The sequence below is a fragment of the Mucilaginibacter oryzae genome (assembly GCF_003148845.1).
Lineage (GTDB): Bacteria > Bacteroidota > Bacteroidia > Sphingobacteriales > Sphingobacteriaceae > Mucilaginibacter > Mucilaginibacter oryzae.
The window spans coordinates 1-103,127 of sequence record NZ_QGHA01000015.1; the positions used below are offsets into that span (position 1 = coordinate 1).

Annotated in this window: 100 protein-coding genes and 2 pseudogenes; 45 read left to right on the forward strand and 57 right to left on the reverse strand. The window is 45.0% G+C overall.

All coding sequences use genetic code 11. The features are described from left to right. The 4 genes and pseudogenes from LX99_RS26170 to LX99_RS22775 form a co-directional block, all read right to left on the reverse strand. Positions 1–137: pseudogene (locus tag LX99_RS26170) on the reverse strand (IS4 family transposase); the annotation flags it as partial. Between the two features lie 13 nt (positions 138–150). Further along, on the reverse strand, positions 151–696 hold the full coding sequence (locus tag LX99_RS22765) for an IS630 family transposase (protein WP_109609976.1): 546 nt from the start codon (positions 694–696) through the stop codon (positions 151–153). Between the two features lie 25 nt (positions 697–721). Further along, positions 722–1,201, reverse strand: coding sequence for a helix-turn-helix domain-containing protein (locus LX99_RS22770; RefSeq protein ID WP_109609978.1), 480 nt, complete (start codon positions 1,199–1,201; stop codon positions 722–724). 40 nt (positions 1,202–1,241) lie between these two features. Beyond that, positions 1,242–1,619, reverse strand: a complete 378-nt coding sequence (locus LX99_RS22775; protein ID WP_109609981.1) for a DUF4372 domain-containing protein — start codon at positions 1,617–1,619, stop codon at positions 1,242–1,244. Between the two features lie 265 nt (positions 1,620–1,884). Here LX99_RS22775 and LX99_RS22780 point away from each other — a divergent pair, with 265 nt between their 5' ends. Next, positions 1,885–2,514: a nitroreductase family protein gene (locus tag LX99_RS22780; RefSeq protein WP_109609984.1), complete on the forward strand. Its 630-nt coding sequence runs from the start codon at positions 1,885–1,887 to the stop codon at positions 2,512–2,514. Between the two features lie 133 nt (positions 2,515–2,647). Here the strand turns inward: LX99_RS22780 and LX99_RS22785 are convergent, their stop codons facing one another. Then, positions 2,648–3,661 (reverse strand): LacI family DNA-binding transcriptional regulator, encoded by a 1,014-nt coding sequence (locus LX99_RS22785; protein ID WP_109609986.1) that lies wholly within the window; start codon positions 3,659–3,661, stop codon positions 2,648–2,650. A 160-nt stretch (positions 3,662–3,821) separates the two neighbouring features. On the opposite strand from LX99_RS22785, the gene LX99_RS22790 reads away from it, so the two are divergent. Both LX99_RS22790 and LX99_RS22795 read left to right on the forward strand, forming a co-directional pair. After that, complete coding sequence (locus LX99_RS22790) at positions 3,822–4,232, forward strand: response regulator (protein ID WP_109609988.1); 411 nt, start codon at positions 3,822–3,824, stop codon at positions 4,230–4,232. A 120-nt stretch (positions 4,233–4,352) separates the two neighbouring features. Then, positions 4,353–4,583 carry a hypothetical protein gene (locus LX99_RS22795; RefSeq protein WP_109609991.1) on the forward strand — a complete coding sequence of 77 codons (231 nt, stop codon included), beginning with the start codon at positions 4,353–4,355 and terminating at the stop codon, positions 4,581–4,583. Positions 4,584–4,729: 146 nt separating this feature from the next. On the opposite strand, the gene LX99_RS22800 is transcribed toward LX99_RS22795, so the two are convergent. The 12 genes from LX99_RS22800 to LX99_RS22855 all read right to left on the reverse strand — a co-directional run bounded on the left by LX99_RS22800 (position 4,730) and on the right by LX99_RS22855 (position 16,488). Next, positions 4,730–5,467, reverse strand: a complete 738-nt coding sequence (locus tag LX99_RS22800) for a heavy-metal-associated domain-containing protein (RefSeq protein WP_109609993.1) — start codon at positions 5,465–5,467, stop codon at positions 4,730–4,732. A 211-nt stretch (positions 5,468–5,678) separates the two neighbouring features. Beyond that, on the reverse strand, positions 5,679–6,239 hold the full coding sequence (locus LX99_RS22805; RefSeq protein ID WP_109609996.1) for a helix-turn-helix domain-containing protein: 561 nt from the start codon (positions 6,237–6,239) through the stop codon (positions 5,679–5,681). Between the two features lie 13 nt (positions 6,240–6,252). Continuing rightward, positions 6,253–7,320 (reverse strand): serine hydrolase domain-containing protein, encoded by a 1,068-nt coding sequence (locus LX99_RS22810; RefSeq protein ID WP_109609998.1) that lies wholly within the window; start codon positions 7,318–7,320, stop codon positions 6,253–6,255. A gap of 128 nt (positions 7,321–7,448) precedes the next feature. Next, a complete protein-coding gene (locus LX99_RS22815; protein ID WP_146203198.1) occupies positions 7,449–7,829 on the reverse strand; it encodes a hypothetical protein in 381 nt (126 codons plus the stop codon). Between the two features lie 5 nt (positions 7,830–7,834). Next, positions 7,835–8,569 carry a hypothetical protein gene (locus tag LX99_RS22820; protein ID WP_109610002.1) on the reverse strand — a complete coding sequence of 245 codons (735 nt, stop codon included), beginning with the start codon at positions 8,567–8,569 and terminating at the stop codon, positions 7,835–7,837. A gap of 32 nt (positions 8,570–8,601) precedes the next feature. Continuing rightward, positions 8,602–8,805, reverse strand: coding sequence for a hypothetical protein (locus LX99_RS25420; RefSeq protein WP_146203199.1), 204 nt, complete (start codon positions 8,803–8,805; stop codon positions 8,602–8,604). A 56-nt stretch (positions 8,806–8,861) separates the two neighbouring features. Beyond that, positions 8,862–9,677: a sterol desaturase family protein gene (locus tag LX99_RS22830; RefSeq protein WP_109610006.1), complete on the reverse strand. Its 816-nt coding sequence runs from the start codon at positions 9,675–9,677 to the stop codon at positions 8,862–8,864. A gap of 272 nt (positions 9,678–9,949) precedes the next feature. After that, positions 9,950–10,729, reverse strand: coding sequence for a LytR/AlgR family response regulator transcription factor (locus LX99_RS22835; RefSeq protein WP_022831151.1), 780 nt, complete (start codon positions 10,727–10,729; stop codon positions 9,950–9,952). Further along, positions 10,726–11,748 carry a sensor histidine kinase gene (locus LX99_RS22840; RefSeq protein WP_109610008.1) on the reverse strand — a complete coding sequence of 341 codons (1,023 nt, stop codon included), beginning with the start codon at positions 11,746–11,748 and terminating at the stop codon, positions 10,726–10,728. Before LX99_RS22840 ends, LX99_RS22835 begins: the two co-directional genes overlap by 4 nt. Positions 11,749–11,932: 184 nt before the next feature. Further along, complete coding sequence (locus LX99_RS22845) at positions 11,933–13,435, reverse strand: TonB-dependent receptor (RefSeq protein ID WP_211319079.1); 1,503 nt, start codon at positions 13,433–13,435, stop codon at positions 11,933–11,935. A gap of 141 nt (positions 13,436–13,576) precedes the next feature. Then, on the reverse strand, positions 13,577–15,802 hold the full coding sequence (locus LX99_RS22850) for a S41 family peptidase (protein ID WP_109610010.1): 2,226 nt from the start codon (positions 15,800–15,802) through the stop codon (positions 13,577–13,579). 74 nt (positions 15,803–15,876) lie between these two features. Further along, entirely contained in the window at positions 15,877–16,488 is a 612-nt protein-coding gene (locus LX99_RS22855; RefSeq protein WP_109610012.1) for a hypothetical protein, read from the reverse strand. 64 nt (positions 16,489–16,552) lie between these two features. Between LX99_RS22855 and LX99_RS22860 the strand changes: the two genes are divergently transcribed. The 3 genes from LX99_RS22860 (at position 16,553) to LX99_RS22870 (ending at position 19,711) form a co-directional block, all read left to right on the forward strand. Next, entirely contained in the window at positions 16,553–16,810 is a 258-nt protein-coding gene (locus tag LX99_RS22860) for a hypothetical protein (protein WP_022831147.1), read from the forward strand. A gap of 81 nt (positions 16,811–16,891) precedes the next feature. Continuing rightward, complete coding sequence (locus tag LX99_RS22865) at positions 16,892–18,394, forward strand: cryptochrome/photolyase family protein (RefSeq protein ID WP_109610014.1); 1,503 nt, start codon at positions 16,892–16,894, stop codon at positions 18,392–18,394. Between the two features lie 291 nt (positions 18,395–18,685). Then, entirely contained in the window at positions 18,686–19,711 is a 1,026-nt protein-coding gene (locus tag LX99_RS22870) for a hypothetical protein (protein WP_109610016.1), read from the forward strand. Between the two features lie 75 nt (positions 19,712–19,786). On the opposite strand, the gene LX99_RS22875 is transcribed toward LX99_RS22870, so the two are convergent. From LX99_RS22875 to ileS, 3 genes are read right to left on the reverse strand one after another with little or no spacing between them, the layout of a single operon-like run. Further along, complete coding sequence (locus tag LX99_RS22875; RefSeq protein ID WP_109610019.1) at positions 19,787–20,392, reverse strand: lipoprotein signal peptidase; 606 nt, start codon at positions 20,390–20,392, stop codon at positions 19,787–19,789. Next, on the reverse strand, positions 20,393–20,776 hold the full coding sequence (locus tag LX99_RS22880; RefSeq protein ID WP_109610021.1) for a TraR/DksA family transcriptional regulator: 384 nt from the start codon (positions 20,774–20,776) through the stop codon (positions 20,393–20,395). It abuts the gene before it with no gap. After that, a complete protein-coding gene (gene ileS / locus LX99_RS22885; RefSeq protein ID WP_109610023.1) occupies positions 20,776–24,159 on the reverse strand; it encodes an isoleucine--tRNA ligase in 3,384 nt (1,127 codons plus the stop codon). The genes LX99_RS22880 and ileS overlap by 1 nt, the downstream gene beginning before the upstream one ends. Positions 24,160–24,231: 72 nt before the next feature. On the opposite strand from ileS, the gene LX99_RS22890 reads away from it, so the two are divergent. Then, positions 24,232–24,426 carry a hypothetical protein gene (locus LX99_RS22890; protein WP_022832891.1) on the forward strand — a complete coding sequence of 65 codons (195 nt, stop codon included), beginning with the start codon at positions 24,232–24,234 and terminating at the stop codon, positions 24,424–24,426. 67 nt (positions 24,427–24,493) lie between these two features. On the opposite strand, the gene LX99_RS22895 is transcribed toward LX99_RS22890, so the two are convergent. The 3 genes from LX99_RS22895 to LX99_RS22905 form a co-directional block, all read right to left on the reverse strand. Continuing rightward, complete coding sequence (locus LX99_RS22895; RefSeq protein WP_109610026.1) at positions 24,494–25,102, reverse strand: TetR/AcrR family transcriptional regulator; 609 nt, start codon at positions 25,100–25,102, stop codon at positions 24,494–24,496. A gap of 57 nt (positions 25,103–25,159) precedes the next feature. After that, complete coding sequence (locus tag LX99_RS22900; protein ID WP_109610029.1) at positions 25,160–26,707, reverse strand: DHA2 family efflux MFS transporter permease subunit; 1,548 nt, start codon at positions 26,705–26,707, stop codon at positions 25,160–25,162. Positions 26,708–26,990: 283 nt separating this feature from the next. Beyond that, positions 26,991–27,611, reverse strand: coding sequence for a Fic family protein (locus LX99_RS22905; protein WP_109610031.1), 621 nt, complete (start codon positions 27,609–27,611; stop codon positions 26,991–26,993). 68 nt (positions 27,612–27,679) lie between these two features. On the opposite strand from LX99_RS22905, the gene LX99_RS22910 reads away from it, so the two are divergent. From LX99_RS22910 to LX99_RS22915, 3 genes are read left to right on the forward strand one after another with little or no spacing between them, the layout of a single operon-like run. After that, positions 27,680–28,216, forward strand: coding sequence for a hypothetical protein (locus LX99_RS22910; protein ID WP_109610035.1), 537 nt, complete (start codon positions 27,680–27,682; stop codon positions 28,214–28,216). Between the two features lie 12 nt (positions 28,217–28,228). Continuing rightward, a complete protein-coding gene (locus LX99_RS25425; RefSeq protein ID WP_146203200.1) occupies positions 28,229–28,600 on the forward strand; it encodes a hypothetical protein in 372 nt (123 codons plus the stop codon). Continuing rightward, a complete protein-coding gene (locus LX99_RS22915; RefSeq protein ID WP_170122776.1) occupies positions 28,585–28,932 on the forward strand; it encodes a hypothetical protein in 348 nt (115 codons plus the stop codon). Before LX99_RS25425 ends, LX99_RS22915 begins: the two co-directional genes overlap by 16 nt. Before the next feature lie 509 nt (positions 28,933–29,441). Here LX99_RS22915 and LX99_RS22920 read toward each other — a convergent pair. From LX99_RS22920 to LX99_RS22930, 3 genes are read right to left on the reverse strand one after another with little or no spacing between them, the layout of a single operon-like run. Next, entirely contained in the window at positions 29,442–30,740 is a 1,299-nt protein-coding gene (locus LX99_RS22920) for an amino acid permease (RefSeq protein ID WP_109610040.1), read from the reverse strand. A 10-nt stretch (positions 30,741–30,750) separates the two neighbouring features. Further along, positions 30,751–31,407 carry a DUF4276 family protein gene (locus LX99_RS22925; protein WP_109610043.1) on the reverse strand — a complete coding sequence of 219 codons (657 nt, stop codon included), beginning with the start codon at positions 31,405–31,407 and terminating at the stop codon, positions 30,751–30,753. Between the two features lie 5 nt (positions 31,408–31,412). Then, on the reverse strand, positions 31,413–32,468 hold the full coding sequence (locus LX99_RS22930; protein WP_109610045.1) for an AAA family ATPase: 1,056 nt from the start codon (positions 32,466–32,468) through the stop codon (positions 31,413–31,415). Between the two features lie 231 nt (positions 32,469–32,699). Here LX99_RS22930 and LX99_RS22935 point away from each other — a divergent pair, with 231 nt between their 5' ends. The 3 genes from LX99_RS22935 (at position 32,700) to LX99_RS22945 (ending at position 37,656) form a co-directional block, all read left to right on the forward strand. Then, complete coding sequence (locus tag LX99_RS22935; RefSeq protein WP_109610048.1) at positions 32,700–34,457, forward strand: c-type cytochrome; 1,758 nt, start codon at positions 32,700–32,702, stop codon at positions 34,455–34,457. 82 nt (positions 34,458–34,539) lie between these two features. Then, complete coding sequence (locus LX99_RS22940) at positions 34,540–36,138, forward strand: S8 family peptidase (protein WP_109610050.1); 1,599 nt, start codon at positions 34,540–34,542, stop codon at positions 36,136–36,138. Between the two features lie 12 nt (positions 36,139–36,150). Beyond that, the gene (locus LX99_RS22945) at positions 36,151–37,656 is read left to right on the forward strand and encodes a carboxylesterase/lipase family protein (RefSeq protein WP_109610052.1); all 1,506 of its coding nucleotides are present in this window, start codon (positions 36,151–36,153) and stop codon (positions 37,654–37,656) included. Positions 37,657–37,758: 102 nt separating this feature from the next. On the opposite strand, the gene LX99_RS22950 is transcribed toward LX99_RS22945, so the two are convergent. From LX99_RS22950 to LX99_RS22960, 3 genes are all read right to left on the reverse strand, one after another. Then, a complete protein-coding gene (locus LX99_RS22950; RefSeq protein WP_109610054.1) occupies positions 37,759–38,655 on the reverse strand; it encodes an SDR family oxidoreductase in 897 nt (298 codons plus the stop codon). A 72-nt stretch (positions 38,656–38,727) separates the two neighbouring features. Continuing rightward, entirely contained in the window at positions 38,728–39,309 is a 582-nt protein-coding gene (locus LX99_RS22955) for a Crp/Fnr family transcriptional regulator (protein WP_109610056.1), read from the reverse strand. Positions 39,310–39,360: 51 nt separating this feature from the next. Further along, entirely contained in the window at positions 39,361–40,104 is a 744-nt protein-coding gene (locus LX99_RS22960) for a murein L,D-transpeptidase catalytic domain-containing protein (RefSeq protein WP_245927996.1), read from the reverse strand. On the opposite strand from LX99_RS22960, the gene LX99_RS22965 reads away from it, so the two are divergent. The 4 genes from LX99_RS22965 to infB all read left to right on the forward strand — a co-directional run bounded on the left by LX99_RS22965 (position 40,103) and on the right by infB (position 45,521). Beyond that, positions 40,103–40,525 (forward strand): hypothetical protein, encoded by a 423-nt coding sequence (locus tag LX99_RS22965; protein ID WP_146203201.1) that lies wholly within the window; start codon positions 40,103–40,105, stop codon positions 40,523–40,525. The genes LX99_RS22960 and LX99_RS22965 overlap by 2 nt on opposite strands. A gap of 127 nt (positions 40,526–40,652) precedes the next feature. Continuing rightward, the gene (rimP, locus tag LX99_RS22970) at positions 40,653–41,117 is read left to right on the forward strand and encodes a ribosome assembly cofactor RimP (RefSeq protein WP_170122777.1); all 465 of its coding nucleotides are present in this window, start codon (positions 40,653–40,655) and stop codon (positions 41,115–41,117) included. A 3-nt stretch (positions 41,118–41,120) separates the two neighbouring features. Further along, positions 41,121–42,356, forward strand: coding sequence for a transcription termination factor NusA (nusA, locus tag LX99_RS22975; protein WP_022830693.1), 1,236 nt, complete (start codon positions 41,121–41,123; stop codon positions 42,354–42,356). 63 nt (positions 42,357–42,419) lie between these two features. Next, positions 42,420–45,521 (forward strand): translation initiation factor IF-2, encoded by a 3,102-nt coding sequence (gene infB / locus LX99_RS22980; protein ID WP_109610061.1) that lies wholly within the window; start codon positions 42,420–42,422, stop codon positions 45,519–45,521. 156 nt (positions 45,522–45,677) lie between these two features. Here the strand turns inward: infB and map are convergent, their stop codons facing one another. Further along, positions 45,678–46,442, reverse strand: coding sequence for a type I methionyl aminopeptidase (gene map / locus LX99_RS22985; protein WP_109610064.1), 765 nt, complete (start codon positions 46,440–46,442; stop codon positions 45,678–45,680). Positions 46,443–46,614: 172 nt separating this feature from the next. Between map and LX99_RS22990 the strand changes: the two genes are divergently transcribed. From LX99_RS22990 to xrtN, 4 genes are read left to right on the forward strand one after another with little or no spacing between them, the layout of a single operon-like run. Further along, the gene (locus LX99_RS22990; RefSeq protein WP_109610067.1) at positions 46,615–47,232 is read left to right on the forward strand and encodes a hypothetical protein; all 618 of its coding nucleotides are present in this window, start codon (positions 46,615–46,617) and stop codon (positions 47,230–47,232) included. Next, positions 47,229–47,531: a winged helix-turn-helix domain-containing protein gene (locus LX99_RS22995; RefSeq protein ID WP_022829567.1), complete on the forward strand. Its 303-nt coding sequence runs from the start codon at positions 47,229–47,231 to the stop codon at positions 47,529–47,531. The genes LX99_RS22990 and LX99_RS22995 overlap by 4 nt, the downstream gene beginning before the upstream one ends. A 48-nt stretch (positions 47,532–47,579) precedes the next feature. After that, positions 47,580–50,081, forward strand: a complete 2,502-nt coding sequence (locus LX99_RS23000) for an XrtN system VIT domain-containing protein (RefSeq protein WP_109610069.1) — start codon at positions 47,580–47,582, stop codon at positions 50,079–50,081. Next, a complete protein-coding gene (gene xrtN, locus LX99_RS23005; RefSeq protein WP_109610071.1) occupies positions 50,062–51,423 on the forward strand; it encodes an exosortase N in 1,362 nt (453 codons plus the stop codon). Before LX99_RS23000 ends, xrtN begins: the two co-directional genes overlap by 20 nt. Positions 51,424–51,547: 124 nt before the next feature. Here the strand turns inward: xrtN and LX99_RS23010 are convergent, their stop codons facing one another. Both LX99_RS23010 and LX99_RS23015 read right to left on the reverse strand, forming a co-directional pair. Then, positions 51,548–52,330 (reverse strand): enoyl-CoA hydratase/isomerase family protein, encoded by a 783-nt coding sequence (locus LX99_RS23010; protein ID WP_022831455.1) that lies wholly within the window; start codon positions 52,328–52,330, stop codon positions 51,548–51,550. Between the two features lie 6 nt (positions 52,331–52,336). Further along, positions 52,337–52,756 carry a cobalamin B12-binding domain-containing protein gene (locus LX99_RS23015; protein ID WP_109610073.1) on the reverse strand — a complete coding sequence of 140 codons (420 nt, stop codon included), beginning with the start codon at positions 52,754–52,756 and terminating at the stop codon, positions 52,337–52,339. 218 nt (positions 52,757–52,974) lie between these two features. On the opposite strand from LX99_RS23015, the gene LX99_RS23020 reads away from it, so the two are divergent. Further along, positions 52,975–53,790: a DCC1-like thiol-disulfide oxidoreductase family protein gene (locus tag LX99_RS23020; RefSeq protein WP_109610075.1), complete on the forward strand. Its 816-nt coding sequence runs from the start codon at positions 52,975–52,977 to the stop codon at positions 53,788–53,790. 6 nt (positions 53,791–53,796) lie between these two features. Next, the gene (locus LX99_RS23025; RefSeq protein ID WP_109610077.1) at positions 53,797–54,726 is read left to right on the forward strand and encodes a TIGR01777 family oxidoreductase; all 930 of its coding nucleotides are present in this window, start codon (positions 53,797–53,799) and stop codon (positions 54,724–54,726) included. Between the two features lie 28 nt (positions 54,727–54,754). On the opposite strand, the gene LX99_RS23030 is transcribed toward LX99_RS23025, so the two are convergent. The 6 genes from LX99_RS23030 to LX99_RS23055 all read right to left on the reverse strand — a co-directional run bounded on the left by LX99_RS23030 (position 54,755) and on the right by LX99_RS23055 (position 59,585). Next, positions 54,755–55,201: a low molecular weight protein-tyrosine-phosphatase gene (locus LX99_RS23030; protein ID WP_109610079.1), complete on the reverse strand. Its 447-nt coding sequence runs from the start codon at positions 55,199–55,201 to the stop codon at positions 54,755–54,757. Between the two features lie 80 nt (positions 55,202–55,281). Continuing rightward, on the reverse strand, positions 55,282–56,073 hold the full coding sequence (locus tag LX99_RS23035; protein ID WP_022831450.1) for a S1/P1 nuclease: 792 nt from the start codon (positions 56,071–56,073) through the stop codon (positions 55,282–55,284). Continuing rightward, complete coding sequence (locus tag LX99_RS23040) at positions 56,073–56,702, reverse strand: fumarate hydratase (protein ID WP_109610081.1); 630 nt, start codon at positions 56,700–56,702, stop codon at positions 56,073–56,075. The genes LX99_RS23035 and LX99_RS23040 overlap by 1 nt, the downstream gene beginning before the upstream one ends. Positions 56,703–56,759: 57 nt before the next feature. Next, complete coding sequence (gene fumC / locus LX99_RS23045) at positions 56,760–58,178, reverse strand: class II fumarate hydratase (RefSeq protein WP_109610083.1); 1,419 nt, start codon at positions 58,176–58,178, stop codon at positions 56,760–56,762. A 105-nt stretch (positions 58,179–58,283) separates the two neighbouring features. After that, complete coding sequence (locus LX99_RS23050) at positions 58,284–58,940, reverse strand: DUF6624 domain-containing protein (RefSeq protein WP_109610085.1); 657 nt, start codon at positions 58,938–58,940, stop codon at positions 58,284–58,286. 39 nt (positions 58,941–58,979) lie between these two features. After that, positions 58,980–59,585, reverse strand: a complete 606-nt coding sequence (locus LX99_RS23055; RefSeq protein WP_109610087.1) for a hypothetical protein — start codon at positions 59,583–59,585, stop codon at positions 58,980–58,982. Between the two features lie 202 nt (positions 59,586–59,787). On the opposite strand from LX99_RS23055, the gene LX99_RS23060 reads away from it, so the two are divergent. Beyond that, positions 59,788–60,396, forward strand: coding sequence for a DUF4142 domain-containing protein (locus tag LX99_RS23060; protein WP_022833656.1), 609 nt, complete (start codon positions 59,788–59,790; stop codon positions 60,394–60,396). 255 nt (positions 60,397–60,651) lie between these two features. Then, positions 60,652–61,992, forward strand: coding sequence for a BamA/TamA family outer membrane protein (locus tag LX99_RS23065; protein ID WP_245927997.1), 1,341 nt, complete (start codon positions 60,652–60,654; stop codon positions 61,990–61,992). Positions 61,993–61,999: 7 nt separating this feature from the next. On the opposite strand, the gene LX99_RS23070 is transcribed toward LX99_RS23065, so the two are convergent. Together LX99_RS23070 and LX99_RS23075 are read right to left on the reverse strand one after the other, a co-directional pair. Next, positions 62,000–63,283 carry an MFS transporter gene (locus LX99_RS23070; RefSeq protein WP_109610147.1) on the reverse strand — a complete coding sequence of 428 codons (1,284 nt, stop codon included), beginning with the start codon at positions 63,281–63,283 and terminating at the stop codon, positions 62,000–62,002. Between the two features lie 24 nt (positions 63,284–63,307). Further along, positions 63,308–64,996: an acetate and sugar kinases/Hsc70/actin family protein gene (locus LX99_RS23075; protein WP_109610089.1), complete on the reverse strand. Its 1,689-nt coding sequence runs from the start codon at positions 64,994–64,996 to the stop codon at positions 63,308–63,310. A 269-nt stretch (positions 64,997–65,265) separates the two neighbouring features. On the opposite strand from LX99_RS23075, the pseudogene LX99_RS26510 reads away from it, so the two are divergent. Continuing rightward, a pseudogene (locus LX99_RS26510) lies at positions 65,266–65,523 on the forward strand (transposase); the annotation flags it as partial. Positions 65,524–65,610: 87 nt separating this feature from the next. Here the strand turns inward: LX99_RS26510 and LX99_RS23085 are convergent. The 4 genes from LX99_RS23085 to LX99_RS23100 all read right to left on the reverse strand — a co-directional run bounded on the left by LX99_RS23085 (position 65,611) and on the right by LX99_RS23100 (position 70,747). Next, a complete protein-coding gene (locus LX99_RS23085) occupies positions 65,611–66,369 on the reverse strand; it encodes a TerC family protein (protein ID WP_109610091.1) in 759 nt (252 codons plus the stop codon). Positions 66,370–66,486: 117 nt separating this feature from the next. Beyond that, positions 66,487–68,322, reverse strand: coding sequence for a glutamine--fructose-6-phosphate transaminase (isomerizing) (gene glmS, locus LX99_RS23090; RefSeq protein ID WP_109610149.1), 1,836 nt, complete (start codon positions 68,320–68,322; stop codon positions 66,487–66,489). Positions 68,323–68,512: 190 nt separating this feature from the next. After that, the gene (locus LX99_RS23095; protein ID WP_109610093.1) at positions 68,513–69,907 is read right to left on the reverse strand and encodes a DUF4270 family protein; all 1,395 of its coding nucleotides are present in this window, start codon (positions 69,905–69,907) and stop codon (positions 68,513–68,515) included. A gap of 15 nt (positions 69,908–69,922) precedes the next feature. Further along, entirely contained in the window at positions 69,923–70,747 is an 825-nt protein-coding gene (locus LX99_RS23100; RefSeq protein ID WP_109610096.1) for a glycogen/starch synthase, read from the reverse strand. Between the two features lie 127 nt (positions 70,748–70,874). On the opposite strand from LX99_RS23100, the gene panC reads away from it, so the two are divergent. From panC to LX99_RS23115, 3 genes are all read left to right on the forward strand, one after another. Then, a complete protein-coding gene (panC, locus tag LX99_RS23105; RefSeq protein ID WP_245927998.1) occupies positions 70,875–71,729 on the forward strand; it encodes a pantoate--beta-alanine ligase in 855 nt (284 codons plus the stop codon). Positions 71,730–71,920: 191 nt separating this feature from the next. After that, entirely contained in the window at positions 71,921–72,271 is a 351-nt protein-coding gene (gene panD, locus LX99_RS23110) for an aspartate 1-decarboxylase (protein ID WP_109610098.1), read from the forward strand. Between the two features lie 30 nt (positions 72,272–72,301). Beyond that, the gene (locus LX99_RS23115; protein WP_109610101.1) at positions 72,302–73,273 is read left to right on the forward strand and encodes an energy transducer TonB; all 972 of its coding nucleotides are present in this window, start codon (positions 72,302–72,304) and stop codon (positions 73,271–73,273) included. Here the strand turns inward: LX99_RS23115 and LX99_RS23120 are convergent, their stop codons facing one another. Then, entirely contained in the window at positions 73,274–73,801 is a 528-nt protein-coding gene (locus LX99_RS23120; RefSeq protein ID WP_146203202.1) for a hypothetical protein, read from the reverse strand. Between the two features lie 329 nt (positions 73,802–74,130). Here LX99_RS23120 and carB point away from each other — a divergent pair, with 329 nt between their 5' ends. The 5 genes from carB to LX99_RS23145 all read left to right on the forward strand — a co-directional run bounded on the left by carB (position 74,131) and on the right by LX99_RS23145 (position 81,292). Then, the gene (carB, locus tag LX99_RS23125) at positions 74,131–76,947 is read left to right on the forward strand and encodes a carbamoyl-phosphate synthase large subunit (protein WP_109610154.1); all 2,817 of its coding nucleotides are present in this window, start codon (positions 74,131–74,133) and stop codon (positions 76,945–76,947) included. Between the two features lie 101 nt (positions 76,948–77,048). Then, a complete protein-coding gene (locus LX99_RS23130) occupies positions 77,049–77,696 on the forward strand; it encodes a hypothetical protein (protein ID WP_022833603.1) in 648 nt (215 codons plus the stop codon). Positions 77,697–77,841: 145 nt separating this feature from the next. Continuing rightward, positions 77,842–78,453: a superoxide dismutase gene (locus LX99_RS23135; RefSeq protein ID WP_109610103.1), complete on the forward strand. Its 612-nt coding sequence runs from the start codon at positions 77,842–77,844 to the stop codon at positions 78,451–78,453. Positions 78,454–78,796: 343 nt separating this feature from the next. Continuing rightward, the gene (locus LX99_RS23140; RefSeq protein WP_109610105.1) at positions 78,797–80,257 is read left to right on the forward strand and encodes an amino acid permease; all 1,461 of its coding nucleotides are present in this window, start codon (positions 78,797–78,799) and stop codon (positions 80,255–80,257) included. A gap of 3 nt (positions 80,258–80,260) precedes the next feature. Continuing rightward, positions 80,261–81,292, forward strand: a complete 1,032-nt coding sequence (locus LX99_RS23145; protein ID WP_109610107.1) for a ferredoxin--NADP reductase — start codon at positions 80,261–80,263, stop codon at positions 81,290–81,292. Between the two features lie 110 nt (positions 81,293–81,402). Here LX99_RS23145 and LX99_RS23150 read toward each other — a convergent pair whose 3' ends face one another. From LX99_RS23150 to LX99_RS23160, 3 genes are all read right to left on the reverse strand, one after another. Then, the gene (locus LX99_RS23150) at positions 81,403–82,572 is read right to left on the reverse strand and encodes a PepSY-associated TM helix domain-containing protein (RefSeq protein WP_109610110.1); all 1,170 of its coding nucleotides are present in this window, start codon (positions 82,570–82,572) and stop codon (positions 81,403–81,405) included. A 3-nt stretch (positions 82,573–82,575) separates the two neighbouring features. Next, entirely contained in the window at positions 82,576–84,990 is a 2,415-nt protein-coding gene (locus LX99_RS23155; protein ID WP_109610112.1) for a TonB-dependent receptor, read from the reverse strand. Positions 84,991–85,304: 314 nt separating this feature from the next. Further along, a complete protein-coding gene (locus tag LX99_RS23160; protein WP_109610114.1) occupies positions 85,305–86,240 on the reverse strand; it encodes a hydrogen peroxide-inducible genes activator in 936 nt (311 codons plus the stop codon). Positions 86,241–86,332: 92 nt separating this feature from the next. On the opposite strand from LX99_RS23160, the gene LX99_RS23165 reads away from it, so the two are divergent. The 3 genes from LX99_RS23165 to LX99_RS23175 all read left to right on the forward strand — a co-directional run bounded on the left by LX99_RS23165 (position 86,333) and on the right by LX99_RS23175 (position 90,136). Then, a complete protein-coding gene (locus LX99_RS23165) occupies positions 86,333–87,829 on the forward strand; it encodes a catalase (RefSeq protein WP_109610116.1) in 1,497 nt (498 codons plus the stop codon). Between the two features lie 210 nt (positions 87,830–88,039). After that, positions 88,040–88,228 (forward strand): hypothetical protein, encoded by a 189-nt coding sequence (locus LX99_RS23170; RefSeq protein WP_022832055.1) that lies wholly within the window; start codon positions 88,040–88,042, stop codon positions 88,226–88,228. A 402-nt stretch (positions 88,229–88,630) separates the two neighbouring features. Continuing rightward, on the forward strand, positions 88,631–90,136 hold the full coding sequence (locus LX99_RS23175; RefSeq protein WP_109610118.1) for an NAD(P)H-hydrate dehydratase: 1,506 nt from the start codon (positions 88,631–88,633) through the stop codon (positions 90,134–90,136). Between the two features lie 332 nt (positions 90,137–90,468). Here LX99_RS23175 and LX99_RS23180 read toward each other — a convergent pair whose 3' ends face one another. The 6 genes from LX99_RS23180 to LX99_RS23205 all read right to left on the reverse strand — a co-directional run bounded on the left by LX99_RS23180 (position 90,469) and on the right by LX99_RS23205 (position 94,841). Beyond that, positions 90,469–91,296 carry an anti-sigma factor gene (locus tag LX99_RS23180; RefSeq protein ID WP_109610121.1) on the reverse strand — a complete coding sequence of 276 codons (828 nt, stop codon included), beginning with the start codon at positions 91,294–91,296 and terminating at the stop codon, positions 90,469–90,471. A 1-nt stretch (position 91,297) separates the two neighbouring features. Next, on the reverse strand, positions 91,298–91,849 hold the full coding sequence (locus LX99_RS23185; RefSeq protein WP_022832051.1) for an RNA polymerase sigma factor: 552 nt from the start codon (positions 91,847–91,849) through the stop codon (positions 91,298–91,300). Between the two features lie 24 nt (positions 91,850–91,873). Beyond that, on the reverse strand, positions 91,874–92,755 hold the full coding sequence (gene lipA / locus LX99_RS23190) for a lipoyl synthase (RefSeq protein WP_022832050.1): 882 nt from the start codon (positions 92,753–92,755) through the stop codon (positions 91,874–91,876). 185 nt (positions 92,756–92,940) lie between these two features. Next, positions 92,941–93,270 carry a bacillithiol system redox-active protein YtxJ gene (ytxJ, locus tag LX99_RS23195; protein WP_022832049.1) on the reverse strand — a complete coding sequence of 110 codons (330 nt, stop codon included), beginning with the start codon at positions 93,268–93,270 and terminating at the stop codon, positions 92,941–92,943. 232 nt (positions 93,271–93,502) lie between these two features. Continuing rightward, positions 93,503–93,997 carry a 6,7-dimethyl-8-ribityllumazine synthase gene (gene ribH / locus LX99_RS23200; protein WP_109610123.1) on the reverse strand — a complete coding sequence of 165 codons (495 nt, stop codon included), beginning with the start codon at positions 93,995–93,997 and terminating at the stop codon, positions 93,503–93,505. 166 nt (positions 93,998–94,163) lie between these two features. Further along, complete coding sequence (locus LX99_RS23205) at positions 94,164–94,841, reverse strand: tetratricopeptide repeat protein (protein ID WP_109610125.1); 678 nt, start codon at positions 94,839–94,841, stop codon at positions 94,164–94,166. 239 nt (positions 94,842–95,080) lie between these two features. On the opposite strand from LX99_RS23205, the gene recF reads away from it, so the two are divergent. Together recF and LX99_RS23215 are read left to right on the forward strand one after the other, a co-directional pair. Further along, on the forward strand, positions 95,081–96,181 hold the full coding sequence (recF, locus tag LX99_RS23210; RefSeq protein ID WP_109610127.1) for a DNA replication/repair protein RecF: 1,101 nt from the start codon (positions 95,081–95,083) through the stop codon (positions 96,179–96,181). Further along, on the forward strand, positions 96,174–96,464 hold the full coding sequence (locus tag LX99_RS23215; protein WP_109610130.1) for a DUF721 domain-containing protein: 291 nt from the start codon (positions 96,174–96,176) through the stop codon (positions 96,462–96,464). Before recF ends, LX99_RS23215 begins: the two co-directional genes overlap by 8 nt. Here LX99_RS23215 and LX99_RS23220 read toward each other — a convergent pair. The 3 genes from LX99_RS23220 to LX99_RS25430 form a co-directional block, all read right to left on the reverse strand. Then, positions 96,451–96,648 (reverse strand): hypothetical protein, encoded by a 198-nt coding sequence (locus tag LX99_RS23220; protein WP_109610132.1) that lies wholly within the window; start codon positions 96,646–96,648, stop codon positions 96,451–96,453. The genes LX99_RS23215 and LX99_RS23220 overlap by 14 nt on opposite strands. Positions 96,649–96,800: 152 nt before the next feature. Continuing rightward, positions 96,801–97,220: a nucleoside-diphosphate kinase gene (locus LX99_RS23225; protein WP_022832042.1), complete on the reverse strand. Its 420-nt coding sequence runs from the start codon at positions 97,218–97,220 to the stop codon at positions 96,801–96,803. 10 nt (positions 97,221–97,230) lie between these two features. Continuing rightward, positions 97,231–97,410, reverse strand: coding sequence for a hypothetical protein (locus LX99_RS25430; RefSeq protein ID WP_146203203.1), 180 nt, complete (start codon positions 97,408–97,410; stop codon positions 97,231–97,233). Positions 97,411–97,416: 6 nt separating this feature from the next. Here LX99_RS25430 and LX99_RS23230 point away from each other — a divergent pair, with 6 nt between their 5' ends. The 6 genes from LX99_RS23230 to LX99_RS23255 all read left to right on the forward strand — a co-directional run. Beyond that, positions 97,417–98,427: a DHH family phosphoesterase gene (locus LX99_RS23230; RefSeq protein ID WP_109610134.1), complete on the forward strand. Its 1,011-nt coding sequence runs from the start codon at positions 97,417–97,419 to the stop codon at positions 98,425–98,427. 2 nt (positions 98,428–98,429) lie between these two features. Beyond that, positions 98,430–99,410 (forward strand): FKBP-type peptidyl-prolyl cis-trans isomerase, encoded by a 981-nt coding sequence (locus tag LX99_RS23235; protein ID WP_109610137.1) that lies wholly within the window; start codon positions 98,430–98,432, stop codon positions 99,408–99,410. Positions 99,411–99,471: 61 nt separating this feature from the next. Continuing rightward, complete coding sequence (locus tag LX99_RS23240) at positions 99,472–100,461, forward strand: FKBP-type peptidyl-prolyl cis-trans isomerase (RefSeq protein ID WP_109610139.1); 990 nt, start codon at positions 99,472–99,474, stop codon at positions 100,459–100,461. 357 nt (positions 100,462–100,818) lie between these two features. After that, positions 100,819–101,586 carry a TatD family hydrolase gene (locus LX99_RS23245; RefSeq protein WP_109610141.1) on the forward strand — a complete coding sequence of 256 codons (768 nt, stop codon included), beginning with the start codon at positions 100,819–100,821 and terminating at the stop codon, positions 101,584–101,586. A 34-nt stretch (positions 101,587–101,620) separates the two neighbouring features. Continuing rightward, positions 101,621–102,643: an asparaginase gene (locus tag LX99_RS23250; RefSeq protein WP_022832037.1), complete on the forward strand. Its 1,023-nt coding sequence runs from the start codon at positions 101,621–101,623 to the stop codon at positions 102,641–102,643. A gap of 221 nt (positions 102,644–102,864) precedes the next feature. Then, a partial coding sequence (locus tag LX99_RS23255) for a helix-turn-helix domain-containing protein (protein WP_146203204.1) occupies positions 102,865–103,127 on the forward strand: 263 nt, incomplete at its 3' end.

The following is a 103,127-nucleotide window of genomic DNA, read 5'->3' on the forward strand; positions in this document are numbered from 1 at the left end:
GTGATGTGTATAAAGGCTGGTATCTGGGTATTAATATCAAACAGTGCGTGGATCTTTATTCCTCCTTTTGTTTTACGAAACTTCGCCCACCAAAATACGCTTAAGCAAAGATCTATCGTAGATGAATCAAACGCATATATATAAAGTCCACTATATATTTACAATTAGTTTAGCAAGATTTTTTCCGGTTTCATTTTCTACCTGGAAATCCCGGATAAAGCGGTCAAAGTTTTTGAGTCTTTCATCCAGAGTTTGTACATATCTGTTATGTGTGATTTTTTTACGCATATACCACCAAACCCTTTCGATAGGATTGAGGTCTGGCGAGTATGGCGGGAGGTACAATAATTCCATTCTGTGTTTGTATCTTTCTAAAATAGGCTTTAGCCTTTTGGCATGATGATAAGGTACATTATCCAATACCATGAGTACTTTACGCCCCGGATATGCCTTAGTCACAAGTAATAAGAAACTGAAAAAGCTGGCGGTGTTGCCTTTATCGGCTTTGTCGGCAACTACAATCCCGGTTTCAGGCTCTATGCAACCAAATAACGTTTTCCTTTCCCGTTTTCTTTGCTTTTGATTGATCTTTGGTTGCTTGCCTTTTTCCGACCACATATACGAAACAGTTGCCATGTTCGATAAGCTTGCCTCATCCTCAAATACGATTACTGAATCAGCTTTTCGTGCTTCCAGAAGTTTTTTTTAACGTATCTACCTTTTATTCCCTGTCTCCTGACTCCGGATAAATACCCTTTCCTTTTTGAAAGGTCAAACCCAACTTCTTTAGAATGTTATAGATCTGCGCTTTCTTGTATTCGACATGATACGAATTCCTGATCAGTTCAATCAACAAAGGACCTGTCCATGTTGCACTGTTAAACCCATAATCTTCAGGTTGTTTGTTTAACAATATGGCCTTTATCGATTGTAGTTCATCTTCTGTAAGACGCTTGTTTCTTCCAGGTCTCGGTTTGTCAACCAAAGCTTCTACTCCTCCATTATTTAAACGATGAACCCAATTGCAAATTGACTTAAAGGATGTTTCATAAACCGCCTCAAGCTCCTGGGGGAGTTTCCCCAACGATACCTGATAGCAAGCATATAATCTGATGGCTTGTTGATACTTTTCGTCTTTCCTTAATAAAGACCGTAGTTCCTCTGATGTGTAATTCTCTATTTTTAATGTTACTCTGCTCATGCGAGAAAGTTACAATTTTTTATCTAATTGTAAAAAAATATTAGACTTTATGTATCTTGCCTTTTACCTCAAAATCTTCATTAGCTCGTTTATTCCGCGCAATGCCAATCAAGTGATAGGCGAACTCCTCGAATATTTTGCTGTCCCGGTTTTCATTGGCTTTCGCAAGATTACTGCGTGTTACGCTTTTTCCAAGCCCTAAATGATAGGACTTTTTACTATGGGCTTCCAGTGTAATGATCAAATCGCGTAAGCTATCCCGATTAGTAAGTTGGCCGAACAACATACATAACAACTGATTCCAACAGGAAAAATGTTTTACGTATTTATCGCCATCATATTTCTTTACGATCCCGTCAAATACACGTTGGGGAAGAAATGCGGATAATTGGGAGAATACATATTTGCCTTGGTTCATATCAGCCGGGTTAACCCACTAACGTAATCAATTCAAATCGTCACGCAACAAATTTGCCCTTAACTAATAGATTATCAATATTTTCAAAGAACAATCTTTGTTTTTTAATGGACACTAATGACCCAAAGTAATTATTAATCCCGTGACCTGAGCGAGTAAGTAAGGACAAATTCGACACGATACCGATTCTCTTTACAATTCCATGTCTGAATTTGCATGTTTAAACGTTTAAATTTGTTCTAACAAAGCAATAAAGAGAACAATCATGTCAATAGTAGAGAAATTACAGTGGAGATCAGCAGTTAAAAAATACGATCCCGATAAAAAAATAAATCAGCAGCAACTGGATTCATTAAAAACAGCTATCCAGTTGGCGCCATCATCTTTAGGCCTGCAATCATTTAAGGTGATCGTGGTTCAGGATCCGGAAACCCGCAAAAAGCTGCGCGCGGTTGGTTATGACCAGGCACAGATCACTGATTCCTCAGCTTTATTCGTTTTTGCCTCATTAACCAATCTTGACGAAGATTTCGGTAAAAAATATATCGACCTGGTTGCCTCAACCCGTAGCATCGCCCGTGAGGCGCTTAGCGGTTACGAGCAAATGGTATTAGGTACGCTGGCCAGCCGCACTGATGAGCAAAAGGTAATATGGTCGCACAAGCAGGCCTATATCGCTTTAGGTGTTTTATTATCCGAAGCCGCGGCAATTGGTGTTGATGCCACCCCGATGGAAGGTTTTGACGCCGGAAAGTTTGATGAAATACTCGGCTTAAAAGAAAAAGGTTTAACAACCTCTGTAATTGCAGCGGTTGGCTTTCGTGCCGAAGATGATGCTTACAGCAAAATGACCAAGGTACGCCGCCCGCAAAGCGAGTTGTTTATTGAGGCCTAAACTTTTTGTTCATGGATCACAATTGATGGTTCATGGTGATAAAAAAAGGCGATTGGATGATCGGTCCGGTCGCCTTTTTTTGGTACAGAGGCGCTTCTATGAACCATGATCTATCAACTATGATCCAACAAAGCTATGAACCAAAAGACGATGTACGGAGATAAAGCTTCGACTTTAATACGTGCTCTTTTTTTGCTACGCCATTGCCATTGTTTTCCAGCGCTTCAAAAAGCAGCGTGGCGGCTTTAACGCCCATTTCATAAGCAGGCTGCGTTACGGTGGAGAGGGCAGGAGCCAATAGCGGGGCTACCCTGAGGCTCGAAAAGCTGATCACCTTTAAATCGTTCGGGATTGAAATTCCGAGATCATTACAAACATAATACGTAGCGAAAGCTAAACGCTCAACCGAGCTGAATATGCCGTCGGGTTTAATTTCCTGTAGCACTTTTTTCAATATTTTATAGTTAACCTTTTCGTCGTTGCTGCAATCAATCACCAGGTTGTCGTCAAAAGGTATTTTATGTTTAGCCAGGGCGTTTTGGTATCCCTGCATGCGCACCTTACCTATCGAAATACTTTTATTTACCACCAGGTAGGCTATTTTTTTGCAGCCTGTTTTAATGAGGTGCTCGGTGGCCGAAAAACTGGCGTCATAATCATTGGTAGTTACCTTTGGCGCGTCGATGTCTTCATAAACCCTGTCGAAAAAAACCACGGGCACATGTTTCTTTTCCAGCTGGCGCATATAATTGTGATCGCTGGATTCTCCCGATACCGACATGATAATCCCATCGGCCTTGCCATTGTTCAGGTAGTTTACAAATGATACTTCTTTTTCAAAAACATCATCCGTACGGTAAAGCAAAATATAAAACCCCTTTTTTCGGGCTACTTCCTCAATACCGTTTATGGCCTGCGAGAAAAAATCGTTGGCTATTTCCGGAACGATAACCGCGAGCGTGTTAGTTTTTTTATCGCGCAGGTTACTGGCGTAGTGGTTGGGTAAATAATTATGCTGTTTGGCGTAGGCCAGTATCCGTTCCTTGGTATCCTTGTTAATATCAGTATTCCCGTTAAATGCCCTTGATACGGTTGATGTGGATATATTGAGCTCTTTCGCGAGTTTTTTAATATTGATACTATCCATTTTTCGGGGCGCAAAAACGTTTAATGAAAACCAAATGTAACAAAACAGTTCAATTGTGATTAAACATTTAGCTGATAATTGTTAAAATATCATTACAGAAACTCAATTAATCCGGACACTTTTTCTTGAGCGTATAACAACGCTAACCCTAAGTTAATCAATGGCATGGGCTTTGCAATACGAGGTTACAGAGAGGAGGAATAACATGGCCCGCAAGATTTTAATAGTGGAAGATAATGAACTGATGATAGAAGTAATGAGTTACATTCTTTATCATCACGGATATGAAGCGATCTTTTCAACCCGGGCCGAGTTGGTTTTTGACCATATTAAAGCCAGCCACCCGGATCTGGTGATACTGGATACCGAACAGGCCGGTATGGATAGCAAGGAAGTTTGCAGACTCATCAAACTTAATATAGCAACCCGCAAGCTGCCTGTGATCATCTGTTCGGACGGTGACGACAGCGACGCTGTTTTACACGATAAAGGCGCTCCTGATGGCATATTACATAAACCTTTCGGCATAAACAGTCTGATCCGGACGATTGAGTATCAGTTGGCAGCATAAACTTTTTTTAAATTAATGGCCTGTATAGTAGTTTTTTATAATTGATGATGGTTGATGCATTGCCGGGGATATTGTTTTTGAAACCGGGGTTATGTATGTTTACTGCCAGAGAAGATAAAGATGGGACTGCCACTACGAATAACCTTTAATGATACTGATTACGTGTATCAGCTCAATACCTCGCCAATTACCCCTGCCACAAGCGAACTTGAAATTTTATTAAATGGCGAGAAGATCATCCTGCAAAAAGATGCCCGCCGCGTTTGGGTACAGGCAGGTGAAGGTCCGCTAATTGAGCCCGAATTTGCCCAGGCCCTGGGGAGGTCGGTGGCGCTGCGGTTCAGGATGTGATAAGATAAAATACTTAGATCGAAACGTTTATTACTGAAAGTCGTCATTGCGAGGTACGAAGCAATCGCGAACTATACAGGGCGTACCTGCCTGCGTGCGATTGCTTCTTACCTTATAATGACGATCGGATGTTTTGTTGATCTATTTTACATTAACCCCAACATCACAACCCCCATCAAAATCATCAATCCATCCTCAATAATAGTCACCGTACTCATTGGTAAATTAAACACAGCGCCCAAACATGCGCAACGGATGTGCTGTTTGTTAAACACACTTTGCAGCACGCCAATAAGGCTGATACTCATTACCGCCACCATTATAGCGTTAACAATAACCGGAGCCAGATCAAGTGCGAAAGATATCCCCAAACCCAATTCAACAAAAACATATACAAAACCCCATCCTTTCCAGCGTTTGGCAACAATATCATACATACTGTAACTATCGGCAAAACCCCGGATATCGAGCAGTTTAAAAAAGGAGAACATCAGGAAAAAGCCGCTCATAAAAATACGCATCATTGTCATGATAGTGAAGCTGCTCTGGTATCCAGCTATTAGTGAGGCCGCCAAAAGATAACCGAAAATGAGCAGGATGGGCTTATAGGTTTGTACCCATGTGCGGTTTTCTTCGTCGGTGGTGAGGCCAGCGCTCATCTGGTGGTGATGGTTTTCGGCTTCGCTAAGCTGGTATTTAGGATAGGCTGCGAGGGCTTGTTGCAGATCGGCGGTGGCTACATGTTTTTTCATGCTGATGTCGGCAGTGCCTTCGGCCAGCGAGATCTCAACTTTTTCAACATTGGCAACCTGTTGTAAAAGGTCCTGAACTTTAGCCAGGCAACCGGTACAGGTCATCCCGGTGATGTTATAAGTATGTGTCATGGTAATTTTATTGTTTGTTGACACAAAATTACCGCGGGATGGGAGGGTAGATGTTACAGGATTATGGGTATGATTTATAAGATTTACATTTTAGCACGAATGCCTGGAAGGCTGATTAGAATGTAATCGAATGGACACGAATGCTTAGCGCGTTGATGAAAATTTAATCGAATTATACGAATTGATTTTGGGCAAGCATTCGTGTCAATATTTATATATCCTCCAAATTCTTCCGCTTACCACCCTGTAAAGCTTTAAATGCCGATGGCGTTAACCCTGTAACCTGTTTAAATTGGCTGGATAAATAAGCCACACTGCTATACCCCAATTGAAATGCAATTTCCGAAAGACTTAGCTCATTATAAACCAGCAACTCCTTCACCTTTTCAACCCTTTGGGCTATATGATATTTCTCGATAGTAGTGCCCTCAACAGCCGAGAACAGGTTGCTGAGATAACCATAATCGTAATTAAGCTTTGAGGTAAGTACCGCCGAAAGTTTTAATGGAGACTGCCCATCGGCATAATGTACCTGTTCGATAATTAAAGTTTTGATCTGCTCAATAAGGCGGCTTTTCTGATCATCGATGAGTTCAAAGCCTAATTCATATAATGATGAACTTAGCTGTTTAAGCTGAGCATCGGCCGGGGCCTGTTCCAGTTCCACCTCGCCAAGCTCAATGCTGAGCGGGTGCAGGCCGGCCTTTTCCAGTTCGCTTTTCACCATTATTTTACAGCGACGGCAAACCATGTTTTTGATGTAAAGCTTCATGGCAGCAAAAATACTATTTCACCGCTTCATCCACCAATTGCTTCAACTCCTTGTAGCGCTGCTGGCGGCCATCGCTTTTAATATAAAAACAAAGCATAAAGGCCGCGTAATGCTTATCATTATCTATCCATGGAAAACTCCCGAATAACCCCGGACTGCTCACCGTATGCGCATCAAACACCCACTCACCATATCCATAACCCAACCCACCGGCCTCGGCAGGAGAGTAGGCTATTTTAACATCGGGTGTAATACGGTTCACCTGCATTTGAGATATGCTGCTTTCACTCAAAATCCGTTTGCCGTTATATACCCCCCGGTTCATGATCATGGTTAAAAAGTTAAGGTAATCTTCGGGGGTGCTGTAAGCGCCGCCAGCGGGCAAGGCAACTTTAGCATGGCCAAAATCGGTGTTTTTCATGCCAAGTGGTTGAGCAATGCGCTCGATAAAAAGCGATTCAAAACTTTTGCAGCTTATTTTTTCGAGGATAGCACCGGCAATTTGCAGCCCGGCGTTGCTATAGTGAAATACCTTACCTGGGGTGCCTTCCATAGGCAGGGCCGCAATATCGGCCATGGCATCATCCATAAAGTTGTCCTGCCGCATCTCTTCCAGGCTTTCTTTTAATGGCGGGGTTTTAATACCCGTTTGGTGCGATAGGCACTGGCCTATAGTAATCATTCCTTTGCCATGCTGCGACAATACGGGCAGGTATTTGCCAACCGTATCGGTAAGTTTCAGTTTGCCCTCATCAACAAAGGTCATTACCAATGCGGCGCTCAGCCATTTGCTGCAACTGGCAATAGCTATTTTCGATGTGCTGTTAAAGTCATCCAACTCGGCCTTTTTACCTTGTTTGCGGGCTATCAAACGTGCAACAAATTTTTGTTTGATGTTCATGTTGTTTTCGGCATGGTTGTAAATCAGTTTGCCGTCTTTATAAACAACCAGCACAACCCGACCGCCCATTTCGGCGGCGTTATCTTTTAGCCAGGTATCAACGTTGGTAAAATTGTTTTGGGCCCGGGTTGCGGTGGAATAGATTGTTATCAAGAAGAGAAATAGTGATCTTAATTTCATATCGTGATTTATTTGTAAAAGAAAGGCTTCTCGTTTGTCATCCTGAGGAACGAAGGATCTTCTTCGCGTTGCATATCGGTTATACAGGGCGAAGAAGATGTTTCACTGCGTTCAACATGACAAGAGGGTTAACTCCCCATTTTCTCCTTCATCTTCTCCCGCATTTCGGCCTCAAAATCCTGGTATTGCTTAAACTGATCTGCGGTAAATACGGCTTTCAGCTCATTGTCTTTATCTTTTAACAGGGCTTTTGCCTGCTTAAACTTTTGCAACCGACCGGCATCGCCCTTAATAATTGGCTCCATTTTTTGGGCGTATTTGAGGTTGATGGCCTGCACTTTGGTTTGCTGATCAGTATTGAGCTTCAGTTTGCTGGTCATCATTTCGGTTTGAAATTGGGCGCGCTGTTCGGGTGTTTTATTTTTCAGGTCGGCTCCGGTTTGCGCCATCGCGGGGCGGCCCGCAAAAAGGACCAATGTTAAAATTGTTATGCCTAATATCTTTTTCATATTGCTTACCATTGAATATTGTATGATGCCCCGCTGTTTAAAATGAGGGTAGCCTTGTTATCGCCCTTAAACGAGATGGTGCCATTAAAGTTAAAACTTTTGCCCGATGATGATGCACCGCTGATAGCAACGGCAGCCGTTCCGGATAAAATTTTGAGTGTGGTTTTATCAACATTGATATTGCTCGATTTAATGCTGAGCGTACTGGTGAACGAGTAATTACGGCCGATGCGGGATGTTTGGCTGCCGTTGCGGGTGTAGGTTGTGTTAAGTATATAAGCGGACGCGGTTGGTGCAAGACCGGTTAGAACAAAGCCGCCGGTACTGTTATCGTTCGATGCCATACGAGGGCCATCATACTGGCTTTGGCCGCTAAAGTTGAAAGTAAGATCATTAGGTACGGCGCCCGAGCAATTGAGCAGGTAATTCCAGTTTAACGAATAATTATATGCCTGACTGGAACCCGCTACGCTTGATTTGGTGATGGACGAATCTTTAGCCACGCCGCAGCTAAGCTTAACGTTTTTATAAATAGTTACCGAACTGTTAACCTGCACTACAAACCCGCCGCTGGCCGGTATAATGGCATTGGTGGCCAGTTCGGCGGCATCGGCCTCAGTAACTGTGGTGTTTGATGTGCCGGAGGCGTTATCCTTTTTGCAGGAGTTTAAGCTAAGTGCTAAAATGGCTGCTATAGCCAATGCGCCCGATACTGCTTTGGTTTTAAATGTGTTTTTCATGATGTTGCTTGTTAATTGGTTTATGTGTTTTATTAATGATGAACTACTATTACCCGGCGGCGGGCTACTACAACCGGGCGGGCCACTACCACGCGCCTAACCGGGCGAACGATAACGGTGCGTGCCGGAGCCACTACTACACGGCGAACAGGTCGCCTTACAATCACGCGTGTTTGCGCTTCTGTTTTTACAATGCCTGCAAGGGCGAGGCAGATAATTAAAATGATCTTTTTCATGATGTTTGGTTTTTAATGTTATTTATAGGTTTGACGCCGATTTGATAGCCAGGTTTTTATATCTCCGGCGAAGCTGAAAAAGGAGGGGTTGAACTGACTTTTCCACAAGGCGAAGTTTTAGGCTTAACCCAATTGATAAACCCCTGCATTACCAGCCTGAAAGGGTTATGGCTTAAAAAACCGGTAGTTAAACCGTAACGTACAGGTTCGGTTTCGGGTTGATAGGTGCCGAAAAGCCTGTCCCAGATAATGAATACGCCGCCGAAGTTTTTATCAATATAAATAGGATTACTGCCATGGTGTACCCGGTGGGATGATGGCGTATCCATCACTTTTTCAATAGCGCCAAGCTTGCCGATGGCCTCTGTATGTAAAAAGAACTGGTAGCCGAGGTTAAGCACATACGATATCACAATAAAATTGGTAGGTAAGCCAAGCAATGCCGCCGGTATAAAAAACAGCGGACTAACAATGGCCGAAAACCAGTTTAACCGATAAGCCGCCGTAAGGTTAATATTCATTGCCGAATGGTGGATTAGGTGAAAAGCCCAAAGCGGTTTCCAAACATGTGATACGCGGTGAAACCAGTAGTAAATAAAATCGGCAGTGATAAAAGTGAGCAGAAATATCCAACCGTTATGTGGTAATTTGATGGGCGATAAGGCGGCAAAAAAGCCAAGAACGGCGAGCTGATACCCTGCAAAAATATACTTGGAAAACTGAAAGCCGGCAAATACAGCAAGGTTGGCCAGCGTTTCTTTTACCTCGTAAGCGTGGCGCTCCTTTTTCCAGCTCCAGATAATTTCGGTAGAGATCAGTACCAGGAGAAATAACAGGATGTATATTCGGTATGGACCTATGTGGTGTTTCATTTTTTAGTGTTTTAAATTCTAACCCGTTGTCATTTCGACGAACTGCGAAGGGTGGCGCGGGAGAGTGAGGAGAAATCTTCTACGCCCTGTTAGGCGGATATGCAAGGCGTAGAAGATTTCTCTTTCGCCCCAATGCTCGGAATCCTCCCGGCTGCTCTATCGAAATGACATTTTTTATTTTAGTTGCAAGGCAACAGGAATAAAAGTACACAGCAAACCCACTCCGAGACCTGCAAATCCCGGTGAGGCTGAAAAAGAAGGGGATGAAGTGTTTAGTTGTTCATCCAGCTTTTAAACTCGGGTGCGCGGGCTTTGCTGATGAGGATCCGCTCGGCAGGTTCGGGATTGATTTTAACGGCCAGGCGGCCGTTGAAATAAAAATCAACTTCGGTTATGGCATCGCGGTTAATAATAAACTGACGGTTTGCCCGGAAAAACAGCTGCGGATCAAGTTGCTGCTCCAATTGTTCCATCGTAAACTCCATGATGTACTGGCGGCTATCGGTGGTATGCGCATAAACAATTTCGTTGGCGGTATAAAACCAGGCTATCTTATTAGCCTCTACCGGGATCAGTTTTTCGCGAAAATGGACCAGGAATGATTTTTTGTAAGATCGGGTAAGCTGGCTAATCTGCGCAAGCAGAGCCTCCATATCAGGAGCAACTGTTGCGGGTTGTGATTTTGAAAAGAAGTTGTGATACTTTTGCAGTGCCCGTTCAATCTCCTGTTCATCAAAAGGTTTCAGTACATAATCAATACCGTTGTTTTTAAAAGCGGGCAGGGCATAATCATTATAGGCTGTGACAAATATCACCGGCTTGCTGATGCTTACCCGCTTAAATATATCAAACGATACGCCGTCGGCCAGGCGTATATCCATAAAAACGAGGTCGTACAGGCCCTCGTTGCCTGTAAACCAATTAATGCTTTCGGTAACCGATGGCAGGGTGCTTGCTATAATTATACCCTCATCCAACTGTTTTAGGGTGCGGATCAGCGCGCGGGCCGTGGCCGCTTCGTCTTCAACAATTACAACACGTGGCGATATCATACTTTAAGCGGTAGTTTAACAATGAAGTCATCTGCGGTTTTAATGATCTCAATTTCCCGACCCGTCATTATTTTAAAACGCTCGTTTAGGTTGGCCAACCCGATGCCGGTGCTGTTTTCGGGCGAAGATATTGGCTGCAGGTTGTTGCTAACCACCAGCAAACCGTTAAACACATAGATATTTACAACAAGCGGATCGTTAAGTGTGGCGGCATTATGCTTAACCGCGTTTTCGAGCAGGGGCTGCAGCGAAAGGTGGGGCAGCTGATAGGAGAGGTAAGCGGAATCTACATTAATGTTCAGCCTGAAAGCTTTTTCGAGCCGCATAGTAACCGGTTGCGCGAACGAGCGGAGCATGGTTAGCTCATTGGCTACAGTAACGAGGTTCACTTTGGTGCGAACGAGGGCATACCGGAAAACATTCGATAATTCCTTCAGATATTTTTGCGCCATAGCCGGATCTTCTGCAATGATGGCCGAAAGGCTGCTTAAAGAATTGAACAGAAAGTGCGGATTCATTTGCTCTTTCAGCAATTCAAGTTCTGAAGCCATATAGGCTGTTTTTAACCGGGCGTTCTCTAAATCTTTTTGCCTGGTTTGGCGAAGTAAAAAAACGATCCTGATCAATATAACAATCAGGATGCAGCTAATGCCAAATCGTGTAAAATAACCCGCGGCCAGCCCTCCCGGAACGCCATCATATCCAAACCAGGCACGCTGTATAATTAAGCCTGTTACCAGGCTTACCAAAGCAACAAGCGCGTTGCAAAACAAGTACGCCCAATAACGTTTTTGATCTCGATAAACGGACAAATAACCGCCCGGTTTTATATTGAGGTAGAAGATGAGACAGCAAAAAGCGGCGTTATAAAAAGCCTGGAAACACCATTCGGCAAGGTTAAACTTCCAGTAGTGGGCAACAATACCGTTTTCGCGCAGGGCCAGTAGTTTGCCCGAGTTTACCATCAGCCCAATTAGTAATGAACTGTATAAACAAATACGCTTTTCGGTGTTATCCATCAGGTAAAGCTAATTGAATTCATTACAACTGTAATGAATTAACCCGGCGAAGCTGAAATATTGACCGTTGAAGCGGTATAAAACGCGTGGTTTAAACCACGATACCTTTCCCTTTTAAAACAGCATGAATGAGAAAGATATCTCCAGGCAAAAATACCGGCCTTACCGTTTTATCGCCTTAAAATTAAGCGATATCTATCTCCGTCCTCGGGTCGGCCTCTTTTTCGGCAGCCAGCTTTTGCTGGGCAAGCACCTCCGGCGATTCGCAGGCATAGCCAAACAGGCAGCGATCTTTAATAATGGCTGCTACCTCCGGCGGTACAAATTGCTCCCAGCCTTCGGCTCCCTGCTTAATAAGCTGCAGCACATTATCGGTATCAACATTCAGGTTATTTTCATTATAGTGCCTGATATCTTCAATTTTGTTGTTGGCTATCAGGTAGCGGTATAAATCAATGAGGTGGGCCGGTAAGTAAAAGCGTAAACAATTCCAGATCACGCCGTCGCGCAGGGTTGGGTAAATAAACAGTTTTACCTTGCGGCTAAACAACGTAGCGAATGATTCGAGGATGCCGCCCGGAAGGTCTTTATAATGCTCTTCAGAAAATATGTATTCGAGGTTAGGGAAGCCCAGCACCACGCCCATTTTAAGCTTGGTGATTTTTGAAAGGTAGGCCACCAGCTTATAATACTCATGAAAATTGGAGATCATTACCGTTTGCCCCAATGAGCAAAGGATATCTACACGGTCAAGAAAATCCTTTTCGTCAATATCGGCATTGATATCGGCATTGCGTTCTTTTAAAGCCTGTAGGGTAAGTTCGGTAACTACCACTACGTTATCCTTGTCTACATCGGGTTCCTGCAAAAACTGCTTTACGCCGGTATTGAGCATATCCATATGCACATTAATAACCGGGCGGAAACGGCCGCGTACCATTACCAGGTGCTTTTTATATAAAGCTTCGGATGGCTGCTGGTTTTTTCCATCGGGGCCAAACAGCGCGGCATCCGAAAAACCGTACTTTACCAGGTGCAGGCTCATCAGGCGGTTATCTACCTTGGTAAAGTTAGGGCCTTCAAAGCGGATCATATCGATCTGGATCCTGTCGCGCGAGAGGTTATCCATCAGCGAAAGCAGGAAAACCGGTGGAATTTCATTGTAATAAAAACAAGCATACATCAGGTTTACACCTAATATGCCTACCGCCTGCTGCTGCAGGTTGTTATCATTATCCAGCAGCTTAACGTGGATGATCACATCATTATACTGCCCGTTTGGCTCCAGCTGAAAGCGTACACCCATCCAGCCGTGCCCTTCGTTGGTTTTATTGTAATTAAGCGCCGATACGGTATCCGCGAAAGCGAAAAACGTTGAAGTATCGCCACGCTGGGCGCCAAGGCGCTCCATAATGAGGCCATATTCGTGGGCGAGCATGGCCATCAGGCGGGGTTCGCTTACATAGCGCCGTGTTTGCTGCACACCATAAATGGCATCAGAAAAAAGCATATCATAAGCCGACATGGTTTTGGCGATGGTGCCCGATGATGCACCTGCTTTAAAAAAGTTGGCTGCTACGTCCTGGCCGGCGCCAATTTCGGCAAATGAGCCATAAATTTCGGGGTTAAGATTAATGGCCAGTGCTTTTTGCTTGGTCCCAATATCTTTATTGTGAATGGCATTCATACCCAATTAAATTATAGTTTGCGGTTAGTCAACCGTGCTAAGAAGACCTAAAATTACACTTTTTATTGCAAAGAGGTGTTAAGATAATATCACAAAATGATAAAGCGCTGGTTTTAAATGTATCGATGACATAAAACGATTTTATTTACCGTTGATTATAGCTGTTGCCCTTTCAAGCAGCTCATCACGCCCGGCGCGGATTCCATTTATGGTTGGTTCGATGTGCTCATCTATTTTTACACCCTTACGCTGGCTTTCAGTACCGTCGGGATATAATACTCCTAAAGCGGATATACCGGTGTGGAGGCCTCCGGGGAGCAGGATCGAAGCAACGCCGCCATCGGCCCCCGCGGTTATACTTCCAATCACCTTTACATCAGGCGAACTTTGAAACTCCATAGTGGTGTATTCGGCGGCGCTTTGCGTGGCTTCGTTTACAATAACAACAACTTTGCCCTTGTAGTTATCTTCAACAAGGATAGAGAGCGGGGCGCTAATCTCCATTAAGCCAGGCGACAAAAGCCCCATCGTTCTGAATTTAACAAAAGGGCGTATACCGGCTTTGCTAACAGGTATAAACCAGTAAGGAACGGTTTCTGATGGATAGCAACGCATATCTATAATAATCCCTTTGGTGCCGTTAAATAGTTGTTTTATAACAGGCAAGTCGCGGTTATGATACCTGCCGGGGTATAAATAGCCAATATTGTTATTAATGAGCTTGTAGGCTGGTTTTTGGTAATTGCTGTCTGCTAATTTTTCAAAATTTGCGTGGCCGGATATAATGGCGCGTATAGAACCCTGTTTGTCTACACCGGGTTTTTGTATACCAATTTTAAAGTTGGGGTTGTTGCTGCGCAGCAAATATTTTAAAGGCATATCGCGCAGCTGGGTTTGATAATTGGAGGCTGAAGTTATAGGTAAATACTTTTTGATGAGCGCGGCAACGGGCTGGCCGTTAATCGATGTAATAACATCGCCAATTTTAAAGCTTTTACGTACTATGTCGCTATCGGCTATATAACCCGTAATTACCAGTTTACCTTGTATAAATTTAGCCGTGAAGGGTGTTAGGTACTTACCGCGATAAGCTTCAAGTTCGGGCGTAGTCCACAGATCGGCATGGGTATCGTGGATGCTGGAAATAAGGGCGAGCGTGGTTAAAACATATTGCTGCGCGTTATTATCATTTATAAACTGTGGGATGAATTGAGGCAGCACTTTGTTCCAATTACCGGTTAAATGGCGGTAAGGGTAAAAATACCTGATCATGTTCCAATACCTGAAAAGGCAAAGCAGCCTGAAGCCCGCATCCGGATATTTCATCAGCGCGTAATCCTGTTCGTGTTGAAAAACCGGCCCGTTGGGGAACGAGATGTAAAAATTTTCAACATCATGATAATTGAGCACATTACTTAGTTTGGCAGTAAGCGAAGGGCTGAGCACGGAGCGGTCAAAAAGGTTTCCGTAATCGGGCAATATACTCTCGGTGTTGCCTCTGTACGGTTTGCAGGTAGGGCAGGGGTTAAATGTGCCAATCCTGTCAAGCCATTGTTCAAGTACCTTACTTAGCGTGGTATCATCATTTGCTTTTAACACACCCGGCATTACCCGGAACAATTCGGCATCCATATTTACATTACCCACCGAAACCGCGCTATGGTGATACTTTATAAAACCCCATACCTGTGCAAGCATAGTTAAATTAAGCAGTTTGCGCGGCGTTAATTTGATATCGTTTATGCCCGAGCCTTTGTTAAAAACGGTATCCCGCTCGGCTTTGGCAAGCACTATTTGCTTTGGTGCAGCCTCATTTATCGGTTTCCCGTCGATATAAAGGCGCACGTTATCAACCCAAATTTTCCCTTTACCTATAAGGCGTGCACCGCCTACAATTTTGGTGGCAATCTTATCGTTATAAGGCAGTTTAATGCTGTATTCGGTAAAGTTGGTGGTGCCTTTTATTTTTTGATTGCTCATATCGTCGCCGGCTTCGGTACCGGTAACCTGGAGCCAGAAGCCTGCCCAGCCATCTACATTTTCTGTTTTCAGATAACCGCGTAATTCAATTTCTTTTCCTTTAAATGTTGCGGGGATATTAAAGCCAGTGGCGCCTATGTCAATATCCTTGCCCTTGTTGCTGATGGATACGGAATATTTGCCTTCCTGTTTAATAACACTATCTAATTTGAAATTATAGATATCGGCCACATCGGCGAGGTATGTCCATCCGGCAGGAAACGGGCGGGCAGGGTCGATAGTTTCCATATCGCCCCGAAATTTTACCTGGGCGTAGGATGGATTAAATGCAAAGAAAAGAACTAAAATAACGAAGGATTTACTGAGCATAGCGCGTAATTGAGGCATAGGTTTTGGTTTGTTGGTTGCTGTTTAAAACGGATAAGCAATTCCAATAATATCTAATAGTACAAATAATTTTCCTACTGCTTCCGCATCGCGATATTTTTATGCACCCACATTGCCTCTTCCTCCGGCGATGTGGTATCTACCGTGCTGCTTACCCGGCTAAAAGTAGCAGCCGGAAAGTCATAAGGCTGGCTATCGTCAAAAAACGGCCCGACAACGCCCAGTATCCAGTTGCCGTTGGCCCAATGCGGCGCGTAAACCCGGTATTTAAATACCTCGTAATGGATAAAATTACCGCGACCGTCAAAATCAATTGTAACCCTTTTAACATGCTCAATTTCATCCGGACACGCATCCAGTTCGGTAGGAAACTCCAGCCATTGAGCCAGCGAGCTTTCAGCGCCTTTTATCAGGGTAAAATACTCTTGCGGAAAAAGATCCAATAACATAAGCTCTTTCAAATACAAAAAGGTATCATAGCGGGTAAGCAGGTTTTGGGCAAAGGGTAACACATCTTCGGCAGTAAGGCCTTCACGGCTTTCCGTTTTATTATAAAGCGGCAATATCCTGGCAGATCGCTCCAGTTGCAGCCTCTGCTTTTTTTTGTTAACATCAAACAGCCTGAAAGCCGCGAAAGCTATAATGAAAACAATAATGGTGATGACAATGAGGCTGGTTTGATCCATAAGGTTAAAGATAAGTTTAGTTTACGGATTAATAATATAGCATTTGTGTATTTACATTTGCACTATGAAAAATTTTAAAGTTGAAGCAGAAGGTGCCGAGTTTGATTTTGTAACCATGCATGTGCGCGAGGTAAGGCTGTTCCAGGTGTATGTACAGCACGAGGGTGTTACCCACCGCTTCCACATGCAGAAGAACGAAGAAGGCGACTTTAAAATTACCGATAAAGACCATTGCCCGGCACAATACCACATTGCAGAAGACCTGTTAAGCAAAGCCATTAAAATTTACGGTGGGGAAGAGCGAAAACCCGCTTCGGTTTAAACTAAATTTAAAACCCGGTGTTTAGCTTGTTTACTCAACGCTTATAAGCCAACATCTTTTACCGCGATTATTGTTTAATACATGGAACAAAGCAGCATCACCCTCATTTTTCCGCACCAGCTATTTAAACATCACCCGCAGGTAAGGCCGTCAAGGCCGGTTTATTTGGTTGAGGAAACCTTGTTTTTTAACCAGTACAACTTCAACAAAAAGAAACTGGTGCTGCACCGCGCATCCATGAAGTTTTATGCCGGTTGGTTAGCCGGACAACATATCAACGTAAATTATATTGATGCCCGGCAACCACTTGCCGATGTGCGGGCGCTGATTGCTGCTCTGGCTAAAAACGGCATCACACATATTTACTATGCCGACACTGCAGATAACTGGCTGGAGCTGCGGTTAAACCAGGCCTGCGCTAAATACAATATAGCGCTTAACAAACACAGCAGCCCCAATTTTTTAAACAGTGTGGAGGAGGTAGCCGGTTTCTTCGACAAAAAGAAAACCTATTTTCAAACAGATTTTTATACGGCCCAGCGTAAGCAGCGAAATATACTGCTGGAGGCCGATGGTAAGCCCATTGGCGGTAAGTGGACCTATGATACCGAAAACCGGCTTAAATTCCCCAAAAACGGCGTAGTGCCATTGTTGGATGTCCCCGCCGAAAACGGGTTTTTAAAGGAAGCGCGACAGTATGTAGATAAAAACTTTGCCGGTAATTATGGCAGCACTGCCTCGCCGTTTGGTAATATGGGCGGGTTTTACCCAACCACATATCAGGAAGCGGAACAATGGCTGGATAATTTTTTAAAGCACCGCCTTTATAACTTTGGTATTTATGAAGACGCGATGGTGGCTAATGAAAGTTTTTTATACCATTCGGTTTTAACACCCATGCTTAATATCGGGTTGCTTGATCCGCAGCAGGTAATTAACCGGGCGCTGGAAATAACGGCCGACGCCGACATCCCCCTCAACTCGCTGGAGGGATTTATACGGCAGGTGATGGGCTGGCGCGAGTTTATCCATATTGTTTATGAGCGCGAAGGTGTAAAGCAACGCACTAAAAATTACTGGGGTTTTAAGCGCCGCATCCCGCCATCATTTTGGGAAGGGAATACCGGCATCCACCCGGTTGATGTGGTGATTAAAAAAGTACTGGCTACAGGGTACAACCATCATATTGAAAGGTTAATGGTGATGGGCAATTTCTTTTTGTTGTGCGAGTTTGATCCGGATGATGTGTACCGCTGGTTTATGGAAATGTATGTGGATAGTTACGATTGGGTGATGGTGCCCAACACCTACGGCATGACTCAGTTTGCCGATGGCGGCCTCATGACCACCAAGCCCTACATTAGCGGCAGTAATTACCTGCTGAAAATGGGCGATTGGAAAAAGGGCCCCTGGCAGCAAACCTGGGACGGCCTTTTCTGGCGGTTTATGCACATGCACCGCGACTTTTTTCAGCAAAACCCCCGGTTAGGCATGCTGGTGAGAACCTTTGATAAAATGCCGGCGGAAAAGCAGAAGGAGCATTTGAGTAACGCGGAGAAGTTTTTGGAGAAGTTGGATGGATAAGTTGGCGTGTAATTGGTGTTCAAGGCAAAGTATTGGCTGATGCTTATGTTAAACGAGCGATATTTACCAGCCGTTTTTTGGTATCGATCATCATTTCCCCCGAAGTTTCTCTTCCATACTTGTTATCGTTTGAGCAATATTAAAATGGTTATCTTTAGATTGCCTATTTGGGCGGATGCTTATGCAGCTTAAACCATCTCAAATAAATTATTTATATATCTTGTTGTCCTGTTAGTTTCCAGCGGTTTAGCGTGAAATGAATAGGTTTATTGATTAACATCACCAAAAGCCATGCGTAAATTAATACTGTTATTCATTATAGTTGCATTTATTGTTTTAACTACAAATGCCCAAAGCATCTACAAAAACATTCCCTTACCTAAAGACATCGCAGGTTTAAACGAAGAGTTTTCGGGCATGACCATCTACGGCAACCGTCTCTACCTCGAACCTCAATACGGCGATCATAAGGAAAGCAAGCTTGATGGCGTATTTAATTTGTACAGCATCCTTACCGACAGTGTTAACAGGGTTATTGAGGGACGGGATACTTCGTTAACGACATATCGAACCATCAGCGTAAAAAATTTAAACCTGCTGGCCGATTCCATAAAAGCAAGATACGAAGGTTTTGAGGCCATAAGCATTGTAAACAACACTGTTTTTCTTTCTATCGAAACAGCGGATCAAGATCGGTACTGCTTTTTGCTGAAAGGTAAGCTTGATACCCTTAAAAACGAAGTGATTATTGATCCTGTGCATTTCATTTCCTTACGGAGATACCCTGCCATCAGCAATGCCGGTTTTGAAGCGGTAACCTATCTGCCTAAAGAAAATAAGCTGCTGGCATATTATGAATTTAATGCCATGCCCAACGGCGGTTGCGGATATCTGATCGATACCTCGTTCACCAAAACTCCGGAAAAGGTAAAAGCACCATTTTTATATTTCAGGATAACGGATCTCGCTGCCGCGGATGACGGCCACATTTATGGGATCAATTATTTCTGGAATGGCGATTATAACTCTTATCTCAACAATCAATGGGTGAAATCACCGGAGGCATCAATCATTAAAACCATCCCGGAGTTGGGGGAGAAGTTGAAAACCGATCCTGAATATCTGAAAAAAAACACCTACGCCGCTATTGTTATGCTGGATAGCGCTAAAAGCCGCAAATGGAAGTACCTACGCTCGTTTGATGGGTTTAAAAATAACTGGGAGGGTATAGCGCTGTTTAAAAAAGGTGCGTTGGTGGTTACCGATGCCAACCGGAGCAGTAAACAGGTTTGTAAGTTGGTATATGTGGATTTTTAGAGCAAAATTCACCAGTGAGTTCAACAAAAAAAGCCGCTTATCGCGGCTTTTTTTATATATTATGTTTATAACTAATCACTCTTCAACCATTTCGCTGTTGGGGCTGGCCACTTCGGGTGTTTCATGTTTAAAGTAGCGTTTCTGGTACAGTAATATCATTATTACGCCTACGCAGATCGAAGCATCGGCCAGGTTAAATACGGGCCTGAAAAACTCGAATGTCTGTCCTGCCCAGAAAGGGAACCAGGATGGATATGTGCCCTTTAACAGCGGGAAATAAAACATATCGATCACCCTGCCGTGAAATATGGGGGCATATTTATACATCAAGCCATAAAAGGTCGAATCGATGATGTTGCCCGTAGCGCCGGCCAGGATGAGGGCCACATTCATGATGAGGCCGCGGTGGTACTTGTGTTTTATTAAAAAAATGAGTGTATAAATTATACCCGCAACCGCCACAATACGAAAAAGCGTTAAAGCCAACTTACCCGTATCGCCGCCCCATTCCATCCCGAAGGCCATACCGTTGTTTTCGGTATAATGTAATTTGCCGTAGTCACCCAAAAGACGTATTTCGTCTCCGAGGTTCATGTGCTGGTGCACCCAGGTTTTAATGATCTGGTCGGCAAGGATAATGAAAGCGGCTGTAAGAAAAGGTTTGGTATAAGCAGCCTTCATTTATTGCTTTAATTTAGCTTCCATCGAAAGCGTGGTGTGCGGCACGGCACGTAAACGCTCTTTAGGGATCAGTTTGCCGGTTTCGCGGCACACGCCGTAGGTTTTGTTTTCAATACGTACCAGGGCGGCTTCCAACTGCTCTATAAATTTTTTCTGACGGGCAGCCAACTGGTTGATCTGCTCTTTTTCGAGTGTGGCCGAACCATCCTCTAATGTTTTGTAGGTACCGGCAGTATCATCCGTGCCGTTAGCATTAGGCGAACTTAATGATGTAGCCAACGAGTTTAACTCTTCGCGGGCAATACGCATTTTTTCAAGGATGATCCCTTTAAATTCCTGTAGGTCAGCTTCAGAGTATCTGGTTTTTTCTTGTTCTGGTTTCATTATACTTTACTAATAGCGATCAATATTTCTTGTTCATCAATTGTAACAGTTTCACCCCCGGTTAACTCGTTGTCAAGCTGTATGTTATCTGCTAAAATTTCGGCGCAAATATAGGACAAATTGTTTTTAACAGCTTCGCCTAAAAATGCGGCGTTGCTGATGTTTACGCTGATCCTGTCGGTTACTTCAAACTCTTTTGCCTTACGCAGGTTCTGGATGCGGTTAATCAGCTCGCGAGAGATCCCTTCCTGTTTCAATTCGTTGGATATGGTAACATCTAAGGCAACGGTTAGTTTGCCTAAATTTGCAACCTGCCATCCGGGCACGTCCTCGGCAATAATTTCCACGTCGGCAACCTGGATCTCATACCTGCCGTCCAACACGCCGATATTGCCGTTTGCCTCTAAGGCCGCGATATCATCCTGGGTGAAATTGTTGATAGCTTCGGCAACGGCCTTCATATCCTTACCCACTTTTTGGCCCAGGGCTTTAAAGTTTGGCTTAATCTTCTTTTTGATAAAGCCGGCGGTATCGGTTATGTACTCAATATCTTTAATGTTGGTTTCAGACAAGATAAGGTCTTTAACCTGCTCAACGTGTAATTTAAAGCTTTTATCCAGTATCGGCAACAAAATTTTGCTTAATGGCTGGCGCACATTGATATTCACCTTTTTACGTAACGACAAGGTTAATGATGAAATATCCTGTGCCAGCTGCATGCGCTCTTCCAGCTCGGCATCAACCAGTTCGCTGTTATACTCCGGGAAGTAAGCCAAATGAACCGATTCAAATGGTTCTTTACCGGTAACGGCGTTCAAATCGCAATATAACCTGTCGGCAAAGAAGGGCGCTATTGGCGACATCAGTTTGCTGATAGCGATTAAACAGGTATATAATGTTTGGTAGGCCGATAATTTATCTTCCGAATCGTCCGACTTCCAGAAACGGCGGCGGCTTAAGCGGATAAACCAGTTGCTGAAATGCACATCCACAAACTCCTGGATGGCGCGGGCAGCTTTGGTCGGCTCAAAATCAGCATAGTAAGCGTCAACGTCTTTACTTAAGGTGTTTAAGAGCGAAATGATCCAGCGGTCAATTTCAGGCCGTTTGCCGATCGCGATCTCTGCTTCACTGTAAGTGAATTTATCGATATTGGCATACAGCGTAAAAAACGAATACGTGTTATAAAGGGTGCCGAAAAACTTACGCCTTACCTCGTCAATACCCTCCTCGTTAAACTTAAGGTTATCCCAGGGCGACGCATTGCTGATCATGTACCAGCGGGCGGCATCGGCACCATATTTTTCGATGGTTGCGAACGGATCAACAGCGTTGCCTAAGCGTTTAGACATTTTGTTGCCGTTTTTATCCAGCACCAGGCCGTTTGATACTACGTTTTTAAACGCGATACCCTGGTTACCCACCTGCTCGTTAACGGCCTTGATCTCGTCGCTGGCTTCGCTTAGCATAACGGCTATGGCATGCAGGGTAAAGAACCAGCCACGGGTTTGGTCAACACCTTCGGCAATGAAATCGGCAGGATAGGCGTTTTTAAACTCTTCCTGACCCTCAAAAGGGAAGTGCCATTGCGCGTAAGGCATGGCACCCGAATCGAACCAAACGTCGATCAGGTCGGGCTCGCGGAACATTTTGTTACCGGTTGATGATACTAAAACCACATCATCAACATATGGGCGGTGCATATCTTCCAGCACAAAACCTTCGGGCATAAAGCCTGCCTTGATGGATTTTTCGATTTCGGCATTCAGTTCGGCTATCGAACCGATGCAAATTTCTTCTGCACCGTTTTCTTCGCGCCAGATAGGCAGCGGGGTGCCCCAGTAGCGCGAGCGCGAAAGGTTCCAGTCAACCAGGTTTTCGAGCCAGTTACCAAAGCGGCCTGTACCGGTCGATTCCGGTTTCCAGTTGATGGTTTTGTTCAGCTCCACCATTTTATCCTTCACCGCGGTGGTGCGGATAAACCAGCTATCAAGCGGATAGTACAATATCGGCTCGTCGCTGCGCCAGGAGTGCGGGTAGCTGTGTTCGTATTTTTTAACGTCGAACGCGCGGTTCTCGGTTTTTAATTTGATCGAGATGAGTACGTCGGTTGGCTTAAAACCTTCTTCGGCGCGCTCGGCCTCGGTGTAGTATTCTTCTTTAACGTAACGACCGGCAAAATCGGTAACCTCGGCCACAAAGCGGCCCTGTTTATCAACCAACGGCACCTCTTTACCGTTCTCGTCTTTTACCAGTACCGATGGTACGTTATTTTCTTTACAGGCCCTAAAGTCGTCCGCGCCAAATATTGATGCGGTGTGTACTATGCCGGTACCATCTTCGGTAGTAACAAAATCGGCAGGGATTACGCGGAATGCGTTTTGCTCCAGGTCGGCATTGGTTACATATGGCATCAGCTGTTCGTAGTGGATGCCTACCAGCTGACTGCCTTTCACCTCTGCTTCAATTTTCCAGGGGATCACCTTATCGCCGCCTTTATAATCAGCAAACGAAGCGTTTTCGCCATCGGCCTTAAAATATTTTTTAACCAGGTCTTTAGCCAGTACTACGCAAACCGGCAGGTAGGTATAGGGGTTAAAGGTGCTGATCTTAACGTAGGTAATTTCCTCGCCAACGGCAAGGGCACAGTTTGAAGGCAGCGTCCAGGGGGTGGTTGTCCAGGCGAGGATAAACAGATCAGTATCTACGCCCTCAAACAAAAATTCCGAATCCTGATCGCGCTTAACTTTAAACTGGGCGGTAATGGTAGTATCCTTCACCATTTTATAGGTACCCGGCTGGTTCAGTTCGTGCGAACTGAGGCCGGTGCCCGATTTTGGCGAGTATGGCTGCACGGTGTAGCCTTTATACAGCAAATCTTTATTATGCAGCTGTTTCAGGATCCACCAAAGGCTTTCAATGTATTCGTTTTTGTAGGTGATGTACGGATCGTTCAGGTCAACCCAGTAACCCATTTTTTCGGTCAGGTCGTTCCAAACATCGGTGTAGCGCATTACCTCCTTGCGGCAGGCGTCGTTATAATCCTTAACGCTTATTTTTTTGCCGATGTCATCTTTAGTGATGCCCAAAGCCTTTTCAACAGCAAGCTCAATAGGCAAACCATGGGTATCCCAGCCGCCTTTGCGTTTTACCTGGTAACCTTTAAGGGTTTTGTAACGGCAAAAGATATCTTTAATAGAACGCGCCATTACGTGGTGAATACCGGGCATGCCGTTGGCGCTCGGCGGGCCTTCATAAAAAGTATATGGATTACCGGCCGGACGACTGGTGATGCTTTTTTCGAAGATATTTTTCTGTTTCCAGAAGTCCAGTATCTCTTTGCCTGTTTGCGATAAGTTTAACTGCTTATATTCCTTGTACATCTATTATTTCACCTCGTTTTTAAGAGGTTGCAAAAATACAGAATTAAAAAATGATTTTTTTAATTTAGGCCGATGAAAAATAAAGCAAAACGCTCTGTTTATCTTTTATTAATAGGCACCATACTGTTTTCGGCCGGGATGGCCATCCCCAGCGGCCCAGCCGAAAAATGGGACGATATTGCCCGTGGCGCCGGAGCTGGTTTGTTTATTGCAGGGTTTATCGGTTTGTTTACCTGGTTGCTTGATGTGGTGAGGGAGAATAAGTAAGGCTTGCATCCAATTTATAGAACTTCCGCTTAACGCGTACCGATTAAAATAAAGGAAACTCTTTACCTCAACTGATCATCTGGCTTATCCATAAAGGAATCATCTTTTTCCGTTCCAGCATCAAACTGGTAAATTCGTCTGAATTAAAGTAATCTGAATCAAGCATGCGGGGCCGGGTTAAAAAAGGAAAAAAGATCATCCCGGTAATATTCCATAAAATATTCACCGGGTGAAAGTCAATTTTTCCCGTTGCATGCAATTCCTTGAGCTGGTCAGCAAAATGCGACTGTTCGAGTGATTTCATTTTATTCACCATAGCCAGGTTATGCAGCTTCCCGCTCATCACTTCATTAACGGTAAAGAAAATAAAATCAGGATTTTCGAGCACATTATCAATATAATGGCCAACACATATCCGGATCTTTTCATCAATCGTCAGCTGCCTATTGTTTAAAACCGGCTCGATTTTATTGAAGAGCCGGGAGACCGATTCGTTCATGATAAACTCAAAAAGCTTTTCCTTGCTTCTGAAATAATAGTTCACCGAGGCGACATTAATGTCGGCTTCAGCCGCAATATCACGTATGGTGGTTGCCAGAAATCCCTTTTTCGTAAAGATATTCCTCGCCGCCTCTATTATTTTTTCTTCAGTAGAAACCTCGCCCGCAATTGACATTATACTTTTAAATTATTTGTAAAGCTAAGTAATGCCCTACAAATAATTTAAAAAAGCTTAGTGTGCGCCGGCCACCGCCTTTTGGCCTTTAACAAACGGCGTAAGGAAAACCAACGGAATGGCACACAGCATCACAACGCCCACTATCCAGTAAGTATCATTATAACTCAGGAGTGTGCTTTGCTTCTTTACCGATCCATCAATAGCAGCATATGCCATATTGGTGGCATCGAAAACTGATTTGCCTTTTGCTTCAAAGCCAAGAACCAATGCATTTAACCGTTCGGTGAACTGTGTGTTATAGGGATTGATATGAGTAAGCAGGTTGTTTCGATGAACTGCCTGCCTGATGTGGATCAAGGTGTTTAAACCGGCAATCCCAAAGGAGCCGCCCAACTGGCGCATCATATTATTTAAACCCGTTCCCTGGCCAATTTCAGCGCCTTTAAGGCCGCCAATAGCGAGTGTGGTTAACGGAACAAACAGAAGCGCCAGCCCTATACCCCTTATGGCCAGGGGCCAGAAAAAATCGCCTGTACCGGATGACAATGTTGAATTGCTCAACATTAATGAAAAGATAAAAAACAGCACCATGCCTGTTACTGCCATAAATTGCGCCGGAAGACCTTTGTTTAACATGATCCCGACAAAAGGCATTGTCAATAAGGTGAAAATTCCGCCGGGTAACAAAATTTCACCGCTTTGCTGCGCAGTGACCCCGAGCAGGTTTTGGGTAAATAACGGGAACACATAGTTAGAGCCGTATAAGCCGAGGCCAAGAATAAAAGAGGTGATCATACCGGTGGAGAAACTCCGGTGCCGCATAATTTTAAAATTAACAATGGGCTGATCGGTGCTCAATTCGCGCCATATAAAAAGGAGCGTTCCTAAAACGGCCATTACCGTCAACACGATTATATAGGTAGTTGAGAACCAATCTTCGTCTTCCCCCTTTTCAAGAATAGTTTGAAGGCTGCCAACTGCAACAGCAAGCAAGGCAATTCCCCACCAGTCTACCGGCTGGCCTTGGGCTGTACGCGGGGTAGTGCGCACAAACATAATTGTGCAGATGGCAGCAAGTACACCCACCGGGATATTTACATAAAATATCCATTGCCAGGATGCATGATCATTAATGTAGCCTCCGAGGGTAGGACCAATTGTGGGCCCGAATACGGCGCCAAAGCCAAAAATCGCAGTCGCTGTGCCGGCTTGCGCGGCAGGCCACGACTCCAGTAATATGGCCTGAGCCGTTGAAAGCAATCCACCGCCCGCAAAACCCTGCAGTATCCGGAAGCATACAAGTTCAGTAAGAGAGTGAGAGTTGCCGCATAAAAAGGAGGCGATGGTAAAAATAATGATGGAGGTTAGGAAGTAGTTTTTCCGGCCAAAGAAATTGCTCAGCCAGCCCGACATGGGCAATATGATCACGTTCGCCACGCTATAACCGGTAACTACCCAGGCTACGTCTGTCATGGTAGCGCCAAGGTTGCCCTGTATCTGCGGAATGGATACGTTAACTATAGTAGTATCTATTAATTCAAGTAAAGAAGCGGTCACTACGGTTACAGTAATGATCCACTTTCTAAATCCGGTTTCAGCCATTTTAGTAATTATTTTAAATCCGTAAAACGGCTCAAAAGTAATTAATCAAACGATTAAAACAATTGTTTAAAACATAGCGATGTCTTGTTTACGATAACATGACAGAGCATGTTTTTTTTATTAAACGGGAGGTTCCGTTACCTGAGCTGATTGAAAGTGAAAAGGGTTACTAATAATGCGAAAGCCCCGGCCTAAAGTTCTTTAATTCAGGAAGGCTGTTCGAGGCAGGAGCAGCGGTATGGTAAGAACTATTACAATCGTTATGATAAGCACTTTCAGGCAATTATACTGTAAGCCGTATTCCGGCCTCCGCCTGTTTCTTTCTGTAATATACTTTCTCTATCAGATACTGAATGTCTCGTAATGCAGTGTCGGGCGAACTCTTTGTCATTTTAGCCCATTTGGTAGTGGTTAGCTTTCCATAAAACTCATCCAACAAGGCGGTGACCGTCTGCTGCTGGCGACTATTGAATATGGTTTCCTTATGCTTATCCCAAAACCGGTTTCGTTTCGCTACGGCAGCGAATGTTTCTTCAGTATGGTCCATCGCATAATACAGACAATCTAAAAACCACTTCAGCCAGTTTGTAATATCCAAACCGCCCTTTTGCGATGCTTCCAGTATGTGGTAATAAGCTGCTTTTTCGCGCATGATCTGTGCCGACATGCTATAGAACCGCTGCGATGTTCCATCCGCCCGCGCGAGCAGCATATCCGTAATAGCCAGGGTTATACGACCATTGCCATCGTCAAACGGATGTATGGTTATAAACCATAAATGTGATATAGCTGCTTTCAACACGGCATCAGTATCAGATTCTGCGTTGAGCCAATTTAAAAAAACCTCCACTCCAGGTAGCCGCCCGGCTTCCGGAGCTTCAAAATGTACTTTTCCCTTGCCCATAGCTTCCGAAACAACCAGCGGAAGGCGATCCGCAAATTTATGACAAGGACGGCAAAATAACCTCTGTTTTGGATAGCGCTACCATAGTTGCGGCCATGAAAAAGCTGGGCGTAACCAAAGCTCCATGGACCGGCGGTTTGATACAGGAAGTAAGGGTTCGTCAATTTTTTGCACGTGTAGCCATGACCTTCAATTTTGGTACCGTTATGAGAGATTACCGGCCCTATCCCGGCAGCGACACCGAAACCAGCGCCCTGGTGGCCGACAGGTGGCGCAAACCTGGCGACGAGCTAACCACCGATATACCACGCATTGCTACCGGCGGTGCAAATACCTACCGTGAGTTTGTTACCCGCTATTCCAGCAATAGCATTATGTCTGCTGATAACGTTCGCTTATCAGAAGTAATGGTGGGTTTTAATCTGCCTAACCAATATCTTAAAAGATATGGTTTAGGCACGTTCACCATGACATTGCAGGTGCAAAACATTGCCTATTGGGCACGTAACAAATACCATCTCGATCCTTCCGTAGTATCATTTGATGGCCGTATAGGTAACCCGCTGCCTAAAATATACTCATGCAACCTTAGTCTGAATTTTTAAAACGGTATTAACATGTATAAAAGATCAATATTTTTTGCTTTAGCAATCTGCAGCATTTGGTCGCTATCGGCCTGTAAAAAGTTTTTGACGGTGGCCCCTGCTTCTACAAACGTTAATCCTGTATCTATTAAAGACTTCCAGGAAATGTTGAACAGCAATTCGTTAAGTAGTTGTCATTATTTTTTGTTTGATGTGATGAGCGACGACCTCACCATGACAGATGCGCAACTCGCTGCAACCAGCAACTATTATCAGCGCAGCTACAGTACGGCTACCCCACACTCTTTTTTAAGCCAGGTTAACGATACCAAAGCCACATGGCCTTATTCTCCAGGCAAATCAACCTATCAGGTTTTATACGCCGACACGTGTCTATTCCCGTAGTTAAGGCAAAAGATAAAAGGAAAACTGCGGTATTCACCGCCGATCAGACCCGGATCATCAAATTTCCCAATGGTAAGGCAAACCAGCAATTGGCTGTCTCTTCCAATCCGCTTACCACACCAATCATTATATCGAGGTTGGCAGAAATGTATTTGATTAAAGCTGAAGCACAAGGGGCCTCGAAAGGCGCGGTTACGCTTGCGCCCTATTTTGTAAACCGCTATAAGTTGCCGCCTTCCACGTCATCGGTAGCGGCGTTAACAGCCACACAATATCAGGGCCTGCTACTGGATGATGTCATCGTGAATTCTTTGCGGAGGGGCACTGGATAGGGATAAAAGCCTGCTCGTTCGGCAATATCACTAATCCGATCTTCAGCGCCGCAATAAAGGCAAAGCACGGTATCTGGAGAATTGATAACCGGGGAGGTTCGGTCGCACTGGGTACAGCAATCAAAAAAGTAAGTCAGGGGAGATAACAGGTTTGGCTGTCGTTTCCGGGTAGAGGCGATCCGAACATCGGCATACTGATCGATACCTTTCAATAAATGCATGTGAGTTTTAATCCTGCCGGTGGTTGGTAAACGAGATCACATTTATATAGAATCTTATTCCAAAAAGTGTTCGAGGTTTTTCCCCAACGGTCTATGGCCCGCTTTTTAAGGACGGGTGAGAGTTTCAGGAAATATTATCAATGCCTTCAGGTAAATATCTGAAGGGCTTTTTTATATAAGTTGCTATAAAGGTAAGTTTTGTTTATATTAAAGTTGATAACGCAGTTGCCCGCTCGTTAATGCTATCTAAAATAATTTCGAATCATTTTTTGATTGTAGCTTTTTATCTTATTTTTTAACAAACGCCGCCCAAACATAAAAAGGTATTCCCGCCATCAACAGCAAAAAGCCGTAATAAACCGCTTCCTGGCCGGCGCCGGCAATTGCCCAGAGCGCATAGGCGAAAGCCAGTATAGCCAAAGTAACCGCCCCGGCCCAGCCACCGGCGTTAGGGGTATTGCGCACGCGGATCACAAGGTAGGCCGCAGCCGATAGCAAATAAGGAATGAGTACGCTGAGTAACGAAAGTAGCAACAGAAATTTAAACTGCTCTACCAGCCCCTTGGTATAATTCATGGTCATGAACAGCGAAACCATAACGCTGCTGATCACAATGCCCATATAAGGCACCCCTTTTTTATTGGTACGGCTGAATATGGGTGGAAAAAGTTTATCCTTGGAAATGGCGTAAGGCACCTGCCCCTGCAACAGTGTCCAGCCGTTTAAGGAGCCGAAGGCAGCGATAGCTATACCTGCGCTTACCCAGTAACGGGCATTGCTGCCGTAAATAATTACCGCCGCATCTGCATAAGGGGTAACCGATTTTTGTAATTGCACGGCGGGGATAATACCGATAACACTTAAGCTTCCTAATAGGTAAACAAATGTGGTGATAAGCAACCCCAATAGTGTAGCCCTCGCCACATTTTTTTCGGGATTAGCAATACTCCCCGACGGAACGGTTGCGCTTTCAATGCCAATAAAGGCGAACATGGTCATGGTGGCAGTAGCCTGCAAAGCGCTGATCATGCTACCCCCGCTCTTGTTAAACGGACTGAAGTTTGCCGCCTTGATGAAAAACAAACCGCCAATAGCTATCAGCAATAGGGGTAGTACCTTCAAAATGGTGGTAGCCAGCTGCAGCTTTCCACCGGCAACTATGCCTAAAGTATTGATGTAAGCCAGCAGCCAGATGGAGCATAGCCCTGTACAAACCGCGACCATGCTGTTGCTTGCCAAAACCGGAAAAAAGGTACTCAGCGCGCTCACAAACGATATGGTGATGGCCGCGTTGGCGCAGGCCACGGCAAGGTAATATCCCCATGCTACCAAAAAACCTATAAAATCGCCAAGCCCGTTGCGGGTATACGCATACGGGCCACCTGTAGCGTGAGGCAGTAATTTGCTCAGGTTACTGAAAACTTTTGCCAGGAAAAACGAACCTATCGCCGAAAATACCCAGCCCAGCAAGCCAATGCTGCCAAAGCTGGCCATAGCTGCCGGCATCAGGAATATGCCCGCACCTATCATATTGCCTACTACAAGAGAGGTGCTGGTCCAAAGGCCTAATTTGTTTGGTTCGGGCATGGTGGTGATATTACAGGTTTTCGAGTTTGGTTATCCAGTTGTTGAAGCGGGGGCTTTTAGCTCTTATTTTTTCTAAACCGATACTTTCGGCTAAAATAGAACCATAAACAATTTTGTTGTACCCGTTAATTATACGGGCCAATCGGTACGAGGGAGCGTTTTGAGGCGTGTCGTTAATTAACTCCGGGTTTGGGTTGGCATTAATAGTTTGCTCTAACTCTGGTTTATTTACAAGTTCATCAGGCCGAAAATTATCCTCAAATATTTTGATATCATTAAATAACAACCCTTCAAATTCGTGTAATTGCAGATAGGGGATGAACCGATGACTGATAGAGACATCAATTGTTAAATGCATTGAGGTTTTGAGTAAATCCATCCTCTCATCTCTATGGATTATCCTCTTACATGCATCCCATTCTGGAAAAGCATGATTGTCATGGATACCATAATAATCAAGAAAAGTTGTTACGAAGGCTTCTTTGTCTTGTTTTAAATGATTCTCAATTTGCCCCTTCAGTGTTTTCCACGGCACAATTCCTCCACCTGATTTTTTTATAGTGGGAGATTGTAGATAAATTTCTTTTTTGTTGAAGTGGGGCTGAAGTACATCTTTGCAAAACTCCTGCTCGGTTTGGCCTTCACAAACAATTATAATTCTTTTCATAGTGTTTAGGGTTGGCCCCCTTCAATGATATTTCTTTGCCATAAATCGCCTATAGAATAATCTTCGAGCCAAACTGCCAGCTCTTCTTTTTGCAAGCGTTTAAATTCAGTATGTCCATCAACTTGATCAACGGTAATGATATCTTCTGCTTCAAAATGATTAACCAAATCTGATGATTGCGTTGCAACGATTACCTGTGAGCCTCTTTCTGCCGCGCTTTTGATCATGCCTGCCAATTTTGTAATAGCAAAAGGATGTAGCCCTAATTCAGGTTCATCGATGATGATACTCTTCCTTAATCTTGGTTGCAAGAATAGAGCAGATAATGCAATAAATCTGATAGTACCGTCAGAAAGGTCTGATGCCCCATAAATAGTTGAACTATATTTGTCTTGCCATTGTAGCCGAATATGGCCTTCTTCATTAGCTTGTAAAAAGAAGTCGGAAAAATAGGGCGCAACGCTTTGAATTGTTTTTACGATTCGATTGTATATAATGAAATCATTTTGCTTTATGTGGTGCAAAAATGAAGCGAGGTTTCTACCATCTTCATAAAATGTATAAGAACCATTTTGCACGTTACTCATTTGAGTAAATGGTGAGTTTTTTCCGGTTTCATGAAAATGATATTTTTTAAAACCGTTTAAATGCTCTCTTATATATTTTGCCCGAAAGCCCGGTGCAGTTTTTATAGAAGCTTCTAATTTGTACGAAGTGGAATCATATGGGTCGTCATTAAACCACAGTAACTCCTTTGTGAAAATAAAAGCATCGTCTTCTCCTCGAACGGTGAAAGAATAAGCGTTTGCGTGATTCTCAAAAGAGATCTCAGCGCTTATTTGAGGAGTTACTTTACTGCCCTGATATAAAAATCTTTCGGCACCACCGTTAAGTCCTATATATTCCCTAAGCGTTTGAGCGCTAACCCTATTTAAAAAATCGAAAAATGAAATAAAATTACTTTTGCCTGAGCCGTTAGCCCCAATTAAAATATTGATAGGTTTTAACTCAACTTTGGCCTCTTTAATGGATTTGTACCCTTTTATTTCAATATAGTCCATAAATACAAAGCTATCATTTAAATATTAACCGAGTTTAATTTACAAAATGATCTTGATTAATTGCGGATGTGAATAAGCGATTCGCCACGCCCCTCATCCTCTTTGATTGGTTCTTTTAAATCTTATTTTCCGCCCCCATTTTTTATAAACATTTAGCCATAAAATCTCTTTTATAGCTGGACTTGCTTGCTAAGCAACAATCTGGTTTAAGCAATAATCGGTATAACAGTAATGAAAAACAAAACAACCGCAGTCGGGATTTTACTGATCATGTGCGCGCTTTCTGTGATCAGTTTTAAAAATATCGGCATAAAAAGCAACCCGCCCGCCACCGATACCGCCAACGGCGGTTTATTCCTGCCCGGTAAGTTTAAAGCCGTTGTGGTGGTTGATAGTTTGGAAGGCCGGGCACGCCATATAGCCGTTAACAGCAACGGCGATGTTTATGTAAAACTCCGCTTCCCCGATTCGACGGGTGGGAATGTGGCGCTGCGTGACACCAATGGCGATGGTAAGGCCGATATCATCAAAAAGTTTGCAAATTATGAAGATAAAGGCCCTTACGGTACCGGTATGCGGGTACACAACGGCTATTTATATTTCAGCTCCGAAAGCAATGTTTACCGGGTTAAATTAAATCCCAATACATTGGTCCCCGATGCCCCTTTAGAGTTGATACTGCATGATGCCAACGCCCCGCATGAGCATGATGCCAAGCCGCTCGCCTTTGACGGTGCCGGGCATATGTATGTAGCTTACGGTGCGCCATCCAACGCCTGCCAGGTGCAAAACAGGGTACCGGGTTCAAAGGGGATCAAAGGCTGCCCGCTGTTGCAAACTTACGGCGGCATCTGGCAATTTGATGAGGCTAAGCCAAACCAAACCCAGGCCGATGGCATCCGTTATGCAACAGGGATGCGCAGTATTGTAGCTATGGATTGGAATACCGCCGATCATTGCCTGTATGTGGTAGCCCACGGGCGCGACGACCTTCGCCTGCAATTTCCCCAACTTTTTACCGCCTGGCAAAGCGCGGTATTGCCAGCCGAAGAATTTATCAAAGTAACCAAAGGTACCAATGTGGGCTGGCCTTATTATTATTACGATCCCATCAAAAAGAAGAAACTACTGAATCCCGAATATGGGGGCGACGGCAAAAAAGAGGGAGAAGGCGCAAAGTACACACAGCCTTTAATGGCTTTCGGCGCGCATTGGGCGCCGAATGATCTGCTGTTTTATACGGGCAATCAATTCCCGGCACGATATAAAAACGGGGCTTTCATTGCCTTTCATGGTTCAACAAACCGATCGCCATACCCGCAGGCCGGTTTTTTTGTATGCTTCGTGCCTTTTAAAAATGGCAAGCCAAACGCGCAATGGGAAATTTTTGCCGATGGCTTTGCGGGTAAAAATACGATAGTGAGTGTGAGCGAAGCGGTTTACCGGCCAATGGGTTTAGCTATGGGGCCTGATGGGTCGCTATATATCAGCGAAACCGAAAAAGGTAAAATCTGGAAGGTGAGTTATACCGGCAATAAAGCCCAATTTGGCCCATCCCAACTGGCTAAAATGGAGCAGCGTAAAAAGCTGCCCGGTTTCCGGCTGCCCGATGTAATGAAAAGTGATTTGCAAACCGGCATGCTTAAGGGCGGCGCTAAAATTTACGCCACCTATTGCGCCAGCTGCCATCAAAAAAATGGCAGGGGCGATGGCAATATGATTCCGCCGCTTGCCGGATCTGAATGGGTAACCGGTGGCAAGTTCATGGAGAAGGACCTGGCTATCCGCGTGTTGCTTAAAGGTTTAAACGGGCCTGTCAAGGTTAAAAACCGCCCCTACAACAGTGTCATGCCCAAACACGATTTTTTAAAGGATGCCGAGATAGCCGCCGTGCTAACCTATATACGTAACAACTTCGGGAATAACAGTAGTTTAGTTACTGCCTCGGAGGTAAAGAAGATGCGGGCCGAGGTAGCAAAGGATAAATAGTTATTACCGCATATTATAAACACAATTAAAAACCTATTTTAGAGTTTTTATACCAACAGTTAACTGATCTGAAAATTAATAAATGAGAAATTTATTCCCGCTAAAAAAGCTGGCCCTGATGGCCGGGCTTTGTCTTCCAATTCTTGCCGCCGCGCAGCAAACCACCAAATACAAACCCAACTGGCAGAACCTCGATCTGCAAACCGACTCGGTTTTCGGCATCAGCACCGAAAAAGCGTACAAAGAATTATTGCCAGGTAAAAAGCATGTAACCGTACTGGTTGCCGTAATTGACGGCGGCGTTGATATCGAACACGAAGACCTGAAAAAGGTGATCTGGAACAACCCCAAAGAAATTGCCGGGAATAAAAAGGATGACGACAAAAATGGATACATCGACGACTTGCATGGCTGGGATTTTATAGGTTCGGCTAAAGGGGATGTGCATTATGACAACCTGGAGCTTACCCGCATGGTGAGGATTTACAATGCCCGTTTTGCCAATGCCGATAGTACCAAACTAACAGGTAAAGACCTGGCCGATTTTAAAATGTACAGCAAGATGAAGGCCGAATTGAATAAAAAGACCACCGAGGCCCAGCAAACCTATGATATTATAAAGAGGTTTAATGGTTTGATAGATAATGTACTGGCTAAAATAGGTTCCAAAAACCCGGGCATTGCCGATATTGAAAAGTTTCAACCCGAAGGTGGTGCTGAAACATATGTTAAAAACGTTTTGCTGAAAGCCCTGCCCGATTTTAAAGATGTAGCCGATTTTAAGGAAAAGGAGCTTAAAGGGGGCATGGAGCATTTTAAAGAATTGCTGGATTATCATTTAAACCTCAACTTCAATTCGCGCGATACCGTAGGCGACAACTATGCTAATGTTAACGAGCGTAACTATGGCAACAATGATGTGGCCGGTCCGGATGCTGATCACGGCTCGCACGTAGCTGGTATTATCGGCGCGGTAAGGGATAACAATATCGGTATCATGGGCGTGGCCAATGATGTAGCCATCATGTCGGTACGTACGGTGCCCAATGGCGATGAACGCGATAAAGACGTAGCCAACGCCATCCGTTACGCTGCGGCCAACGGCGCTAAAGTAATTAACATGAGCTTTGGCAAAGGTTATTCATACAACAAAAAAGCAGTTGATGAAGCCGTTAAATTTGCCATGAAAAAAGATGTGTTATTGATTCACGCAGCGGGCAATGAAAACGAAAATACGGAGGTTGAGCTGAACGTACCTAACCGTACTTATGAAGATAAAAGCGGTACCGCCAATGCCTGGATAGAAGTTGGCGCATCGGGCCCGATGGATGATGCTACGTTAAAAGCATCATTCTCCAACTATGGCAAAACCAGTGTTGATGTGTTCGCGCCGGGCGTGGCTATTTATTCCACTACCCCTAAATCAACCTATGCCGAGCATGATGGCACCAGCATGGCAGCCCCGGTAGTAACCGGTTTGGCAGCGCTGATCCGTTCTTATTATCCAAAGCTTACGGCATTGCAGGTAAAGGAGATCATCCTGAAATCGGTAGTGAAAATATCGCATAACGTAGAAATTAAGGATGGCAATAATAAAAAAGAGGTTCCCTTTACTGATATTTGTGCAACCGGCGGCGTTGTTAATGCTTATAACGCGCTTAAGCTGGCAGCCACTTATTAGTAAAACCTTAATATGAAAAACAACATCTGCCGGGTAATAGCCTGTGCTTTTTTGCTGATGGCAAGTTTTAATTTAAACACCTCGGCACAAACGGTAACAACCAAAATATCCGGCGGATGGATAAAGGGCATTGAAGAAGGGCCAACATTGGTGTTTAAAGGCATACCTTATGCCAAAGCGCCTGTTGGCCCTTTGCGTTTTATGCCGCCACAGCCGCCATCCCCCTGGAAAGACACCTTATCCTGCCAAAAATTCGGCAGGATGGCCGCGCAGGGCGGTACCGAATTGAAAGGAAGTGAAGATTGCCTTTCACTAAATGTTTACACCCCCACTACAGATAGAAATGCCAGACTGCCCGTACTGGTTTGGGTACACGGCGGTTCGCTTACCGGCGGTTCGGGAATGGGTATGAACGGGCACGCCTTTGCCGATGATGACAGCGTGGTAACAGTCACCATTAATTACCGGCTCGGTGTTTTCGGCTTCATGTACCTGGGCGATGTTGACAAAGCCTACAAAACCTCGGGTAATAACGGTTTACTTGACCTGATCATGGCCCTGAAGTGGATCAAACAAAATATTGCCGCGATGGGGGGCGATGCCTCGCGGGTTACGGTAATGGGCGAATCGGCAGGCGCTAAATTAACCAGTTCCCTGCTTGCCACTCCCCTGGCAAAAGGGTATTATTACCAGCAGGTGCTGGAAAGCGGCGGGGTGCAATGCATCCGCGATTCGGTTACTGCTAAAGCAATACGGCAACGCCTGATGAACGAACTTGGCGTTAGCAAACCGGCCGAACTGCTCCATATTTCCGCAGAAAAACTGATAGCCGCGCAATCAAAAATTGCCAATGGCGCGCAGGGCACTAATTATTGGGGCCCCGTGAGCGATGGCCTTGTTATTGACGGTGATGCCTACAAGGCGGTGCAAAAAGTTAACAACAATAAAGCCCGCTTCATTATTGGCACCAATAAGTTTGAAAGCAAAATGTTTATGGGTTTCGACAAAAGGCTTAATAAACCCGATAGCACGGTGCTTTATGGCTGGTTTGGCGATAATTATCCCTATGTTTTAACCGCTTATCAAACCGAGGCTAAAAAAACAGGTGCAGACAGCGCCGCGCTTAAAGTACTAACCCAATACATGTACCAGATGCATAGCTACCGCCTGGCCAACAAATTGGCGCAGGCAGGCAACCATGTATGGGTGTACCGCTTTGATTACAAAAGCGACGGCACAGGCGCAACCCATGCCGATGAACTGGCTTACCTGTGGTTTAACCCGCGCCAGAATAAATTCAACGATACCGAAAAACAACTGGCAGCCCAGATGCACCATAACTGGGTTAATTTTATAAAGGGACAGGTACCCGGCGAAGTAAGCGGGAAAACCTGGCCCCATTTTGTAGCAGGCGAAAATAATATTGTAGTTTTTGATGCAGTTTCGGCGCCGGTGCAGTTAAGCAGCGTTTATAATGACAATGCCAGCCCGTCGGCCTGCTTTGTGCTGAAGCGATGAATTGCAGCTATTATAAGTGTTTTCACCTCAATGAAATGACATTTTTTTGGGGATGCCTGGCAGTTATCGATAAACAGCAGATCACAAACAAGTGAGCATATTTCACTTCAAATACCCGCCAATCTGTAAATCCTCCATTAAACCGATGTGTTTTGGTTCCCAGCCCGTAACCTCGCTTGTTTTGGCTGATGAAGCTTCGCAGCCCATACCCGCGAAATAGCTAAACCATCCAAAATGAGCGGCAATGTCATCGCCGGTTTTGCTTTCAACCGGCAGGTGTAGCCCTTCGCCGATAGCTTTTGCTATTTCTTTAAAAGGGAAGCCTTCTTCGGCAACGGCGTGGTAGTTTCTCAGCGCCGGTTTTTGCTCAATAATTAATCGGTAAAGCACTGCGGCGTCCTGCCGGTGAACGGCTGGCCAAAGGTTAGCGCCATCATTGATATAGGCCGAAACGCCTTTTTCTTTAGCCATGTTGATGATCATCGGTACAAAACCATGGTCGCCGGCATCGTGCGTTGTTGGCGGCAGCCTTAAAATATAGGCATTTACGCCTTTCGCCTGCGCGGCGCGGGCCGCTTCTTCTGATGCCAGCCGTGGTACGGTTGCCGACGTCGCTGATGGGTTTTCATCTTCGGTTACTTTATGGTCGATTCCGTTAAACAAGCCGATGCCCGAAGTTACCACCAGCGGTCGGTCTGTCCCTTCCAATACCGAGGCTATGGCTTCTATCACCTGCCTGTCGGTTTCGCAGTTATCCTTAAATTTTGAAAAATCGTGATTAAAGGCGGTGTGGATCACCGCGTCGCAAACAGCTGCGCCGTTTTTTATACTTTCCAGGTCGTACAGGTCGCCGCGGTGCACTTCGGCGCCCAAGGCGGCCACTTTTTCGGCGCCGGCATCCGAGCGAACCATACCCAATACCTGGTGCCCGGCTGATAATAATTCTTTAACAATTGCAGAGCCTACAAATCCCGAAGCTCCTGTAACAAATACACGCATAGGTCGATTAAATTTTGTGAGCTACAAAATTGACCTGAAACGGCGCGAAAAACAAGGTCATTTGACCATAGTTTAAAATCGTAGCAACTGATCGCGCCTTAACCTGGTAAGTGTTTTAATGGAGACACCGAGGTAAGCCGCTATCATTCGTAAAGGCAAACGTGACAACAGGGTTGGATAGGTTTTTAAAAAATCCTCGTATTTTTCTTCGGGCGTACCGCTCAGGGCGGTTAAAATTCGCTGGCGGCTGTTGTAAATATTCCTGGAAATGAGTTGTTGGGAATGCTGCTTAAATGCAGGAACGCCTGCAACCAGGCCATCAAAATCGTCTTTGTTCCATAATACAACCTCGCTTGGCTCAATAGCAGCTATATTGTATTTGGCCGGTTGCCGGCTATCGTAGCTCTCAACATCCAGTGTCCAGCTGTTTTCCGGCGAAAATTGAAGGATGTGCTCGCTGCCATCTTCCTTAACAGCGAAGTTCCTTAAGATCCCACTTGCCACAAAAATTTTTTGACGGCAAACTTCGCCTGCGCTAAGCAGAGCTTCATTGCGTTTCAATTTTCGTTCGATTGCCAGATCAAGGATCCGGTTGATCTCCTCATTAGCGAGTTGGGTATGTTGGCGAAGATAATTTTCGAAAGTTCCTTTCATCGGTAATATCAAAAATACGGAAGATGGCGGCCAGGCGCAAGCCAGCCCCCTCTAAATCTCCCCCGGTTGGGGAGACTTTCTTAAGGCCCTCCCTTCCGGGGAGGGTTTGGGAGGGGCCGGAGGGGCATACACCCACATCAACAAATGCTTTTGCTGTTTTCTCAACAAAGCATCTACCACCTTCATCGTATGATTAGATACAGCCGGGCAGCCCCAGCCTTCTGGCGTTCCATTAGGATAAACTTCGGCCTCGGCAACGTGCTCCCATGAGTGAAAAACGATCTGCCTGGCCAGCGCGTTGTTATTTGTACGCTCCAATCCGGTTAAATAATATTTTACATGGATACCCCAGGCGCTGTAAGCCCGGCCATCTACCTGGTACTTACCCAATGCAGTGCAATGACTTCCATCCTGATTGCTAAAAGCAGGTTTATCCTTCGACCATACGCCGCTCCATGGGTTTCGGCCGCAGCCATGGCTTACCAGGCCGGTTAGCAGTGTATCGTTTTTCTTAAAATCCCAAACTGCAAAACGCTTAACGCCCGATGGCAGGCTCATATCAATCAAAATACAATAACGGGTATTGAAGCCGCGCTGCCTGCAGAAAGCCAGGCTTTGTTTGGCTTTTATTTTAAGCTGCCTGATGTCCAGTCGCGGTGGGCTGGCTTTGGCTTTAATGCAGTAAATACCAAAGAATATGAGCAGGAAAAAAGCTTTGAATTTCAATTGTAACAGGTTTTTGATTTGTAAACCTACAAAACGCATTTTTATTACAATAAAGCTATCTTGGTGCATGAAAATTTTTATTTCGATAGCGTTTATATTGTTATTGTTCAGTTGTTCATCTAAGCCGGAGGGGCCGGTTGTGATCATCAGCCTCACCAGCGATAAAAAATCATTGCAAATAAAAGGCTTCGATGCGGCGGTAATTAATGATATCGCCCGCGACTCATCCTCCGGGGCCTGGCAAACATTGATGCCCGTTTACAAGATGCCGGCCGATACCGATCTTAAAAACCTGCAGCAGGTACAACCGGGGCGTTATACTATTAATAATAACATAGTTGTTTTTACTCCCGATACGGCATTCGCTACACCACAAAGCTATTTTTTGCGTTACTATGATTTTGACAAGGGCTCAACCCTTACCGATCTGATAAAAAGCAGGAGCAAGCCGGGGGCTTTACACTATAGCGATTTGATTTTTAAGCCATAAACTATCTAATTGGTTGAAAATTTAATATTTTTGATTATATTTGCAACCGTTAACAAAAGAGGGGGCAATTAGTCCCCTCTTTTATTTTATCAATCAAAATTATTTTGTTTAAAAACACCGGTTGGTAATGAATATTGAAAAAAGGGTAAAAGAACTGGTTGAAGAGAAATTGGCAGATAAGCCGGATTTGTTTATTGTGGATATTAAAATGCACAGTAACGGCAAACTGATCATTCTGCTTGATGGCGATCATGGTATCGGCATTGATGATTGTGTAAAGGTAAGCAGGCATGTAGGTTTCCATCTGGAAGAGGAAAACGTGATAGAAACCGCCTATAACCTCGAGGTTTCATCGCCGGGTATTGATTATCCGCTCTCGTCGCCAAGGCAATACGCTAAAAATGTTGGGCGTAAGCTTGGCATAAAAATGAAGGATGGGGCTAAACGCGAAGGCATATTGAACAGCCTTACCGAAGATGCCATCACCATTGAAGAAACAGTAAAAGAAAAAGGGAAAAAAGCGCAGGTTATGGAAAGCGTGATCCCGTTTGAGCAAATAACAGAAACAAAGGTTTTAATATCATTTAAGTAAAAAATGAGCAATATTAATTTAATTGATTCTTTTCAGGAATTTAAAGATTTCAAGAACATTGACCGCCCTACCATGATGAGCGTACTGGAAGACGTTTTCAGAAGCATGATCAGAAAAAAATACGGTACGGACGAAAATTGCGACGTAATTGTGAACACCGATAACGGTGACCTTGAAATATGGCGTACACGTAAGGTAATGGAAGACGGCTTTAGCGAGGATGACGACCTGGAGATTGAATTAGCCGAAGCTCACCTTTACGATGCCGACCTGGAAGTGGGCGACGATTATATCGAGCAGATCACTTTGGAGAGCTTTGGCCGTCGTGCTATCTTAGCCGCGCGTCAAACCCTGGTATCTAAAATTTTAGAATTAGAGAAAGACGAGATCTTTAAAAAATACAAAGACCGTGTTGGTGAAATTGTTACCGGCGAGGTTTACCAGGTTTGGAAAAAAGAAACCCTGGTGCTTGACGACGAAGGCAACGAGCTTTTATTGCCAAAAACAGAGCAGATCCCGGCCGACTACTTTAAAAAGGGCGACAGTGTGAAAGCCGTTGTGCATAAGGTAGATATGCTGAACAGCAACCCGAAAATCATTATTTCGCGTACTGCGCCCGAGTTTTTACAGCGTTTGTTTGAGCTGGAAGTTCCGGAGATTTTTGATGGTTTGATCACGATCAAGAAAATTGTTCGCGAACCGGGCGAGAGGGCAAAGGTAGCTGTAGAATCGTATGACGACCGTATCGATCCGGTAGGTGCCTGCGTGGGTATGAAAGGCTCGAGGATCCATGGTATTGTGCGTGAGTTGAAAAACGAAAATATCGACGTGATCAACTTTACCAACAACGTTCAATTATATATTCAGCGTGCGTTATCGCCTGCTAAAATCACTTCTATTAAGTTAGATGATGAGAAAAAGACAGCCGCGGTGTACCTCAAACCCGACCAGGTTTCGTTAGCGATCGGTCGTGGCGGTCACAATATTAAACTGGCAGGAAAATTGACAGGTTATGAAATTGACGTTTACCGCGAAGCTGATGAGCATGATGAAGACGTGGATATCGAAGAATTCTCGGATGAAATTGACAGCTGGATCATTGACGAGTTTAAACGCATTGGTTTAGATACCGCCAAGTCGGTTTTAGCCTTAACCGTTGGTGAACTGGTAAAACGCACCGATTTAGAGGAAGAAACTGTAAAAGAAGTGTTATCGATATTAAGTGCGGAGTTTGAATAATAATAAGCAAAATTAAAATCGTATTTTTGCACCCGAATAAGCAGAGAAAGTAAGCAATATTAAATGTCAGAAGACAAATCCATAAAATTAATTAAAGCAGTAAAAGAACTGAACATTGGCATGGGTACCCTTGTCGATTTTTTAGCTACCAAAGGATATAAAGTTGATAAGCATCCGATGGCCAAGCTGGATAACGACATGTACAGCGCCCTGTTGAAGGAATTTGCTGTTGACAAAAGTATTAAGGAGGAAGCTAAGCAGATCAGTATCGGAAAGATAAGGAAAGAAGAGCCTGCTGCACAGATTCCTGAAAAGCCGGTTGAAAGCCGCCGTTCGCGCGATTTTGAGAACGAAGAGATACTGATTAAGAACGCGGGGCAATTTGCACAGCCACAGGTTGAGAAACCCAAAGCGGCTGAACCGGCTGCTCCGGCAGCACAGGCCCCTGCACGTTCTGAAGAGCGCAATGACGTATTACCTGGTGTTAAGGTTGTCGGAAAGATAGACCTTAACAACCTGAATGCTAAACCACAGCCGCAGGCTCCAAAACCTGCCGATAAGCCTGTGGAAGTTGTTAAACAGCCCGAGCCTGTGGCAGCTGCGCCCGCCCCGGCACCTGTTGAGCCCAAAGTTGAAGCTCCAAAACCGGTAGCCACGCCTGAGCAGCCTAAGGTTGAAACACCTAAAGCGCCGATTGCCGAAGCGCCAAAGGCAGAAGAGCCGAAAGCACCGGTTGTAGAAAAAGCACCGGTTGTTCAAACACCGGCTCCTGCAGCCCCAGCTGCCCCTGCCGAAACACCGGCCCCGGCTGATGATAACCAGGAACCCGATGTGATTCGCGCTAAGGCCGAACGTTTAACCGGGCCCAATATTATAGGTAAGATCCAGTTGCCGGTTAACGCGCCAAAACGCAACCCGGTAGCTTCATCAAACGCCAATAATAACCAGGCCGATCATAAACGCAAACGCAAGCGTAAAGATAACCAGGGAGGCCCGCAGCAAGGTGGTGGTAACCACCCGCACGGGCAGCAGGGCGGAAACAACCAGCAAGGCCAGCAGGGTGGTGGTGGTACCATCAACCCTAACCGCCCGGATTTCAGGAACCGTACACATGGCGCACCCGGAAACAGTGCCCCAGGGCAAGGTGGCGGTCACCATGGTGGCGGAGGCCATCACGGAGGTGGCAACCGTCCGGATTTCAGGAACAACCGTAACAACCCGCCGCAAAGCACAACACCGAAGGAAGAACCTTCAGAAAAAGATATACAAGACCAGATTAAGGCTACCCTTGCACGCTTAAGCGGCGCGGGTAAATCGGGCAAATTTGCACAGCGTGCAAAATTCCGTCGTCAGAAACGTGATGATGTTGCCGCGAGCGCCGAAGAACTGGCAATGGAACAGGAACTTCAATCAAAAGTATTGAAGGTTACCGAGTTTGTAACCGCCAACGAATTGGCCAGCATGATGGATGTATCTGTAACTCAGATCATCTCAACCTGTATGAGCCTGGGTATGTTCGTGTCCATTAACCAAAGGCTTGATGCCGAAACACTTTCAATTGTAGCCGACGAGTTTGGTTACCAGGTTGAATTTGTGAAACCGCAGGATGAGGAAGCCAACCTTGACCAACCCGATGATCCGGAAGATTTGAAGCCACGCGCTCCTATTGTAACCATCATGGGTCACGTTGACCACGGTAAAACCTCGTTGCTGGATTTTATCCGCAAAACCAATGTAATTGCCGGCGAGGCGGGTGGTATTACCCAGCACATCGGCGCTTATGAGGTGACCTTGCCGGGCGATAAAGGAAAGATCACCTTCCTGGATACACCGGGTCACGAGGCGTTTACCGCCATGCGTGCCAGGGGTGCCCAGGTTACGGACATCGTTATCATAGTAATAGCTGCCGACGATAGCGTGATGCCGCAAACCCGCGAGGCCATCAACCACGCGCAGGCCGCAGGTGCACCGATCATCTTCGCCTTCAACAAAATTGATAAGCCGGGCGCCAATGCCGATAAGGTAAGGGAACAACTATCGGCCATGAATATTTTAGTTGAAGAGTGGGGCGGTAAATACCAATCGCAGGAAATATCGGCCAAAACAGGCTTGAATGTCGACCTTTTATTGGAAAAAGTATTGCTTGAAGCCGAGATCCTTGAGTTGAAAGCCAACCCTAATAAACGTGCCGTAGGTACGGTTATTGAAGCCGCGCTTGATAAAGGCCGTGGTATTGTAACAACCGTTTTGGTACAGGCAGGCCGCTTAAAGGTGGGCGACCCGATATTGGCCGGCTGCTACAGCGGGCGTGTAAAAGCGTTAACTAACGAACGTGGCCAGCGTGTAGATTCGGCCGGGCCGTCAACCCCGGTGCAGGTTTTAGGTATGCAGGGCGCTCCAACCGCGGGCGATAAGTTCAACGCGCTGGAAAGCGAAGTTGAGGCACGTGAAATTGCCAACAAACGCCTACAGTTACAACGCGAGCAGGGCTTACGGACCCAGAAACACATTACCCTTGATGAGATCGGTCGCCGTTTGGCAGTTGGTAACTTTAAAGAACTTAACATCATTGTTAAAGGTGACGTGGATGGTTCGATCGAGGCTTTGTCAGATTCGTTACTGAAACTATCTACCGAGCAGATCCAGGTGAATATCATCTCGAAAGCCGTAGGTCAGATTTCCGAATCAGACGTATTGCTGGCTACAGCTTCCGACGCGATCATTATCGGTTTCCAGGTACGCCCATCAACAGGAGCGCGTAAACTGGCCGAAGCCGAGCAGATAGATATCAGGCTTTATTCGATCATTTACGATGCGATCAACGAGATTAAAGCGGCGATGGAAGGCATGCTTGCGCCAACCTTTGAAGAGAAGATTGTGGCTAACGTAGAGATTCGCGAAACCTTCAAGATCAGCAAAGTTGGTACTATTGCAGGCTGTATGGTATTGGATGGTAAAATTAGCCGCAACAGCAAAATCCGTATCATTCGTGACGGTGTGGTAATTTACACCGGCGAACTGGCTTCATTGAAACGCTATAAAGATGACGTTAAGGAAGTAAGCGCAGGTTACGAATGTGGTTTGAACATCAACAACTTTAACAATATTGAAGTAGGCGATATTGTTGAAGCTTACGAAAACGTAGAAGTTAAACGCAAGCTGTAAATTTTAACAGCATTAAATATTAATGAAAGGGCTTATCTGAAAAGATAGGCCCTTTTTATGGATATTTGGGATAAAACTGAGAAGAGTATAGGGTTGTTATCACCCTCAAAGGGCGCTCCAGCTTACCTTATGCAACTACTTGCTTTAGATGATCAATTAATCCCAGATGCCGTTTTGCGCGGTGAATATTACCGGTTCGCCGCCGGTTACCATAATGGTATGTTCGTGCTGGGCAACATAACCGCCTTTATTACCGGTCAAAGTCCAGCCATCGGCCTGTGTATCTGCAATGGTTGATTTGGTTGAAATAAAAGTCTCTATCGCTACTACCGAGTTCTTTTTAAATCGGGTGGTATTATACTTATCACAATAGTTGGCTATTTCGTGCGGTTCTTCGTGAAGGCTGCGACCAACGCCATGCCCGGTAAGGTTTTTAATTACAGTGTAACCGGCTTTTTTTGCCTCCGTTTCTATCAGTTTGCCAATCTCCGAAATTCTTACGCCGCCTTTAATATTGCTGATAGCTTTTCTGAGGATGGCTTTAGATGCTTCCACCAGTTTGCCATGGCCGTGGATATCTTCGCCCAACACAAATGATCCGCCGTTGTCGGCCCAGTAGCCGTTCAGTTCGGCAGAAACGTCGATGTTCACCAGGTCGCCTTCCTGCAGGATCGTTTCTTCAGAGGGGATGCCATGCGCTACCACGTTATTCACGCTGATACAAGTGTAGCCAGGGAAATTATAGGTTAAAAATGGAGCAGATTTAGCGCCCATTTGCGCCAGTAATTCGCCGCCATATTCGTCAAGTTCCTTTGTAGAGATGCCCGGTTTGGCGTATTCGCGCATTTTACGAAGTGTAATAGCTACAGCATCACTGGCCAGCTGCATACCTGTTTTTTCGTTATCGGTGGAGATTGACATGATCGAATTATTTAATCTTCAAAGATAAGGAATATTAAAAACGGAAGGGTTGGAGGAGTGTCAAAGATTTCGGAGCGCTTAATGCCTGGCCGCAAATAGAAGTTAAAAAAATATTCATCTGTGCTTGCAGGTTAAATTCCTTTTTGTAACTTTGAATAACAAAGTACTTTTAATGAAACAAGAAGATATTCATGCAGAATTGAGTTCTATCCGAAACCTGATGGAGCGGTCGGCCAAATTTATTTCGCTTAGCGGGCTTTCGGGCGTTATGGCCGGCATCTACGCGCTGATAGGTGCAGGCGTAGGTTCTGTATTGCTTAAACAGGAGTATGCAGCCGTCAGAAACTTCCATAGCTATAGCGAAGAGTTGCTGATTATTAAACTGTTTTTAACCGCGTTTGCGGTACTTGTACTTTCAATCGGAACGGGGATCTGGCTCTCTGTACGTAAGGCAAAGCGAAACGGGCAGCCATTTTGGAACACCGGCAGCAAACGCCTGCTTGTTAGTATGGCCGTCCCGCTGGTAAGCGGCGGGTTGTTTACCTTCATTCTTATTTATCGTGGCTATTATGGTATAGTAGCTCCCGCCACGCTTGTATTTTACGGGATGAGCCTCGTAGCCGGCAGCCATTATACCTATTCGGGCGTAATGAGCCTCGGAATATTGGAGATTTTATTAGGTTTGCTGTGTGCCGTGATGCCGGGATACGGCTTAATATTTTGGAGCGTCGGCTTTGGCGTACTGCACATTATTTACGGCACAGTAATGCATTTTAGATACGATAAGTGAATATATCATTAGAACAGTTTGATAAAGCCTTTGAAAACCGGATCCGCCTGCAAATTATGAGCGTATTGGTTGCCAACGAAAGCTATGATTTCAATTCGCTTAAAGAGTTGCTTGACCTTACCGACGGTAACCTGGCATCACACCTGAAAGCGCTTGAAAAAGAAGAGTATATCCAGGTGCAAAAAAGCTTTATCGGCCGTAAGCCCAATACGCGTTACCTTGCCTCCGAAAAAGGCCGTGCAGCGTTCAGGCTGCACCTGCTCGCACTCGAAAATTTGATCAGGCAACAAAAGCTGTAATTTTTTTATCCATAAACTTTGAAATACAAAGTACTTTTAATTAAAACAATGAAAAATATCCTCAAAACCCTGTCCCATAACAAGGTTATTAAAACAGGCCTAATCCTAATCACTATATCTGCCGGATTCTTCTGTATTGGAGAGTCCGGCCTTTTTAAGCTTACCGACGGTACGGCGTTCGGGGCTTTCGGTATTAATTATCTCCTTTCGCTTGTCTTTTTCTTTGTTATACTCTGTAACAAAGGCTTTAAAAGCCTGCAAAATTGGGCGTTGTTACTGGTGCTGTGGTTTATCAGCGCCTTTGCCCTTAACAGGAGCATGAATGTGTTTGACAATTCGGTGCCCTGGCTGTGCGCGGTGATCTGGCTCTCCTCGCTCGGGCTCATTTTTTCTGTTTTTTGGGATGATCTGGGCAGGATCGGGAAACACTTAGTGGTGTTTTTACTTGGGATAGCCTTGCTGTTGTTTATTTATTACAGCGTTTATCTTATTTCATTGTACATCGTAAGCGTTTTCGGCATCATAGCGCTGGGGATATCGCTGCATAGTTTTGTGCCTGTGGGGCTGACCATCATAACCGTTAAAATATTGCGCCAAACGCTGAAAGACGGCCGCTCGTTAAAAATCGCACTCGCGGCGGGCGTAGCAATCCCGCTGGTAGCCTGTGGGGTATTTACCTGGCAATGGAAAAGTATCGATAAGCAAATTAACCTCGCAATCAATCATAATACCCTTGCCGAAGGAAAGCTACCCAACTGGATTGTAGTAGCCCAAAACATTCCTAAAAATGAAATGGCGCAAAAGATAATTAAAGCCGGGATTGTTTATACCACGGTAAACCTGAACGGTAACTGGTTTTGGCGCGACTGGCAGCATGCATCATTTGATGAACCTAAAAAACACGATCCGCTTATAGTAATAGCCAGTTTATTTGGCGGTGGGCTTAGTCTTGACGAAGGCGACCGCATTAAAATACTGGAGGCGATGTACGATTCGCGCCACCAGGCACAGGAGCGCTTATGGAACGGCGACAAATTGAAAACGGCCAGCGTGTTAACCAACATCCAGCTTTTTCCGGAATATCGCCTCGCCTACACCGAAAAAACACTTACCATTCATAACGATGAAACCCGGGGTTGGGGTGAGCGGGGTGAAGCCATTTATACCTTTCATCTTCCCGAAGGATCTGTTGTAAGCTCGTTATCATTATGGATTAACGGGAAGGAGGAAAAATCGAGACTTACTACCAAGGCTAAAGCCGATTCGGCGTATCACCAGGTTGTAGGTGTTGAACAGCATGATCCATCGGTACTGCATTGGCAGGAAGGGAATACGGTAAGTGTGCGCATTTTTCCATGCACACCCCAGGAAAACCGCAGGTTTAAAGTGGGTATAACCAGTCCGCTTTTAAAGCAGGGCGATATGCTAAGCTACCAGGGCGTTTATTTTGACGGCCCGCCGGCTGCCGGCGCTACCGAAACCATCCAGGTATCGTTTAACAAAAAACCTGAAGGCCTGAGCATGCCGGGGTTCAACGATACCGGCAATAACACTTACATGGCCGACAGAACCTACCAACCGGATGAACAGATCACTTTTAAAGCCCCGCCGCTTGCCATTACCCCATTCGCTTTTGCGGGGCATGGTTACCGGTTAAAAGAATATCAGCCGCAAACCAGGGCTTTTAACCCCGAACGGATCTACCTCGATTTGAATGCGCAGTGGACCTTTGGCGAGCTTTTAGAACTTTGGCCGGCAATTAAAAACAAAAAGGTATACTATTATGATGGTAAGTTGGAAAAATTAACCGCTGATAACTTTGAACAGGTTTACAACAGGATGAGCAAGCTTAATTTCAGCATATTCCCTGTAAACGAGATTAAACATCCCGAAACGGCTTTACTGATTACTAAAGGGTCTGAAGCTTCGCCCAATTTACGCGATTTGGATGAATCGGAATTTGGAAAGTCGCTCACTGCTTATTTACCTAAAGCCGCGCCTATACAGTTGTATAACATCGGCGCCAACCTAAGCCCCTATTTAAAAGCGCTGAAAGAGATGCGGGTATTTGATTATAACAATGGCGATATGGCCCTGCTGCAAAATTATCTGGCAAAGCACCGGTTCATTAACCGTCAGGAAGATTCGGCCCATGTAGTTATAGCGCAAGCCGGTTTGATGATTGAGCAAACAACCGATACTTTAACCACCGGTAAGGCCCCCGATCACCTGTTGCGGCTGTTTGCCTATAACGATATTATGAAAAAGGTTGGTCCGCATTATTTTGATAAAACGTATGTGCAGCCCGATATTATTGACGAAGCCAACCAGGCTTTCATTGCCTCGCCGGTATCGAGCCTGATTGTATTGGAAAGCCAGGAAGACTACGACCGTTTCGGGATCGAGGCTAATAAAAACAGCCTGCAAAATGCCTCGGCCAAATCATCGGGCGCGGTGCCCGAACCCGGTGAGTGGCTGCTGATCCTGGTAGTGGTTGCAGTGATTAACTTTTTGGTATACAAATACAAATATGTTCAGCCGGAGTTATAAATTGCCGGGGTACGTACCCTTTAAATTAACCGGCAGCAACCTGCTGATTAATTGCTGCTGGTTAATTTATATAGCAATAACTGCAAGGTTATGCCTCACCTATTTTAAATGGAATGCCGAAATGCTATTGGGATTGGCACTGATCCCATACATATGTAAGGTAAAACGGGGCGGGCTTTCGCTAAGATACCTGGCGCCTGCTTTACTATTTATCGTTATTGCCGTTCGTGCGCCGGTTAACACCAACCTGTTTTTAGCCCTGTTGTTTTGCGGCCTGTTGTTTTTTGAAAACCTGAAAGGTAAGGTAAGCCCGGTGCTTTTATTGTTGCTGGTGCTTATTTCGCCAGCTTTTGGGTATATCAGCAATACCTTCAGTTTTCCGCTCAGGATCTGGCTGAGCGAAGTGGCCGCAACCCTGCTTCATATTATGGGTATAGCCGCACAGGCATCGGGCAATCTAATCAGCGTTAATGGTGCTGAATTTTCGGTTGATGAGGCTTGTGCCGGTTTACACATGCTGGCCGTATCATTTATAACAGGCCTGTTTATGATAGCGCACTACCAGCAGCAAACGGCAAAACAACTGCACCTGATGTGGATGGTGTTGGTATTGGTGCTTACGTTTACGCTAAACATAGCGTGCAACCTTTGCCGTATTTTGCTGCTGGTTATTTTTAAAATAGGCGCCGGAACACCAATGCATGATGTAACCGGCATTGTTTGCCTGCTGGTGTACGTAGTGCTGCCCCTGCTGGGCCTGCATGCATTGGTATTGAAACGGACTGATAAACCTTACATCGATACGAGGTTTCACAGCGCCGTAAGGCTGGTACCTGATGAGCTGCGCTTCCCGGTTATCCATTTAGTTTTTGCAGGCTTGCTGCTGTTTATTATGTTCAATATAAAAACGGCTAACAGCCTGGCTAATCAAAGCCAAAGCAATATCAGCCTGAATGGTTATCAGAAAAAAATACTGGAAAGCGGCGTAATCCAGTTTGAAAAAGCCGGTGTGTTAGTTTATGTAAAACCCTCGCTCTTTTACGGTCCTGAACACGACCCCATGATTTGCTGGCAGGGAAGCGGCTACGTTTTTGGTAAAATTAAAAAGCAGTTGGTAGCGGGCAGGGAGGTTTATTCGGGGGTATTAATGAAAGCCAAAGATAAAATTTATGCGGCCTGGTGGTTTGATAATGGCAGCCTGAAAACCATTAACCAATTTAAATGGCGATGGGAGGCAGCCACAAGCGGAAAACAGTTTTACCTGATAAACGTAAACGCTGCAAGCGAAGCGGCCTTATGGGCACAGGTTAAGAGGCTGCCCCCAATAAGGCCGTCGCTTTGATGTCGGATTTTGGGGAAAATACGACGGTTAATTTCGGATTGCACCAATTTTAAAGCCGGATTTTTAGAATTTGCTATGTGTCCTGTTAATCCCTTAATTCCCCCAGATTCGTGTTCAGACAATTTTATTCACCTTTAAAATCGGCTTTTCTTTTCTCTAAAAAGGCAGCCACCCCTTCTTTAAAATCTTTAGTGCCGAAGCATTTTCCAAATTCGGTGATTTCGGTTTCATAGCCGTTAATGCCATAGGTATCAGCATCGTTTACGCAGCGGATGGCAGCAGCGAGCGCCAATGGGGCGCGTGTTAAAATTTTGTTTAAAATTTCTTCGGCTTTTGGTAATAGCTCATCTGCGGTAACAACATGCGTAACCAGGCCGTATTGCAGGGCGTCTGCGGCGGTAATCATATCGGCGGTTAGGATCATTTCCAGGGCTTTGCCTTTCCCCACCAGTTGGGTAAGGCGCTGGGTGCCGCCATAGCCCGGCACCAGGCCAAGTGTAACTTCGGGCAAACCCATTTTAGCGTTTTCGGCGGCTATCCGGATATGGCAGGCCATGGCCAATTCCAGGCCCCCGCCTAACGCGAACCCGTTAATAGCGGCAATAACGGGTTTACCGCCGTTGGCTATCAGGTTAAAAACTTCGGTATGCCCGGTGCGGGATAAGGCTGTGCCCCCGGCTACATCAAGCCCGGCAAATTCGCTGATATCGGCGCCTGCCACAAATGCTTTCGGCCCGGCGCCGGTTATGATGATACCGCCGGTTTCAGGGTCGGCAAAAGCATCCGAAAAAGCGTTATGCAGTTCGGTAAGCGTGGCTTTGTTCAACGCATTCAGTTTGGCTTCGCGATTTATGGTGATATACCTGATCCGGCCTTTATCGGTTATTTTTAAATTTTGAAATTCCATAGGTAATTAAAAATTGCGGTGTTCATGTACCCATCGGGTTATGTAATTAACAATATCGCCGGTGCTGGTACCGGGGGGAAAAAGCTCCCCTACGCCAAGTTTTTGCAGTTCCTGCATATCGTCGTGCGGAATAATACCTCCGCCGGTTAGCAATACATCATCCATTTTCTTCTCTTTAATAAGTTTGATGATGCGCGGAAAAACCGTCATGTGCGCGCCCGAAAGTATTGAAATACCGATGGCATCAACATCTTCCTGGAGGGCCGTATTCACTACCATTTCGGGTGTTTGGCGCAGGCCGGTATAAATCACTTCCATACCGGCATCGCGCAGCGAGGTGGCAATAATGCGCGCACCGCGGTCATGCCCGTCCAGTCCAACTTTTGCAACTAAAACACGGATCGGTCGGTTAAAGGTATTACTCATGTATAACCCTTATTGGTTTTTGTAAATGTAATAAGAAAATCAGGGAAGTTGGTTACCCGGGAGTTTGATTATGCATTATACGCTCGCGGTAGCAATAACCTCCTTTTTCATCTTTCTCCCGGCTCTTTATTCTTTCAATCGTATAGTTAAATATATTTTCAGTATTTATTGAAAATTCAAAATATATCGTACATTTGTTTCAGAAAACACTGAAAGTTATGAAAACGCTTAAAAACCACCTGATCCTGTTCGACGCCGAGTGCCCCATGTGCAGGGCTTATACCAACGCGTTTGTAAAAACCGGGATGCTGGATAAAGATGGCCGCACCGCCTACCAAAGCGAAACGGCTGCCGCCTGCCCCATGTACGACAGGCAGCGCGCCGTTAATGAGATAGCGCTCATTAACCTTAAAAGCGGCGAAGTTACCTATGGCGTTAAAAGCCTTTTTAAAATAATTGCCAACGCGTGGCCGCTGTTTGCCCCGCTATTTAGTTTTAAACCCTTTGTTTGGCTGATGAGTAAGGTTTATGCCTTTATATCATACAATCGCCGGGTTATTATCCCTGCTGCCACAACAGGGTTTGAATACCAGCCCACGTTTAAACTGCGTTATCGCCTGTTATACCTGTTGTTTACCTGGTTTTGCACCGGCTTTATGCTTACCAGATATGCCCAGCTGCTGGTTAACGCGGTTCCGCCAGGTAACGCTTACCGCGAATACCTGATCTGCGGAGGGCAAATCCTTTTCCAGGGTGCGGCCATCTGCAGTTTTGATCGCCGTAACCTGTGGACCTACCTCGGTAATATGATGACTATATCTTTTGCCGGAAGCTTATTGCTGCTAACAGGCCTGTTGGTAGATCATTTCATAAAGCTTAACGCGCTTATTTATGTGCTGTATTTTTTGGTTGTTGCAGGGCTGATGTTGTTGGAGCACATCCGCCGTACCCGATTGCTTGATTTAGGCTGGGCGCTTACCGCAACCTGGATGGCTTACCGGATAGCTGTATTGATTATCATTTTAAACCTTTAACTTACTATGAAACCTTATAAAAAAATAGTGCTTGCGGGCGGCAACGGTTACCTCGGCACCGTATTGGCCAAATACTACCGGAACCTGGCTGATGAAGTGATTATCCTGGCGCGGAAACCAAAGCCGGTTGATGGTAACGTGCATACCGCCCTTTGGGACGGAGAAACCGAAGCCGGCTGGACAGTACACCTAACCGGCGCCGATATGCTGGTTAACCTTTGCGGCAAAAATGTGAACTGCAGGTACACCGAAAAAAATAAACGGGAGATAGTGCGCTCAAGGGTACTGCCCACCGAATTGCTTGGACGCGTAATCAATAAAATGACCGATCCGCCGAAACTGTGGATCAACCTGAGTTCAGCTACTATTTACCGCCATGCTGAAGACCGTCTGCAGGATGAAGAAACAGGCGAAATTGGTTATGGTTTCTCTGTTGATGTTTGCAAAAGCTGGGAAAAGGCTTTCTTCGCTGCCGATACGCCGCGAACCCGTAAAGTGGCCTTGCGCATGGGTATAGTATTTGGCAGGAGCGATAGCGCTTTCCCAAGGTTACTTAACCTGGCCAGGCTTGGCCTCGGCGGGCGCCAGGGCAACGGGCAGCAATACATGGCCTGGGTACACGAGCAGGATGCCGCCCGAAGTACCCAATGGCTGCTTGATCAGGCTGACTTACAAGGCGTATTTAATTGTACAGCACCGAAGGGCGAAAAGAATACCGACATGATGCGCATTATCCGCAAGGCATGCGGCGCGCCGTTTGGTTTACCTACGCCGGAATGGCTACTGGAGATCGGCGCGGCAATGATCGGTACCGAAACTGAACTGATCTTAAAAAGCCGGTGGGTATTGCCCAAGCGCTTACTGGATAGCGGCTTTAAATTTCAATTTGAGCGGGCTGAATATGCCGTGCACCAAATTTTGAGTATCAGGGGATAGGCATAGTAGGGTACGACTGGTAAGCCTTTTAAACCCGTGCGCCTCTCAATTCCGCGATGATATCCTTACAGCCGCCCTCAATCAATTCAAAAACCGGTTCAAACCGGCTATCGTCGTAATACGGGTCGGGAACCACTTTATCGCCCAGCAGCAACTTCACTTTAGCAGCCTCTTGTTCATTACGGGCCATGTTTAAAACATCGCTCAGGTTATTGCGGTCCATAACAAAAATGTGATCAAACTGATCAAAATCGGTACGGCGAAACTGGCGGCATACCTGTTTGCTGATATCGATACCGTGATTACGCGCCACGAGGACAGAACGCCTGTCGGGTGCTTCACCTACATGCCAGCTACCGGTCCCGGCCGAATCAACCGTCCAGCCGAGGTTATGTTCATCTGCCAGGTGCTGCATTACCCCCTCCGCCAGCGGCGAACGGCAGATGTTGCCGAGGCATACCATTAGGATTTTCATTGTTTTAGAAGGTAAAAGGAGAAAGGTCAAAACTGAAAGACACCTTTTACCTTTCAGCTTTAACCTTTCACCTCAAAAATTTATCCAAAAATCTCGTTCAATAATCCAGCCAAACGTACCCCTGCTTTAACCAGTTGCTGGTTAAGCGTAGCGATGTGGGCATAGTTGTATTTATAACTCAGTTTATCTCCGCTTTTGGTTTCAGCATATAACTTGTCGGCCATTTGGTTGCTTTCGTAAATCCATTGGCTTAGCGGGGCTTTTTGCCATTCGGCACGCTGCGCTGCTGTGGTATGGTTTATAGCGGTGGTATATTCTGTGTAGCTTAACTGTTGTAAATCTATCAGTTCGCTGTCCCAAACCGAGTGCAGGTTACTTTCTTTGCCAAACCAAACTACTTTAACATCGTTACCGCCTTTATCGCTTAAATGGCCGGTATGCAAGGGCTGGTGCAAATCTTCAACAATATGGATCAGCATACGCAGGTAAAGCAATTTATTGGCTTTGGTAGTTGTTTTTTTCTTTAATTCGGCGGTAAGAAAATTTACTTTGGTGTAGGCGTCGGTAATGGTATCCGCCTTTAAATAGGCCTGCAGCTCCGGATAAGTGTAAGCTTTTTCGAGGTTGATGAAATGCCAGTTGTACAGGTAGCCATAAGCCGGATCCGACTTGATGAAATCGGCCCAGTTACTGGTGATGGCTATTGATTCGTCGCCCAAAATCGCCTGGATGGCTTTGCGGGCTTTGGCGTTCAGGTAGCTATCGGCAATCTGGCCGCAAATGCGGTGGCCGTTGGTACCCCAGGCCATGCTTTGCACGGGGATATAAATTACCGCTGCCAGCAATAGCAGCTTTTTGAATAGTTTTTTCATTACAATGGTTTTGGAATACAGCTTGTTCGTTTTATTAAATGCGCGTTAATGGGTATCACGTTTGATGTGCTTAAAAGACGTATAGCCGAATCGGCGGGATAACTGAGTTTAAAATATTCTTCATAATCGCCAAAGCGGAAACAGCCCTGCTCGTTTTTGTAGGAGCCATCGGCGTTGCAAAATTGCCCTTTAATATGCAAAGTATCCTGCCGTTGCGAATAAGTGCCGCGTACAAATTCGTCCCAGTGGCCTTTGCCCGTGCAGGTATCGGCACCGTAGTTTACCTTGCTCACGGTGCTGATCTTCAAAAGAAACGAATCGCAGCTAAATTTAATGTCGTATAGCGAATATGTTACCAGGCTTTTTTGCCCGGGTACGCTATCCTGCCTCCATTCTCCCTGTAGTTTGGCGTCTCCCTGCCCCTGCAGATCAGGGTTACGGGTACAAGCCGCTGTTAGCAGGTAAAAGGCGAAAGGTAAAAGGTAAAAGGCTTTTTTTAGGCGGAATGAAGTTAGGTAAAAGGCGAAAGGTGAAAGGCGAAAGGCCTTTTTCAGGCTTAACTTACAAGGGTGAAAGCCGCGAGCCTTTAATTCAAGAAGGAAAGCAAGTAAGCTATTGCGTTTTTGCATAAAGCGAAATTAAAAAAGCCCCTCGCTTTCAGGCGAGGGGTTGAGGGTGAGGCCCTGTTACTCTCCCTTTTTGGGGTCGGGGGGCAAACTTCCTATCATATTTTCGGGGCGAACCCACTCGTCAAACTGCTCGTTGGTGAGTAAGCCCAATCCAATGGCGGCTTCGCGTAATGAACTACCGTTTTTCAATGCTGTTTTGGCAATTTTAGCCGCGTTTTCATAACCAATATGCGGGTTAAGCGCGGTTACCAGCATCAATGAGTTTTCGAGGTGTTTTTTAATGCCCTCGTAGTTTGGCTCGATGCCTACGGCGCAATGATCATTGAACGATACGCAGGCATCGCCAATTAACCTTGCCGACTGCAGGAAGTTGGCAGCCATAACCGGTTTAAATACGTTCAGCTCGTAATGACCGTTGGAGCCGCCGATAGAGATAGCCACATCGTTACCCATTACCTGGGCGGCCACCATGGTAACAGCCTCGTTTTGGGTAGGGTTAACTTTACCCGGCATAATTGATGACCCCGGCTCATTATCCGGGATATGGATCTCGCCGATGCCCGAACGCGGGCCCGAAGCCAGCATCCTGATATCGTTTGCAATCTTCATTAACGAAACAGCGATCTGTTTCAGGGCGCCATGGCTTTCAACAATAGCATCATGCGCGGCAAGCGCTTCAAATTTATTTTCGGCAGTGATAAACGGCAGACCGGTAAATTCAGCAATATATTCAGCCACTTTTACATCATAACCTTTAGGGGTGTTGATGCCTGTACCAACGGCTGTACCGCCAAGGGCCAGTTCTGAAAGATGCTCAAGCGTATTACGCAAGGCTTTTAAGCCGTGGTTCAATTGCGATACATAGCCGGAAAATTCCTGGCCTAAAGTAAGCGGCGTAGCATCCATTAAATGTGTACGGCCGATTTTTACTACCGATTTAAAGGCTTCTGACTTAGCCTGTAAGGTATCGCGCAGTTTTTCAACGCCCGGGATGGTAACATCAATCAGCATTTTGTAGGCCGCGATGTGCATAGCAGTTGGGTAAGTATCGTTTGATGATTGTGATTTGTTCACATCATCATTGGGGTGGATGAAAGTTTTGCCTTCGCCCAGTTTATTACCCTGTAATACGTGCGCACGATTGGCCACAACCTCGTTCACGTTCATGTTTGATTGTGTGCCCGAGCCTGTTTGCCAGATCACCAGCGGAAACTCTGCGGCCAGTTGGCCGGCCAGGATCTCGTCGCAAACCTGCGCTATCAGGTCGCGTTTTTCGGCAGGTAATACGCCCAGATCGGTGTTGGTATAGGCGGCTGCCTTTTTCAGGTACGCGAATGCGTCGATAATTTCCTTTGGCATGGAAGCCTCGGGGCCAATTTTAAAATTATTGCGTGAGCGTTCGGTTTGCGCTCCCCAGTATTTGTCGGCAGGTACCTGTACCTCGCCCATGGTATCGTGTTCGGTTCTGAAACTCATGGTATTAAATTTTGCAGGGGCAAAGTTATGTTTTTATCCAATTTGAGAAACGGCGGGGTGTAAACTTTTTGATAGATGGCCATTTGATCGGGGAGAATCTTACCGCTATTTTACATCTTCAATTTTAATCACCTTATAATCAACCCCAAGTCGCTTAGCGTTCTGTTCAACAGTTTGATCAAAACCGGCTTCTTTGCGGCGTTGGTTAACATTAGCCGGATCCCTGATAGGCCAGATATACCGCCCTATCTTCTTCCCGTTTTTAAGTGCCGCTGAAGTTGCCTGCGTGCCGTAAATCTGCTCTTTGCCCTGGTTCATCAATTGCCGGTCGAGCATCATGGCATACAGCCTGAAAGGTAGTTCCCTGCTTTCAGCCGCCTTTTTCATCATAGGTAAATACTGCTCTATTTTAGGCGAATGCTGGATCACATACCAGGCCGCTTCATTTGCAGGTTCGCCCACGAGTGTTTTGCCCGGATAGCCGCAGGATTTAAATATTTTTTCAACAAATACCACGTTAACAGAATCGATATGGCTTTGAAGTGCCCAGTAATGTGACATTGCCTTACTTGCCGACATTGATCTTAACTGCGGTATAGAATCAATTTTACCCGGTGTCATTAACCAGGTGAGGGTATCGCGATATTTTTGATCGAGAACCATTACGCTATCCAGCTGCTTTTTTAAAACAGGATTAAATTTTTGCTGCGCCGATGCGATACCGGCTATCAGCAACAAAAGGGCTGGCAGTAAATTTTTCATGATAAACAAGGTTTAAGCAAATAAACGCATAAACCTGTATTACAAGTATAACCTGTTGGCCTTTTCAAACAATTTAAGGTTGGCTTCGGTGGCTGCCAGCGAATAATTAAACCGCGAAAGCGTGTATAACAATGGGAGCTTTGCCGGTGCAATTTCATTTTGCTGTAAATCGTACAACCAATCGGCGTTGTCAAACTCAGTAAGGTACTTTTTTTCAAGTCGTTTATAAATACGATAGGCGTCTTCAGGGCTCAGCCATTCCGGCAAAATATACAGCCCGGTAAGGTCGCCCATGCGCTTGCGGTCTTCTGCTTCGGCTGTACCGGGGCTGCCAAAAATGAAATAAAAATAGGCCCACAACGCCAAGAACGAAAAGCCGGGCACCAAAGCCCCGGTATCGCGTTGCGCAAAAAACAAAATGAAAAAAACCGCGGCAGTTAACACCGAAAACATCCGCGCGTAGCCGGCTATAATACTTTGTTTGTTTAATGATATGTTAAAACCGTTCCTGCTGCGCCAGGCCGATTTGGTTACCAGCATGGAGCTTGTCGGGAACAAAGGGATTCCGAAAACCACAAATTTGGTTTCTATCCATTGGCCGTTCACTTCATGTACCCGGCCCAAAAACAATGAACCTATCAGCATCTTCAATATAATTAGTCGTTATTATTATAAACGTTAATATAACGCGATGCTTTTTAAACAAATGTTAAATGTTTATTAAAAACGAAATACAGCAAAGCTGCTTAGCTTTGATTTTACCTTCAATATTTACAATTAAGAAAGTAAAAACTTATTTGGGTGTAAAATGTTAACTATTCTAATAAAAACATAAAAATCACCTACTATGAAAAAGTTAAGTTTAATTGCAATGATGGCCCTGGCGGCATTATCGTTCCAGGCTTGTAACGGCGGAGCAAAAGGCGGCAGCGGCGATTCGAGCGCGGCGGCAACCACAGATACCGCCGATAGCGCTAACAAGGTTAAAGACACTACAACAACCGGCGCTACAGGTATTGCTGTAACTGAAGATGACGCGAAATTTGCTACCGGCGCTGCCAATGCAGGTTTAGCTGAAGTAGCTATCGGCCAGCTGGCGAGCGAAAAGGCTACAAACGCCAAAGTAAAAGAATTTGCAAAAATGATGGTTACTGACCATACCAAAGCAAATGATGAGTTAATGGCCCTTGCCAAAACCAAAAACATTACCTTGCCAAGCGCCCCTGATGAAGATCATCAGAAAAAGAAAGCCGAATTGGCCGCAAAATCAGGCGCTGATTTTGACAAGGCTTATGTTGATGCCATGGTTGACGGGCATAAAAAAGTAGCATCGATGTTTGAAGATGCTTCGAAAAACTGTAAAGATGCCGATTTGAAAGCATGGGCGGCTAAAACATTGCCAACCATTCAACACCACTTAGCCGAAATTGAGGCTATCCAAAAAGGAATGAAATAACAGGCTGTTGATTAAAAACCTTAAACAACGAAAAGGGCCGGCTGTAGATATAGCCGGCCCTTTCTTTTTGTTATTGATACTGATATTCATTCAAATATAAGGTTAACTGTATTTTATACCGGAAAGTTTCTCTGACACCCGTTAGCGCAGCCGGTATCCCAAAACATTATCGCCTTTTTGTGGTTTAAAAAAGAACCCGCCGCTATCACAGTTAAAATATAATAAATTGAATTTAAAACATTTACATAGTTTAACGTGCAGCGTAAATCATACAGTAATATCTTTCGTCTTGTATTCGGCATTATTTTATTCGCTTTTTTGGGTATTACAACCAATATAGCACACGGCCAGGTACAGGTTCCTGCCGATACTACTAAAGTTGATTCATTACATAAAGATGAACCCAAACCGGTTAAAGCAACGGATACCCTTTACAAACAATATGATTTTGGTGATTTGATGCGTAATATCTTCCATCCGGGCAAACCCGCCGATGCGCCGAATAAAAAATCATCGGGTATTACGGTTATACCCAATGTAGCTTCTAACCCGACTATTGGTTCGCAAATAGGTATTAAAGCCGTGGCCGGGAAAAAGCTTGGTGACGATCCAAATACACTCCTTTCGGTTGCGGCCACCTCGGCATCTATCACCACTAAAGGCATTATCTATTTTTATATTAACCATAATGTATACACACCGGGTAACAAATGGAATTTTCAGGGCAATTTGGTTGCAGCCAAAACGGTATCGCCCGATTACGGTTTGGGTATAGGCCAGGCATCAGGCGGCAGCACGGCCGACCAGGTGCTGGCCAATCCCGAACGTAAAGCACGCGCCCTGCATTCGCAGTACTATAACATCCGCGAAAAGGTTTATAAGGAGATTGATAAAGGCCTGTTCCTGGGGGCTGGGGCCAGCTTTGATATCCGCCGCAAAATTGAAGATACCAAATCAAGCACCGACCTTACCCCTTACAATATCTACAGCGACCGCCACGGCTTTGCCCGCGACCATTATGCCGCCAACGGCTTGCTGTTTAACATACAATACACCACCCGCGACAACCAGAACCGGGCTTATCACGGTATTTATGCCGATGCCGGTTTCCGCTTAAACCAATCGTGGATGGGCAGTTCGCGCAACGCGGTTCAATTCACTACCGATTTCAGGAAATACTTTAGTCTTTCGGCCGTCAACCCCGAGCATGTTATCGCGTTCTGGAACTGGGGTTCTTACCTGATCAGCGGAAATATCCCTTACCTTGAGCTGGCCGGTACCGGTAAAGATCCGGGCTTCAGAAGCGGGAGGGGCTATGTAGTTCAGTATTTTAAAGGCACTCAATACAATTACAGCGAGGTTGAATACCGCTTCCCCATATTGCGTAACAAGTTTTTAAGCGGGGTGTTATTTGGCAACCTGCAAACCACTAATGATGAATCGGGCACTAAAATATTTGAGCAATGGCAGCCGGGGTATGGTGGCGGTTTGCGTGTTTTATTTAACAAAGCCACCCGTACCAACCTCTGCCTTGACTATGCTTTTGGTAAGTACGGCTCAAAGGGGTTCTTTTTGGGGTTGAACGAAGCATTTTAACCAAACCCTATTCGACCTCTTGTTTCATCATTTTAGCGGATGCCAGTAAGGCCAGCAAGGTGACCAAAGCAGCTGCTGTTAAATAATAACCCACATAAGCCAGGCCAAATTTGTGCCCCAGCGTGGTTGCCAGGTAAGGTGTTAATGAGGCGCCTAAAATACCCGCGAGGGTAAAAGCAAGTGAGGCGCCCGTGTAACGCACCGCTGCTGGAAAAATACCGGCAAGGGCCGTACCGATAGGCCCGTAGGTAAGCCCCATCAAAAACATACCCACTGATAAGAATATGGCGGTGATGGTTAAACTGCCGGTGGTAAAAAAAGGAGCAAATAAAAGTCCGAATATCATGATACTTATGGTTGCGGCTATAAGCATTTGATTGCGGCCGTATTGATCAGCAAGTTTGGCGGATAGAAGAATACCCAGGCCAAAAGCCAACATGGATATCATCTGTATAATAAGAAAGCTGCTCTTGGTATAGTGCAGTACCGAGGTGCCCCAGCTTAATGTAAACACCGTCATGAGGTAAAACAGCAGGAAGGTGGTGACGGTAGCAAGTGTACCTAACGTAATTGCCGCGGTATGTTTAATAAAAACATCGGCAAAAGGTACTTTAGCTTGCTTGTCATTATCAATCATTTTCATAAACTCCGGTGTTTCGGCGATCTTTAAACGCACATAAAGGCCCACCCAAACCAACAGCGCGCTGGCGATGAACGGTATGCGCCATCCGTAACTGATGAAGCTGGTGTCGCTCATGGTTTTGCTCAGTATAAAAAAGGTTCCGCTTGATAACAGGAACCCGATAGGTGCACCCAATTGCGGAAACATGCCATACCAGGCCTTTTTATGCGCCGGTGCGTTTTCTGTGGCCAGCAATACGGCCCCACCCCATTCGCCGCCTAAACCAAGGCCCTGGCCAAGCCGAAACAAAGCCAGTAGTACTGGCGCTGCAATGCCAATAGATGCGTAACCGGGCAACAACCCGATAGCCACTGTAGATGGGCCCATGGTCATGAGCGCGGCTACAAGTGTAGCTTTGCGCCCCTTACGATCGCCAAAATGCCCGAAAATAGCGGCACCCAACGGCCTTGCGAAAAAAGCAAGCGCGAAAGTAGCCAGCGATTCGAGGGTAGCCGAAGTTGGATCTGTAGCGGGAAAAAACAATTTTGGAAAAACCAGCACGGCTGCCGTGGCATAAATGTAAAAATCGAAAAACTCGATGGTTGTGCCAATGAGGCTTGCGGTAAGGATACGGCCTGCAGAATTTACCGGATGTTTTTGCTGGTTCATAGCATCAAACATACAAATTTAAGGTTATTTACTTTTTACCGGAAGCAACTGCTCTTTAACATATTTAAAAAACCTGTTTAACGTTTTATATCTGTTCGATTCAATTTGCTTGACAACCAGGGTTAAATATTGATCGCCATAGTGCATTTTAAGCAGTTCAAATAATGCCGGAAAGCTTTCTTCGTCATCTTTTTTACTCTTGGCGCTTACACCCCACGAATAATCCGTTTTTTGGCTTAAAATTTCCAGTAATTTATTTTTGCCTGCAGCCAGCATGGGTTCAGAATATTTTAATATCAAACTATAAGGGGTGTGCGCCTCAATATAGTCGAGCATCTTTTTATAATTCTTTTCATGATCCATAAGTTTAAAGCAAAAAGTCATTGCCGGGCCAAAGCTGTACGAAGCATGCCGGGCATTAGTTAACATCCTTGTGCGCCATTTTTTTCGCTCGTCGTCCGGTAAACGGTTGCTGATAAAAATATAGTCGTCAAAATTATATTCGAGCGGAAAAAGTTGCAGTAAAACGTCGGCCAGTTTCTTTTCATTCCCCTGCAGCGTATAAATCTCTTTTAAAAACCCCCAATAAAGCCGGTTATACTCTTCGCGGAAGTTGGATTTAATTTGCTCCCGGCAATACTTCTCTGCCGTTTCAAGGTGATTATTCTCGATAAGGAGCCTGATCAGGTGTTCGTTAAACTCATTGTCAAAACGGATAGGTTTTACCACATTATAGTATTCAGGAAAGAGGTTATTAGCTTCAATAAACCCAAAAATCAATTTAGTGTACAGGCCGCTGCCAAGAAGTTCGGTATTGACACGCTTATACTGGGCAATAAGCGACTTAATAAGACTTTGTCTTCTTGCCTCATCCGCTTTATTGATGATATTTTGCAGGTGAATTAGATAATGCAACCTGATATTATACTTATCCACAAAAAGGTGGTCCCGGAAAAAACCGACCGCCCGGTGCCAGGCTTCATCATTTTGCAAGTTGTTTACAGTGTCTTCAGCGTTTTTTAAAACCGTTCCCACATACTTGTGGATACGCGTACTGCCTGAATTGGTTTTTGATTGAACCTGGTAGCAATGATCAAGCATGGTATGCAGGTTTTGAAAAGCTTTTTCATCCATCACACCTAAAAGGTAATTGTCAATAACCGGCCGGAGTACCTCGGTCCACAATTCAACCAGTTTTTTTATTTGCGTTGCATCAACATTCTTCTTATTACAACCGCTGGCTTTAACCGCATCATTAACAAGATTCACCACATCTTCGGGTTTATACTCCTTATCCCCCGCCGAAAAGTGGTGAACAAAAGCCAGTTCGATATCTTTATTTTTTTGAATAAGGTTAGCTACCCATTCTTTGAGCATACCAAAGTCAATATCCTCCATCAGTGCCTCTACCGAGCTCTTTTGCTTTTTTAACTTTACGGTAGCTTTTACTTTTTTGTTTTTTGCCAGGTGGTTTATCAAGGCCACCTTATGCCTGCAAAAATTAAGGTTAGAGCCGCAATCACAGCTATGGTCACCAATTTTATCACCAGGTAGCCTGGTTACCGATACATCAAAGCTATCATTGCCTTCATCAACATAGGCTATAAATTGCCCACCTTCGTTTTCATCGCATTCTCTTACCGTATTTTTTTCGGCTTGCTGCAACAATTCTTTAGGAAGTTCTTTGGTGTAGTTTTTAAAAGTTAGTTCCATTAATTTACATTAACGTGAGTTCGGGATAAGAGAAGAAAACAATCGCCGAATAGTTTTTATTTTAACTATCTGAATTTCAATAAGTAAGCATATTTTGTTATATTTAAGTGTCTAATTTAAATGGTATCAATCTATGCTTACTTCTGATAAAATTATTGAAATTTTCGTTATGGTCGATGACTTTTGCAAAGAATCTGAGTCTGAAATAGCCAGGCATCAACTTGATGCGGGTAGCTACAAGGTCAGAAACCGTAAAACCTCACTGTCCGACCAAACCCCGTAAAAACATGAAAGACTTTAACATCTCTCAGGCCGATAAAATAATGCTCAGAAAAAGGGCTATCATTGAATGTGTAAACGATGAACTAAAGAACATCTGCAAACTTCAACACACCAGGCTCAGATCCGTGAATAACTTTCTGATGAACACTATGGGCGTGCTTTGCGCTTACCATTTCTTCCCTAAAAACCTTCCCTTAATTATTATATTTCAAGAAAATGACGACCAGCTTTTATTAGCTGCTTAAACCGAACTCACGTTAAGATAATATTGCATGAATAATGATCAGGCTCGGTGTCAACCTGCCCATCTTGTGCTCATCACATATAACCCTTTACTGCTTCCGGGCTTTATTCGCTTTCATCTTTAAATTCAGCATTTCCACCAAAACCGAAAACGCCATGGCGAAATAGATATAGCCTTTAGGGATGTGCTGTTCAAAGGCCTCAGCCAGTAATGAAACGCCTATCAGCAATAAGAATGACAGGGCCAGCATTTTAACCGTAGGGTGTTTGTTTACGAAGGATGCTACGCCATCTGATGCCCACATCATAATAACTACCGCTATAATAACCGCCAGAATCATTATCTCAACATGGCTGGCCATACCTACCGCGGTAATCACCGAATCGAGCGAGAAAACGATATCCAGCAGCATGATCTGGAAGATAGTGGCCCAAAACGAATGGCGTTTTACCGGGCCTTCAGTTTCTTCTTCTCCCTCAATTTTATGATGGATTTCGGCTGTGCTTTTGTAAATCAGGAACAGGCCGCCCACTATCAGGATGAGGTCCCTGCCTGAGATGGCAAGTTTTTCGACCCAATCGGTATCAGTAATGCCAAAAATACCGCTTATATTAAAAAGCGGCGCCGTTAAGGTCATTACCCAGCTTATAGAAAGCAGCAGCAGTACACGGGTAATCATGGCCATGCCTAAACCCACCCTTCGGCCCCGGCTTTGCTGGTTTTTGGGCAGCTTATCGGCCAGTATGGAAATAAATACAATGTTATCGATGCCTAATACGATCTCTAAAAAGGTGAGCGTGATAAGCGAGATCCATGTTTCGGCCTGTGCAAAAATTTCAAAATTCATAGGATGCAGGAGTTTGTTTTGCCTCAAACATAGCAAAACCCCTGCCGCTTACGGCAAGGGCCTGCAAAAAATACCGGTTTTAGCTTTCGGCTTTACGCCTGATGCTTTTAGCTTCAATTACTCTACGGTAACTGATTTTGCAAGGTTACGCGGCTGGTCAACGTTGCAGCCCCGCATTACCGCTATATGATAGGCCAACAGCTGCAGCGGTATAGTGGCTACAAGGGGCACAAATGCTTCATCGGTTTGAGGAATCTCGATCACATAATCGGCCATGTTTTTCACTTCGGTGTCGCCTTCGGTAACAATGGCGATAACGTGGCCTTTGCGGGCTTTCACCTCCTGGATGTTGCTGATCACCTTTTCGTACGATGAATGTTTGGTAGCGATAAATACCACCGGCATGGCATCGTCAATCAGCGCTATCGGGCCATGCTTCATTTCGGCAGCAGGATAACCTTCGGCGTGAATATAGGAGATTTCCTTCAGCTTTAAGGCACCCTCCAGCGCTACCGGGAACGAGCTGCCCCTGCCCAGGAACAGGCAATTGGCCGAATCTTTAAACCGCTCCGCTATCTCCATCACATGATCGTTGCATTTCAGGGCCTCCTTCACCAGTTCGGGGATGGCGTCGAGTTCGGTCAGGTACTCCACCATTTTATTCCGGGTGATTTTTCCGCGTTGCTGCGCGATATAAAAGGCAATGAGCGTTAGCACACTCACCTGCGCGGTAAAGGCCTTGGTTGATGCAACACCAATTTCCGGCCCCGCGTGGGTATAAACCCCGGCATGGGTTAACCGCGGAATGGATGCGCCAACCACGTTGCAAATACCAAAAATGGTAGCGCCTTTTTCTTTGGCCAATTCAATAGCCGCCATAGTATCGGCAGTTTCGCCTGATTGGGAGATGGCAATCACCAGATCCTTTTCGGTAATGATCGGGTTGCGGTACCTGAACTCTGAGGCATACTCCACCTCAACCGGTACGCGGGCGTATTCCTCAATGAGGTATTCGCCTACCAGGCCGGCATGCCACGAAGTGCCGCAGGCTACGATGATAATCCTGTCGACGTTTTTTAGCTTCTCCGTGTATTCTTTAATCCCTCCAAGCTGCACCTTTCCCTGTTGAGGGTAAATGCGGCCGCGCAGGCAATCGCGGATAGAACGGGGCTGCTCATAAATCTCCTTTAACATAAAGTGATCGTAGCCGCCTTTTTCAAGCATTTCCAGCTTCAGGTCAAGTTCCTGGATATAGGGGATCTGTATCGAGTTGTCAATGTTTTTTACCAGCAGGCCCTCGCGCTGCACGTAGGCAATTTCATTATCATTGAGGTAAATTACGTTTTTGGTATACTCAACAATAGGCGTAGCATCCGATGCGATAAAATATTCGCCTTTGCCAACGCCTATTACCATAGGGCTACCTTTGCGGGCGGCAATCAGCAAATCGGGTTCATCGGCACTCATAATCACTATAGCGTAAGCGCCTATCACCTTATTCAGCGCAATGCGCACGGCCTCTTTCAAATCCATGCCGGTTGCATGCTGAATATCTTCAACCAGGTGAATTAAAACCTCGGTATCGGTATCGCTTTTAAATACATGGCCCTTGGCAATCAGGGTCTCCTTGATGGGGCCGTAATTTTCAATAATGCCGTTGTGTATGATGGTCAGTTTCCGGTCGCCCGATGAATGGGGGTGCGAATTCCGGTCGCTTGGTGCGCCGTGTGTGGCCCAGCGCGTATGGCCCATACCAACAGAACCTTTAAGGTCAATGCCCTTTACAAAGTTTTCGAGGTCTTCAACTTTACCGGCCTTTTTATAAACCTTAACTACTTCGTCAAGCAGGGCTACGCCTGCGCTATCGTAACCCCGGTATTCGAGCCGGTGCAAGCCTTTTATAACGATAGGGTAGGCGTCCCTGAACCCTATATAACCAACAATTCCGCACATAAAATTTAAAGTAAAAATGTTAAACGCCGCAAAATAAACAGCTATATAACACATATCGGCAATAATTATTTTGATTTTTTGCCGAAAACGTAAAGTTTTTAAATACTTAGAAAATTATTTTAAGAAGTGGATTTGGCTTAAACAAAAAAATCCCCAAAGCGGGGATTCTTTATATTTTTTGCAGGATATGTTATTTATGAATCCTGGTGTAAATGATGTTAAGGCGGATGCTGTAAGGCGATGTTTGATCGCTGCCAACCAGCACAGAGCGGGCGGCCGTGAGTACGGTAGGGCCAACATCTATGCCTGTTGTTGTATTAACCAGTGTAGTATCAACCGGTGCTATATAAGTTCCGTAATCAACTGCTTTTTTGCTGATGAGGTCCTGCACAAAAGCCGTAACCAGGAAGTGGTATTGCTTTGTTGTACGGTTATAGCCGCCACCAAAGTATGAAAGCTGTGAGCGGTTATCGCGTGAGTTGGCGTCCTGTATCAATGTTCGTTGTCCGGCTATATCAAGCTTATACATGGTTAGCTTGGGCAGGGCCGCATAAGGTACCGTTGAGCCTGGTTTTGGCGTGATCACTACTTCGGCCCGGTTTATTACAATGGCCGAATCGGCAAGCTTGTCTAAGCCAGGGAAGCTCACCTTAGCCCTCAGGCCGGCAACGCCCTGCAGGTAAATGGTATTTTGGGATACGCCCGGGTTATTCTGCGAAGCCTGCAGTGCGGTTGTAATAGTACCGGGATAGGTATGTACCACTTCGGCGGCACGGTTAAATACCGGTAAGGACACTGATGCCGTATCCGTTGTTGTGCCGTTAACCACTTTATAAAATACATCAATATGTGAAGACGACATATTAAGCTGAATAATACCGCCGGCATCGCTTGCCTGGGCCCTGTCAAGCTTCAGGTACAGGCCTTTAAACGAATTTTGAAAATTCGCAACCGATGATAGATCACTTCCCGGCGCGTTAAATAAATGGCTGTAAATAAACGATTTGCTGAAAGGCACGCGTAATTGTGGCGGTACCCTTTGTATGGTGTCTACCGTATCTGTTCTGATGCGGGCTATGGTAAGGCTGTCATGCGTACGCGCCGTAAAGTTTTTTGTGCCAAGCAATTGTGACAGATCAGGGTCCCAGTGGTTATTGGTATAATAGGTTTTGCTTTCTATTTTATTTTGAAGCTGGTAAACGCTTATTTTATAACGTGATGCCAGCGAATCGCCGTAAAAGCCATCCGCGTACCTGAGCACCAGTACAGCCGAATCGATTGATAAGGTACCGGCCGGTACCGAGTAAGCGGTGTTGCCCGGCGGGTTTATACCAACGGCCACGAATGATTGGGTTGTACCAAAAACCGGGTCGACAAAGTTGGCGAGCGGGGTTTTGGAAAGCCCCGATGTCGCGGCGGTATCTTCCGCAACTGTATTAACAATCAAGTTGCTGTCAACAATCAGGTTACCGCTGATCTGGTTCTGATCATTTACACCCAGCCCAATGCCGTCCTGACGTTTACAGCCATTCAAAATAAAAAGACTTATTAACAGGGTCAATAAGTCTAATCGGAAAAATTTCATATATAATATTAAGTATTATGCAACATGCACCAATTCGTCGTTGGTAATTTCGTCGTAAAAATTGTAATAATTTTCGAAATCTGAAGTAGATTCAAATTCCAAAACCGATTTATTGCTGTTTTTAACATTATTTAACACATCCGTATCGATATTGGCGTCGCCTAAAACAATACCATCCGAGTAGTGGATAGCACCGGCGTAAAGTGCCGGGATTGAACCGTTTCCGTATGGCTCAACGTGTTTTTCGGTCATGTTGCTCATTACTGCCTTGTTGGCAAAAGCGGCACCCATATTTTCTTTAAGGTCGTTTTCATAAATTGAATAAACAATTTTTGAATGCTTAAAGGTTGGGTCGTCTTTGTAGGTAGTTTTGAGGTAGGCAGGCACCAAGGCGCTCATCCAGCCATGGCAATGAATAATATCAGGGGCCCAGCCTAATTTTTTAACGGTTTCGAGCGCACCCTTGCAAAAAAAGATCATGCGCTCATCGTTGTCGGCGTAAAATTTACCATCTTTATCGGCAAATACGTGTTTACGCTGAAAATATTCTTCATTATCTAAAAAATACACCTGCATGCGCGCCGCCGGGATAGATGCTACCTTAATGATGAGCGGGTTATCGTTGTCATCAATAATGATGTTCATGCCTGATAACCGGATCACCTCATGAAGACGGTTCCTGCGCTCATTGATATTGCCGAAACGCGGCATCAGGATACGGATCTCGTAACCTTTTTCCTGCATGGCCTGCGGGAGTTGGCGTGTTATTTCAGCAATTTTTGTGAGTTCGAGAAAAGGAGACATTTCATGAGTTACAAACAGAAGCTTAGATTTACCCATCACTAAATCAGTATTTAAAGTGTAAAGAAGTTCAAAAAATTTGAGTGTGCAAATATAACCATTATTATATAAACTGCCAACCGATTATGCAAGTTACTTTTGGTTATTTTTAAGTAATTGTACACCTTTGCCAGATTTTGTAATCCCTGTTACATTGAAAATATTTGCCACCAAAAAAGAGATAACAGATTACTTTAACCGCAAGCCGGTAAAAGTAATTGGCTTTGTACCAACCATGGGCGCGCTGCATAAAGGGCACCTTGGTTTAATTGAATTGGCCAAACAGCAAAGCACCCAGGTAGTGTGCAGCATTTTTGTAAACCCCACCCAGTTTAATGATCCCAAAGACCTTGAAAAATACCCCCGCCCCATAGCCGACGATATACGCCGCCTGGAAGAAATTAACTGCGATATTTTATTTAACCCGCAGGTAACCGAGATGTATGATGATAATGAGAAATGGCATTTTGATATGGGCGATCTGGAAAACCTGCTGGAGGGCAAATTCAGGCCGGGCCATTACCAGGGGGTTACGCAGGTGGTATATAAGCTTTTTAATATTGTAAAGCCGGATGTGGCTTTTTTTGGCCAGAAAGATTATCAGCAGGTGCTGGTGATCAGCAAAATGATCGAGAAGCTGCATTTGCCCGTTAAGCTGGTGATGTGCCCGATTGAGCGTGAGCCCGATGGCCTGGCCATGAGTTCAAGGAACATCCACCTTACGCCCGATGACCGTAAAAATTCGTTGGTTTTGTCAAAAACGCTTAACTGGGTTAAAGAAAACTTCGAACCAACAAAAATAGCCGAACTGCAGCAGCATGCCATCCAAACAATTTCTGCCACGCCCGGCGTTGAACTCGAGTACTTTGAAATAGCCGACGGTAAAACCCTCCACCCCGCAACCGAATTATCGGAGAGTGTGGTAGCGCTTGTTGCCGCCAGGGTAGGTAAAACAAGATTGATAGACAATGTGTTGCTTTAGGCAGCTGATGGATCATAGATCATAGTTTATGGTTCATGGATCATGGTTCATAGCTTATGGATCATATTATACAGACGGGTAATTTCCACATCATTCTTTAAGTTCCATTAAACTGTAAACTTCCTACCATGAACCATGAACTATCAACTATGAACTTGTTCCCATGAACTATTTATTCCTAACTTTGCACCATGATAATTGAAGTACTAAAGTCCAAAATTCACCGGGTTAAGGTAACTCAGGCCGAGTTGAATTATGTGGGCAGTATCACCATCGACGAAGACCTGATTGAGGCGGCCAATATTATCCCCAACGAAAAGGTACAGATCGTAAACAACAATAACGGCGCGCGCTTTGAAACTTACGTTATTAAAGGCGAGCGCGGCACAGGTACGGTATGCCTTAACGGCGCAACTGCCCGGCTGGCACAGGTTGGCGATATCGTGATCATCATGTCGTACGCGTACATGGAAGCAGATGAAGCCCGCAATTACGAACCTATTTTGATTTTTCCTGATACGGATAACAAACTGATTAAGTAAATTAGCGGCGCTTAAGCCCTGATTCACTAAATGAAAATCATTGTTATCATCTTCTTTCTTCTTGCGCCGGTAGCCGGAGCCTTCGCCCAGCGGCAAAACGTTTACTTCCTGAAAAATAACGGCAAGTATGTAAGTACGCGCGACAGCGCAGATTATATCCGTATAGTACGCCAGCCGGATTCGACCTCGACTGTGTTTGATGTTTTGGAGTTTTATTCAAACGGAGTGCACAAACTGGCCGGTAAATCTACCAGGGTCGATCCGCCGGAGTTTGAAGGGCAATGTGTTACTTACTACAGCAATGGTAAAAGACAGTCGTTAGCCAGCTATAAAAACGGGGTTAAAATGGGAGCAGATATGGAGTTTTACCCCAATGGAAGGTTATACACACAATTCTTATACACGGAGAATACCAACAATAATACACCGGATAACGCCGACGCATACCGGGTAATAACTAATAATGATTCACTGGGTATTGTTCAGGTGGCCGACGGTAACGGTTATTATAAAGGCTATAACAATACGTTTACCTCCATAGAAGAAGAGGGGCCGGTTAAAAATGGGAAACGCGACGGGCAGTGGAAAGGTAATTTTCAAGACATTGGCATCGCTTTTACCGAAACTTACCAGGATGGCGTGTTAATATCAGGAACAGCCGTAACAAAAAATGGTAAAATAAGCACCTATGCGAAATCGCGCAGGGGAGCCCCGCAATTTGAGGGCGGGCTTGAACAATTCGCAAGCTTTTTATCTAAGAATATTATATACCCTATAAGCGCACGGAAGGCAGGCATAGAGGGCAGGGTAATACTTTCTTTTGCTATCGAAGAAGACGGCTCTCTTGCCGATATTAAAGTACTTCACTCTGTAGATGAATCACTCGATAATGAAGCGGTGCGTGTAATTAAACTTTCGCCTAAATGGCAGCCAGCTACCCGGTTTGGGTTGCCTGTAAGAGAGTTGCAATTTGCAATACCTGTTAAATTCGCTTTGAAATAATCAGTTTGCCGGATTTGAGCCCACCCCCAGCGATACTTTTAAACTTACATCTGTATCAACAGCCTTACGTAAGCGGTAAACCATCCTGATGCGAACGCCGGGCTGGCGTACCAAAGCATCCAGAAAGTGCGAATTGTCTATATCAAGTGTGATACTGTTGCCCGAATTAGCGGCGATATCTTTACGGATAGCTACCAACACCTCGTCGCTGCCATCGTTTTTAGCCATGTATACCCTTAAAGAGGCGATATTACCGATGTTATAATCAGCCGGATCGTTGGATTGCAGTTTGGCCGAAATGATGCGCACCTCGCTGATGCGGCTGGCATTGTTGCCATCCTTTGTAAAATCCTGGTCGAAGCTGTTGCCTGTACTGATGGCCGTTTGCGGTTCATCAACCCTGGCCGAAGCCGGGATCACCATGTTTGCGGTATACGGAAACGTTCCTTTAACTACAGATTGCAGCATGGCGCAGCTGCTTAAAAACAAAAGAGCCGCCAATAGCAATACAACGGGCTTCCTCATCATAGTTTTTTTATATAGGCACTTGCGGCTTAACGCAGGCGCAGGTTAAATTGGGATTTTACAGCCGGGGCCGCATGTAAATATAATCAGATTTTACGAAAACATCGGGCGTATTGTTTTAAGAAAAAGTGCATTGAAACTTAAATTAAGCACGATGTAAATGAGCCAATATTAAATCTGAAAAAAAACATAAACCGTGTTTGTGAAAACGCTATCTTTGCACCCCGACGCTGAGGTCGGGATTTCCTGGCTTTCAGCGCATAGGTAAAACAGTTTATCGTCATGATTGACAATGGACTTTTGACTTGGAACTTTTTAAAAATAAAAGCCCTATGCCCAAAGACACCTCCATCAAATCCGTCCTGATCATCGGCTCAGGTCCAATCATTATCGGCCAGGCATGCGAATTTGATTATTCCGGCTCTCAAGCCGCTCTCTCGCTAAAAGAAGAAGGCATCTCCGTTTCTATCATCAACAGCAATCCGGCAACTATCATGACGGATAAGGTGATCAGCGACCACGTGTACCTTTTGCCGCTAACCTGCGAAAGCATTGAGAAAATTTTAAGCGAACAACAGATTGACGCTGTGTTGCCTACCATGGGCGGACAAACAGCGCTTAACCTTTGTATCGAAGCCTCAGAACGCGGCATATGGGAAAAGTATGGCGTTAAGGTAATTGGTGTTGACATTGCCGCCATCGAAAAAACTGAAAACCGCGAGGCTTTCCGCCAGCTGATGGTTGACATTGGTATCGGTGTAGCCAAATCAAAAATTGCCAATTCTTTCCTTGAAGGCAAGGAAGCCGCGCAGGAAATAGGCTTTCCGTTAGTTATCCGCCCAAGCTATACGCTGGGAGGAAAGGGTGCCGGCTTTGTGCATAAAAAAGAAGATTTTGACACTGCCCTTAACCGCGGCCTGCAGGCTTCTCCTACCCATGAGGTACTGGTTGAACAGGCTGTGTTTGGCTGGAAGGAATACGAACTGGAGTTGCTGCGCGATAGCAATGATAACGTGATCATCATCTGCTCGATAGAAAACTTCGACCCGATGGGGATCCACACCGGCGATTCGATCACCGTGGCCCCGGCCATGACCCTGAGCGACCGCTGCTACCAGCAAATGCGTAACCAGGCCATCAAAATGATGCGCGCCATCGGTAACTTCGCGGGCGGCTGTAACGTGCAGTTTTCGGTAAACCCGGCCAATGAAGAGATCATCGCTATCGAGATCAACCCGCGCGTATCGCGCTCATCAGCCCTGGCATCGAAAGCTACCGGTTACCCGATCGCTAAAATTGCCGCTAAACTGGCTATAGGTTATAACCTTGACGAAATTGAAAACCAGATCACCAAAACCACTTCGGCCTATTTTGAGCCTACGCTGGATTATGTGATTGTGAAAATACCTCGCTGGAACTTTGATAAATTTAAAGGCGCCAACAAAGAATTAGGCCTGCAAATGAAATCGGTAGGTGAAGTTATGGGCATTGGCCGCAGCTTTACCGAGGCTTTGCAGAAAGCCTGCCAGAGTTTGGAAATCGGCCGCGCCGGCTTAGGTGCCGACGGTCGCCAGAGCCGCAACCTCGAAGAGATCATGGCCAGCCTTGAGCATCCAAGCTGGGACAGGTTGTTCCATATTTATGACGCCCTGAGCCTTGGTGTGCCAATCGAATCGGTACGTAAGGCAACCAAGATCGATCGCTGGTTCCTTAACCAGATCCAGGACCTGGTTAACATGGAAACCGAGCTTCGCCGCTACTCGCTGAACAATGTTCCCGAAGAATTCCTGTTCCAATTGAAACAGAAAGGTTTCTCGGATGTACAGATAGCCCACATTTTAGGCAACGTAACCGAAGAGGATGTTTATCAGCGCCGCAAAGCCCTGGGCATGCGCCGGGTGTATAAAATGGTTGATACCTGCGCCGCTGAATTCCCGGCCAAAACCCCTTACTACTATTCAAGCTACGAGGGCGAAAACGAATCGGTAGCCTCCGACAGGAAAAAGATCATCGTATTAGGCTCGGGCCCTAACCGTATTGGCCAGGGTATTGAGTTTGATTACAGCTGTGTACACGGCTTACTTGCTGCTAAAGAGGCCGGTTACGAGGCGATCATGGTTAACTGTAACCCTGAAACCGTATCAACCGACTTTAACATGGCCGATAAACTGTACTTCGAACCGGTTTACTGGGAGCATGTTCGCGAGATCATCGACCTTGAGCAGCCTTACGGTGTAATTGTACAGCTTGGCGGTCAGACAGCCCTTAAAATGGCCGAGAAAATGCACCAGCACGGCATCCGCATCATTGGTACATCATTCAATGATATGGACATTGCCGAAGACCGCGGCCGTTTCTCCGACCTGCTGAAAGACCTTGATATCCCCTATCCAAAATACGGTGTGGCCGAAAGCGCTGAAGAAGCCCTTGAGGTTGCCCACAAAGTTGGTTACCCTGTACTGGTACGCCCAAGCTACGTATTAGGCGGCCAGGGCATGAGCATTGTAATTAACGATGAAGACCTGGAAAAAGCTGTAGTAAGCTTGCTGCGCAACCTGCCGGGTAACCGTGTACTGATCGACCACTTTCTTGACCGTGCCGCCGAAGCCGAGTCAGACTCGATCAGCGATGGCGAAGACACCCACATTGTAGGTATGATGGAACACATCGAGCCTGCGGGTATCCACTCCGGCGACTCGTACGCTGTACTGCCTCCTTTCGATTTCTCGGACGTGGTTATCCAGCAGATAGAAGAATATACCAAAAAGATAGCTAAAGCGCTTAATGTACGCGGCTTGCTGAACATCCAGTTCGCGGTTAAGGATGATAAGGTTTATGTGATCGAGGCTAACCCACGTGCTTCGCGTACCGTGCCTTTCATCGCCAAAGCTTATGATGTGCCTTACATCAACATTGCCACCAAAGTAATGCTGGAAGCTAACAAACTGAGCGACTTTACCATCGAACGTAAACTTTGGGGTTATGCCATCAAAGAACCGGTATTCTCTTTCGATAAGTTCCCGGAGGTTACCAAGGAGCTTGGTCCTGAAATGAAATCTACAGGTGAAGCGATCCGCTTCATTCCAAACCTGCAGGATCCATACTTCAGGCACCTGTACAAAGAGAAATCGATGTATTTAAGCAGATAATTTAAAACATTAAATTACGGTCTTTTGTAGTTTAATTGCTAATAACGTGCACCTGCAACCCCAATTGCAGGTGCACTATTGTTGTATTTAGTTACTATAGATTGAAAGTTAAAGCTAATGGTCAGGCTGTCGAACTAAAAAACGTCGGCCCTGAAGATATGAGTGATGTTTTGGTGAAAATTGAAAAATCATTTAACATCAGTTTAAACGATACACCGGCCAACGAGGTGCAGAATTTTGGTAAACTGTGCGAGGTGGTTGTTGAAAAGGTAAAAAAAACCAATTCCGACAGTTGTACCACACAGCAGGCATTTTATAAGCTCCGCAATGCCATTCATGCCTCTGCAGGCCATGATAATGATATCATAAAACCCCAAACCAAACTGGCTGATCTTTTTCCGCGCGATGGCCGTATCGAGGCCGTTGCCGCTATTGAAGAAGAGATGGGTTTTGAGATCCAGTTGCTGAAGCCCAAACAGTGGATTGTGAACGCGTTTACCTTGCTGCTGGTAGTAAGCTTTGTTTTGGCTTTTTATTACCTGGCTATCGGTATCGGCGGGATGGTTATTGCCGGCTTAGGTTTGCAGCTGGCGGGGCGTTTTGGCAAGGAAATGTACATTAAAACGGTTGGCGACCTGGCCGAAAAGATAGCCCGCGAACATTACCTGAAATGCCGCCGCGATGCTTCAACCATAAATAAAAACGAAGTTTCTGAAAAATTAAGGCAACTTATCGTATCAAACGCGTAGTTCGGATGTTAAGATGATAATTGTTGCTGGGCTTAGGTTTGACAAACTCAAAAACATGACAATTATTTAGAACAAATCCATCTGTCAACGCTTATATTTGTTACGTCACAACAAACAGTAAACTTTTAAATTAATAACTAAGATTATGGCATTTACACTACCGGCGTTATCCTACGCTACCGACGCTCTGGAACCGCACATTGATAAACTGACCATGGAAATTCACCACGGCAAACACCACCAGGCTTATGTTACCAACTTAAACAAAGCTTTGGAAGGCAAGCCTGAGGCTGATAGCAACATCGAAGATATCATTAAAAATATCTCAAAATTCCCTGCTGCTGTACGTAACAATGGTGGTGGTCACTACAACCATACTTTATTCTGGACGCTGTTGTCACCAAACGGTGGCGGTGAGCCTACAGGCGCCTTAGCCGATGCTATTAAAAGCACTTTCGGTTCATTTGCCGATTTCAAAACCAAAGTATCTGAAGCCGGTGCAACCCGTTTCGGTTCGGGCTGGGCATGGTTAATTGTTACTGCCGATAAAAAACTGGCTGTAACTTCAACCCCTAACCAGGATAACCCATTGATGGACATCGCCGAAGTAAAAGGTACCCCAATTTTAGGTATCGATGTTTGGGAGCATGCTTACTACCTGAAATACCAGAACCGTCGCCCGGATTACCTGGCAGCTATCTGGAATGTAATTAACTGGCACCACGTTGCCGAGCTTTACGCTAAGGCAACCGCTTAATTTTATTTAAGCTTTTATATAAAAAGCGGCAGGGTTTGATGATCCTGCCGCTTTTTTGTTGGTGTTATATCACTATTGGTGCAAGTATTACGTGAGGGACATGTGGGTGGATGACCTGTGGCTTTCTAAAGCATATAGTTTTCATAATGCACAAGTGTCCCCCCTGCCCCATACACAACACTTGCTCCAGACGCGCGTTACAAACGCAGATCCATTGTTAAGCACATGTTTTAAACGTGCGCAAGTTCTGGCAAACTTTTCTAATCTTTATTTTACGTACGCGTTATACATCACACCACGATGGTCCCAATAATCTACTAACTTTGTGGACTTTTTTTATATCATGATCAAAAAGCCCATCGAAACCCTTCTTGCCGAATCAAAGAATGAAGGTGAACATTCATTAAAGCGCTCGTTAGGGCCGGTTAACCTTATCTTTATAGGCATTGGCATTATTATAGGCGCCGGTTTGTTTTCGCTAACAGGTATAGCTGCAGGGCAGCATTCGGGCCCGGCTGTTACGATATCTTTTTTAATAGCCGCCGTAGGTTGCGCTTTCGCGGCGCTTTGCTATGCCGAGTTTTCGGCTATGATACCGGTGGCGGGGAGCGCGTATACGTATTCATATGCTACCATGGGCGAACTTTTTGCCTGGATCATTGGCTGGGACCTGGCTTTGGAGTATGCCGTTGGCGCGGCAACGGTGGCCATCAGCTGGTCGCAGTATTTAACCAAATTTTTATCATGGTTTGATCTTTACCTGCCGCCGCAATTAAGCATGTCGCCTTTTGAAACGGCTAAGGCGGCTGATGGCACTTTGGTAAACGGGATCATCAATTTACCTGCAGCGCTCATTGTGGTGATGGTTACAGCCATCATTATCCGCGGCACCAAGGGTTCAGCATGGGTTAATGCCGTTATAGTAACTTTAAAAGTTGGTGTGGTGCTGGTGTTTATAGCGGTAGGCTGGGCGTTTATCAACCCGCAAAACTACCATCCCTACATCCCGCAAAATACCGGCGTTTGGGGCGATTATGGCTGGTCGGGCATATTGAGGGGCGCCGGGCTGGTTTTCTTTGTATTCATAGGGTTTGACGCGGTATCAACGGCGGCCCAGGAAGCTAAAAATCCGCAGCGCAATATGCCCATCGGCATCATCGGGTCGCTGCTGATCTGTACTGTATTATTCATTGTTTTTGCCCATGTGATGACGGGCATGGCTAACTACAAAGAGTTTATAGGCTCGGGCGCACCGGTAGCCATCGCCATCGAAAAAACCGGTTACCAGTGGCTGAGCAAAGCCATTGTACTGGCTATTTTGATAGGTTATACCTCTGTTATTCTGGTCGACCTGCTGGGCCAGTCGCGGGTGTTTTTCTCCATGTCTAAAGATGGTTTGCTGCCGGAGGTGTTTTCAGAAGTGCATCCTAAGTTCCGTACCCCATGGAAATCGAATATGCTGCTATGCGCTTTCATCGCCATTTTCGCGGCTTTTGTGCCTATCAGGGTGGTTGGCGAAATGACCAGCATCGGTACCCTGCTGGCCTTTGTAATGGTTTGCGCCGGAGTGCTTATTTTGCGTAAACAGCAACCCGATGTTCATCGTCCGTTCAAAACACCGCTGGTACCGCTGGTGCCGGTGCTGGGGATCCTGACCTGCTTTGCCATGATGACCTTTTTACCAGGAGATACCTGGCTGCGCCTCATTGTATGGCTTGCTATTGGTTTGGTTATCTATTATACTTACGGTAAAAAGAACAGCGTTATCCGCAAAATGCTTGCGGATAAACAGCAACGCTACTAACTGATGATTGAGCACATTTTAAAATTAAAAGTTGAACGCGTAAAGTGGGAATCGGCAGATATAGCCACGTTTTATTTAAGCACTGCCGACGGCCGCGCCGTACCCTATGAGGCGGGGCAATTTATTACGCTGATATTTAACCACCGGCAGGAAGAGATCAGGCGGTCGTATTCGTTAAGCTCATCGCCTGATGAGCCTTTTATGGCAATCACCATTAAGCGGATCAGCAACGGAGAAATCTCGCGCTTTATGCTTGCCAAAGTAAAGGAGGGCGACCAGCTTAGCGCCCTGGCCCCGGCAGGCAGGTTTACAATCAGCAATTACCGGCAGCCAAAAGATATTTTTTTATTTGCGGGAGGCAGCGGCATTACCCCTATTTTTTCACAGCTGAAATATATACTCGCCCGCGACGGTGAAAGCAAGTTGACACTCATATACAGTAACCAAAACGCCGGTTCGGTTTTATTTAAAGATGAACTGGATAAACTTGCTGCCGGGCATCCCGACAGGCTAAACATCATTCACCTGCTGAGCAGTGAGGCCAACAGGTTAAATAACGATAAAGTTGAAAAACTGGTTAAGCAACACGCCCGTTTTAACCTTGACAATGCCGTATTTTATTTATGCGGTCCGTTCCCTTATATACGCATGATCCGGTTCGACCTGGTTTATATGGGCATTGAAAAAGACCGCATCCGCCGTGAAAACTTTGTACTCGAAACCGTGCCGGTTACCGGCGTTGTTGCAAGCTTCCCGCCCCGAAATATCAAAATACAATACCGTAATGAGCTGCATGACATTGTGGTAGGCGAAAATCAATCTATTTTGCAGGCCGCTTTGCAAAATAATATCCCCCTGCCATACAGTTGCCGCGGGGGCGTATGCTCAACCTGTATGATGAAATGCATCGCTGGCAAAGTTGAAATGGTGAAGAACGATGTACTGACCGACACGGACATCGCGGAAGGATGGGTATTGACCTGTACCGGCCATCCGCTGGACGATGAGGTGGTGATTAGCCCCCCGCCCCCCTAAAGGGAGAGCCACCAACTTAAGCAAAAGGCGAAGGCCCGTGCGATTCCCCTGTTGATAGGAGGCGTGTGTTATTTTGCCCAACGCTTATCGCCCGTATTAATGCCCCTTAATCAGTGTTCGGTTGGCAAATGCTGCCTCACCGTCCTTCTGTGCACTACCGTTTTTACCTTTTTTGATTTGGTTTTCTTGCGCTTCCCCAGCCAGATGATGAACCCGGTTACCGGCAGGCTCGCGCAAATTAAGCTGGCTAAAAAAGCGATGATCTTACCCGGCAGACCTAAGATCTGCCCTACGTGAACATCATAGTTCATGTTGTTCATCTTCATACCGGCACTTTTTTGTTCGTGGGCCGTGCGGTTAAGCAGTTTACCGCTGTATTTATCAAACGAGTAACTATCGCTTTTGTAATAATGCAATGTTTGCGCGTAGGCCGTAACGCCTATGGCTCCTGTTTTAGTGGCATCATCATAAATCAGGTACATTTCGGCTTTGGGAGACCCGGCCCTGGCCGCCAGGAGCGCTTTATCGATAACCTGAGTGGTATCTGCCTTCCCGATCAATGTCGAATCGGATTTAAATACTGCCTTTTCTTCGGGGTAGGCTTTGCCGAGATTGGCCGCGTTGTAAATTCCCTCCCGTACCCAGTCGTAGGCAATGGACAGGCCGGTAATCGCTAAAATGATGGCAATGCTGGTTGCATAAAAGCCCAATACGTTATGCAGGTCATAATTTACCCTGCGCCAGCGGCCACCCCATTTTATAGTGAAACTGCGTTTGCGGTCGCTTTTGCGTTTGGGCCACCATAGTACAATGCCGGTTATCATCAGTACGATAAAAACAATTACCGATACGCCTACCACCATCTGACCAACTTTTGCGGGAAGCAGCAGGTACAGGTGAATGTACTCTACAATAATAAAAAAGTTAGTAGCAGGGCTTTCGGTATGGATAATTTTACCGGTATAAGGGTTCAGGTAAACATACAGCAAACCCTGCTTGGGTACGCTTACCAAAACGCCTGCGGGCCTGTCAATACCGTAATAATAAATGTAGCTTGCTGTAGCTCCTTTACGGCCCTTTAACGCTTCGGCTTTAAGCAGCGACGGCGCTATGTAGGGCTTGTTTTGAACTTCAACGTGGCGGTAATTGTACAGCGCATCCTGGATCTCATCCTGAAAGCAGAATAAACAACCGGTAATACTTACAATAAACACCACCAGCCCGGATATAAACCCGAGCCAGCGGTGTACAAATAATATGGCTTTTTTAAATGGCGTCATGTATTAAAATCTATAACCGATGCTCAGGCGTATATTTGTAGGGGCTTCGGCTTGCCAGGTGTAAACAGTTTTGCCTTCGGTATTCAGGTAATTTTCATGACCGCCGGAGTAGAGGTACTTGTTTAATACGTTGTTCACATTTAACGCGAAGCTCAGCTTCCTGATCTGGTAAGATGCGCCGGCATCTAAACGGAAGTAGTTGGGTAAATCTGCAGTGCCGCTGCCAAGGCTCCAGGGCAAACGGTCAATCTGCCATTGGTAGCCGGTTGAAAAGCCAAGGCCTTTTAATGTGCCTTGTTGTAAACGGTAAGTTAACCAGGCGTTTGATACATGTTTGGCAAAGCCCGGTACCGGGGTGCCTATCAGTGAGGCATCGGTGTTTTTAGAGATTTTAGAATCGGTATAGGCCCAGTTTACCATCAGGCTAAGGCCCGTGATGATCTCGCCGCGGGCGTCAAATTCGATGCCTTTGGTCCTGGTTTGGCCCAATTGAACCATGTAGTTCTGAGCAGGGTCGTTATGATCGGGATCGGCTACCAGCTGGTTGTTTTTGAGGATACGATAGGCCGATAATGTGGTATTCCATTTTCCGCCAAACCAGTCGCGTTTTAAGCCAATTTCCATGTTGTTGCCGGTGATGGGCTTAACTTTTTCACCGCTGAACAGTTTGCCTGTTTGCGGCACAAATGATTGATCATAAACGGCATAAGCGCTTGTATTAGCATCTATACTAACACTCAGGCCAACGCGGGGCGTAAACTTTTTATCGTTGGTGCCTGTGGTTGGATTGCTGGTAGTGGTGGCATGCGTATACCGTCCGGCTATGGTTAAACGCACTTTTTGATCAAAAAAACCTAATTCATCCTGCGCGTAAAACGACTGGTATTTTTCGGTAGTTACGAAGTCTTTGCCGCGTACGCTGAGCGGTTGCGACGTATTGAAAGTTGGCAAGGTAACCGGGCCATTATTTGGATGATAGATATTAAAAGGATTTGCCGGGTCAGGATCGAGCGAACCGGATTGCATATAATCCGGGATATAATATTTATCGCCAACATCAACGCCACCTAATAAACGGTGAACTATTTTACCTGTATTAAACTCGCCGTTTAAAAAGGCCTGGGCAAATTTGTTTTTATTAACTGCATCCCATAAACCCAGGTTACGGTTAACATCGCCATTTTCTTTAATGCTGTTGATCCAGTAGCTGTACGCGTCTTGTTTATAATAAAAGTAAGCGCCCTGGGCGGTAACTTTCCACTTGCTGTTAAAAGCGTGTTCGTAAGTTAAAAACGCGCTATGATCTTGTATGCCCGATGATGGCGAGTTTGACGGCGCGTTGGTAAAATCGCGGGGCAATGAAGCGTAACCATTTGTGGAGAACAGGTAAGCCGTACCAAAGGCGTTCATGCGCTGGTACTGGTAAGTATACTCGGCAGTAACCGTGTTTTTGCTGTCAAACTTATAACGTAACACCGGTGCGATGGCCGTACGGTTGGTAAAATCATAAGGGCGCCATGATTTTGATAGCTGCCCCATCAGGTTAAGGCGATATTGTAATTTACCATCTTTGGTAAGCACGCCATCCAAATCGGCAGTGGCGCGGTAGCTGTTAAAGCTGCCTGCAGTAAAATTAAATGCCTGGCTTGTTGTGCCCGTAGGCTTTTTGGTTACTACGTTGTAAAAACCGGACGGATTACCATTAGCCAGCATAAACGCTGCCGGGCCCTTTACAAATTCAATCCGGTCAACAAACGACATGTCTTCTGTGAGCGGACCCCAGGTAGCTTCAATGTTCATTCCGTTGCGAAAAGGTGCAAGCCTGTCGCCCCGGCCGTTAACACGGGCATAATTACCCCAGTGCTCCTGCATAGTTAAACCACTCACATTGCGCGAAACGCCTTCCAGCATGTTAAAGATCTGCTGGTCTTTAATCTGGTCTGACGATACCACCTGGATGTTTTGCGCAACCTCAAGCAAGGGTTCGTTAAGCCTTAAGCTTGTTGACGGCTCATCTATCTTATATTTCTGCTTACGTCCCGAAATCAACACCTCGCCAATCTGGCTGGCGTTTTCGCGCAGCATAAAGTTTACTACCACGCGTTGCCCGTCTGTTACTTCAATTGTTTTTTCTTCGGTGGCTAAGCCAACAAAACTCACTTTAATGGTGTAATTGCCAGGTTTTACCTTGTTAAAGGTAAACCTGCCGCTTTCGTTGGTAATTGTACCGGCATTTACGCCGGTACCTTTAAGGCTTACTGTAACACCCGGCACGGCTTCCCCATCGGCAGTAGTAATGGTGCCGGTGACGGTGCCCGGCTTAATTTCGGCAAGCGCAGGCTTTATATGGAACAAAATAAAAACCACCAGAAATGAGAGGGCAAGTAGTTTGCGGAACGTTTGTATCGGTCGAATCATTGCTATTTAGACTAAATATAAATAATTTGACAAAAATAACTGCCGGAAGGTTTCGATGCAAGTTATTTAAAATAAATCTAAATAAATATATTTTAGTAATTGATTAACAATGGTTTATTATGTAAAGTTAGATACATCAGAATAAGTTTGGTATTGGGAGTTACTTGTTGAAATATAGTATACGATATTCACCTGTAGAAAATTCGCTGGGTTTAACGATTGTAGCCAAAGAAATGCAGGCAGGTTGTAACCATGTGCTGCTTTAATTGAATAGAGAAACTGAGTGAATAGGAAAAACAGAAAAGGCAAAGAGATTAAATATCCATCACTTCTTTCTTCTTCCTGCTTTTCATGCGTTTAGGCACAAACTCCAGGATTTCATTTTTTAATGCTTCTATCATACGGCGTTTTAAAAAATTGCGCTGTATCACAATGCTTACCTCGCGGGCCGGCTCGGGCGAGCGGAAATGGCGTACCTTATCCAGCTGTTTTTCGGTAAGTTCGGATAAAGCAAGTTCGGGCAGGATGGTGGCGCCGTTGTTTTGGTCAACCATGCGTTTCAGTGTTTCAACGCTGCCTGTGTTGTATTCAAAGTGTTGAAAGCCGCGGGTTGATTTGCGGCGCTGGCAGATATTTAACACCTGTTCGCGCATGCAGTGGCCTTCGTTCAGGATCCAGATCTCTTCCATATCGATATCATCCGGCACGATATTTTTCTTTTTGGAGAGCTTGCTGTTTTTTGATACGTAGGCTACAAAGTTTTCGTAAAATACAGGGATCTCGGTAAGGCTGGTTTCATGCAGGGGGGTAGAAAGGATGCCGCAGTCAAGCATCCCTAACTTTAACTGCTGGATGATCTCTTCGGTAGTTTGCTCCCACACCACCAGTTTTACCTGCGGGTATTTTTCAATAAAGCCGTGGATGATTTTGGGTAATATGTAAGGCGCTACGGTTGGGATGATGCCCACGCGCAATTCGCCCGAAAGTTCCTTTTGCCTGTCGGTGATGATCTCTTTGATCTTTTCGCCTTCAGACAGCATGATCCTTGCCTGGTTAATGATCTCGATGCCTATTTCGGTGGGTACAACGGGTTGTTTGCTGCGGTCGAATATTTTTACACCAAGGTTGTCCTCCAGTTTTTGTACCTGCATACTTAGCGTTGGCTGGGTTACAAAACACTTATCGGCCGCGGCTACAAAACTGCGGTAGGTATCAACTGCCACAATATACTCCAGTTGTGTAATAGTCATGTAATATAGAAGAATGCTATGCGAAGATAATAATTATTGATTTTCTCTATTGAAATATTTTCGTCAAGTTTGAAGTATCAAACCCAACCGATATGGAAAACAAAAGGAAGCTTACTACCGCTTCGGGCAGGCCTTATACAGAGAATGAAAACTCGATGACCGCCGGTCCCCGCGGCCCTGTTTTGTTGCAGGATTATATTTTGCATGAAAAAATGGCACACTTTAACCGCGAACGCATCCCCGAGCGCGTTGTGCATGCCAAAGGCTCGGGCGCATACGGTACATTTACGGTTACACACGATATCAGCCGGTATACCCGCGCCAAGGTTTTTAATACTATTGGTAAGCAAACCAGGTTGTTCCTGCGCTTTTCTACCGTGGGCGGCGAAAAAGGATCGGCAGATACCGAGCGCGACCCGCGCGGCTTTGCCATTAAATTTTATACCGAAGACGGCAACTGGGACCTTGTAGGCAATAACACCCCGGTGTTTTTTATAAAAGATGCCAAAAAGTTTGGTGATTTTATCCATACGCAAAAACGCGATCCGTATACCAACTGCAAAAGCGCTACCATGATGTGGGATTTCTGGTCGCTTAACCCCGAAAGCCTGCACCAGGTAACTATTTTAATGAGCGATAGGGGCACTCCTTACGGATACCGCCATATGGATGGTTTCGGCAGCCATACTTTTTCGCTCATTAACGCCAAAAACGAAAGGTTTTGGGTGAAATTCCATTTTAAAACCCAACAAGGCATTAAAAATTTCACCGATGCCGAGGCCGCGGAGATGCGCGGTAAAGCGCCCGATTTTGCGCAGCATGATCTGTTAACCGCTATAGATAATGGCGATTTCCCGAAATGGTCGCTTAAAATACAGGTAATGCCCGAGGCGGATGCCAAAACCTACCACATTAACCCGTTTGATTTAACCAAGGTATGGCCCCATGCCGATTATCCGCTGATTGATGTGGGCGTATTGGAACTGAACGAAAACCCGGATAACTATTTTGCGCATGTGGAGCAGGCTGCTTTTGCACCTGCGCATGTTGTTGACGGTATTGGTTACTCACCCGATAAAATGCTGCAGGGACGCATCCTGTCATACCCCGATGCGCACCGTTATCGTTTAGGCGGTAACTACGAGCAGATCCCTGTAAATAAATGCCCTTACCTGGTGAGCAATTACCAGCGCGATGGCCAGATGACTGTAAACGGAAATGGCGGTTCAGGCCCTAACTATTTTCCTAACAGTTTTGATGATATTGTAATAGATCAAAGCTACAAAGAGCCCGCCTGGGACTTTGGCAGCCCGGTGGGCGACTGGTACGACCGCAATGCCGAAGGGGAAAATGATCATTATACCCAACCCGGCGACCTGTACAGGCTGATGGACTGTGAGGCCAAAAAGAACCTCGTAAGCAATATTGTAAACTCGATGAAAGGTATCGAAGGCCCTAAAAAGGAGTTGATCACTAACCGCCAGTTATGCCATTGGTTTAGGGCCGATATCAACTTAGGTATGGCGGTAGCCAAAGGCCTGGAGCTTGACCTGGCCGAAACTATGAAGCAAATGCCGCAGGGAGTGTAATCGCTTGACATGGATCAGCCTCAAAATGGAATCAAAAGGGCAATTTTCTATTTGAAAATTACCCTTTTTGATGAGTAACTGACTATTATTAATGTCTGTTTGGCGACTAACGACCCAATTAATTTATGTTATAGCCTCTTTGCTTATAGCGGATTACATCAGATAAAATTATAAATTATAGCTAAATTTGCTGAAAGGACTTTTAAAATAATGACGACATTAACCATAGATATTCCCGACAGCAATACTGAAGAAGTATTGGCGCAGTTGGCAAAGCTCGGTGTAAAGGTGCGGGAATCAAATTTATCAGAACTTGATAAATTAACAGAAAAGGACTATGAAAAGCACTTTCGTCATAGAGCTGAAGTGACTCGTAAAAATCTTCATAAATATTTATGAAGATTAATCAAAGGGATATAGTTGAAATTGCATTTTATACGGGAAATAAACCGGAAGTGCATCCAGCAGTGGTTGTTTCTGTTGACGATATTTTTGAGATAGAATGATTCTTTTATGCGGTTCTATTGTCTACAAAAAATATATATCCCGATTTTACATTTGAGATAAGACCGGACATGATCAATAAACCTCGAAATGAAAAGAATGGTTATGCGGTTTGTCATATGGTTCAGCAATTTTATCCCGAGGATGTTATCAGCCGAACCGGAGCTGCGTTGAAATCGGAAGTATTTGAACTCGTTATAACTAAAATTCAGGAAGTAGTTTTTGGCTTATAATTGATTTGTTACTATCACTTATTTCTTATCCAAACAAATCGCATAAATCCTTACTTTAGGGTATATGCTGCCACTATTAATCTCCGAACAAATCCGTGAGGCCGATGCCGATACCATAGCCCATGAACCTATATCGTCCGTCGATTTGATGGAACGGGCCTCAAGGGCCTTTGTAGGCTGGTTTGTGAACCGTTTCCCTGATAAAAACGAACCCATTACCTTTTACTGCGGTACCGGCAATAACGGTGGTGACGGGTTAGCTATTGCCCGTATCCTGTGCGACCACCATTACCAGAAACTTCAGGTGGTGATCGCCCGCTTTTCGGATAGGGTTTCCGATGATTTTAAAGTAAATTATGAGCGCTTAAAGGAAACCTGCGTTACTATAAAAGAGCTTGAAAAAGGGGAAGACATACCTGAAGATAACAGCCTGGTGCTTATTGATGCCTTGCTGGGGAGTGGCCTTAACAAACCGCTTAGCGGCGATTATGCCCGGTTGGTTAATTTTATTAATGATTTAAACAAAACCGTGGTTGCTGTTGATGTACCAACCGGTTTTTTTTCGGAGGGAGAGGTGCGCGGCGATACGATTGCCATAAAGGCCAGCCTAGTGATCACTTTTCAGCAGCCTAAAATCAATTTCCTGTTACCTGAATCGGCGCCTTATGTTGATTGCTGGGAGGCCGTTAATATCGGGATCAGCGAAAAATTCACACAATCGGTAAACACGCCCTACGCGTTTGTTGAAGAGAAAGATGCGAGACAACTGCTGAAGCCCCGCCATCATTTTAGCAATAAAGGAACTTACGGGCATCTGCTGCTGGTAGCCGGACAGGAAAAAACCATGGGAGCCGCTTTGTTAAGTTCTTCGGCCGCCGCGCATGCCGGGGCCGGGTTAACCACAGCCTGCATCCCCAAAAGCGGCCTTACGGCTTTAAACAGTTACCAGCCCGAGGTGATGGCCATCACCCGCAAGCAGGGTATGTTACCCGAAATTGAGTGGGATAAATATGCTTCGATAGCTGTTGGCCCGGGTTTGGGCACAGATAACGATGCTTTGATGTTATTGGAAACTATCATCAAAAATTATCAAAAACCGCTGGTGATTGATGCCGATGCCCTGAACCTGATTGCCGGTAAGAAGGAATTGATTGGCGAATTACCCGCCGGCAGCGTGCTGACACCCCATATGAAAGAGTTCGACAGGCTTTTTGGCGATCACGAAAATTGGTGGCAGCGCCTGCAAACCGCTATGAAAAAGGCGCAGGAATTAAACCTGTGTATTATCCTCAAAAACGATTATACCATAACCGCCACGCCTGACGGGAAAGCCTTTTTTAACTCAACCGGCAACCCGGCTATGGGCACCGGCGGCATGGGCGATGTGCTTACAGGCATAGTGGCTGCGCTGTTGGCTCAAAAATATAAACCTGAAGAAGCTTGTATCCTGGCAGTTTATATACACGGCAAGGCCGGCGATGAACTGGCTTTGCCTAACCGGATGAATGTGGTTTTACCAGGTACGCTGATAACCCGCTTACCTGTGACAATGGCTAAGTTGATGGCATAAAAAAACGGCCTGCAAGTATCATACAGCCGTTCTGATTAACTATTAACTGATCTTATAAAGAACTAAATACTCAAATTTGGAGGTTAGGTTTTGTTTTTAGATTGTCTTAAATCCTAACTAATCATAAGACGTTTACACGTCGCGATTAGTTACAAAAAAACGAATAATTGATTTGGCTTTTGGTTAATAAAATGTTAAATAATTCGTATTGTGTGCTTTACGTTTACGTAATGTACAAATTCAATACTTTATAACGCAAAAAAAGCTTACAAATTTTTTGCTTCTGCAAAAATTGTAAGCTTTTTTATCATGCCCTTAAAGGGGCTACATTCTTAGAAGTTTCCCAGTACCATCATTTCGCTTAGCGTTGGGTTTGCGCTGCCGCCGCGTGGTTCAAGTGTTACCGCAAATGCATCGGCTGCAGCGATAGCTTTCATGTTTTTGAAACCGCTCGAATCCGCAGTGGCGTCAAAAACTCCCAAATCAACAGGTTTGCCGCCTACCAATGCCCACAACTGGTATTGATGGGCTTTGTCATTTACAGGCATTTTACTGCCGTTCATATCAATAATCACCTTATGTTTTGATGGGCTAAAGGCTACCGTCAGGGCCGAATTAGGCGATTTGGCTGTACCCTTCAGGCGGATCAGTTTGTATGATGTATCGCGCAACAGGTTCAGTTCATCATCCTTGGCGCTAACGGTTGTGCTGAAATGCTGATTTTGAGCCTGCATAGCACTTAATTGAGTATCAGAAAGCTGCAGGCGTTTGTAAACGTTAACTAACGCTATGGTGCAGCCGATGAGCAGCGCTAAACAAGCGGCAAAGGCGTATTTATAAAAGTTTATCTTTTCTTTTTTAGGCGTGGCTATCGGTACAACGTTATCACGGTTTGCATGCGTTGGTGTAGGGAAGTTGTTATCGTCGCTAAAATTAGTGAGCAAACTGCCTAAAATGCGGTTGCGCAGATGCTCGGGCGGTTCTATGGCGTTTTCCTCAGCATAAAACTCCATCGATTGCTCAATCGCATCCAGTTCGGCCTTAACTACCGGATACTTTAAAGCAATCTCTTCTACCTGTTGCTTTTCGGCCGGGCTAACGTCTCCCAGCACGTAAAGTTCAAGTATTCCGGATTCTATATATGCTTTTACGTCTTCCACTTTAATTAAAATGTTTTCTGAGTTCCTGGATAGCCATTCTCAACCGGGTTTTGATGGTGCCCAGCGGTATGCCCAACTCTTCTGCGGCTTCCACGTGGGTGTAACCTTTAAAGTACACCAGGTTTACAATCAGCTGCTGTTCTGGTTTAAGTGTTTGCACCAGGTCTTTAATCCCCATTAACTCAGGCTTGTAAACCGTATTCCTTTGTTCGTCAATAAAAGTTACGTTATTTTCAATCTCCTGGTTTTTGTTTTGGTTTTTAAAATCTTTTGATCTGATTTTATCTATCGCCAGGTTACGGGCAATATTAACCATCCAGGTAAATAAACGGCCTTTTTCAGTACTGTAGCTTGAAAAGGAATGCCATATTTTTACAAAGGTTTCCTGTAAAACATCTTCGGCAATAGCGGCATCACTTATTATACGGGATATGACCCCGAATAAGGAAGCCGAGTACATGTCATACAACGCCTCTACGGCAATTTTTTCACGGTGCTGTAATGACAACACCAGTTCTTCTTCCGAAAGCGATATTTTGCGTTTTTTACTCAACGTAGTGAAGATATAAAGGAATTATCACATTTCAAACAAGTGTTTTTCTGCGTGATATGACGAGCGTACCAGCGGGCCGCTCTCAACATATTTAAATCCTTTATCCAGACCAAATTGTTTGTATCGCGCAAACTGGTCGGGGTGTATCCAGTCAATTACAGGGTGATGGTTGCGGGTTGGTTGCAGGTACTGGCCCAGTGTAAGTATATGAACACCTGCAGCCAGCAAATCGTCCATAGCTTCTAAAACATCCTCTTCTGTTTCGCCAAGGCCAAGCATAATGCCTGATTTGGTACGCAAGCCAGCTTCCGAAATGTGCTTCAACGCCTCGAGGCTACGATCATATTTAGCCTGGATACGTACTTCGCGGGTAAGGCGGCGCACGGTTTCAAGGTTATGCGATACCACTTCAGGGCGGGTTTCTAAAACGCGGGCAAGGTTATCCCAGTTGCCTTTAAAATCTGGCAGCAGGGTTTCTAAGGTTGTGTCCGGGCTTTCGCGGCGGATGGCGTTGATGGTTTCGGCCCAGATAATGGAACCCCCATCTTTTAAATCGTCGCGATCTACCGAAGTGATCACACAATGCTTTACCTGCATCAGTTTTACCGATGTGGCAACACGGTTGGGTTCATCAACGTCAACAGCCAACGGCCTGCCGGTTGCAACCGCGCAGAACGAGCACGAACGGGTACAAATGTTACCGAGGATCATGAAAGTAGCCGTGCCGGCACCCCAGCACTCGCCCATATTGGGGCAGTTACCACTTTCGCAAATTGTATGCAGCTTATGGGTATCAACCAGGCCGCGTACATGGGCATATTCTTTTCCTGTAGGAAGTTTCACCCTAAGCCAATCGGGCTTACGTACAGGCTGGCTAACAGCAGGAACTACCGGCAAATCAATCATAATGCAAATGTAGTTATTTTATTAGTTCATTGTGAATGGTTCATAGTTGATAGATCATAGTTCATGGTTGATAGTTCTTAGCATCCTTACTGAAAGCAAGCACATGTACTAACAAACATCCCTTTTACTGTGATCAATGAACCAATTGCTTATTACCATGAACTATGATCCATGAACTATCAAACTTAACTCAACACCTCCAGGGTTTCATCAACAGAAATACCGCTGTGCGATTGATCGAGGATGCACTCACCATCTTTAATCAATAATAACTGGGGCGATTCATGGTGTACCTGGAACAACTGCGCTACCTGGTTGGAGAGGTCGCGATATTTGATGAGGTCGAGAAAATAAAGGGGCATATTTTCGGGAAGGTTGTCCCAGTCAAGCTCAAAACGCCTTTTAGCCATCATGCTGATCGAGCAGCGTGTGCTATGCTTAAAAATTAGGCTATAACCTTCCTGTTTTTTGATCGCCAAAAGCTGATCAGCCGTCTCCAACGATATCCAGTTCATGTTAATTATATGATTAAAATGCTATAATATGTAATTATAACACAAAAACCGCACAAGGTGTTTAAGCAGGTTTAAAAATGACAATTACCTGTTACCTGCCGCTTTTAGGGTACGAACCGTAAGCAGGGCACAATTTATTTGAGCATGATGATACGGCGGCAACCGCCGCGGCTATAAGCGCTATGTAAACTAATTTTTTCATATAAATCCTAAACTCGTTGTTTAACGGTTTTTAACTGTTTAATGTTTCGGCGAGGGCGGCCATTTTAATAGCGGTAACAGCGGCTTCATCACCTTTATTACCATGTTTACCTCCGGCCCTGTCAATAGCCTGTTGCTGGTTATCAGTTGTTAATACACCAAATATAACAGGTTTTGAATATTTTATGGCAACATTGGCAACACCGTTTGCAACGGCATCGCAAATAAAATCAAAATGACGGGTTTCGCCCTGTATTACGCAGCCCAGGCAAATCACCGCATCAATACCGCCTTTTTTTAATAAAAGCTCGGCGCCGGAGGTTAGCTCGAAGCTGCCCGGAACCTGGTACGAAAAGATATTTTCGGCCAGGGCGCCATGGTCAACCAGGCTTTTATAAGCGCCCTGGTAAAGGGCATTGGTAATTTCGGCATTCCACTCGGCCACTACAATACCAAAGCGGTAAGGAGCTGCTGAAGGGATTTGGGTATTTGAAAAATCAGAAAGGTTTTTTAAGTGGGTAGCCATGGTGGTGTTATTTCGGATATCGGATGTCAGATTTCGGATTTGGTTAGTTTTGATGTTCGATTTTTAAAGGAACCGAAAAGATACTGACAAAAAAAATCGATTTCAGATTTAAAGGTATCTAATCAACCTATAAATCCGAAATCGAAATTCCCAAATCCGAAATCAATTACAATTTCGCTTCGGCACGAGCTATATACTCGTCGATATTTTGAGCTTCGGTACTTTCAGGATATTCTGTTTTAATCCTTTTGTAAGCTTCGGCTGCGTCTTTATTGTTTTTTTGGGCTTCGTAGGTTAAGCCTAATTTTTTAAGGTAAAGCGGAGACAGGAATTTGTTTTTAGCCTTATCAACAGCTTTGCTGAAGTAAGTTGCCGCTTTTTCGTAGTCTTTTAGTTCAACATAAGCATCGCCTGTGCTGCCGTAAGCCTCGGCTGCAACCATGCTATCGTCGCCGCGGTAGTTGGTCAGGTTATCAATGGCTTTGTGGTAGTCGCCTTTGTTAAGGTAAGCTGTACCCAGGTAAAAATAAGCAAGGTTAGCGGCTTTGGTGTTGCTGTAATCGGCAATTATTTTTTCAAAGCCGGGATAGCCCGCGTCGCCTTTAATCGCTTTATCCCAGCTTTTTTGCTGCCAAAAATCCTGTGCCTTATACATCTGGTTGGCGGCGGTAACCTCCCGAGGACCTAAATACAATTTTAAATAAATAAAGTAAATAGCGATAAGGGCAACAATAGCCCCTAAAATAAATAATAAGCTCTTTTGGTTCTCGCGCACAAAGCTACCACTCTGACCAAATTTGGTTTCAGGTGCCGCAACTTTGGTGTTCGCCTGGGTTTTTGACATTGTTGTTCTAAAATTAAGTTTGCAAAAATACGGTTTTCAAAATTACTGGCAATAGCTTTTGTATTAAATCTTTAAAGTGGGGAGTTCACGGGTTATAGTTCATGGTTCATGATCTTTGGGTGAGGCTTTTGTAGCTTATTGAATGGCAAATTTGTTTACCGCAAGAAAAACGGCTATGAACCATGAACTATCAACCATGAACCATTAGCAACCAAATAAAACACTAACTTTGCCTTCCCATGTATCTCCAGCAATTATCCGTTATCAACTTTAAAAATTACGATGAAGCCGAACTGGTTTTCAGTGAGGGGGTTAACGCGTTTACGGGGAATAACGGGGCGGGTAAAACCAATTTGCTGGATGCTATCCACTACCTGTCGTTATGTAAAAGTTATTTTAACCCGATAGACAGCCAGCAGATTAAACAGGGAGCGGAGTTTTTTATTGTTACCGGCATGTTTAGCAAAAACAACCAGCCCGAGGCGGTGGCCTGCTCGGTAAAACGCAATCAGAAAAAACAATTTAAGCGCAATAAAAAAGATTACCAGCGCCTGGCCGACCATATCGGCTTTCTGCCCCTGGTCATGATTTCGCCTTATGATATCAGTATTATTACTGAAGGGAGCGAGGAACGGAGAAAGTTTATTGATAATGTGATATCGCAAACCGATAATCATTACCTGGATGAGCTGATCACCTATAACAAGATCCTTAACAACCGTAACGCGCTTTTGAAACAAATTGCCGATACAGGTAAATTTGATCCCGGTTTGCTGGAGATAGTAGATGAGCAGCTATGCACATCAGGTAACCGTATTTTTGAGCGGCGCCGTAATTTTATGGATGGCTTTGTTGAAATATTTAACAGGCATTACGATTTTATAAGCGATAACGCCGAGCGTGTTGAACTGGTTTACGAATCGCAGTTATTAACAAGCAGCTTTGAACAGTTGCTGCAAAACAGCTTTAGCCGCGATAAAGCCCTGGAGCGTACCACGGCGGGTGTGCATAAAGACGACCTGCAGTTTAACATCCATGGCATGCCGATGAAGAAATTTGGTTCGCAGGGCCAGCAAAAATCATTTTTAATAGCGCTTAAGCTGGCTCAGTATACCTTTTTATATCAGCAAAAGGGATTTAAACCCTTATTGCTGCTTGATGATATTTTTGATAAGCTTGATGATAACCGGGTTACCAAGCTGATGCAGATGGTATCGAACAACGATTTCGGACAGGTGTTTATAACCGATACCGGGGTTGAGCGCGTGGAACAGGTTTTTAATAAAATAGGGGTTGCCGTAAAGTTGTTTAAAGTAAAAGGAGGGGCAATAGATGCGTAAAACTAACGATAAAACATTGAAGGAAGCCATTGAGCAGATGCTGAATGTTTACAAAATAAAACGCCGTTTTGACGAAACCGGGGTGGTGAATTTTTGGCCGCAGCTGGTGGGCAAATCGGTAGCTAACCGTACCAAAGAATTATTTGTGCGCGATAAAAAATTATTCCTGCGCATCGAATCATCGGTAATTAAGCACGAACTTACACTGATGCGCACACAAATAATCGAAAAAATAAACGAAGAGGCTAAATCAATACTGGTTGAAGAAATTATTTTCCTCTAATCATCCTTAAGCTATGCTGCTTAAAGCGAACATCGTCTGTAAGTTTTGAGTAGCACAATATAAACAGGCCGGGAATTGAAAATGCCAACTGTGCTTCAGGATGGGTTCTGTAAAGCATCAATGAACCGATAACCAGCAGTACCAGGATAAGTACGTAAAAAATGTATTTGAATAACGGTTTCATAATGGCATTAATTTGTTGGTTTAGTTATAAAATGTAATACAGTTTAGGGTATGTTTTGTAAAGTTATCAAAACAAAACTACAATAACAATATTTTCATGAATATTTTCGGGTGTGATGTTTCAGTTATAACCACACCCGAAAATAGCGATGATTAAAATCTTTCGAAAGCAGAAAAGAAGAAATTGCCTTCAATCTCAGCGTTCTCGTCAGAGTCTGATCCGTGAACTGCGTTTTCACCAATTGATTTAGCGTATTTTTTGCGGATAGTACCTTCTGCTGCATCGGCCGGGTTGGTTGCGCCAATCAGTTTGCGGAACTCGGCAATAGCGTCATCTTTTTCAAGAATAGCGGCTACGATAGGGCCAGACGACATAAAGTCAACCAGTCCCTGGTAAAAAGGGCGTTCTTTATGAACTTCATAAAACTGGCCGGCTTTTTCTGCCGATAGCGCGGTATATTTAAGCGCTACAATTTTGAACCCGCTTTTAGTGATCATGTCTAAAATAGCACCAATGTGGCCGGCTGCAACAGCATCGGGCTTTATCATGGTGAATGTTCTGTTGGTTTTCATTTAAAATGTGTTATTCTTTGTCATTAACAGGCTGAAAGTATTCGGCGTAATCGCTTAACCCCGGGCTATGCGGTGGCATGCCTGAATTTTTGCGCAAAAGTAGGGTTTTCCATCTGTAAGATAAAGCTTTTTGAATTAAATTAGATGATTTGTATTTGATTAATTTATTTAGCTTTGCAACTCTTTTCAAGAATTGATGTTAGATTTAGCCGCCCTGAGCGACCTTTTAAAGCAGCCGCAAAAAATAGTGATCACCACGCATCATAAGCCCGATGGTGATGCTATGGGTTCGTCATTGGGTTTATATAATTACCTGATACAGCAAGGCCATCACGCCAAAGTGATAGCCCCTACAGATTATCCCGATTTTTTAAGCTGGCTGCCCGGTAACGAAAACGTTATTGTTTATACCGAAAGCAAGGAAGAGGCGGCTGCACTGATTGCCGAAGCCAAACTGATTTTTTGCCTTGATTTTAATGCCCTTAGCCGCATTAATGAAATGGGTGACCTTGTTGGCAGCAGCAGCGCTTACAAAATAATGATCGACCATCACCTGGAGCCGGCCGATTTTGACGATTACCGCCGCTGGGATATCAATGCCTGCGCTACGGCCCAGTTAGTGTACGATTTTATTGTAAATGAGCTTAAGCACCCCGAACTTATTAATAAAGACGTAGCTACCTGCCTGTACACCGGTATCATGACCGATTCGGCTTCGTTCCGTTTACCCAACACTACGGCCGGTGTGCACCGTATAGTTGCCAACCTGATTGATGCCGGTGCCGTGAACTGGCGCATTCATGAGCTGGTATACAACAGCGCGTCCGAAAACAGGCTGCGCTTTTTAGGCCACTGCCTGGCCAATTGCCTTGAAGTGCTGCCCGAATACAATACCGCTATTATTGCCGTGAGTAAGCAGGACCTGGATCGTTTTGATGTTGAAACCGGAGATACCGAGGGCGTGGTTAACTACGCCTTATCAATGGCCAGCATCAAACTGGCTGCCTTTATTGTTGAACGTACCGATAGGGTAAAGCTTTCGCTGCGCTCTAAAGAGGAGTTCCCGGCAAACGAGATCTGTAAAAAATATTTTAACGGCGGTGGCCACCGCAACGCGGCCGGGGGGCATTCTGACGCGCCTCTGCCAGAAGTTATTGAACAGTTTAAACAAATATTACCCGAGTATAAAAAACTATTAATACAGTAAAAATGAACAAAAAACTGATGTTTGTGGCACTTGCGGCCATAGGATTTGCAAGTTGTAACGGCGGATTTAAACAGGGCGATGGCGGCCTGCTTTATAATGTGCATACTTCAAAAGGCGCTCCGAAGCTTAAAGAAGGCGATTTTGTAAGCCTTAACATGATTTTGAAAACTGATAAGGATTCAATTATCAGTAACTCTTATGATATGGGCGCCCCAATTTACAGCCCGATGCCTAAGGTGCAAACTAAAGGCGATATCGTATCTGGTTTGTCGTTATTAGGCGAAGGCGATAGCGCAACCATTAAAGTATCGGTAGATTCGTTGCGTAAAAACGGGCAGCAGGTACCTCCAACCTTTAAAGGTAAATACCTGGTGTATGTGGTTAAAGTTGAAAAAGTTATTGCCAAAGGCGCGCTGAATGAAAATGCTTTCCGCGACCGCGTTATGCAATATATCAACAGCCAGAAAGAAGGGCTTAAAACAAAGGAGCCTGCTAAAATAGCGGCTTATTTTAACGCGCATAAAGATCTGAAGTTTACAAAAACCGCTTCTGGCTTAAATTATGTAATCACTGCGCCGGGCAGCGGCCCCAATGTGGCTAATGGCGATACCGCGGTAATTAACTATACCTTGAGGCTTACTACAGGTAAAGTTTTAGAAACCAGCGAAAAAGCGATAGCATTGAAAGAAAAAATGCCTATTAACCCTATGAATCCTTATCAGCCCATCCGCGTGGCTGTTGGCGAGGGCCGCGTAATTAAAGGCTGGGATGAAGGGCTGTTGTTATTGAACAAAGGCGCCAAAGCTGTTTTGGTAGTTCCTTCGGTATTGGGTTACGGCGACCAGGGCGGTCAGGGTATGCAGCCTTACACGCCGCTTGTATTTGATGTAGAACTTGTAAATATAGTACATCCAAACCCTAACGCTCCAAAACCGGCAATGCCGCAAATGCAGGCGCCAACATCTGCACCGGCAACCAAATAATTGATTTTTTATGTAAAGCCTTTCCTGCTTAAACCGGGAAAGGCTTTTTTATTTATAGCTGATGAAAAAGCACTTTTTTTATTTTTTATCGTTTGCTTTTGCTGCCACCGCATTAAAAGCTAATGCCCAGACAGGTGATTTAAAAAAAACCGATAAAGGGTCGTTTTACAAAATTTATACAGCCAATACCGGCGAGAAAGCTAAACTTAACGATGTAATTACCTTTAACTTTATTCAGAAAACGGATAAAGATTCGGTGTTGTTCAGCAGCTACACCGCTGGAAGGCCTGCACAGGCGCAAATACAGGAGTGGCGCGCGCTGGGCGATATGATGGATATATTCCCGCTGCTGGCTGTTAAAGACAGCGCGCTGGTAAAAATACCTGCCGATTCTGTATTTAAAGGGCATGAAGAGGCGCGTCCTCCATTTTTTCCAAAGGGTAGCTATCTTACTTTTATCATTAAGATGGAAAAGATCCAATCATTAAATGAAGCGATTGCCGAGAGGAACGCCGGTCTGGAAAAACTAAAACAAGCCGAAGCTGCCGACAGGGATAAATACATCGCCGCGCACAATCTTAAACCCATTACTACTGCTTCCGGCTTAAAATATATCATTACAAGCCCTTCTGCAAAAAGAAAACCGCTTGCAGGTGATACCGTTTTGGTTAATTACACCGGCAAAACGCTTAACGATAAAGTGTTTGACAGCAGCATTGAGGCCAACGCCAAAGCAGCAGGTTTAGAACAGCCGGGCCGTACCTACGAACCGATCAGTGTGGTTTTAGGCGAAGGTCGCGTAATACAAGGATGGGAAGAAGGTTTACTTTTGCTGAACGAAGGTTCGAAGGCAACGGTTATTATCCCATCATCGTTAGGTTACGGCGATCGCGGACAAGGGCCTGCAATACCGGGTTACAGCACATTGATATTCGACCTGGAATTGGTGAAAGTGAAACCGGGCAAGCACGTTGCTCCTAAACCGGCTGCCGTTAAAGGGCCGGTTAAAAAGGCAGGTGTAAAGAAACCCGTAGCTAAAAAGAAAAACTAATTATAAAAACCTCCTGCCAAAAACAGGAGGTTTTTAGTTAAACACAATCCTGCTTTAATTAACAGGTAAATTACTTTTAAAAAGTTACCGTTACTTATAGAAATTGCATAAAGAAATTTTCACACGAATTACCTTTTAAGTCGGAAAAAATTAAACGAATTACACGAATGGTCATTTTTCTATCAATTGCATCATTCGTGTAATTCGATAATTCGTAACAATTTGTGTGAAAATTTTAAACTGTTTTTACCGATAATTTTTTAATGAGTTAAGCTATCTCCCTGCTTTAATTATGCCGGGAGATACTTTACCGCAAATATTTCGTTATTACAAAGTTCAAAGGTTTATTTTTGCAGCATGGTTTTAACCGACACGCACACCCATTTATACTACGAAACCATCCCCGAAAAGCGCAAGGCATTGATGCAGCGCTGTATTGATCATCACATTACCCGTTTATTTTTACCCAATGTAGATGCAGCTTCAGTACCGTTGATCTACGGACTGGTTGAAGAGTATCCGCAGTACTGCTATCCTATGCTGGGCTTGCACCCCTGCGATGTAAAAGAGCATTGGGAAGCTGAACTGACTACCATCATCAACGCACATCAGCAAAACAAGATATTCGCCATAGGCGAGATCGGGATTGATCTTTATTGGGATAAAACACATTTAAAAGAGCAGGCAGATGCCTTTGTAAAGCAAATTAACTGGGCCAAAAGCCTTGATTTGCCTATAGTGATACATTGCCGCGATGCTTTTAACGAAGTATACGAAGTACTGCAGCAGGAAGCCGACGATAAACTGCGCGGTATTTTTCATTGTTTTGGCGGCACGGTTGAACAGGCGCGAAAGATCATCGACCTTAATTTTTACCTGGGGATAGGCGGTGTAGTTACCTATAAAAACTCGGGCCTTGATAAAGTTGTGCAGGAAATTGACTTGAAACATATAGTTTTAGAAACAGATTCTCCGTACCTTACCCCCGTTCCGTTCAGGGGTAAACCTAATGAAAGCTCGTACCTGGTATACATTGCCCAAAAAGTAGCTGAGCTTCAGCAAACAAGCATTGAAAAGGTGGCCGAAGTCACTACCGAAAATTCCAGGCTTGTGTTCGGAATTTAAATTGTTAACTATTTAAACAGCATATAAACCAATAATGAGCCAAATTTTAATCATCTATACCGGAGGGACAATAGGTATGATGAGTGATCCGGTTAGCAAGGTGCTCAAGCCTATTAACTTTGAGCAGATCATGGATAACGTGCCCGAGCTTGAAAAGCTTAATTGCCGTATCAAAGTACACTCGTTTGATGAGATCATCGATTCATCAAACATGAACCCCGAAATCTGGAGCGAACTTGCGGGGCTGATCCAGGCCAATTATCATGATAACGACGGCTTTGTGATCCTTCACGGATCTGATACCATGGCCTACACGGCTTCTGCGTTGAGCTTTATGTTAGAGAATTTGGCTAAACCCATCATTTTTACAGGCTCGCAATTACCCATCAGCGCTATCCGTACCGATGCCAAAGAGAACCTGATGACGGCTATAGAAATAGCCAAAGCCAAAAAGAACGATCGTGCCCGTGTACCGGAAGTTTGTATTTATTTTGATTACAAACTCTTCCGTGGCAACAGGGCTTTTAAATATAATTCATCAAAATTTGAGGCTTTCCGCTCGCCAAACTACCCTATCCTTGCCGAGTCGGGTGTGCATTTGCGTTTCAGCGCAAACGATATCAGGCAACCTAAGGACGAAAGCTCATTGATTGTACACAATAACCTGATCAACGATGTTGGCGTACTTAAACTGTATCCCGGCATCAGCCCAAAAGTGGTTGAGAATATTTTAAGTGCCGATGTGCGCGGCATTGTAATGGAAACATTCGGTGCGGGCAATACCACAACCGATGCCTGGTTTATCGATCTGCTTAAAAACGCGATAGACGGCGGCAAAGTGATCCTCGATATTTCGCAATGTAAGGTAGGTACGGTTGAACTTGGCCGCTATGAAACAAGCAAACACCTTAAAGATATAGGCGTAGCCAACGGTTATGACATGACTTTCGAATCGGCGGTAACCAAAATGATGTACCTGCTGGGGCAAAGTGATGATCCACTACAGGTGAAGGAATGGCTGGAAACCGATTTGAGGGGCGAGATTACGGTATCGTAACAATGTATCCATACGTACGAAGTAATTAAACTTTATACGTATGGATGATTTAGCATAAAGGACATAAAAGAGGGAATATCTTTTTGTTACTAATTGGAGATAATGATTTTGAATTGATATCCATAGGCGCATTATCTAATTTCTTAGTCAAGTTAAGTAAGATAGTCACAATTTAATCTGACAGTTACGATTAATTAACGCACGTAATAGAGATTAGCATTATGACAACCCAAGCAAAGATCATCAAAAACAAGATGGGCATATTGGAGCTTGCCCAGCATTTAGGGAACGTATCACAGGCCTGTAAAGTGATGGGCTATTCCCGTGATAGTTTCTACAGGTTCAAGGAACTTTACGAACAAGGTGGCGAACTGGCCTTACAAGAGATCAGCAGACGAAAACCGATCTTAAAGAACCGGGTAGAAGAGCATGTAGAAAAAGCCGTTGTTGAAATGGCTATAGACCAGCCGGCCTTAGGTCAGTT

Bases quoted from the DNA above. Each gene is read 5' to 3' on its own strand.
- LX99_RS22940 (WP_109610050.1), top strand. From the start codon at position 34,540: ATGAGAAATTTATTCCCGCTAAAAAAGCTGGCCCTGATGGCCGGGCTT.
- LX99_RS23100 (WP_109610096.1), bottom strand. From the start codon at position 70,747: ATGGGTAAATCTAAGCTTCTGTTTGTAACTCATGAAATGTCTCCTTTT.
- LX99_RS23160 (WP_109610114.1), bottom strand. From the start codon at position 86,240: ATGACTATTACACAACTGGAGTATATTGTGGCAGTTGATACCTACCGC.
- LX99_RS22935 (WP_109610048.1), top strand. From the start codon at position 32,700: ATGAAAAACAAAACAACCGCAGTCGGGATTTTACTGATCATGTGCGCG.
- recF (WP_109610127.1), top strand. From the start codon at position 95,081: ATGTATCTCCAGCAATTATCCGTTATCAACTTTAAAAATTACGATGAA.
- LX99_RS22800 (WP_109609993.1), bottom strand. From the start codon at position 5,467: ATGACACATACTTATAACATCACCGGGATGACCTGTACCGGTTGCCTG.
- LX99_RS22945 (WP_109610052.1), top strand. From the start codon at position 36,151: ATGAAAAACAACATCTGCCGGGTAATAGCCTGTGCTTTTTTGCTGATG.
- LX99_RS22990 (WP_109610067.1), top strand. From the start codon at position 46,615: ATGAAACAAGAAGATATTCATGCAGAATTGAGTTCTATCCGAAACCTG.
- LX99_RS22840 (WP_109610008.1), bottom strand. From the start codon at position 11,748: ATGGATAACACCGAAAAGCGTATTTGTTTATACAGTTCATTACTAATT.
- ytxJ (WP_022832049.1), bottom strand. From the start codon at position 93,270: ATGAACTGGATATCGTTGGAGACGGCTGATCAGCTTTTGGCGATCAAA.
- LX99_RS23235 (WP_109610137.1), top strand. From the start codon at position 98,430: ATGAACAAAAAACTGATGTTTGTGGCACTTGCGGCCATAGGATTTGCA.
- LX99_RS22925 (WP_109610043.1), bottom strand. From the start codon at position 31,407: ATGAAAAGAATTATAATTGTTTGTGAAGGCCAAACCGAGCAGGAGTTT.
- LX99_RS22890 (WP_022832891.1), top strand. From the start codon at position 24,232: ATGAAAAATAAAGCAAAACGCTCTGTTTATCTTTTATTAATAGGCACC.
- LX99_RS23170 (WP_022832055.1), top strand. From the start codon at position 88,040: ATGACGACATTAACCATAGATATTCCCGACAGCAATACTGAAGAAGTA.
- LX99_RS22810 (WP_109609998.1), bottom strand. From the start codon at position 7,320: ATGAAATTAAGATCACTATTTCTCTTCTTGATAACAATCTATTCCACC.
- LX99_RS22795 (WP_109609991.1), top strand. From the start codon at position 4,353: ATGGGACTGCCACTACGAATAACCTTTAATGATACTGATTACGTGTAT.
- rimP (WP_170122777.1), top strand. From the start codon at position 40,653: ATGAATATTGAAAAAAGGGTAAAAGAACTGGTTGAAGAGAAATTGGCA.
- LX99_RS23115 (WP_109610101.1), top strand. From the start codon at position 72,302: ATGAAAATCATTGTTATCATCTTCTTTCTTCTTGCGCCGGTAGCCGGA.
- LX99_RS22815 (WP_146203198.1), bottom strand. From the start codon at position 7,829: ATGAAAAAGATATTAGGCATAACAATTTTAACATTGGTCCTTTTTGCG.
- LX99_RS22830 (WP_109610006.1), bottom strand. From the start codon at position 9,677: ATGAAACACCACATAGGTCCATACCGAATATACATCCTGTTATTTCTC.
- LX99_RS22955 (WP_109610056.1), bottom strand. From the start codon at position 39,309: ATGAAAGGAACTTTCGAAAATTATCTTCGCCAACATACCCAACTCGCT.
- LX99_RS22820 (WP_109610002.1), bottom strand. From the start codon at position 8,569: ATGAAAAACACATTTAAAACCAAAGCAGTATCGGGCGCATTGGCTATA.
- glmS (WP_109610149.1), bottom strand. From the start codon at position 68,322: ATGTGCGGAATTGTTGGTTATATAGGGTTCAGGGACGCCTACCCTATC.
- LX99_RS22875 (WP_109610019.1), bottom strand. From the start codon at position 20,392: ATGAAGGCTGCTTATACCAAACCTTTTCTTACAGCCGCTTTCATTATC.
- LX99_RS23140 (WP_109610105.1), top strand. From the start codon at position 78,797: ATGATCAAAAAGCCCATCGAAACCCTTCTTGCCGAATCAAAGAATGAA.
- LX99_RS22785 (WP_109609986.1), bottom strand. From the start codon at position 3,661: ATGGATAGTATCAATATTAAAAAACTCGCGAAAGAGCTCAATATATCC.
- LX99_RS22780 (WP_109609984.1), top strand. From the start codon at position 1,885: ATGTCAATAGTAGAGAAATTACAGTGGAGATCAGCAGTTAAAAAATAC.
- LX99_RS23030 (WP_109610079.1), bottom strand. From the start codon at position 55,201: ATGAAAATCCTAATGGTATGCCTCGGCAACATCTGCCGTTCGCCGCTG.
- LX99_RS23075 (WP_109610089.1), bottom strand. From the start codon at position 64,996: ATGGAACTAACTTTTAAAAACTACACCAAAGAACTTCCTAAAGAATTG.
- LX99_RS22880 (WP_109610021.1), bottom strand. From the start codon at position 20,776: ATGAAACCAGAACAAGAAAAAACCAGATACTCTGAAGCTGACCTACAG.
- LX99_RS22865 (WP_109610014.1), top strand. From the start codon at position 16,892: ATGGAACAAAGCAGCATCACCCTCATTTTTCCGCACCAGCTATTTAAA.
- LX99_RS22930 (WP_109610045.1), bottom strand. From the start codon at position 32,468: ATGGACTATATTGAAATAAAAGGGTACAAATCCATTAAAGAGGCCAAA.
- LX99_RS22900 (WP_109610029.1), bottom strand. From the start codon at position 26,707: ATGGCTGAAACCGGATTTAGAAAGTGGATCATTACTGTAACCGTAGTG.
- LX99_RS22775 (WP_109609981.1), bottom strand. From the start codon at position 1,619: ATGAACCAAGGCAAATATGTATTCTCCCAATTATCCGCATTTCTTCCC.
- LX99_RS25420 (WP_146203199.1), bottom strand. From the start codon at position 8,805: ATGAAAAAGATCATTTTAATTATCTGCCTCGCCCTTGCAGGCATTGTA.
- LX99_RS23020 (WP_109610075.1), top strand. From the start codon at position 52,975: ATGAAAACGCTTAAAAACCACCTGATCCTGTTCGACGCCGAGTGCCCC.
- LX99_RS23055 (WP_109610087.1), bottom strand. From the start codon at position 59,585: ATGCTGATAGGTTCATTGTTTTTGGGCCGGGTACATGAAGTGAACGGC.
- fumC (WP_109610083.1), bottom strand. From the start codon at position 58,178: ATGAGTTTCAGAACCGAACACGATACCATGGGCGAGGTACAGGTACCT.
- map (WP_109610064.1), bottom strand. From the start codon at position 46,442: ATGTCAATCTCCACCGATAACGAAAAAACAGGTATGCAGCTGGCCAGT.
- LX99_RS22860 (WP_022831147.1), top strand. From the start codon at position 16,553: ATGAAAAATTTTAAAGTTGAAGCAGAAGGTGCCGAGTTTGATTTTGTA.
- LX99_RS23240 (WP_109610139.1), top strand. From the start codon at position 99,472: ATGAAAAAGCACTTTTTTTATTTTTTATCGTTTGCTTTTGCTGCCACC.
- LX99_RS23120 (WP_146203202.1), bottom strand. From the start codon at position 73,801: ATGATGAGGAAGCCCGTTGTATTGCTATTGGCGGCTCTTTTGTTTTTA.
- ribH (WP_109610123.1), bottom strand. From the start codon at position 93,997: ATGGCTACCCACTTAAAAAACCTTTCTGATTTTTCAAATACCCAAATC.
- LX99_RS22845 (WP_211319079.1), bottom strand. From the start codon at position 13,435: ATGAATGCCATTCACAATAAAGATATTGGGACCAAGCAAAAAGCACTG.
- LX99_RS23145 (WP_109610107.1), top strand. From the start codon at position 80,261: ATGATTGAGCACATTTTAAAATTAAAAGTTGAACGCGTAAAGTGGGAA.
- LX99_RS22855 (WP_109610012.1), bottom strand. From the start codon at position 16,488: ATGGATCAAACCAGCCTCATTGTCATCACCATTATTGTTTTCATTATA.
- LX99_RS23010 (WP_022831455.1), bottom strand. From the start codon at position 52,330: ATGGAATTTCAAAATTTAAAAATAACCGATAAAGGCCGGATCAGGTAT.
- LX99_RS23245 (WP_109610141.1), top strand. From the start codon at position 100,819: ATGGTTTTAACCGACACGCACACCCATTTATACTACGAAACCATCCCC.
- LX99_RS23230 (WP_109610134.1), top strand. From the start codon at position 97,417: ATGTTAGATTTAGCCGCCCTGAGCGACCTTTTAAAGCAGCCGCAAAAA.
- ileS (WP_109610023.1), bottom strand. From the start codon at position 24,159: ATGTACAAGGAATATAAGCAGTTAAACTTATCGCAAACAGGCAAAGAG.
- LX99_RS23220 (WP_109610132.1), bottom strand. From the start codon at position 96,648: ATGAAACCGTTATTCAAATACATTTTTTACGTACTTATCCTGGTACTG.
- LX99_RS22770 (WP_109609978.1), bottom strand. From the start codon at position 1,201: ATGAGCAGAGTAACATTAAAAATAGAGAATTACACATCAGAGGAACTA.
- LX99_RS22950 (WP_109610054.1), bottom strand. From the start codon at position 38,655: ATGCGTGTATTTGTTACAGGAGCTTCGGGATTTGTAGGCTCTGCAATT.
- LX99_RS23205 (WP_109610125.1), bottom strand. From the start codon at position 94,841: ATGTCAAAAACCCAGGCGAACACCAAAGTTGCGGCACCTGAAACCAAA.
- LX99_RS23215 (WP_109610130.1), top strand. From the start codon at position 96,174: ATGCGTAAAACTAACGATAAAACATTGAAGGAAGCCATTGAGCAGATG.
- nusA (WP_022830693.1), top strand. From the start codon at position 41,121: ATGAGCAATATTAATTTAATTGATTCTTTTCAGGAATTTAAAGATTTC.
- LX99_RS23025 (WP_109610077.1), top strand. From the start codon at position 53,797: ATGAAACCTTATAAAAAAATAGTGCTTGCGGGCGGCAACGGTTACCTC.
- LX99_RS23035 (WP_022831450.1), bottom strand. From the start codon at position 56,073: ATGAAAAAACTATTCAAAAAGCTGCTATTGCTGGCAGCGGTAATTTAT.
- LX99_RS23150 (WP_109610110.1), bottom strand. From the start codon at position 82,572: ATGACGCCATTTAAAAAAGCCATATTATTTGTACACCGCTGGCTCGGG.
- lipA (WP_022832050.1), bottom strand. From the start codon at position 92,755: ATGATTGATTTGCCGGTAGTTCCTGCTGTTAGCCAGCCTGTACGTAAG.
- LX99_RS22790 (WP_109609988.1), top strand. From the start codon at position 3,822: ATGGCATGGGCTTTGCAATACGAGGTTACAGAGAGGAGGAATAACATG.
- panD (WP_109610098.1), top strand. From the start codon at position 71,921: ATGATAATTGAAGTACTAAAGTCCAAAATTCACCGGGTTAAGGTAACT.
- LX99_RS23175 (WP_109610118.1), top strand. From the start codon at position 88,631: ATGCTGCCACTATTAATCTCCGAACAAATCCGTGAGGCCGATGCCGAT.
- LX99_RS23070 (WP_109610147.1), bottom strand. From the start codon at position 63,283: ATGAACCAGCAAAAACATCCGGTAAATTCTGCAGGCCGTATCCTTACC.
- LX99_RS23165 (WP_109610116.1), top strand. From the start codon at position 86,333: ATGGAAAACAAAAGGAAGCTTACTACCGCTTCGGGCAGGCCTTATACA.
- LX99_RS22850 (WP_109610010.1), bottom strand. From the start codon at position 15,802: ATGCCTCAATTACGCGCTATGCTCAGTAAATCCTTCGTTATTTTAGTT.
- LX99_RS23155 (WP_109610112.1), bottom strand. From the start codon at position 84,990: ATGATTCGACCGATACAAACGTTCCGCAAACTACTTGCCCTCTCATTT.
- LX99_RS23225 (WP_022832042.1), bottom strand. From the start codon at position 97,220: ATGAAAACCAACAGAACATTCACCATGATAAAGCCCGATGCTGTTGCA.
- carB (WP_109610154.1), top strand. From the start codon at position 74,131: ATGCCCAAAGACACCTCCATCAAATCCGTCCTGATCATCGGCTCAGGT.
- LX99_RS23060 (WP_022833656.1), top strand. From the start codon at position 59,788: ATGAAAAAGTTAAGTTTAATTGCAATGATGGCCCTGGCGGCATTATCG.
- LX99_RS23000 (WP_109610069.1), top strand. From the start codon at position 47,580: ATGAAAAATATCCTCAAAACCCTGTCCCATAACAAGGTTATTAAAACA.
- LX99_RS22835 (WP_022831151.1), bottom strand. From the start codon at position 10,729: ATGATATCGCCACGTGTTGTAATTGTTGAAGACGAAGCGGCCACGGCC.
- xrtN (WP_109610071.1), top strand. From the start codon at position 50,062: ATGTTCAGCCGGAGTTATAAATTGCCGGGGTACGTACCCTTTAAATTA.
- infB (WP_109610061.1), top strand. From the start codon at position 42,420: ATGTCAGAAGACAAATCCATAAAATTAATTAAAGCAGTAAAAGAACTG.
- LX99_RS25425 (WP_146203200.1), top strand. From the start codon at position 28,229: ATGTATAAAAGATCAATATTTTTTGCTTTAGCAATCTGCAGCATTTGG.
- LX99_RS22960 (WP_245927996.1), bottom strand. From the start codon at position 40,104: ATGCACCAAGATAGCTTTATTGTAATAAAAATGCGTTTTGTAGGTTTA.
- LX99_RS22905 (WP_109610031.1), bottom strand. From the start codon at position 27,611: ATGGGCAAGGGAAAAGTACATTTTGAAGCTCCGGAAGCCGGGCGGCTA.
- LX99_RS23135 (WP_109610103.1), top strand. From the start codon at position 77,842: ATGGCATTTACACTACCGGCGTTATCCTACGCTACCGACGCTCTGGAA.
- LX99_RS23050 (WP_109610085.1), bottom strand. From the start codon at position 58,940: ATGAAAAATTTACTGCCAGCCCTTTTGTTGCTGATAGCCGGTATCGCA.
- LX99_RS23095 (WP_109610093.1), bottom strand. From the start codon at position 69,907: ATGAAATTTTTCCGATTAGACTTATTGACCCTGTTAATAAGTCTTTTT.
- LX99_RS23250 (WP_022832037.1), top strand. From the start codon at position 101,621: ATGAGCCAAATTTTAATCATCTATACCGGAGGGACAATAGGTATGATG.
- LX99_RS23015 (WP_109610073.1), bottom strand. From the start codon at position 52,756: ATGAGTAATACCTTTAACCGACCGATCCGTGTTTTAGTTGCAAAAGTT.
- LX99_RS22895 (WP_109610026.1), bottom strand. From the start codon at position 25,102: ATGTCAATTGCGGGCGAGGTTTCTACTGAAGAAAAAATAATAGAGGCG.
- LX99_RS23085 (WP_109610091.1), bottom strand. From the start codon at position 66,369: ATGAATTTTGAAATTTTTGCACAGGCCGAAACATGGATCTCGCTTATC.
- LX99_RS23040 (WP_109610081.1), bottom strand. From the start codon at position 56,702: ATGCAAAAACGCAATAGCTTACTTGCTTTCCTTCTTGAATTAAAGGCT.
- LX99_RS22870 (WP_109610016.1), top strand. From the start codon at position 18,686: ATGCGTAAATTAATACTGTTATTCATTATAGTTGCATTTATTGTTTTA.
- LX99_RS22920 (WP_109610040.1), bottom strand. From the start codon at position 30,740: ATGCCCGAACCAAACAAATTAGGCCTTTGGACCAGCACCTCTCTTGTA.
- LX99_RS22965 (WP_146203201.1), top strand. From the start codon at position 40,103: ATGAAAATTTTTATTTCGATAGCGTTTATATTGTTATTGTTCAGTTGT.
- LX99_RS22805 (WP_109609996.1), bottom strand. From the start codon at position 6,239: ATGAAGCTTTACATCAAAAACATGGTTTGCCGTCGCTGTAAAATAATG.